The 115,343-nt window shown below is 34.1% G+C and carries 89 protein-coding genes and 1 tRNA gene (2 of these 90 only partly in view); 35 read left to right on the forward strand and 55 right to left on the reverse strand.

Going from position 1 to position 115,343, the window contains the following annotated elements:
* A protein-coding gene (locus DR871_RS02045; protein ID WP_113665067.1) for a pyridoxine 5'-phosphate synthase crosses the window boundary here: on the reverse strand, positions 1-424 show its 5' portion. Its footprint begins 290 nt before the window's first position; 424 of the gene's 714 nt are visible here — the first part of the coding sequence; it begins with the start codon at positions 422-424; its stop codon lies off the left edge, out of view.
* 113 nt (positions 425-537) lie between these two features.
* On the opposite strand from DR871_RS02045, the gene DR871_RS02050 reads away from it, so the two are divergent.
* From DR871_RS02050 to murI, 8 genes are all read left to right on the forward strand, one after another.
* On the forward strand, positions 538-1,197 hold the full coding sequence (locus tag DR871_RS02050) for a CBS domain-containing protein (RefSeq protein ID WP_113665066.1): 660 nt from the start codon (positions 538-540) through the stop codon (positions 1,195-1,197).
* Positions 1,198-1,280: 83 nt separating this feature from the next.
* On the forward strand, positions 1,281-2,165 hold the full coding sequence (locus DR871_RS02055; protein ID WP_113665065.1) for an NAD kinase: 885 nt from the start codon (positions 1,281-1,283) through the stop codon (positions 2,163-2,165).
* Positions 2,166-2,333: 168 nt separating this feature from the next.
* Entirely contained in the window at positions 2,334-3,008 is a 675-nt protein-coding gene (gene porG / locus DR871_RS02060) for a type IX secretion system protein PorG (RefSeq protein WP_113665064.1), read from the forward strand.
* 4 nt (positions 3,009-3,012) lie between these two features.
* Positions 3,013-3,753, forward strand: a complete 741-nt coding sequence (locus tag DR871_RS02065) for an isoprenyl transferase (protein ID WP_113665479.1) — start codon at positions 3,013-3,015, stop codon at positions 3,751-3,753.
* A complete protein-coding gene (gene bamA, locus DR871_RS02070; RefSeq protein WP_113665063.1) occupies positions 3,686-6,415 on the forward strand; it encodes an outer membrane protein assembly factor BamA in 2,730 nt (909 codons plus the stop codon). The genes DR871_RS02065 and bamA overlap by 68 nt, the downstream gene beginning before the upstream one ends.
* Positions 6,416-6,450: 35 nt before the next feature.
* On the forward strand, positions 6,451-7,461 hold the full coding sequence (locus DR871_RS02075) for an OmpH family outer membrane protein (RefSeq protein ID WP_113665062.1): 1,011 nt from the start codon (positions 6,451-6,453) through the stop codon (positions 7,459-7,461).
* A gap of 21 nt (positions 7,462-7,482) precedes the next feature.
* A complete protein-coding gene (locus DR871_RS02080; protein ID WP_113665061.1) occupies positions 7,483-7,983 on the forward strand; it encodes an OmpH family outer membrane protein in 501 nt (166 codons plus the stop codon).
* A gap of 111 nt (positions 7,984-8,094) precedes the next feature.
* A complete protein-coding gene (murI, locus tag DR871_RS02085; protein WP_113665060.1) occupies positions 8,095-8,874 on the forward strand; it encodes a glutamate racemase in 780 nt (259 codons plus the stop codon).
* 1 nt (position 8,875) lies between these two features.
* Here murI and DR871_RS02090 read toward each other — a convergent pair whose 3' ends face one another.
* Together DR871_RS02090 and DR871_RS02095 are read right to left on the reverse strand one after the other, a co-directional pair.
* Positions 8,876-10,111, reverse strand: coding sequence for an aromatic hydrocarbon degradation protein (locus tag DR871_RS02090; protein WP_113665059.1), 1,236 nt, complete (start codon positions 10,109-10,111; stop codon positions 8,876-8,878).
* Positions 10,112-11,434, reverse strand: a complete 1,323-nt coding sequence (locus DR871_RS02095) for a DUF4270 family protein (protein ID WP_113665058.1) — start codon at positions 11,432-11,434, stop codon at positions 10,112-10,114.
* Between the two features lie 229 nt (positions 11,435-11,663).
* Here DR871_RS02095 and DR871_RS02100 point away from each other — a divergent pair, with 229 nt between their 5' ends.
* Genes DR871_RS02100 through DR871_RS02120 form a run of 5 tightly spaced genes read left to right on the forward strand, consistent with a single transcriptional unit; the run spans position 11,664 to position 15,739 of the window.
* Entirely contained in the window at positions 11,664-12,512 is an 849-nt protein-coding gene (locus tag DR871_RS02100; RefSeq protein WP_113665057.1) for a hypothetical protein, read from the forward strand.
* Positions 12,513-12,527: 15 nt separating this feature from the next.
* Entirely contained in the window at positions 12,528-13,535 is a 1,008-nt protein-coding gene (locus tag DR871_RS02105) for a Kelch repeat-containing protein (RefSeq protein ID WP_113665056.1), read from the forward strand.
* Positions 13,522-13,884, forward strand: a complete 363-nt coding sequence (locus DR871_RS02110) for a DUF4907 domain-containing protein (RefSeq protein ID WP_113665055.1) — start codon at positions 13,522-13,524, stop codon at positions 13,882-13,884. The genes DR871_RS02105 and DR871_RS02110 overlap by 14 nt, the downstream gene beginning before the upstream one ends.
* Entirely contained in the window at positions 13,885-14,973 is a 1,089-nt protein-coding gene (locus tag DR871_RS02115; protein WP_113665054.1) for a sensor histidine kinase, read from the forward strand. It begins immediately after the preceding gene.
* A 52-nt stretch (positions 14,974-15,025) separates the two neighbouring features.
* Positions 15,026-15,739 carry a LytR/AlgR family response regulator transcription factor gene (locus DR871_RS02120; protein WP_113665053.1) on the forward strand — a complete coding sequence of 238 codons (714 nt, stop codon included), beginning with the start codon at positions 15,026-15,028 and terminating at the stop codon, positions 15,737-15,739.
* 28 nt (positions 15,740-15,767) lie between these two features.
* Here the strand turns inward: DR871_RS02120 and DR871_RS02125 are convergent, their stop codons facing one another.
* Entirely contained in the window at positions 15,768-16,283 is a 516-nt protein-coding gene (locus DR871_RS02125; RefSeq protein WP_113665052.1) for a gamma carbonic anhydrase family protein, read from the reverse strand.
* An 11-nt stretch (positions 16,284-16,294) separates the two neighbouring features.
* Positions 16,295-17,293 carry a PorP/SprF family type IX secretion system membrane protein gene (locus DR871_RS02130; protein WP_113665051.1) on the reverse strand — a complete coding sequence of 333 codons (999 nt, stop codon included), beginning with the start codon at positions 17,291-17,293 and terminating at the stop codon, positions 16,295-16,297.
* A 167-nt stretch (positions 17,294-17,460) separates the two neighbouring features.
* Here DR871_RS02130 and DR871_RS02135 point away from each other — a divergent pair, with 167 nt between their 5' ends.
* The 5 genes from DR871_RS02135 (at position 17,461) to DR871_RS02155 (ending at position 22,432) form a co-directional block, all read left to right on the forward strand.
* Positions 17,461-18,360, forward strand: a complete 900-nt coding sequence (locus DR871_RS02135) for a NifU family protein (protein ID WP_113665050.1) — start codon at positions 17,461-17,463, stop codon at positions 18,358-18,360.
* A gap of 111 nt (positions 18,361-18,471) precedes the next feature.
* Positions 18,472-18,672 carry a dodecin family protein gene (locus tag DR871_RS02140; protein WP_113665049.1) on the forward strand — a complete coding sequence of 67 codons (201 nt, stop codon included), beginning with the start codon at positions 18,472-18,474 and terminating at the stop codon, positions 18,670-18,672.
* Between the two features lie 148 nt (positions 18,673-18,820).
* Positions 18,821-20,839: a thioredoxin domain-containing protein gene (locus tag DR871_RS02145; protein ID WP_113665048.1), complete on the forward strand. Its 2,019-nt coding sequence runs from the start codon at positions 18,821-18,823 to the stop codon at positions 20,837-20,839.
* A 49-nt stretch (positions 20,840-20,888) separates the two neighbouring features.
* Entirely contained in the window at positions 20,889-21,506 is a 618-nt protein-coding gene (locus DR871_RS02150; RefSeq protein WP_206531539.1) for a hypothetical protein, read from the forward strand.
* 80 nt (positions 21,507-21,586) lie between these two features.
* On the forward strand, positions 21,587-22,432 hold the full coding sequence (locus DR871_RS02155; RefSeq protein ID WP_113665047.1) for a mechanosensitive ion channel family protein: 846 nt from the start codon (positions 21,587-21,589) through the stop codon (positions 22,430-22,432).
* A gap of 20 nt (positions 22,433-22,452) precedes the next feature.
* On the opposite strand, the gene tsaB is transcribed toward DR871_RS02155, so the two are convergent.
* The 3 genes from tsaB to DR871_RS02170 form a co-directional block, all read right to left on the reverse strand.
* Positions 22,453-23,121, reverse strand: coding sequence for a tRNA (adenosine(37)-N6)-threonylcarbamoyltransferase complex dimerization subunit type 1 TsaB (gene tsaB, locus DR871_RS02160; protein WP_113665046.1), 669 nt, complete (start codon positions 23,119-23,121; stop codon positions 22,453-22,455).
* Positions 23,122-23,204: 83 nt separating this feature from the next.
* Entirely contained in the window at positions 23,205-24,509 is a 1,305-nt protein-coding gene (locus tag DR871_RS02165) for an efflux RND transporter periplasmic adaptor subunit (RefSeq protein WP_113665045.1), read from the reverse strand.
* A gap of 6 nt (positions 24,510-24,515) precedes the next feature.
* A complete protein-coding gene (locus tag DR871_RS02170; RefSeq protein ID WP_113665044.1) occupies positions 24,516-25,886 on the reverse strand; it encodes a TolC family protein in 1,371 nt (456 codons plus the stop codon).
* 193 nt (positions 25,887-26,079) lie between these two features.
* On the opposite strand from DR871_RS02170, the gene DR871_RS02175 reads away from it, so the two are divergent.
* Positions 26,080-27,489 (forward strand): DUF4403 family protein, encoded by a 1,410-nt coding sequence (locus DR871_RS02175; protein ID WP_113665043.1) that lies wholly within the window; start codon positions 26,080-26,082, stop codon positions 27,487-27,489.
* A 98-nt stretch (positions 27,490-27,587) separates the two neighbouring features.
* Here the strand turns inward: DR871_RS02175 and DR871_RS02180 are convergent, their stop codons facing one another.
* The 28 genes from DR871_RS02180 to DR871_RS02315 form a co-directional block, all read right to left on the reverse strand.
* Positions 27,588-27,851: a hypothetical protein gene (locus DR871_RS02180; protein ID WP_242497063.1), complete on the reverse strand. Its 264-nt coding sequence runs from the start codon at positions 27,849-27,851 to the stop codon at positions 27,588-27,590.
* Positions 27,841-28,425 (reverse strand): DUF420 domain-containing protein, encoded by a 585-nt coding sequence (locus DR871_RS02185; RefSeq protein ID WP_113665042.1) that lies wholly within the window; start codon positions 28,423-28,425, stop codon positions 27,841-27,843. Before DR871_RS02185 ends, DR871_RS02180 begins: the two co-directional genes overlap by 11 nt.
* 2 nt (positions 28,426-28,427) lie before the next feature.
* Positions 28,428-29,114, reverse strand: coding sequence for an SCO family protein (locus DR871_RS02190; RefSeq protein ID WP_113665041.1), 687 nt, complete (start codon positions 29,112-29,114; stop codon positions 28,428-28,430).
* A 6-nt stretch (positions 29,115-29,120) separates the two neighbouring features.
* Entirely contained in the window at positions 29,121-29,762 is a 642-nt protein-coding gene (locus DR871_RS02195) for a hypothetical protein (protein ID WP_113665040.1), read from the reverse strand.
* 74 nt (positions 29,763-29,836) lie between these two features.
* A complete protein-coding gene (locus DR871_RS02200; RefSeq protein WP_113665039.1) occupies positions 29,837-30,187 on the reverse strand; it encodes a cytochrome C oxidase subunit IV family protein in 351 nt (116 codons plus the stop codon).
* Positions 30,188-30,206: 19 nt separating this feature from the next.
* Entirely contained in the window at positions 30,207-31,184 is a 978-nt protein-coding gene (locus DR871_RS02205; protein WP_113665038.1) for a cytochrome c oxidase subunit 3, read from the reverse strand.
* Between the two features lie 42 nt (positions 31,185-31,226).
* The gene (locus DR871_RS02210; protein ID WP_113665037.1) at positions 31,227-31,814 is read right to left on the reverse strand and encodes a cytochrome c oxidase subunit 3; all 588 of its coding nucleotides are present in this window, start codon (positions 31,812-31,814) and stop codon (positions 31,227-31,229) included.
* Positions 31,815-31,816: 2 nt separating this feature from the next.
* Positions 31,817-32,719, reverse strand: coding sequence for a heme o synthase (gene cyoE, locus DR871_RS02215; protein ID WP_113665036.1), 903 nt, complete (start codon positions 32,717-32,719; stop codon positions 31,817-31,819).
* Positions 32,720-32,824: 105 nt separating this feature from the next.
* Positions 32,825-34,978: a gliding motility protein RemB gene (locus tag DR871_RS02220; protein WP_394345621.1), complete on the reverse strand. Its 2,154-nt coding sequence runs from the start codon at positions 34,976-34,978 to the stop codon at positions 32,825-32,827.
* Positions 34,968-35,711 (reverse strand): deoxyribose-phosphate aldolase, encoded by a 744-nt coding sequence (gene deoC / locus DR871_RS02225; RefSeq protein ID WP_113665035.1) that lies wholly within the window; start codon positions 35,709-35,711, stop codon positions 34,968-34,970. The genes DR871_RS02220 and deoC overlap by 11 nt, the downstream gene beginning before the upstream one ends.
* A gap of 223 nt (positions 35,712-35,934) precedes the next feature.
* A complete protein-coding gene (locus tag DR871_RS02230; protein ID WP_113665034.1) occupies positions 35,935-36,312 on the reverse strand; it encodes a VanZ family protein in 378 nt (125 codons plus the stop codon).
* Positions 36,305-36,685, reverse strand: coding sequence for a glycine cleavage system protein GcvH (gcvH, locus tag DR871_RS02235; protein WP_113634010.1), 381 nt, complete (start codon positions 36,683-36,685; stop codon positions 36,305-36,307). Before gcvH ends, DR871_RS02230 begins: the two co-directional genes overlap by 8 nt.
* A 94-nt stretch (positions 36,686-36,779) precedes the next feature.
* A complete protein-coding gene (gene sov / locus DR871_RS02240; protein ID WP_113665033.1) occupies positions 36,780-43,925 on the reverse strand; it encodes a T9SS outer membrane translocon Sov/SprA in 7,146 nt (2,381 codons plus the stop codon).
* Between the two features lie 25 nt (positions 43,926-43,950).
* Positions 43,951-44,532, reverse strand: a complete 582-nt coding sequence (ruvA, locus tag DR871_RS02245; RefSeq protein WP_113634012.1) for a Holliday junction branch migration protein RuvA — start codon at positions 44,530-44,532, stop codon at positions 43,951-43,953.
* An 89-nt stretch (positions 44,533-44,621) separates the two neighbouring features.
* On the reverse strand, positions 44,622-46,910 hold the full coding sequence (locus tag DR871_RS02250) for an NADP-dependent malic enzyme (RefSeq protein ID WP_113665032.1): 2,289 nt from the start codon (positions 46,908-46,910) through the stop codon (positions 44,622-44,624).
* 156 nt (positions 46,911-47,066) lie between these two features.
* A complete protein-coding gene (locus tag DR871_RS02255; protein ID WP_113665031.1) occupies positions 47,067-47,492 on the reverse strand; it encodes a CBS domain-containing protein in 426 nt (141 codons plus the stop codon).
* Positions 47,493-47,564: 72 nt separating this feature from the next.
* Positions 47,565-49,430, reverse strand: a complete 1,866-nt coding sequence (locus DR871_RS02260; protein ID WP_113665030.1) for a trehalase family glycosidase — start codon at positions 49,428-49,430, stop codon at positions 47,565-47,567.
* Positions 49,427-50,641 (reverse strand): MFS transporter, encoded by a 1,215-nt coding sequence (locus DR871_RS02265; RefSeq protein ID WP_113665029.1) that lies wholly within the window; start codon positions 50,639-50,641, stop codon positions 49,427-49,429. The genes DR871_RS02260 and DR871_RS02265 overlap by 4 nt, the downstream gene beginning before the upstream one ends.
* A 95-nt stretch (positions 50,642-50,736) precedes the next feature.
* On the reverse strand, positions 50,737-52,473 hold the full coding sequence (locus DR871_RS02270) for an alpha-amylase family glycosyl hydrolase (RefSeq protein WP_113665028.1): 1,737 nt from the start codon (positions 52,471-52,473) through the stop codon (positions 50,737-50,739).
* A gap of 6 nt (positions 52,474-52,479) precedes the next feature.
* On the reverse strand, positions 52,480-53,406 hold the full coding sequence (locus DR871_RS02275) for a carbohydrate kinase family protein (protein WP_113665476.1): 927 nt from the start codon (positions 53,404-53,406) through the stop codon (positions 52,480-52,482).
* 16 nt (positions 53,407-53,422) lie between these two features.
* Positions 53,423-54,727, reverse strand: a complete 1,305-nt coding sequence (locus DR871_RS02280; protein ID WP_113665027.1) for an MFS transporter — start codon at positions 54,725-54,727, stop codon at positions 53,423-53,425.
* Positions 54,728-54,861: 134 nt separating this feature from the next.
* Positions 54,862-55,779 (reverse strand): GyrI-like domain-containing protein, encoded by a 918-nt coding sequence (locus DR871_RS02285; protein ID WP_113665026.1) that lies wholly within the window; start codon positions 55,777-55,779, stop codon positions 54,862-54,864.
* Positions 55,779-57,134, reverse strand: a complete 1,356-nt coding sequence (locus DR871_RS02290; RefSeq protein ID WP_113665475.1) for a vanadium-dependent haloperoxidase — start codon at positions 57,132-57,134, stop codon at positions 55,779-55,781. Before DR871_RS02290 ends, DR871_RS02285 begins: the two co-directional genes overlap by 1 nt.
* 34 nt (positions 57,135-57,168) lie before the next feature.
* Positions 57,169-60,429, reverse strand: a complete 3,261-nt coding sequence (locus DR871_RS02295; RefSeq protein ID WP_113665025.1) for a VCBS repeat-containing protein — start codon at positions 60,427-60,429, stop codon at positions 57,169-57,171.
* Positions 60,422-63,739, reverse strand: coding sequence for a VCBS repeat-containing protein (locus DR871_RS02300; RefSeq protein WP_113665474.1), 3,318 nt, complete (start codon positions 63,737-63,739; stop codon positions 60,422-60,424). Before DR871_RS02300 ends, DR871_RS02295 begins: the two co-directional genes overlap by 8 nt.
* Positions 63,740-63,896: 157 nt before the next feature.
* Positions 63,897-65,480, reverse strand: coding sequence for a RagB/SusD family nutrient uptake outer membrane protein (locus tag DR871_RS02305; RefSeq protein ID WP_113665024.1), 1,584 nt, complete (start codon positions 65,478-65,480; stop codon positions 63,897-63,899).
* 11 nt (positions 65,481-65,491) lie between these two features.
* Positions 65,492-68,461, reverse strand: a complete 2,970-nt coding sequence (locus DR871_RS02310; protein ID WP_242497064.1) for a SusC/RagA family TonB-linked outer membrane protein — start codon at positions 68,459-68,461, stop codon at positions 65,492-65,494.
* 700 nt (positions 68,462-69,161) lie between these two features.
* Entirely contained in the window at positions 69,162-71,138 is a 1,977-nt protein-coding gene (locus DR871_RS02315) for a glycosyl hydrolase family 95 catalytic domain-containing protein (protein ID WP_242497065.1), read from the reverse strand.
* Between the two features lie 226 nt (positions 71,139-71,364).
* Between DR871_RS02315 and DR871_RS02320 the strand changes: the two genes are divergently transcribed.
* From DR871_RS02320 to DR871_RS02340, 5 genes are all read left to right on the forward strand, one after another.
* Positions 71,365-72,954, forward strand: a complete 1,590-nt coding sequence (locus DR871_RS02320; protein WP_113665021.1) for a glycoside hydrolase family 32 protein — start codon at positions 71,365-71,367, stop codon at positions 72,952-72,954.
* Positions 72,955-73,002: 48 nt separating this feature from the next.
* On the forward strand, positions 73,003-74,331 hold the full coding sequence (locus tag DR871_RS02325) for a sugar porter family MFS transporter (protein ID WP_113665020.1): 1,329 nt from the start codon (positions 73,003-73,005) through the stop codon (positions 74,329-74,331).
* Positions 74,332-74,333: 2 nt separating this feature from the next.
* The gene (locus tag DR871_RS02330) at positions 74,334-75,218 is read left to right on the forward strand and encodes a carbohydrate kinase family protein (RefSeq protein ID WP_113665019.1); all 885 of its coding nucleotides are present in this window, start codon (positions 74,334-74,336) and stop codon (positions 75,216-75,218) included.
* 210 nt (positions 75,219-75,428) lie between these two features.
* Entirely contained in the window at positions 75,429-76,448 is a 1,020-nt protein-coding gene (locus DR871_RS02335; RefSeq protein WP_113665018.1) for a LacI family DNA-binding transcriptional regulator, read from the forward strand.
* 231 nt (positions 76,449-76,679) lie between these two features.
* Positions 76,680-77,711 (forward strand): LacI family DNA-binding transcriptional regulator, encoded by a 1,032-nt coding sequence (locus tag DR871_RS02340; protein ID WP_113665017.1) that lies wholly within the window; start codon positions 76,680-76,682, stop codon positions 77,709-77,711.
* Between the two features lie 11 nt (positions 77,712-77,722).
* Here the strand turns inward: DR871_RS02340 and queG are convergent, their stop codons facing one another.
* The 10 genes from queG to DR871_RS02390 all read right to left on the reverse strand — a co-directional run bounded on the left by queG (position 77,723) and on the right by DR871_RS02390 (position 91,380).
* Complete coding sequence (queG, locus tag DR871_RS02345) at positions 77,723-78,646, reverse strand: tRNA epoxyqueuosine(34) reductase QueG (protein WP_113665016.1); 924 nt, start codon at positions 78,644-78,646, stop codon at positions 77,723-77,725.
* A gap of 116 nt (positions 78,647-78,762) precedes the next feature.
* Positions 78,763-79,785: a Holliday junction branch migration DNA helicase RuvB gene (gene ruvB / locus DR871_RS02350; protein WP_113665015.1), complete on the reverse strand. Its 1,023-nt coding sequence runs from the start codon at positions 79,783-79,785 to the stop codon at positions 78,763-78,765.
* 156 nt (positions 79,786-79,941) lie between these two features.
* The gene (locus tag DR871_RS02355; protein WP_113665014.1) at positions 79,942-81,738 is read right to left on the reverse strand and encodes a cytochrome c oxidase subunit I; all 1,797 of its coding nucleotides are present in this window, start codon (positions 81,736-81,738) and stop codon (positions 79,942-79,944) included.
* A gap of 28 nt (positions 81,739-81,766) precedes the next feature.
* Positions 81,767-82,924 carry a cytochrome c oxidase subunit II gene (locus tag DR871_RS02360; protein WP_113665013.1) on the reverse strand — a complete coding sequence of 386 codons (1,158 nt, stop codon included), beginning with the start codon at positions 82,922-82,924 and terminating at the stop codon, positions 81,767-81,769.
* Positions 82,925-82,943: 19 nt separating this feature from the next.
* The gene (locus DR871_RS02365) at positions 82,944-84,419 is read right to left on the reverse strand and encodes a quinol:cytochrome C oxidoreductase (protein ID WP_113665012.1); all 1,476 of its coding nucleotides are present in this window, start codon (positions 84,417-84,419) and stop codon (positions 82,944-82,946) included.
* Positions 84,420-84,446: 27 nt separating this feature from the next.
* Positions 84,447-84,992 (reverse strand): c-type cytochrome, encoded by a 546-nt coding sequence (locus DR871_RS02370; RefSeq protein WP_113665011.1) that lies wholly within the window; start codon positions 84,990-84,992, stop codon positions 84,447-84,449.
* An 8-nt stretch (positions 84,993-85,000) separates the two neighbouring features.
* Positions 85,001-85,525 (reverse strand): DUF3341 domain-containing protein, encoded by a 525-nt coding sequence (locus DR871_RS02375; protein ID WP_091165797.1) that lies wholly within the window; start codon positions 85,523-85,525, stop codon positions 85,001-85,003.
* Positions 85,518-86,921 (reverse strand): NrfD/PsrC family molybdoenzyme membrane anchor subunit, encoded by a 1,404-nt coding sequence (nrfD, locus tag DR871_RS02380; protein ID WP_113665010.1) that lies wholly within the window; start codon positions 86,919-86,921, stop codon positions 85,518-85,520. Before nrfD ends, DR871_RS02375 begins: the two co-directional genes overlap by 8 nt.
* Positions 86,922-86,959: 38 nt before the next feature.
* The gene (locus tag DR871_RS02385) at positions 86,960-90,016 is read right to left on the reverse strand and encodes a TAT-variant-translocated molybdopterin oxidoreductase (protein WP_113665009.1); all 3,057 of its coding nucleotides are present in this window, start codon (positions 90,014-90,016) and stop codon (positions 86,960-86,962) included.
* Positions 90,017-90,045: 29 nt separating this feature from the next.
* Entirely contained in the window at positions 90,046-91,380 is a 1,335-nt protein-coding gene (locus DR871_RS02390; protein ID WP_113665008.1) for a c-type cytochrome, read from the reverse strand.
* A gap of 215 nt (positions 91,381-91,595) precedes the next feature.
* On the opposite strand from DR871_RS02390, the gene DR871_RS02395 reads away from it, so the two are divergent.
* On the forward strand, positions 91,596-91,985 hold the full coding sequence (locus tag DR871_RS02395) for an SPOR domain-containing protein (protein ID WP_113665007.1): 390 nt from the start codon (positions 91,596-91,598) through the stop codon (positions 91,983-91,985).
* 165 nt (positions 91,986-92,150) lie between these two features.
* Here DR871_RS02395 and DR871_RS02400 read toward each other — a convergent pair whose 3' ends face one another.
* The 4 genes from DR871_RS02400 to rimP form a co-directional block, all read right to left on the reverse strand.
* Entirely contained in the window at positions 92,151-93,251 is a 1,101-nt protein-coding gene (locus DR871_RS02400; RefSeq protein WP_113665006.1) for a DUF6563 family protein, read from the reverse strand.
* Between the two features lie 78 nt (positions 93,252-93,329).
* The gene (infB, locus tag DR871_RS02405; RefSeq protein ID WP_113665005.1) at positions 93,330-96,227 is read right to left on the reverse strand and encodes a translation initiation factor IF-2; all 2,898 of its coding nucleotides are present in this window, start codon (positions 96,225-96,227) and stop codon (positions 93,330-93,332) included.
* 112 nt (positions 96,228-96,339) lie between these two features.
* On the reverse strand, positions 96,340-97,593 hold the full coding sequence (nusA, locus tag DR871_RS02410; protein WP_039108733.1) for a transcription termination factor NusA: 1,254 nt from the start codon (positions 97,591-97,593) through the stop codon (positions 96,340-96,342).
* A gap of 13 nt (positions 97,594-97,606) precedes the next feature.
* Complete coding sequence (gene rimP, locus DR871_RS02415; protein ID WP_165152003.1) at positions 97,607-98,071, reverse strand: ribosome assembly cofactor RimP; 465 nt, start codon at positions 98,069-98,071, stop codon at positions 97,607-97,609.
* A 178-nt stretch (positions 98,072-98,249) separates the two neighbouring features.
* Here rimP and DR871_RS02420 point away from each other — a divergent pair, with 178 nt between their 5' ends.
* A complete protein-coding gene (locus DR871_RS02420; protein WP_113665003.1) occupies positions 98,250-99,074 on the forward strand; it encodes a universal stress protein in 825 nt (274 codons plus the stop codon).
* A 119-nt stretch (positions 99,075-99,193) separates the two neighbouring features.
* Here DR871_RS02420 and DR871_RS02425 read toward each other — a convergent pair.
* Positions 99,194-99,264 (reverse strand) — tRNA-Gln (locus tag DR871_RS02425).
* A gap of 238 nt (positions 99,265-99,502) precedes the next feature.
* On the opposite strand from DR871_RS02425, the gene DR871_RS02430 reads away from it, so the two are divergent.
* Both DR871_RS02430 and DR871_RS02435 read left to right on the forward strand, forming a co-directional pair.
* Positions 99,503-102,784, forward strand: coding sequence for a glycosyltransferase family 117 protein (locus DR871_RS02430; protein WP_113665002.1), 3,282 nt, complete (start codon positions 99,503-99,505; stop codon positions 102,782-102,784).
* Between the two features lie 73 nt (positions 102,785-102,857).
* The gene (locus DR871_RS02435) at positions 102,858-103,499 is read left to right on the forward strand and encodes a polysaccharide deacetylase family protein (protein ID WP_113665001.1); all 642 of its coding nucleotides are present in this window, start codon (positions 102,858-102,860) and stop codon (positions 103,497-103,499) included.
* 15 nt (positions 103,500-103,514) lie between these two features.
* Here the strand turns inward: DR871_RS02435 and DR871_RS02440 are convergent, their stop codons facing one another.
* From DR871_RS02440 to DR871_RS16385, 3 genes are all read right to left on the reverse strand, one after another.
* Positions 103,515-103,811 carry a thioredoxin family protein gene (locus tag DR871_RS02440; protein ID WP_113665000.1) on the reverse strand — a complete coding sequence of 99 codons (297 nt, stop codon included), beginning with the start codon at positions 103,809-103,811 and terminating at the stop codon, positions 103,515-103,517.
* 72 nt (positions 103,812-103,883) lie between these two features.
* Positions 103,884-105,119, reverse strand: a complete 1,236-nt coding sequence (locus DR871_RS02445) for a metallophosphoesterase (protein WP_113664999.1) — start codon at positions 105,117-105,119, stop codon at positions 103,884-103,886.
* Positions 105,120-105,307: 188 nt separating this feature from the next.
* Positions 105,308-106,837 (reverse strand): hypothetical protein, encoded by a 1,530-nt coding sequence (locus DR871_RS16385; RefSeq protein WP_165355298.1) that lies wholly within the window; start codon positions 106,835-106,837, stop codon positions 105,308-105,310.
* A 337-nt stretch (positions 106,838-107,174) separates the two neighbouring features.
* On the opposite strand from DR871_RS16385, the gene polA reads away from it, so the two are divergent.
* Positions 107,175-110,018: a DNA polymerase I gene (gene polA / locus DR871_RS02455; RefSeq protein ID WP_113664998.1), complete on the forward strand. Its 2,844-nt coding sequence runs from the start codon at positions 107,175-107,177 to the stop codon at positions 110,016-110,018.
* Positions 110,019-110,101: 83 nt separating this feature from the next.
* On the opposite strand, the gene DR871_RS02460 is transcribed toward polA, so the two are convergent.
* Positions 110,102-111,124 (reverse strand): LacI family DNA-binding transcriptional regulator, encoded by a 1,023-nt coding sequence (locus DR871_RS02460; protein WP_113664997.1) that lies wholly within the window; start codon positions 111,122-111,124, stop codon positions 110,102-110,104.
* Positions 111,125-111,466: 342 nt separating this feature from the next.
* On the opposite strand from DR871_RS02460, the gene rplM reads away from it, so the two are divergent.
* The 6 genes from rplM to DR871_RS02490 form a co-directional block, all read left to right on the forward strand.
* Complete coding sequence (gene rplM / locus DR871_RS02465) at positions 111,467-111,922, forward strand: 50S ribosomal protein L13 (RefSeq protein ID WP_073204674.1); 456 nt, start codon at positions 111,467-111,469, stop codon at positions 111,920-111,922.
* Positions 111,922-112,308 (forward strand): 30S ribosomal protein S9, encoded by a 387-nt coding sequence (gene rpsI / locus DR871_RS02470; protein ID WP_113634047.1) that lies wholly within the window; start codon positions 111,922-111,924, stop codon positions 112,306-112,308. Before rplM ends, rpsI begins: the two co-directional genes overlap by 1 nt.
* Positions 112,309-112,528: 220 nt before the next feature.
* Positions 112,529-113,329, forward strand: a complete 801-nt coding sequence (gene rpsB, locus DR871_RS02475; protein ID WP_113664996.1) for a 30S ribosomal protein S2 — start codon at positions 112,529-112,531, stop codon at positions 113,327-113,329.
* Positions 113,330-113,447: 118 nt separating this feature from the next.
* Entirely contained in the window at positions 113,448-114,410 is a 963-nt protein-coding gene (gene tsf, locus DR871_RS02480; protein WP_113664995.1) for a translation elongation factor Ts, read from the forward strand.
* A gap of 136 nt (positions 114,411-114,546) precedes the next feature.
* Complete coding sequence (locus DR871_RS02485) at positions 114,547-115,200, forward strand: queuosine precursor transporter (protein ID WP_113664994.1); 654 nt, start codon at positions 114,547-114,549, stop codon at positions 115,198-115,200.
* Positions 115,201-115,203: 3 nt separating this feature from the next.
* Positions 115,204-115,343 carry the start of a DNA-3-methyladenine glycosylase I gene (locus DR871_RS02490; protein WP_113664993.1) on the forward strand. 421 nt of this gene lie beyond the right edge of the window, so 140 of the gene's 561 nt are visible here — the first part of the coding sequence; it begins with the start codon at positions 115,204-115,206; its stop codon lies beyond the right edge, outside the window.

Genomic DNA, 115,343 nt, shown 5'->3' on the forward strand with positions numbered 1-115,343 from the left:
CACCTTCAATCATTTCCAGAACTGGATCTACAAAAATGGAAGTTCTGATTCCGTTGCGTTGAAATTCCTGAACGATTTCAGTTAAATAAGAGGCATGTTTTATGGTATCCCAACCCGCATTAGAGGTTATGGCATCAATCGCATCTGGCACTAGAGTCACTTGTGTCGGTTTTATTTCCAAGACAAGATCTATAAATGTTTTCTCTGGATTTCCTTCAATATTATATTCGGTGTAAACCACAGACTTTAAATCGCGGGCATCTTGATAGCGAATGTGGCGCTCGTCCGGACGCGGATGTATGGTTATTCCTTCGGCTCCAAACTTTTGAATGTCGGCAGCCACTTTTAATAAATCGGGAACATTACCGCCACGAGCGTTTCGCAAAGTAGCTATTTTATTGATGTTTACACTTAATTTTGTCATTAGAACACTTTTTGATTTTGATACTTGTATTTGTCAGGACAAAAATACAAAGTAAAACTTAGGAGATTTTGCTTATTTTTGATTATTTTGCATGAAATATTGCCGATTGATTTATGACAGAAATTACAGAATATATTACCAATGATTTTAAAGCGATTGACAGCCATGATTCTATTGCGGCCGTTCAAGACTTTTTTAGCGACTTACACTTTTCCCATTTTCCAATTGTAGAAGAGGGCGTTTATATTGGCAGTATTGCATCGGAAGATATTGAAACCTTCGACAGTGACAAAGAAGTAGCCGATTACCGCTTTACGCTTGAGGGATTTTTTGCCAGAACGAATACGATTTGGCTGGATGTTTTAGAAGTTTTCGCAAAAAACCATACAAATTTAGTTCCCGTTTTGGACGAAAACAATACGTACGTAGGGTATTATGAAATAGAAGATATCATGAAATTTTTTCATGAAACACCCTTTTTAAAAGAACCAGGCGGAATTATTATTGTCAGAAAACCAATTTTAGATTATTCGATGAGTCAGATTACTCAAATTGTCGAAAGCAATAACGGCAAGCTTTTGGGTTTATTCATTTCAGAAGCCGATGTGGATAGTGTGGAAGTGACTATGAAAATAACTTTGGGAGCAATGAACGAAATAATCCAAACTTTTAGAAGATACGGTTATGAAATCATATCAGAACATCAAGAAGACAATTATATTAACAACTTAAAGGAACGGTCTGATTATTTAGACAAATACCTGAACATATAACCGCTTATTCGGAGATTTGATGATTCGGTTATTGCAACCACCATCTCAAACAACCCAATAATCAAATTAACGATTAAAAAAAGATGAAAGTAGCGATCTACGGTCAATATTATCAAAACAGCACAGAACCTATTATAAATGACATCTTTGTTTTTTTTAACAAAAACAATGTGGAGATGATTATCGAGTCTCATTTTTTGTTGATGCTTAATGAAAGGAAGATTGTCGAAAATAAATACAAAACTTTCACTTCCCATACGGAACTTGACTCCAGCTTTGACATGTTAATCAGCATTGGCGGAGACGGAACAATATTAAGAGCAGCAACATTAGTTAGAGATTCCGGCATCCCCATATTAGGTATAAATGCAGGAAGACTTGGTTTTCTGGCAACCGTTCAAAAAGAGAACATTGCTGAATTTATGCAATTTGTGATTGACAAAAAATATACAATTTCCAAAAGAGCATTACTAAGCTTAACCTGTTCACCACCCAATGAATCGATTGACGAAATCAATTTTGCGATGAATGAAATTACGGTTAGCCGAAAAGATACCACATCGATGATTACGATTGATACCTATTTGAATGATGAATTTTTGAATTCCTATTGGGCTGACGGTTTAATTATTTCTACACCAACTGGATCTACGGGATATTCCTTAAGTTGTGGAGGCCCAATTTTGACACCAGATGTAAAAAGCTTAGTTATTACCCCTATTGCACCCCACAATCTCACCGCCAGACCACTGGTAGTTCCGGATGAAACTGAAATCAGATTGAAAGTTTCGGGACGAGAGGAAAATTACTTGGTTTCCTTAGATTCCAGAGTCACTTCGGTAAAAAATGAATCCATACTGACTTTAAAGAAAACCCCATTTCAAATTAATATGGTTGAAATTCCCGAAGAAACCTTTTTAAAAACACTTCGAAGTAAATTACTTTGGGGAGAAGACAAACGGAATTAAATCATTTTACTCAAGCGTTATACGATTTTATCGATTTTTCCCGTTTTAATGAAACAAATACTTATTTAGTGTTAGTTATAGCTCTAATTCCTAAAAAAACACACATTTAACAGAATGGGTATTGTATCGAATTGATAATTATTATATTTGCACGCAATTTTTGATTTAATGAACAAGATCTATTACTTATTTTTCTGTTTTTTCCCTTTGATGATGGCCCAAGCCCAAATCCATGAGGTCGGAGTTTTTCTAGGCGGGAGCAACTACATTGGTGATATAGGTCCGACAACTTATATTGCGCCAAACGAGCCTGCTTTTGGATTGTTGTACAAATGGAATAAAAGTCCCCGACACGCTTATCGATTTTCCTACATTCAATCTGACATTACATCGAATGATTTAGATTCAGAAGAAACTAGTAGAAACCAAAGAGGGTATCGTTTTGAAAATAACTTAAAAGAAGTATCTTTAGGTCTTGAATTCAACTTTTTCGATTTTAATCTTCATAAATTGAGTACTCAAATAACTCCATATGTTTTTTCTGGTGTAAATTATTTTTCAAGTAAATATACCTTAACAAATACTAAAGCAGATATATCCGTACAAGGTAGAACAGAAAGAAAAAAATCAATAGCAATACCTATGGGTATAGGAATCAAGTCAAACATAACACGAAGTTTCGTTTTGGCAGTAGAAACGGGAGCCAGATATACTTTGACAGATAATATAGACGGAAGTTTTAATCAACAATTTGGAAATATAAATAATAATGATTGGTATGTTTTTTCAGGAGTTACCTTAACGTATACTTTTGGAGAAAAACCCTGTTATTGCGGAGAATAAAAAAATGAATTTACTACAGCATATCGACGCGACAAGATTACCCAAACACTTAGCCATAATAATGGATGGCAACGGACGTTGGGCAAAGCAGCAAGGACTTTTACGGGCTTTGGGACATGAAAGCGGAACAAAATCAGTGAAGGTTATCATAGAATCCAGTGCTAAACTAGGCATTGAATTCCTTACGCTTTACGCTTTCTCCACTGAAAATTGGAACAGACCAAAACTAGAGGTCGAGACCTTAATGAAGGTACTCATCAACTCCTTGAAAAAGGAACTTACCACCTTACAAAAAAACAACATCAAGCTTAATGCTATTGGTAATTTGGAAAAACTACCAAAATCCGCACAAAAAGAGCTCCTTGATGTAATTGACAAGACTAAAGACAACACACAAATGACGCTGACTTTGGCGTTAAGCTACGGCTCTAGAGAGGAACTTGTCAGTGCGGTAAAAAACATTTGCAGTAAAGTTAAAAATAATATAATTTCAATAGACAGTATTGACGATTCCATTATTAATGAGCATCTTTACACGCAAAATTTACCTGACGTAGATTTACTAATACGAACAAGTGGAGAACATAGGATAAGTAACTTTTTGTTGTGGCAAATTGCCTATTCAGAATTGTATTTTACTGACATATTGTGGCCAGACTTTAAAGAACAAGATTTATATGAGGCTATCATTAGTTATCAAAAAAGAGAACGTAGATTTGGAAAAACAAGTGAACAAATTAAATAATTTTTTAGTGTTAAATAAAAGCATAAAAATAGTCGTTACCGTTTTGATTTTCGGAAGTTTTACACAAGTTAAAGCTCAAGAAAGAGTTCCTTTTGATCAAGGTAAAAAATACATTCTTGCCGATGTAGCCGTAGTGGGAGATATCAGTTTTAATTCGCAAACCGTTGTCACTTTTTCTGGTTTGCAAAAAGGTCAAGAAATAACTGTTCCAGGCGAGGAAATTAGTGCTGCTATAAAAAAATTAGGTAAATTAGGTCTCTTTGATGAAATCTCTTTTTATATAAATAAAATACAGAATGATAGTATTTATCTTGACTTAAACATTATCGAATTACCTAAATTAAACGAGGTGAAATTTGTAGGTATTAAGAAAACAAAAACGGAAGGTTTAATTAAAGATAACTCGTTGAACAAAGGAAAAGTAGTTAATGAAAACTTGATTACGACTACTAAAAACTACATCGAAAACAAATACAAAAAAGACGGATACTACAACACAAAAGTAAACATCAATACCGTTAAAGACACTGCAACGGTAAACCAGGTCAATATGCTTGTTGCTATTGACAAAGGCGATAAAGTAAAAATTCAGAGTATTGATTTTGCTGGAAATACAAAATTATCCGACAAAACGTTGCGTAAAGCAATGAAAGAAACGAAACAAAAAAATCCTATTCGACTTTTAAAAGCTTCTAAATTTATAAAAGATAAATACAAAACTGATTTAGAGAAAGTTATTGCAACTTATAAAGAAAAAGGATACAGAGATGCACGAATACTTTCGGATTCTGTAACGTATGATAAGAATAAAAATGCGTTAAACATCAAAATTAATGTTGAAGAAGGAAATAAATATTATTTTGGAGACATTAAGTTTTTAGGAAATACCGTTTATACCGATCAGGGTTTAAGTAGAATTTTAGGCGTCAAAAAAGGAGATACTTATAATGGTGTTCTTCTTGAAAAAAGAATTGCCGATAAGTCTAAACCAGATGCAGAAGACATTACCAATTTATACCAAAATAACGGTTATTTATTTTCTAATGTAAATGCTGTTGAGGTTAAAACTGCAAATGACACTATAGATTTTGAAATACGAATTACAGAAGGTCCAATTGCTTACTTCAATAAAATTACAGTTGTAGGAAATGACAAAACAAATGACCGAGTAATCTACCGTGAATTAAGAACAAAACCGGGAGAGAAATATAGTAAAGAAGAATTAGTAAGAACCATTCGTGAGATTGGTCAACTAGGATTCTTTGATCCAGAAGCAATCGATCCTAAATTTAAAAATGTAGATTCAGGAGCCGGAACTGTTGATATTGAATACAATCTTGTAGAGAAAGGTTCCAGTCAAATTGAACTTCAAGGAGGTTATGGCGGTGGTGGTTTCATTGGTACGCTTGGACTTTCTTTTAACAACTTCTCAGCTAGAAACATGTTAAATAAAGATGCTTATAAACCACTGCCGATGGGAGATGGTCAAAAAGTATCCTTGCGTTTACAAGCTAGTACTTTTTTCCAAACCTATAGCGTATCATTTTCAGAACCATGGTTTGGCGGAAAAAAACCAGTATCATTTAGCTCTTCTATTTCATACAGTAAGCAGTTTTTAAACAATTTTATTACTCAGCGTGCAGATAAAACAAAAAGTTTTGACATCTTGACGTTATCTGTTGGTCTGGCAAAAAGACTTACTGTTCCAGATGATTTCTTTGTATTATCACAATCGATCAGTTATCAGCATTATGCCTTAAACAATTATAATACAGGTCTGTTTACATTTGGAAACGGAACTTCAAGAAACTTAGCATATACTATAGGACTTACAAGAAACAGCAAAGGATTGAATCCAATATTCCCTACTTATGGTTCTGAATTCAGTCTTTCAGCAAAGTTAACTCCACCTTACTCTTTACTTAATGGTGTAGATTATGGCACGTTAGGAGACCAAGAGGAATATAAATTAAAAAATACCGTCGACCGACAAAATGTTCCGGATGCCAATGGAAACATTGTAAACATAGGAGATTACATAGACACTAATGGTAATAAGGTTTCTAATTTTTCATTAGCGGCAGCTGACGTAAGTAAAGTCGATCAAAAGAGATTTAATTGGTTAGAATATTATAAAGTTAAATTCAAAGCTGACACGTATACCAAAATTTATGGTAAACTAGTACTTAGAGCATTAGCTGAATTTGGTTTCTTAGGCTCATACAATCAAGAAAGAGGAGCCGTTCCTTTTGAACGTTTCTACCTTGGTGGTGATGGATTAGCTAACTTTTCGATGGATGGTAGAGAGACGATCCAGTTAAGAGGATATCCTAATAACTCGTTGACACCTGTTAATAGTGCTGGAGAACAAATTGGAGCTACAGTATTTAATAAATTCTCAATGGAATTGCGTTATCCAATTACATTGAAAGCATCAGCTTCAATATACGCCTTGGCTTTTATGGAAGCAGGATCATCATTTAGTGATTTCAAAAGCTATAATCCGTTTGCATTAAGTCGCTCTGCCGGAGTTGGTCTACGTGTATTTATGCCAGCATTTGGTTTATTAGGAATCGATTTTGGACATGGATTTGACGCATTACCGGGACAAGCAAAAGCTAATGGATGGGAAACCCACTTTATCATTGGGCAACAATTCTAAAAAATTGGTGTATGATTTTCTAATATAGTATAGTTATGGGAAAACAATTTTTATATGTATTTTTAGCTTTAATTGCCATGCAAACAATTAATGCGCAAACCAGAGGAAATAAGCTAGGCTACATTGATATGGAATACATTTTACAAAATGTTCCTGACTACACTGAAGCAAAAATTCAATTGGAGCAAAAAGCTCAAAAATGGAAATCGGAAATTGACGCTAAAAAAATTGAAATCAATAAATTAAAGGAAGCTTTAAAAGCAGAAAAAGCATTGCTCACTAAAGAATTGATAGACGAAAGAGAAACCGAAATCAGTTTCCTTGAAAATGAAAATTTAGATTACCAACAGAAACGTTTTGGTGCTAACGGAGATTTAATCATTCAAAAATCTGTTTTGGTAAAACCAATTCAAGACCAAGTTTTTACAGCAGTTCAAGATATTGCAGAACGATTAAAATATGATTTCATATTTGATAAAACTTCCGACTTGACAATGCTTTTTGCAGCCAAAAGATTTGACATCAGTGATCAGGTTTTACGTGTTCTAAACCGTACCGAAAAAAGAGAGCAACTGACCAAAAAACAGCAAAAAGAAGCGGAAGAAAGAGAAAGTAAAGAAGATGCATTAGATGATAATCCGGCTTTGGCTGAACGCCAAAAACTATTAGATGATAAAAAAGCAGCAAGAGAGAAGGTTCTAGAAGACCGAAAATTACTTCAAGAGCAAAAGAAAAAAGAATTTGACGACAAAAGAAAACAAATTCAAGCTGACAGAGAAGCTAAAAAAAATGGCACGGTTTCTGCAAATGTTAAAAAAGAAGATGCACCAACAAGTTTAACTAAAAATAATGAGGCTGCAGCAATTGCAGATGATGTGAAACAAAATCAAGCTGAAGCAAGAGCCAAAACATTAGAAGACCGTAAAAAAGTGTTGGAAGACCGCAAAAAGATTTTAGAAGAAAGAAGAAAAAAAATTCTGGATGAAAGAGAAGCGGCTAGGAAAGCGAAAGAAGAAAAGTTAAAAGAAAAAACAAACAATAATTAATTACTTAATATTTTAAAAACGATGAAACAAATCAAAACTCTACTAATTGCTGCAATTTTAATGTTAGGAGCAAATCAAACAATGAATGCACAAGCAAAAACAGCTCATGTTGATGTAAGTGAAATTATGACAAAAATGCCAGCAATGTTAGAAGCTCAAAAACAATTAGATAAATTGAGTACTACTTATGATGCTGATTACAAAAAGATGGTTGAAGAATACCAAGCAAAATTAAAAAAATACGAAGCTGAAGCTGCAACTGTTACTGAAGCTATAAACGGAGATCGTTCTAAAGAAGTGCAGGATATGCAAAAAAGAATTGTTGATTTCAGAGACAATGCTCAAAAAGAATTACAACAAAAAGAATCTGATATCGTAAAACCATTAATGGAAAAAGTAAGAGCTTCTATCCAAAAAGTAGGAAAAGCAAAAGGATTCCAATATGTTCTTGATGGTTCTTCTCTTTTATTAGCTGATGGTCCAAACTTGACTATGGATGTTAAGAAAGATTTAGGTTTCTAAAAGAAATCATTAATCATAATAAAAACTGCTCACCCTAACAAAGGATTGAGCAGTTTTTTTGTTTAAAACAAATCATAGGAAATTTAAATCGTAGCATGTAACTTTGTTTTTATGAATAGCAATAATCAACCTATAGGAATCTTTGACTCAGGTATTGGCGGAACTTCCATTTGGTCAGCGATTCATCAATTGTTGCCAAATGAAAAAACGATATATCTTGCAGATAGTAAAAATGCACCTTACGGACAAAAATCTAAAAAAGAAATTGTCGCACTGAGCATGAAAAATACCGATTTCTTGCTTGAAATGGATTGTAAATTAATAGTAGTAGCCTGTAATACCGCAACCACGAATGCAATTCAGGAATTAAGAGCAAAATATAACGTTCCGTTTATAGGAATAGAACCGGCTATAAAACCAGCAGTCACACATTCGAAAACGCAGATTATAGGAATCTTAGCGACACAAGGAACGCTGAATAGTGAACTTTTTAATAAAACTACTGAAAAGTACCAAGACACTAAAATAATAGAACAGGTAGGTCACGGATTAGTTCAGCTAATTGAAAATGGAGAAATCAATTCGCCAGAAATGACTAAATTGCTTCACTCCTATCTAGAACCTATGATAAAAGCTAATATTGATTATTTAGTTTTAGGTTGCAGCCACTATCCCTATTTGATTCCGCAGATAAAAAAAATACTGCCGGAACACATTCATATTATTGATTCGGGTGAAGCTGTAGCTAAGCAAACGCAACATATACTTCGGGAAAAAGTAGGATTCGCTTCCGTTGAGGAGAAGCAACCTGTTTTTTATACCAATACCAATCCTAAAGTTTTAAGTGAAATTTTAGGTAATAACTTTAAGGTTGACGAAATAGAGTTTTAAACTATTCAAATTTTCTTTTAACAAACCAAATACCGTCCAAACTTAAATTAAGAGACAATTTATGATAATTCTCTTTTATTAATCCGTCAGTAATTCTACCTTTTTGTCCAAATGAATAACTGATATTTAGTGCTGAAAATGTATTATCGATGGGAAGTGAAACTCCAACTGAAAACGACATAGCATTAATTCTTTTATTATCAACTTCGAGGTAACCGGTATCATAATTGAATCCCGTTGAATATTGAATCCTATCAGAGTAGCTCCTTATATCTCTTGGCTTACTATAAGAAAATCCCAAAGCAAATTTATCCTGGTTTACGTACTTCCCATACACATCAGATTGATTGGTGCTATTCCACAATCCTTTTCCGTAATCTAGTGTCAGATTTAAGTTATTCTTAAAAACCTTACTTAAACCCACTCCTATTTCCAATGGCATATAGTAATCATCCGTATCCGACGCAACCTCTGACTCAATAGCCAAAGATCCTGAATTAAAGACTGAAGTTACGGATTGTACTTTAGTAGCATTTATTTTTGTTGGAGATTTCAAATTCATTCCCAAAGTAAATGTAGAATCAACTAAGAACTGGCCTCCCAGAGATGCCCTGACGCCATTATAATTTGTCTTTTTATAAATATTCGTTACCGAATTAGCAATACTATAATCTCTATCATCTGTAGTATTTCCAAAAAGGACAGAGGTAGAAAGCCCCAATGCAATTTTTTTACCAATTTTATAGCCATAGGAAATATCAAAATCATTTAATCCACCTGTTCCGGTAGCATTCAAAGTATAGTTTTCCTGACTATCCTGAATAGGCAATGATAAATTAGATATTTTGAATGTAGAACTCGAATAGGGTTTTAGCGCCAAACTAAAAGCAGATTTTTTAGAAACTGGAAAAGCTAAAGCAATGTGAGAAAATTGCACATTATTTCGACCCTCTTTTTTTGAGTTGTTTTCGTAACTGGATAAGATAGCTTTCCCTCCAATGTCAAATAAAAAATGATTCTGATCCATAAATCCTAAAGATGCTGGATTTAAATTGTTGATAAATCGGTTTGAGGGCAGAGCAATACCGGAAGAACCTATTCCGGGAATCGGACCAAAATCTGAATCATATAAACTTCCTAAACCATACAGAGAGTATGGAGAACTGGAAATACTTTGTGAAAACGAAACTGTTGTTATAAAAAGAAACAAAGCTAAGAATGCTATTTTATTTTTCATCTAATAAGAAATATAATAAATTTTCAATTGAATTTTGTTGGTCGAATTTTTCTGATCACCTAAAACCAGTCTGTCAACTGCTTTTGAAATACTGGGCAATGTGAGAATTAAGGACGATCTAGAGTCAGACTCCTTTAGCATTTCAGCTTGTAAAAAAGCACCAATAGAAATTTTATACCCAATATTCTCATTGAATTCATCACTTGTAGCGTTCAAGAGTCCATAAACAGCCGTTCCATCTATAGTATTTAGCGTTCCTTTGATTCTATTTAATTTATCCCCTACAAAAACACGTAAAGAATCCACTAAAGGATAAGCAACTGAATAGGTATTATTTATTGGTTTTATGATTAACTCAGCATCTACAATTGCCCCTTTTTCAGAGAGGTATTTCAATTGTTTAATATTAGGAAAATCAACTCGGCAAGCAAGCCCTGTCCCTGATTGAATGAAAGCTTTATTCCCCGTTAACAAACTGGACAGCTTACTGGAAGAAACAGGTAAATCCTGAATTTGTGTTCCAGCTCTATCTAAAGTGATATTATTAAATTGCTTGGAGACATCTAAAATAGAGAAGTTTTTAATTAATGAGGTTTCTGTATCGCCTTGGTATTTTGAATAATACAACCGAAGTGCGCTAGACAAATTAAAACCTACAACACTAGAGGAATTCCCTGATGTTGACTTGATAACAAATCCTTTGAGATATTCTATAAACTCATCAGAATTTGATATTTCAAGTTTTTTCAATTTTAAAAAAAGAGCATTTCCAAATTCATTATCCAGTTTCACAACCACCGAATCCATACTATTGGGTTTTGGTTTAAATGAAATACTACCGAGACTTTCCACATCATAGCTTAAACTGGAATTATTGTAAAAGCTATCATCATCTGAGTTTGGCTTAACCTTTTGTGTCAATCTATGAATACTGAGAGATTGCACTTTTGTTGTGTCTCCGTAGAAATACTTATCTTGTTTTAAGACCATTTTAATCGAATCGAAAACATAATTTGGAGCATCAGTATCAGAACTTTCATTATAAAGACTGTACGTTGTAGCCGAGAGCTGAAAATAACTATCTGATTTTACTTTTCCAAAAATAGGATCGTCGTAATTACCTACCAAAATTCTGCTCTGACTGGATGTAACTAATGAATCAAAATTAATAGTAGAAACGTCAACAGTTACAGTATCTATTAATATTACTTTATTACTAACCGATAAATAATCAGAACCAACAACAAATTCTCCAGCGTCAGCATCAGAGTTACATGAAGTCATCATAATCCCTAAAACCAGCAAAAATAATACCTTGTGCATAAATGTTTTTTGAACAAATATATAGGAGACCACTTTATACCGCATAATAACATATACCGCTCACAGCTTTGTGTCTATAAAATGGCCGTTCTACTCTATAATTAAGATACAGCAAGTAATTAATCATTCGACCTTACAAATGCCCCGTTAGTCTATGAAATTGGACGGTACATATATATTCTTTTTTTTAGTTGGATAACGTATCTACTTTTGAATCAATAAAAAAATTATGAGAAAAAAGACTTTAGCAAATCTGTTGTTTATGATTCCAATTCTTACTGCATCAGCCCAAAGCGGATATTCCTTAGAGTTAAATATAAAAACACAACCAACGGAGAAAATTACAATACATGAAACTGGAATTGGACTAACTTTTTTTAAAAATATTGACACTAAAAATAAAATAACCAACACCTTCAAGTACAAGAATATTGGAGTCGATTATTCATTAGAAAATTATGATTTACAAAATAGTCTGAATCAGTATAACGGTTTCGAAAATGATTTTAAGCTCTCTCATCAATTAAGCGGTACTACAAAACTGAATATAGAAATTAATCCAATGGTCAATTTCGAAAATAATCTTGGAATTTCTGATGTGTCGATTCTCGGTGGTTTAGAGACATCTCATTCTTTCAATAATTCAAACACAATCAGCATTGGAGTAAAAAGGATGGCGCTTTTTGGCAAACCGGAAATACTGCCTACTTTTTCTTTTTATCATCAAATCAGCCCTAATGCATTTATTGAAGCTGGCTTTCCAAACTCCACATTCTCTTATTCAAATAACGCACGAAATAGTTTCAGTTTGACAAATAGTTTCAATGGAAATTTTTACAACCTAGACAAACCCGAAGTTCTTGACCATTTGAATGCGGCTACAAAAGTGAGTTTTTCACAAATGACTTCGGCATTAGAATATGAAAGAAATATGGACTCAAACTGGTTTGTAAGTTTAAAAGGAGGCTACGAATTCAACAAAAAGTATAATCTAACGAATAGCAGTGGCGACTCAAAACTTAATTTTAATAGCACTAACGGCTACATTTTTAACATTGGAATAAAATACAAACATTAATAAACACGATAAATTATGAATATTTTTAAAAAAGGAATATTGTTCACTACACTTTTTGCAAGTTTAGTATTTGTAGGCTGCAGCAATGATGACGATGACGAAGATTTAATAGGAAACTGGATTAAAAAATCCTCCTTTGACGGGCCGGCAAGATCAAGCGCAACGAGTTTCGTAATTGGCACTTATGCTTTTGTAACCACTGGATATACAGGGGATGAATACCTAAAGGATCTTTGGGCTTACAATTCAACAGGCGATTATTGGGAGCAAAAAGCTGATTTCATTGGGTCAGCAAGAAGTTCGGCTTCTGGATTTGAATTAAACGAAAAAGGCTATATAGGTCTTGGTTATGATGGTACTAATAAATTAAAGGATTTTTATGAATATGACCCCAGCAGCAACACTTGGATGAAAAAAGCTGATTTTGCAGGAACAGCACGCTATTCAGCAGTGGGGTTTCAAGTGGGCGGTAAAGCGTATTTTGGAACCGGTTATGATGGGAATTATCTGAAAGACTTTTATCAATACGACCCAACTACCGATTCTTGGTCATTATCAAATGGTTTTAGCGGAGAAAAAAGACGAAATGCTACAGTTTTTGTAATTGATGATAAAGCTTTTTTTGGAACAGGAGTAAATAACGGAGCTTACCAAGTTGATTTTTGGATGTTTGATCCGGCAACTGAACTATGGACAAGAAAACGCGACATAGATCAAGACACTGATGATGACGATAGTTACAATGATGAATATGTAATTCTACGTTCTAATGCAACAAGTTTTTCTATGAACGGTTTAGGATATGTTGCTTGTGGCGAAAGCTCAAAAACGATATGGGAATACAATCCAACAACTGATAGTTGGGAAGAAAGAACATCTCTTGAAGGTTCAGCCAGAACAGATGCAATAGGTTTTTCAATCAACCAGCGAGGATTTGTGATGCTTGGAAGAACCGGAACCACTTATTTTGATGATTCATGGGAATTTAAACCTTTAGAAGAACAAAACGATGACGACAATTAAACCAACAAATATATTCTTCTGGGCTACAATCCAGAAGAATTTTACTTTAGTAAAAAAAATAAACATACTACTTTTTACACTGGGCTTGTTTCTATTTATATCTTGCAACAAAAGTGAAAACCTAAAGGTACAATCTTTAAAAACAGCTACGGGCTGGGGTTATTGCATAACTAACAAGGACAAAACTATAATAAAACAAACTATAATTCCTGTTATCAGCGAAAATAAAAGCTTCAAAACAGAAGAAGAAGCGCTGAAAGTAGGGAACTTAGTATTACAAAAATTGAAAGATGATTTATCGCCTACGGTAACAAAAAAAGATTTAATTTTATTAGCTGTAAAAATCTAGATGAACATAGAAGGAATTAAAAATAACAATTTAAACCAAATACTTTTTCATAGTATGATTTGGTGTTTTTTCATTGTTACCTCACTACTTCAGTTTTACGAAAGTCCTTTTCGTATTGGCGTCGATTTCTATTTACAATGGACTACCGGAATACTATTATTCTATCTGAATTATTTATACCTAGTCCCCTTATTGCTTTTGCAAAAGAAATACTGGCAATATTTCTTGATTACAATTGCGTTAATAACCCTATTTATGATTGTTCGGTTTATTTTCTTTATGCCCGAATTTCAAAACATGAGGCCTTTAAGAATAATAAATCAATCCGGAAAAGAGATTTTATTAAACCCAAATTTCAAAAGGAAACAGCCGTTTTTTTTAAAAATTGTCCCTTCTTTTTTCTACATATTAATCATTACAATTAGTACAATTATTAAAACTTTGTCTGAATTATACAACAATCAGCAAAACAAATTAATAGCCGAGACGCATAGAACTTCTACAGAATTAAATTATCTAAGAAAACAGACCAATCCACATTTTTTATTTAATTCCCTGAACAGCATTTATTCATTAGCCTATAAAAAATCTGATTTAGTTCCGGATGCCATTGTAACTTTGTCAGAAATGATGCGGTATATGTTGTATGAAACCGATAATAAATCGGTATTTCTGGAAAAAGAAATCAATTACATAAAAAACTATCTTGAGCTGCAAAAACTGCGATTGAATAATATTGAAAACATCACCATCAATATTCATGGCGAGACAAAAAATAAATACATAGAACCGTTGCTTTTGATTTCATTTATTGAGAATGCTTTCAAATATGGCACGGATTATAAAGGGGCAGCTTTTGTAAAAATTAAAATAACAATTGATGAAGATATTTTAGATTTTTGGGTAGAAAACAAAATTGAAAATCACCGAAAAGATCCGGAAAATTCAGGAATAGGATTGACCAATATTGAAAGTCGCCTGAATCTCCTTTATCCTAATTCACACCAACTCACTATCATTGAAACCGACAGTAAGTACAGTGTTCATTTAAATCTAAAACTAGACCAGATTCAAACTTCTTTTAATTAGGGAAATTACTATTAGCTTTAGTTGTTCTAAATTTAAAATAAAAACAGAAAAGATGAAATGTGTAATTATAGATGACGAACCATTAGCGGTTGATTTGATTAAAGAATTTGTAAGCAAAGTAGAATCACTTGAACTGGTGAACACATTTACTAACGCCATTGATGCCCTTTCCATAATCAATCAATCTAATGTTGATTTGATTTTTTTGGATATAGAAATGCCTCATTTTTCAGGAATTGATTTTATTAATGCCATCGAAAAAAAGCCGTTAATTATATTTACAACAGCTTATTCAAATTATGCTGTTGAAGGATTTAATCTTGGCGCAGTTGATTATTTAGTAAAACCTATTCCTTTTCATCGGTTTTTAAAATCCGTTTTACGAGCACAACAAATTTTCAATCCACAAAATCTACCTGTAAATAGCAGTCCCATTTCTATTCCTGAAATCGAACAGGATTTTATGTTTGTAAGAGCTGAATATGAAAATGTAAAATTAAATTTTTCGGATATTTTGTTTATAGAAGGATTGAAAGATTATGTCAAGATTTACACCACAGACAATAAGTTTACGCTAACATTGATCAGCCTTATTAAACTGGAGAATTTGCTTTCCTCTAAAGGATTTGCTAGAATTCACAGATCCTATATTATCAATATAAAACACGTGAAATCAATCCAAAAAAACAAAGTAATCATTGCCGAAAAAAGAATCCCAATTAGTGAAAGTTACAAGAACTCCTTCTTTGAGAAAATCAATTTATAATTTGAAATAGTACATTAAAATCTAAATCCTATTCCTCTTTAAACCAACTCGAATACATTACATAATTATTAGAAATGCGTTCAATTTCACCGGCAAAGTCAGATTGATTAATATCTTTTACCTTTTTGGCAGGAACTCCCGCCCAAATTGAGCCTGATGTTACCACTGTATTTTGAGTTATTACAGCTCCGGCAGCCACAATCGAATTACTTTCGATGACACAATTATCCATCACAATTGCTCCCATTCCTATTAGTACATTATCGTGAACAACACATCCATGTACAATGGCATTATGCCCAATAGAAACATTATTTCCTATAATAGTTGGGTGTTTTTTGTAGGTACAATGAATAACTGCTCCATCTTGGATATTTACTTTATCACCTATTTTGATGAAATTGACATCGCCACGAATTACTGCGTTAAACCAAACACTACAATTTGCACCAAAAGAGACATCGCCTACAATAGTGGCATTTTCGGCAACATAACAATCCTCAGGAATTGAAGGCGATTTGCCGTTAACAGATTTTATTAGCATGATGATATGAGTTAATTAATTGCCGGACAATTACAATCGTATTTTACAGGTTTACAAAACAAATCGATTCCTAAAGTGATTTGGTGATAGCCCCCATTATCAAACTTTACGGCTCCGGACAATTGAGAATAGGTATAAGCAAACATAAACTTATCAAAATTTACACCGACAATAGGTGTGATGTATTGTAGTTTTTGCTTGGAAATTGTATTTCCATCAATGTATTCAGCACCATCAAAACTTCTTCGGTAAGACAAACCGCCCCAGACTCTTCCAAAATCTAGATTTTTGTAGGCTTTCAAATTAATGTCAATTGCTTTTTCATTTGTTTTTTCAACCATTTGAAATAAAACAGAAGGCTCCCACAATATTTTGTCTCTATTGCCAAAAATGTAACCAGCACTCAATAAATATTTCCTCAAATTATCACTTTCATATTCCGTATAAATATCTCTTCTGGTCTCTATGACATTTTTCACGGTTGCATGCGCATAAAAATCTAGAAAATTATACGAAGCACCAATATCTACATTAAAGTAAGAATCCTTTTGCACAACAGTTCCATCAATAATTGGATCAAAATCACCAGATTGTCTAAATTCCGTTTCGTCCAATTGACTTTGAATCAAACCAGCACTCATACCAAAAGATAATTGATTTAAATCAATTTCATCTCTGGAAAACATAAGATGATACGCATACGTAAATTTGACTCCTTTTTGGGAATGGTAACCGTTTTTATCATTAAAAAGTATAATTCCAGCTCCTGCTTTTTCCCCTACTCTTCCATTAAAACTTAATGTTTGCAATTCAGGAGCATCGTTTTGATCGAACCATTGCTTACGACCGGTTAACCTCAATTTAGCACAATTTGCAGCGCCAGCCATAGACGGATGTATCAGATAATAATTGTCTGATAAATAATCCGAATACACAGGGATTCCTTCTTGAGCAAAAGAATAATGTGTTATAAATAAGAGTGCCACTAGAATTTTAATTTTATGATACATTGAAATATTTTTAAGCAAAATGAATAATTCCAAATTAACATTAAGATATTTAAGATAATGATTTCCACACTTTAAAAACTAAACTAAAGTTAATTTATTCATTAAAAAATCAAATATAGTTATTCATAGAAAATAACTTTAGTAAATTTGTAAAAAATTCAAAAATCATGAATAAAGTTACTACAAAAGAAACACAAAACCCAACGATATTAAAGTTTGAATTTCAAGATTTCATCACTCAAAATGAAAGTTTTGAATTTAAAAATATCGACGAAGCAAAAACGTCTCCATTAGCACAACAATTGTTTTATTTACCGTTTGTAAAAACAGTTTATATATCCGGGAATTTTATCGCAATCGAAAAATACAGTATCGTAGAATGGGACGATGTCAAAGATGCTGTTGCAGAACAAATGGAAAAATTTGTCAACGATGGTGGAACAATCATCACTATAGATGAAAATAAAACGAAGAAACAGCCTGTCACAGTTTATGGTGAAACTACTCCAAACCCTTCAGCATTAAAATTTGTAGTAAGTAAAATGCTAACTAAAAATGCGATAGAGTTCAAAAACATTGATCAAACAGCTGCTTCACCTTTAGCCAAAGAACTTTTCAAATTTCCTTACGTAAAAGAAATTTTCATTGATGAAAACTACATTTCTGTAACCAAATATGAAATCAATGATTGGCAAGAAATCACTTTAGAACTGAGAAGTTTCATCAAACAATATATTGAAAACGGAGGAACTGTTTTAGATGAAAATTATGTTGCTGCAGTTACCGCAGAAGAAACAGTTAAGGCAAAAGAATTTGATAATCTGGATGTAACTTCGCAACAAATCATCAATATTTTAGAAGAATATGTAAAGCCTGCCGTACAAGCCGATGGTGGAAATATCGCCTTTGACTCTTACAACGAAAATGACAAAACCGTAAAAGTAATTTTGCAAGGTGCCTGCAGTGGTTGCCCTTCTTCTACTTTTACATTAAAAAGCGGTATCGAAAACATGTTGAAAAGTATGCTGAATGACGAAAGCATCAAAGTTGAAGCAATAAACGCATAAAATAAATACTATTTACTTGAAAACCTTTATGTTACGTTAAATATTTATCGTTTTTGAATGTTCTATTTAAAAAAATTGGTAAATTTATGTTTCACTTAACAAATAGAAATCATGTCAATATTAAAAGTAATTGAAATACTTTCCAGCTCAGAAATTAGTTGGGAAGATGCAGCTCGAAAAGGAGTTGCTAAAGCGTCAAAATCTGTAAAACACATCCGTTCTGTCTATGTTCATGAACAAAGTGCAACAGTAAGTGATGGTGCCATTGCGGAATTTCGAGTAAATCTCAAATTGACTTTCGAACTCGAATAAAGAACTTAACAAAAACAAATCAAAGCGTTTCATTCGAGACGCTTTTTTTTTAGAAGCTATTTCCCGTCATCCGTTGCAATCTTTCCTGCCCTGAAAAAGCTCAGGACCAGAAAGGATTTCCTCTACTACCGGGGCTAAAAACGACCCTATGAACGAACTACATTTAGAAACCAGCCCATACTTATTGCAACACGCCGGTAATCCTGTACACTGGAAAGCTTGGAATCCAAAATCATTGGCAACAGCTAAGGAAAACAATAAACTTATCATCATAAGTATTGGTTATTCCGCTTGTCATTGGTGTCATGTAATGGAACACGAAAGTTTTGAAAATCAAGAAGTCGCTCAGGTAATGAATGCACATTTTATATCCATAAAAGTCGATCGGGAAGAACGCCCAGATGTTGATGCGGTTTACATGAAAGCCATACAAATCATGACCGGTCGTGGCGGATGGCCGCTGAACATAGTGACGCTTCCTGATGGAAGACCTGTTTGGGGCGGCACCTTCTTTAAGAAAGAGGAATGGATAGAATCCCTGAACCAATTGCAGGAACTCTATCAATCTGCCCCTGAAAAGATGATTGATTATGCCGAAAAATTACATCAGGGAATTCAAGAAATTGGATTAATTCAAAACGATAACACAGAAACGGAAGTAAACCAAAACAGACTGAAACTCTTAGTCGAAAAATGGAAAAAAAGTTTCGACTCGGAATTTGGCGCCATGGCCAGAGTACCTAAATTTATGATGCCTAATAATTACCAATTTCTGTTGCGGTATGGCTATCAAACGAAAGATACCGATTTGCTGGACTTCGTGAATCTTACATTAACAAAAATGGCGTATGGCGGGCTTTTTGACACTGTTGACGGTGGTTTTTCGCGTTATTCTGTAGATATGAAGTGGCATATTCCTCATTTCGAAAAAATGTTATATGATAACGGCCAATTGGTTTCTTTATACAGTGATGCCTATAAATTAACCAAAAACCTGTTGTATAAAGAAGTGATCGAAAAAACACTTCGTTTTATCGAGAAAGAATTAATGAATCCGGAAGGCGGCTTTTATTCAGCACTGGATGCAGATAGTTTAAACTCGGATAATCAACTTCAGGAAGGCGCCTTTTATGTCTGGAAAATTCCAGAATTAAAGGCAATCCTAAAAGAAGATTTTGATTTATTCAGTCAAGTATTCAATTGCAATACTTTTGGATTGTGGGAAGACGAAAACTATGTTTTAATTCAAAACCAAACTTTAGAAAGTATTGCGGAACATAATAAGATTCCCGTTTCAGCACTTCAAACTAAAAAAATATTTTGGGAAAAATTGCTTTATAGCGAAAGAGAAAAACGACAAAAACCAAGACTCGATGACAAATGTCTGACTTCTTGGAATGCTATAATGTTGAAAGGATATGTTGATGCGTACAAGACTTTGGGAAACCAAAAATATTTAGATATCGCACTACAAAATGCCCATTTTATAATCAAAAATCTCTGGTCTAGTGAAGGGAATTTATTCCACAATTATAAAAACGGAAAAAGCAGCATCAATGGGTATCTGGAAGATTATTGTTTCGTGATTGCAGCATTCATTTCCCTTTATGAAGCAACTTTGAATGAAAAATGGCTTCACGATGCGAAACTACTTATGGACTATAGTCTGGACCATTTTTATGACAATAAAAAATCCTTGTTTGCTTTTACGTCAAATCTAGACGAAGCGTTAATTACAACACATTACGAAACCGAAGACAATGTGATTCCGGCTTCAAATTCAGTGATGGCAAAAAACCTATTGCAAATGAGCATCTACTATAATAATTCCTATTATGAACAAGTCAGCCATCAAATGTTGCTGGTTATACTACCTAGAATTGATTATCCATCTGCTTTCTCAAATTGGATGGATTTAGCATTAAATTACTCGGAACAAAACAAAGAATTAGCCGTTTGTGGCGAACGAGCTTTGGAGTATTGTACAAAAATAAACAGTCTTTATATTCCTAATGTTGTTATCGCTGGATCACAGAATAAATCAATACTTCCATTTTTAGATTCTCGTTATTCAAACCTGGAAACACTGTTTTTTCTCTGTCAAAACAAAACTTGCCTCATCCCAAATACTGATTACCAACAAATTATTAATGATTTAATGAAGTAATCTTAAAAAAAATTGACTATTATTGTAGGACTAATCAAATAAAAATACCATGGGACTATCTTCATTTTTTAAAAAATTATTTGGCTCAGCCAAAGAAACAGCTAGTGAATTAGCGGACAAAGCAGAAACAACTTTCGAAGAAGCAAAAGAAACTGCAGCACCTTATCTTGAAAAGGCAGAGAATTTCGCAGAAGAAACATTTGAAAAAGCAAAAGAAACCGCAGCACCTTATCTTGAAAAAGCAGAGATTTTTGCCGAAGATACTTTTGATAAAATAAAAGAAACGGCTGCACCAATAATCGAAAAAGTAGAAAATTTTGCAGACCATGCTAAAGAAACTGCTGGTGAATATTCCGAAAAAGCAACAAATGTTTTAGAAAACACAATTGAAAGTGTCAAAGAAAAATCGAATACAACAGTTGAAAAAGGAGAAGACTTAGCCAGCGAAGCCAAAACTGCCGTTTCAGACACAGTAGAAACCGTAATAGAAAAATCAGAAACGACAGCTGAAAAAGTAGAAGATTTAGTCAATGAAGCTAAAACAAAAACTACCGATGTTGTTGAAAATGTTTCTGAAAAAGTAAGCTCATTTGCAGAAGACGGCGAAGAAGAAGCGAAAAAAATTGCTAAAGAAACTACAAATAAAATAGAAGAAGACGCAGATTAATTTATAGAAAAATAATTTATTCGTATTTTTGTGCTTCAAACTTAACCTTCTCCTTTGAGAAGGTTTTTTATTTAAAAAAAATGAATTTAAATCCAGAGCAAATTACCGATTACGCCAATACTTTTATCAAAGTGTTAATTGACTATTCTCCAAAATTAATTTCTGCATTCATAATTCTTTTTGCAGGTCTTTATATCATCAGGCTTATCAACAGGTTTATCCGACGAATAATGGTAAAACGAAATCTAGATCCTACACTGACCCGTTTTCTGGCTGATATTTTACTTTGGGTTTTGAGAATAATTTTGTTTGTTTCCTTTATTTCCAAACTGGGGATTGAAACATCGTCATTTGTGGCCATTCTTGGAGCAATGGGACTCGCAGTAGGTTTATCACTGCAAGGTTCATTATCTAATTTTGCAGGCGGAATGTTAATTATCCTTTTTAAACCTTTTCGGGTGAGTGATACTATCGAAGCACAAGGTGTTGTAGGAACTGTGAGTGAAATACAAATTTTTGTAACCAAATTAGTTACGGCTAACAATCAAACTATTTTTATACCAAATGGTTCCCTTTCCAACGGAAACATTATCAATTATTCATTGGAAAAAATCAGAAGAGCTGATTTGACTATTGCTATCTCTTATGACACAAACATTAAAGAAGCTAAAGACATTATTACTGCGGTTTTAAAGAATAATCCAAAAATATTAGAAACGCCAGCTGCCGAAGTTTCTGTAAAAAACCTTACTGATAGTGCCATACAAATTGCCGTGCGACCATGGGCGAATAACGAAGATTTCTGGGGCGTTTATGCTGATACACTACAAAATTGTAAACAGGCTTTTGATGACGCAGGAATTATTATTCAGCCATTTTTCAAAGAATCTTCTAAAAAAAATAACCCAACTGAACAGCTGGAATAATCAATCCATTCAGGAATGCTCTATTTCTTTGGAGCGGTGATCATAAAATCTTTCAGATAGTACGGTTCAAAATAAGCGACATCAACTGTGTCGTTTATTTTGAATTTTTCAAAACTTATAGCACTCATTTCTTTGGCAGATGGATATACAATCTCCTCCAAAAAAACATGGTTTTCTTTTGTTAAAACCGGCTTGCATTTGTCGGCACAATCACCTACAAAGTAAAGTGTTTCCTCTCTATCTTCAAATGAATTGTCATCGATAATCTGGGCAAGCACTTCTCGCTTTTTTTCTAAAGTCGGACCAAAAATGGCACTGTACACTTCCATTCTTCGCGCATCAATCATAGGGATTATCAATCCGCTCGAAATAGTTACTTGTGCCGCCAAAGCTTGTAAAGTATCCACCGCAATCAGAGGAATATCTAATGCATAACACAATCCCTTTGCTGCAGAAACGCCAATTCGCAATCCCGTGTACGAGCCAGGACCTTGACTTACTGCGATAGCAGATAAATCTTGAAGAGCAATTCCGGCTTCTTTTATTATTGCTTCAATAAAAACATGAAGTCGTTCCGCATGTGAATATCCTTCTTCTGCAATTTCCTTGCAAAGAATTGTTTTTCCATCTTTTGCAAGAGCGACAGAACAATTTTTAGTCGCCGTCTCAATGTTTAGTATATAGCTCAATTTCAGAATTTATTTTAAATTAAAAATCACAATCACAAAATTAGATTTTATGATTGTGATTTCAAAATAGTTGCTAATATAGGTTACTTTTTACTTTCTCCTTTATCTTTATCTGTTTTTAGCATGACTTTGTCGCCAGAATTCAAATCTTTCGTCACCGTTGAATAAGGCCCTGTAATTACCACATCTCCTTTTTTAAGACCGGTCAAAACCTCAATGTTAGTATCATCCTGAATACCTGTTTTAATGACTCTAATTTTAGCTTTATCACCAACTTTTACAAATACACATTCGAATTTTTTATCGCTTTTAGGCGCTGCTCCTTTTTGCTCGTCTTTAGGATCAACTACAACAATTTCTTTTACAGCGGCAGTGTCTGATTTTATGACAACAGAACTAATTGGCACTGATAATACATTACTTTTTGTTTCAGTAATAATATCCACAGTTGCCGTCATACCTGGTCTGAAAGGCGAATATGTATCTGGTTTTCCTTCCAATAAATCTTGGTACGATTCCTTCAAAATTCTTACTTTAACTTTAAAATTAGTTACTTGATCCGCTGTCAAGGCAGAACTAGCCGAATTTGAAATACTGGTTACAGTTCCTTTAAATTGTTTTTTTAAATACGCATCTACTTCAACATTTGCTTCGTCTCCTACTTTAATTTTTACAATATCATTTTCATTCACATCGACTTCAACTTCCATATTGTTCAAGTTAGCTACCCTCAAAATTTCTGTTCCAGTCATTTGTTGTGTCCCCAAAACGCGTTCTCCTAATTCTACGTTCAACATAGAAATAGTTCCATCTGCGGGTGCGTAAATTGTAGTTCTTCCTAAGTTGTCTTTGGCTTCATTTACCGTCGCGGAAGCACTTTGAACATTAAAATAAGCAGTTTGCTTTGCTGCTTTAGCAACTTCATAGGATGCAATTGCTTTATCCCAGTCCGCTTTTGAAATAATTCCTTTTTCAAATAAAGTTTTATTTCTGTCATAATTAGATTTTGATTCTTTGAAAGAGGCATCTGCTTGGCTCAAATTTGCTCTTGTTCCAGATAAGTTTGAAACCGAACGGTTGTAACCTGATGTATATAAATCCGGATTTATTTTAACCAATAAATCTCCTTTTTTTACTACTTGACCTTCTTTAACATTCAAAGAAATAATCTCTCCGGATACTTCCGATGAAATTTTCACTTCAATTTCCGGTTGAATCTTTCCTGTTGCAGAAACCGTTTCAACAATTGTAGATGGATTAACTTGAGCTATTTCAACTTCAGTTCCTTTATCTTTATTACCGATAACCCCCGACTTTGAAAGTATTACTAGAGCCGCAATAATTACAACTGCTCCACCTATTAGAATATAAATTGTTTTTTTAGACATAATAAATTAGTTTTTGATAAGAGGAATTCCAAAATAGAATTCTAAGATTTTGATTTTGAAAATATAATCGTACTTGGTTCTGATAACTTCTGATTGTGCATTGGTCAATAAGGTTTGTGACTGGTTGAAGTCAAATGAATTCATCAAACCTACATCGTACCTTTCTTTAGCATAATTATACGCTCCTTGTCTGGCTTCAAGCGCAACAACTGATGATTCATAAGCGTTAAGCGCTCCTTTGGCATCTGTAAATGCAGTAAAAACATTTCTTTGTAAATCCAAATCTTGTTGCTCAACAGCAATTTTTGATCGTTCTAAACTCACTTTGGAACGCTCTACATTGTTTCTAACTGAAAACCCATTAAATATTGGAATAGATAATTGTGCTCCAAAAGACTGTCCTTTATTATCGCCAAACTGATTGAAAAACGGCGCTGAATTTCGGGTGCCAATTATATTTCCCATGTTATCAAAAACAGGAACATCAGCATATGAAACCCTGCTATTAAAACTATAGAAACCCTGCAAAGTAGGCTGAAAAGCTCCTTTTGCAATTTCCACGTCTTTTTGAGCAATCTCTAAATTAGTTCGTGCAATTTTCAATTCTGTTCTGCCTTCTACCGCTTTGTCATAAATAGCACTTGGAGTTTGTGCCATAATATTATTCTCATCCCTCATATTTGTGTCATCCACAACATCAAAATTTTCAAAATCCTTTAGCTGTAGCAACTGCGCTAAACTTAATTTTGAGATTAATAAAGCATTGTCCGCAGCTATAACATTCTGATTATTTTGCGCTACGGTCGCTTTTATATCCAATAAATCTCCACGAGGAATAGATCCCGCTTTGACCAATTCTTCAGAACGCGCATATTGCTTTTCATTGATTCCCAATTGTTCCTTCTGTACTTTTAAGTTTTCTTTGTTAAAAAGAACCTGCAAAAAAGCATTGGCAACATTTAAGGCAATATCTTCCTGCATTTTTAACAATTGATATTTGGCTGCTACTATCGAAAGATTGGCTTTACGAAGCGTGTTCTGATTTTGCAATCCTTTATAAATATCAACACCAACATTCGCGCCAGCTGAAGTAAACTGGGTTGTCTGATTCCTCAATAAACCCGTGGTAATATCCTGGTTCAAACCAATATTCCAAGAATGGGAAGCACTAGCATTAAGAGAAGGAAGAAAATTCCCGATAGCATCTTTTTTACCAATAAGTGCTGTTTTTGAATCCAATTCAGACTGTTTGATGGAAATATTATTTTGAATGGCGTATTTCACGCATTCCTCTAAGGTCCATACTTTTGATTGTGCTTGAGCTGTAACGCAACAAATCAGCATGACCATTAAACTAAGAAAACTTCTTTTTTCCATATATTTTTGAATAAAAGCGCAGCATAGCTGCAAACAAATTTAACTTTTTCTAATAAAAATCTATGAATTAATAAAAAATATTTTGTTCATAAATCCGTTATAAAACAATTAGACTTTAGAAATTAGCATTTGTTACAAAAATTCATAAAAAAAGAATAGTTTTGTTAATTTTGTTTTTCTAACTCCTGTCAAAATGCTTAAATTCTCTTCCAATCTATTAATAATCTGTTCGATTCTATTTGTTTCAAGCTGTGCTACAACAAGTAAAATAGGTGCTTTGAAACCAGAACCAGATGATGCGACCCCATTGATTTATGAAAACACTCCTTCATTTATCAATATGCCAATTAGCGTAAAACTAAAGGATATTGAGAACCAAACTAATGCATTGCTGAGCGGATTGATTTACGAAGACAATAGTATTGAAGACGATGACATCGAAATGAAGGTTTGGAAACTCGCTCCAATTACGATCAAAAATGATATTGGGGAAAAAGGAGAAAAAATTAGAACCATTTTACCTTTAAAGGCTATTGTCAAATATCGAATTGGCACTAAAAAATTGGGAATCGAAATGTACGATACCCGAGAATTTCATCTTGATGGAGTTGTGACTTTAGTAAGTGATGTTTCTCTTATCAATTGGAAACTAAACACAAAAACGGAACTAAAATCATTGGATTGGAATGAGAGTCCTACGATGACCGTTTTTGGAAAAAATGTTCCGGTTACTTATTTAATTAATCCTGGAATAAAACTATTTAAATCAAAAATTGAGAAAAAAATTGATGACGCCATTGCAAAAGCTATGGACTTTAAACCAAATGTTTTGGGGGCCTTAGAGAAAATCTGCGTTCCTTTTCTAATGAATGACACGTATGAAAGCTGGCTTAGAATAGTCCCAATAGAAATTTATTCGACCAACGCGAAACTGAAAAATGACACTTTTGTATTAGATATGGGAATGAAATGCAACATGGAAACCTTAATTGGAAAACAACCGGAATCTAAATTTAATGCATCCAAAATTATTTTAAAACCCGTTACTAAAATTCCTGAAGACATTACGGCCAACATTGTTGCCATTTCAACGTATCAGGAAGCATCAAAAATCATGACTAAGAATTTTGCCGGTCAAGAATTTGGTTCCGGCTCAAAGAAAGTAAAAGTTCAAAATGTAGCAATTTGGCACAAAAAAGGAAAAATGATAATTGCTTTAGATATATTAGGGTCTGTGAATGGAACTATCTATTTAGCCGGATTTCCCCAGTATAACGAAAAAACTAAGGAAGTATTTTTTGATCAATTGGATTACGCTTTAGATACAAAAAACAAATTGATGCGAACTGCAAATTGGCTAGCCCAAGGTTTGGTGCTCAAAAAAATCGAACAAAGTTGTCGTTATTCTATAAAACCAAACCTAGAAGAAGGTCAAAAAAGTATGTTGACTTATTTAAAAAACTATTCTCCAATGCAAGGTGTTTTTGTAAATGGAAAGATGGAAGACATTCAATTTCAAAAAATCCAATTAACGAATCAGGCTATAATTGCCTTTATAAAAGTAAAAGGAACTATAAGTGTTTCCGTTGACGGATTGAAGTAGAATTGTTCAGACATCAGTTTTTAATAACCAACAAACTGCATATTTAAAACTTAAGTACGCTGTTTTATCGTTTCCCTTTTGATACTGATAGTATTCTATTACGATTTATTCTTTTTCATTCGATAAATAGCATAACCAATTCCTGCAACCAAAATATAAGGAATCACCATCAGGTACACAATTCCGTCATTTACCGCTGCAGCTTGCGTTGCATTGCCTTCACTTGTTAATGCAGCGCGACACATAGCACATTGTGCATTTGCAGTTGGGGTAAAAACACTACAAACAAAAAGAAATATAAAAAAACTTACCTTCTTAAATGTATGGTTCGCTTTTGAGCTTTTATTGGATTTAATATACATAATAAGGCGATATCATTAAATAAACAACTACTCCGGTAACAGCAACATACAACCAAATTGGAAATGTAATTTTCGCAATCTTTTTATGTTTGTCAAAATTTTGTGCCAAAGCCCTAACATAAGTTATTAAAACCATCGGAATTATGGCAATTGATAGTATAATGTGCGTAATGAGAATTACCAAATAAAAGATCCTCATAGATCCTATGTTTAATTTCTCAGAATCTTCTAATATTAAATTATGATTTGCATCACCAAAAACTGCAGAAACAGAAGTCATGTGATATGCCACATACATCACCAAAAAAGCAACAGACAAGGCGATTGCGCCAGTCATTAATCTTTCGTGAAGTTTCCTTTTACCATTTTTAATTGCAATAACGGCAGCAATTAATAAAACAGCCGTAATTCCGTTAGTAGTAGCATAAATAGGAGGTAAAAAAGATAGAGGAGCTACATTATATCCAAGATCTTTTAGTTTGACACCAAAAAGAATAGCAACTGCAACCGGTATTATGATGGATACTGCTATTATAAATTTGTTCATTTTTTTTTCAAGAGAAACATTTTCCATTTTTATTCTTCTAATAAAATATTAATATCTTGTTGTAAGTTTCTTACTCCCATTTTATCTAAACCGTCATAATATAAAATAGGGTTTCCAAATTCATCATTTCTGCAACGAATATTTCCATTTTTATCAATCAAGGCGAACAATCCTGAATGTTCAAAACCACCTGCAACTTTTTTATTTTCACCTGCGTAAAGATTGAACCCTTTATTAGCAAGATTAAATATGTAGGCTTTATCACCAGTCAAGAAATTCCAATTAGTGGATTTTACTCCAAGAAGATTGGCATGTTCTTTTAATACTTTTGCAGTATCATGTTCCGGATCGATAGTGATGGAGACGATTCCAAAATTAGGATTTCCAAAAAACTTTTTCTCAATAAGAAGCATACTTGCATTCATCTTCGGACAAATCGTTGGGCAAGTTGAAAAGAAAAACTCCAAAACATATACTTTACCCTTGTATGTTTCATTGGTCACCTTCTTACTGTCTTGATTGATTAATTCAAATTTCGGCGCAGGACCTATTTTAATTAATTCACCTTCTTCTGTAGTTGTTGGATTAACACTATCGAGCCTGTCGCCTTGAACCACCTTATCATTTTTAATTCTTTCTACAATTTTTGGAATAGCATAAATTCCAAAAATCAAAATAATAAAAGAGATACCTATATATGATTTATTTTTAAACATAAACTATTATATTTTTCTGGTGGCGTTATTGTTCTTTTTAAGTGCTGCACGATATTCATATAGAATCACTTTGAAATCATCGAGCATTTCGTTACTCAACTCCGCTGGGTGAAATGTACTATATCCTTCTTTAGCATCTTTTACCAATTTTCTACCGCGAAGATTTCTCTTCTTATCAACAATATATACCTTTGGAGTTCCCAATTTATCGTCTAATTTCTCTACTAATTTTAATTGATTGTAATAAGCCTGAATTTCAACAGGAGAAGCAAAAACAAAGCGCCATTGTGCAACATCCGTAAAGGCTCCTAAGGCATCCACCACTTTCTTCGCATCTTTTTCAGTTCCGGTTGGACAAACCATCACAAACTGAACATCTTTAAACTCGTGATATCTTTGATAAATTTTCTGATTTAAATTGAAAAGATTTCCTCTGTTTATTAACAGCTCTGTCCCCATAAAACCCAAAATAGTCACTTTTCCATTCAAAGTAACTTTTTGTCCGTCTAAAGATTGCCAATTGCCAAAATCAGCAGTATTGGGAGTTAATGTTGGTAATTTAGTAAACCCATTTACGCCAGAAGCAAAAAAAAGGTAGGCAACTATAGGCAAAATAAAAAGAACGAAAAGGACAATATTTTTTTTCATTGTAATGATACTTTTATAGTACAAAAATAAAAAAAGGTACGCAATGCGTACCCTCTTTTTGAATTAATATCTTGTTAAAAATTCCATTTTATAGTAGAATTTTTAAAAACCTCATAAATATAATCCCCTTCAGTCAAGAGAATAAAGAGTATATATAATATCAGAAAAATCAGAGGAAAAACAACTGCATTTCTTAAAGTGCTTTTTTCTCCCTCCATGTGCATGAAAGCCCAAACAATATAATACGCTTTGTAAACAGTAAGAGCGTAGAATATCCAGTTCAGTAAATTCAAACCCATTAGATTGTTCATGTGTAGCGCTTCAGGCTTCAAAATTCCTAAAATTACTTCTACTACTGTAACGGCAGACAATATTCCGAAAACTTTCCAGATTCTACCTATATTAGATACGTGTTCGTGTGACATGATAATTACTATTTGAAAATTAAACTAGATAGAAAACTGTAAATACAAAAACCCATACTAAATCGACAAAGTGCCAATAAAGACCAACTTTCTCTACCATTTCATAACTTTTTCTTTTCTCATAAGTTCCAATTAATACATTGAAAAAGATAATAATGTTTATCACTACTCCCGAGAACACGTGAAATCCGTGAAATCCAGTAATAAAGAAAAAGAAATCAGCAAATAATTTACTGCCGTATTCGTTTCTAACCAAGTTAGCACCTTCCACCACATAATGAGCTTGACTCAATCTTGCTTCAGATTCTGCTCTTGATAAAATTGTTTTCTGTTTTTCAGCAGTAACAACCTCAGTTCTGATTAAAAGTTCAGGATGAGCTTTGAAACCCGCTTGAACTTCTGCAACAGAGTACGATGGTAGCGCTGGTTCACTCATAAACCATTTCGCCTTGTTTCTTGTTAGTTGCTCTCTCTCCTCAGGTAAAGTTGCAGCAAAATCAGCTAATGCTACACGATGTCCATCTTTGTCCACAAATTGAAGCAAACTACCTCCTTTTGTTTCAATAGCACCATATTCACCTTTGATGAAATTTTTCCATTCCCAAGCTTGAGATCCTACGAAAATCAAACCTCCAATAATGGTTAAGAACATGTACAGAATCACCTTGTTTTTTTTCATTTGATGACCTGCATCAACAGCCAAAACCATTGTTACTGATGAGAAAATCAAAATAAAAGTCATTAAGGCCACATAATACATCGGAGCAGATACTCCATGCATAAACGGAAAGTGTGTAAACACTTCGTCAGCCAATGGCCATGTTTCAATAAATTTAAATCGAGAAAAACCATACGCCGCCAGAAATCCAGAGAACGTTAAAGCATCTGATACGATAAAAAACCACATCATTAATTTGCCATAACTTGCTCCCATTGGCTCATTGCCGCCTCCCCAAGTTTTTTCTTCACTATTAGCAGTAGTAACTGTCGCTTCCATAAAAGTTATTCGTTAAAAAGTTCCCAAATTTACGTTTTTTTCTTATTTAAAGAAATATAAAAACAAAAACAAATAAACCCATAATAAGTCAAGAAAGTGCCAGTACATTGCACCAAGTTCAATTCCAAGGGTTTGAGATGAATTGTATTTTTGTTTAAAATGATTATAAATTATAATTAGCAGTGAAATCACGCCACCAGCAAGGTGAATCAAGTGCACAACCGTAACAACATATAAAAAAGTAGTGGTTATTGAGCTTCCGCTTCCGGTGAAATAATAACCGTTTTCCACTATTTGACCAAATCCTACGAACTGTAAAATTACAAACAATATTCCTAGAACTAATGTGCTCAAAAGAAAAATTGTTGTTTTACTTTGATCGTTTTTTTGAATGGACTTTTTAGCCAAATGAAACGTTACACTGCATGCGATAATCGCTACAGTACTGTAATAAAATGCCGGTGGCAACTGAAAATCTTTCAACCAGTCGGCTCTGGATTTACTTACCACAAAAGCACTCGTAAGTCCTGCGAACATCATGGTCATACTCACCATTGCAAACAACAAAATCAACTTGTAGGATCTTGCCGTTCTCGATTTTTGCTCGGCTGCTGTCATTATCATCTCCATAACTATCTTAAAAATTTATCAAATATATAAACTAACTGTAATAATGTAATATAAGAAACACTCACCAACATTAAGGTACGGGCTGCTTTTGCGGTTCTCAACTGATACAATCGTACGGCATAAAATAACATCCATAGTCCCAACAAAAATACAATAACCGCTGCAATAGGCGTAATATACAAACGACCTGTATAACCCAAAACAGGTAAAAGCGAGGCTAAAATCAACCAAACTGTATATAAAATAATTTGTAAGGCTGTACCTTTATCTTTTTTACCAGTAGGCAACATAAAGAAACCTGCTTTTTCATAATCTTCATACAAAAACCATCCAATAGCCCAAAAATGTGGGAATTGCCAAAAAAACTGAATTAAAAATAAAGTCCCTGCCTCTATTCCAAATTCTCCTGTGGCCGCAACCCAACCCAACATAAATGGAATTGCTCCCGGAAAAGCTCCAACAAAAACAGACAAAGAAGTCATGGTTTTCAAAGGAGTATAAACACTTGTATACAAAAATATAGAAATAGCACCAAACATTGCTGTTTTAGGATTGATTGTATACAACAACGCAATTCCAACAACTGTTAAAAGACTTGCAATAATCAAAGCCGTAGCTTGCGACATCCTTCCAGCCGGCACAGGACGGTTTTTAGTTCTATCCATCAAAGCATCTAGGTCTTTTTCGATTACCTGATTAAAAGCATTTGATGCTCCAACCATGCAATAACCACCAACAGCTAACTTTAATAAAACCATCCAATCTAACGAATGCAAATCATAAATTCCAAGCATAAATCCTGCAATCGACGAAAAAACGACACTAATTGCTAAACGTGCTTTGGTGATCTCGCGGAAATCAATGTAAACAGATTTTAATGAAAAGGGATTTTGTGTTGCGTTCAATGCTAAAGATTATTTGCTTTGTAAAAACTTTTGCAAAAGTAGGCTATCAAAAGGGATTTGACAAAAAACAATTCATAAAAAGATTATTAATCAGTAAAATAAAGATTAATAATCAAAATACCAATTAAAAATATCCGCTCTTACCCCTAAAGTCAACCAATTTGTGCTCTGACTGAAAGTAGTTGCCGTATTTTTTGTAGGATCAAAACTCCTGTAAATAAAACTTCCAAAGAGCTTTAGATTTGTTGCCGGATTCACTAAATAACCTCCTTGAAAATCAGCAATAAAAACAGCTGTTTTGTTTCCCTGACCCACTTTTACACCACTATCAAACGGTCTGTTTTCATCGTAATCTTTATAGATATTCCCACCGTAATTAAAATTGTCTGCGGTAGTATCAAAATCCAATCCCCGAGTTCCTATAGTAATTTTTGCATCAGCAAAATACCTGCCTTTATGATATCGGGCAATAGCAACTAATTCCTTGAAATTTCCACCCCATTGATGCCCTATACTTTGATTATTATGTCCGTAATTAGTAATCGGCATACTATGCGAATAAACATAAGGACGAACGTGATTGTACTCCAATTGAAGCAACAAATTATCAATTTTAAAAGCATTGTAATACTTCGCACCCAATTGGTATCCGTATTTATTTCTCCAGCTATTATCCCCTTCTTTGATGTCTCCAAGAGAAAATTCGTCCAGAATAAACTGTCCGTAAAAGTTAATTTGATTGTTCCATTTGTATTTGTAGGTCAACCCTAATATTGCATTTCCGCTCCTCGCCGAAGATGCAAATTCAACCGAACGATAGAATATAATAGGATTCACAAAGCTCACATCGAATCCTCTATTATTTGTATTAGTCCAAATCACGGATTCGAAAAAACCAAGATTCAATTTATTCGAAACATTCCAACTCAAATAATGGTTTGCCATAAACTTGGTTGCATACGTTCTTTCTATTGTAACATCTGGACGAACGTCTTTGAGCCACATGTAAGTATTGGTGTATTTTATTTTCCAAAAATTAGTATTTAGTTTAAAATAAGGATATGGGCTGGCACCATCACTTTCTAATAATGATCGGTATCCATCCCCAATAAAATTTCTACCGTAACCCAACTGCAAATCGATATGTTTACTTGGCGCAAAAGTTAAATTGGCTTCTGCCGAAGGAAAATCGTACGCATCGGTTTTGAAATCTTTTGCAATACCAATACCCGGAATAATTGCTGGATTTCCCCCCGCCGGTTTAATAGATTCCGCATAAGTATTGAAATAATCTGCGAAACGTCCTTGACTTTCAAAAACAGTAGTGGTAAAATTCAATGTTTTACCCAAACCACCACGAAAATTGATTCCACGTGTATTTACATAAGTATACGACACATCACTTTTTGACGCTTTCCCAACTTGTAAATCAAGAATAGGATTCAGTGTAAACCAGTAATCCTCGCCCTGAATTTCAACCATATTTTCATTCCACAACTTTCTTGCCCACCAACTGGAAGCAGTCTTTTTCAGCTTCTCATTCACTGCTTTAAGGTCATAATATTTAGACACTTCCGCATAGGTGTAAGGTTTTGAAGCGGTGTGGTTGTTACTTCCCATTTGATTTAACGAAGCATCAAATTGCGCATAATAGCTATGTGAAAACGGGATATTCAAATGACTTTCAAACTCCGGACTATTAAATTTTTTATAAACAATACTATCCAGTTCCGTTAACTTATTAGTATTGTTTGAAACAATATCGGCTTGCGCCAAAGTTGTAGCAGCTGCTTCTTCCCTACTTTTTAAGGGAATCGAAATCGTCATGGTAAACTTAGCATACGTTGGTTTTCCATTGTACGTTGAGGGCTGAATTTTTGGAAATTTACCAAAAACTCTTTTCACTTCTTCAATCAATTTTTCCTCCGTGGCATCTACATAAATTACTTTAAAGACACCATTGACATCAACTTCAAAAAGAACTTTTACATTTCCTTGAAAATTACTTAGTTTCAAATTCTCCGGAATTTCAAAATTCGCAAAAACAAAATCCTGCACCTGATTGTAAAAACAAGTCTCTAAAGCATTCGATTGTACGTTTACGCAATTCGCAAAAACTGGAAAACGCTCCGCTGTGTTGCCGGACTGTACCGTAACACTTTTAATATCTTGAGCAGAAATAGTAAAGGAATTTAATAGTAAAAGTAATCCCAACAACCCTTTGTTCATACTTATTTTCTTTTTGAATTTAATATTCATTATTTGAATTTTGACCATTCGCTATCATTTTTGCGCCGGAAGTCCCTATTCTTTTCACCCCTAATTCAATCATCGCAACTGCTTCCTCGTATGTCCTCACTCCACCAGCAGCTTTTACCGGAAGAGGTGAAGCATTTTCAAGCATCATCATTATAGCAGGAATAGTGGCGCCATTAGGTAAATTATTTTCTGTTTTATAAAATCCCGTAGAAGATTTTACAAAAACCTTTGGAAACAGCTCTTGCTCGAAATTAGAAACAATTACATTTTTTATCAAACTTGACAATTGGATAATTTCTTTTTCAGTGAGTGCAGCCACTTCAATAATCCATTTTACTACTTTATTATGAGCCAGACCTAATTGGGTACATCTTAAGATTTCCTCTTTAACCAAATCTATTTCACCATTTTTAAAAGCCATGTAATTGCATACAAAATCCAAATCATCCGCACCATCTTGTATCGCGTGAAGCGCCTCTTGAATTTTATCTTCTAATAAAGATGTTCCTTCGGGAAAATCAATTACAGTCCCTATTTGCACTAACGAATTCGCTTCCGTAATCATCTTTTTAGCCAAAGAAACCATTTCTGGTCTAATCATTATAAGTTTAAAATGCTCCTCGATAGCTTCCTGAACAAATTCCTGAGCCACAAGGTTATTTTTTTCTTCACTGATTCCCGCTTGCTCCGCAGTTTTTAAATAGGTGGAATCTAAATATTGCTTGATATTCATAGCGTTACTAATTTCTTGATGATAACTAATTCGAACTCACAAAAATACATTTTATCTGCACATAAGATTCTTCTATTTGTATTTTTATAAACTCAAAACTACTATTTGTAGGCATTTTTAAAATAGAATTCGTAAACAACTTCTTGAAAAGATAATTTCTTATTTTACGAAAACCTATAAACAAAAAAATCCCACCGAAGTGGGACTCATTTTATTTTGAAAATTATCTGAGCTTTGTATTTAAACCAAATAAAATAACCACTGCCACCATTAAAGTTGCTCCGGACAGATTTGCTAAAACATCAAACACCTCTGCATGACGGGTTGTAGTAAATAATTCCTGAGCTATTTCGATTCCTATTCCAAAAAAAACAGAAAAAAGAAACGAAGCAATCAAAGGTTTCAAACTATTCGGATCGTTTGCACGGCTTTTTAAAAACAAGAAACAAAAGAATGTAAGCACAAAATGAAAAAAGGCATGTACCAACTTATCTAAATTGGAAACAGTTCCCAATGGAACATTATTCAATTGTACCAAACAGAAAAAAGCAATTGTTCCTGTCCACAGCAAAGCAGCCCAAAAATAGAGGTGTTTAAGCACCTATTAATTCTTTGTACGACTCGCTGGAAAGCAATCCATCAACTTCAGCCATATTAGCTATTTTCACCTTGATCATCCATCCAGCTCCATAAGGATCTGCATTTACACTTTCCGGAGTATTCTCTAAAGCGTCATTGAAAGCAATGATTTCTCCTGCTATCGGAAGAAACAAATCTGAAACCGTTTTAACCGCTTCAACCGTTCCAAAAACCTCATCTTTTTCTAATGTTTGATCTAAAGTTTCTACCTCAACATAAACGATATCTCCTAATTCTTTTTGAGCAAAATCAGTGATTCCAACTGTTGCGATATCGCCCTCAATACTAATCCATTCGTGATCTTTTGTGTACTTTAAATTTGCTGGTATGTTCATCTAAATTGTAATTGATAATTATTAATTGATAATTGAAATTTTCTGTGACAAATGTAACAATCTTCTATTCAAATCTGCTTTAGATTTTGAAAAATTAATTTCCAAAATTATAACGAAGCGTAAATCCGGAACGAATATTCGTCAACGGAAAAGAAGTCGAAATTACCGCTTTCGAAAAAGCATGATCGTAATAAAAAATGGCAGTTAGGTTTTTGCTGAATGCGTAATCCGCCGTTAATTTTATGGACCAAATATTTTGTCCACCTGCCAATTGATTGTTGTCATAATCTAAATAACGTACAATGGTCTGATTGTTTCGATAGGATAAATCCCCTTTCAAATTGATGTCGCTTTTTATAATTCCAGTTGGATTGTCCGCCAATCTTGAGGAGAAAATCACATCTTTAAATCGGTACCCCAATCCTACTACATATTCAATTCCTTTTACCTCGGTCAATAAATTATTATCAAAACTCATTGATAAAGCTCTGTCTTTTTTAATTTCAGTCAGTACTTTTAAAGAACTTTTCAATTCAAAATCCATTCTTAAAAGTGGGCTGAATTGCTCTACCAAGTTGATATTAGACATAATCGTCTGGTTGAAAAAATTACCGCTTGCATCAACTCCATTTGGTTCATTATCATATTCAAAATTCGATCTGAATGCATTTATAGTGTATGAAGCGCGATAATTATGTTGCAAAGAGAAGCGTTTGAAATTCTTTTTGAAAATACCATAACGCATCAATCCATTATATTTTATAGCCCAGTTTGGTATTGGAAAACTTCTAAAAATTCCAAGCGAAACATTTGATGCATCACCTCCGGAATACGCAGCTAAAAAGGCCGGTAACAAAACAGCTTGATTATTTTTTCCATATCCTAAAGGAAATCCTTCAGCATCGATATTGACAGGATTATTGATATCAATTCCTCTTTCTGTGGCTAAACGATTTGCTACCGTTAGTCGATTCATTCTGAAATCATCAAAAGCCTCTGATGAAATTTCATTACTGGTAGAAAACGAGGTCTTTATTAAAACTGCTGATATAGAGAAAATTCCTGTGCTATATGGCGATCTCGGATTGTAAATGCCATCAGTTACATCATATTGTTCCGAAGAATTTTCAGAAAAAGCCCTATCTAATGTCAAATCAATCTTTAAATCTGGGAACAAATCTACATTGGCTGTAGCCTTAAATAATTTATTAGTTACTTGAGCGAAATTTTGGTTAAAATCCGGATAGTTGGTTAACCAACCATTTTTGGCAGCTTCATAACGAACATCATCTTGACTTCCAAAAATAAATCCTAATGAAGGCCTTGAAGATCCTAGAAATCCAACACCCGGCGTATAACCTGGCAAAATTGTACCGCTGTTGTGGGTATAATTCATTTGAATATTCTTTACGCTGGTCAAAACTCCAATCAAACCATCAACAAATACATTGTTTTTTGGGATTTGACTCGTATTGGTATTCACTATTTTTTCACCCGGTTTTGGCGCTGCCGCTTTAGGTTTTGGAAGTGCTTTGTTCGTGTTTTTTGTCACTCCTAAATATTTGTACAACATTTCCATATTGAATGTAGCGTTCAAATTATTGGAACTCGCATTCTGGATTGTATTTCCTAAATTATAATCTTGCCCGTCAATTTGAATTTGTGACAACGCATTAGAAGTTCGCTGCCAGCTATAGTCTCCGGTGTAGGAATAATTTGCTTTAACGAAACTGAATAATGGTATTTTATTAATTGGTATTTCGTAATTCACAACTAATTGTTGCATGTGCTGGTTTGGATCCCCAATATCCCAATAACTATCCCAAATAGTAAAACTGTCAATAGGCTCATTATCTTCATTCAAATAGTTTTTCACGATATTACTCGAAGAAGCCGTATAATTTAATTTCAACGATTTGGTCAGATTATAATTGAATCCGTATTGATAATTAAAAGCAAAGTTTCTACGGTACAATGGGTCAATCCCAATTCCTTCCACTTCCACTTGCCTAAATTGCTGACGATTGTACTGTCTATTAATATTGGTATTAAAAGAAATATTAGCAGGCAAATAATTAAAATTGAAATCGCTTAAGAGCTTCCAATAATTACTTTTTTTCAAGAATTTGGTCTTCTTGAAAGGCTCTACAGATTTGGGCTGAAAACTGTATGCATAATCAACAGATGAATTGGCCTGCTGATCTACGTAGTCCTCGATTTCAAAATCATGTCGTTCTACTTCGTTAAAAGACTGAGAAAACGTAAAGTTTTCCGGATCGTAAACACGTTGCTTTTGTTCCGGCTGGCGTTCTTTTCTCACTCCGATAAAATTGATGCTTTTACGTTTTGTATAATCAACCGCTCTGCTGGTTATATTGTCTTTTTTATTTTGGTCAGCAGTATTATCAAGCAACTGTTTTAATTTGATATCTTGATTGAAAGGATCGTATTCCGGAGTTATCGTTTCTTCTCCAATAGCATAATTGAAAGGCAAATTGACACCCCATTTTTTAGGCAGTAATTTTCCAAGATTTAAATTGGTCACAACACTATATTGCTCGGTATCTTCCCGACTTCTTTCATTTGGACCTTGTTCCAATGCTCCAAACCCAATAGTACTTTTTCTTCCAGAGGCTGAAATCGTTGCGAAATCAGCTAAATTTGAATCTACATTCAACACCGCAGCCATTCCGCCTTGGTTGTCCATATCTGCCAAACGAAGTTCATTAAACCAAACTTCTCCTTTTAAATCGTTACGAAGATCACTGTTTTTTAAACCTACCATAAGCGTTCGCACTAATCCAAAATTAGGATTTCCTTTTATCCCTAACTTCAACGAACTGCTTCCGTCGCCGTCTGGTTTACTTGGATCCAAATCTGGATAATAAATTCCGTCTGATGGGAGCGTGGTTGGGTCAACACTCATTGCTAAAATCTTCAATTTAGTCAGTAATGCCAAAGACAAATCAATTTCATTTTCTTCCGGCCAAACCGCTTCTGCACTCAAAGGAGCACAATCAGCATTAGATGCAAATGAAGCAACAGTTACTTTTAAGGGAATCTCAATTTGATAGAAATTTTGACTAAAATCGTTTCCAAAACGAATAAAACCAACCATCTGATTGTCTTGAAGCGCAATTTCACCAGTCAAAGATTCTGCGTGCAAAAACATTTTCAATTTCTTGAATTGACGCATATCAATACTCACATTTTTAAAAACAGCTCTGGAATCTTCCGGCTCTAATCCATCGCCGGAAACTCTTAATGCCAACGATTGCTCATTTTGATTGATTACCGTATTATTATTGAATAATTGCTCTCTTTGAACACCTGGAGGAGTAATATAATTTACCGGACATCTTTCATTGTTTTCCTGAACGTTGACAGCCAAAACATCTAAATTAGTATTGTCATCCAAAACATTTGTGTCATTAAAATCAAGCGTATTAGTATACCTTCTCCATTCGCCACGCACTAAATCCAACGCTCCAAAACGCATCGTAACTTCCTCATTAAAACCCGTCATGAACATTCTCATAAAACGTATGGATCTGAAATCAGAAATGTTTCCAATTGTGTTTTCAGGTTGAGAAACTGGAATTTTAAATTGCATCCATCTGGCTTCGGTAGTCGATCCATCTGGCAGAGTCACTTGTGTATTTCTGATATCGGTAATATAATTTTGTCCAACATTCATTCCTGGTTGCACATCAATACTGTACTCATAGTAGGCATTGATGGTATTCATCGTATTATCTCTGTTTATATCTTCTACATCAGGAACCGTTGACGAACCTCTGTTGGGATCTGTAATATCCACGGCTGAGTTACCATCGGTACCATTATAATTTTTATACCGTTCCAAAATCCCTCCATCTGTGTTCAAATAAAAAGTATAGTCATCTGCGGCTGGATCCAATTCCGATGCGAAATTCGTATAAACAGACCCTTCATTGTCATTGGACAAACCATCCAGACCAACATCCTGATTCCTCCTATTTTCAGCATTGGTATCAAAAGCATAAATCAACGATTGAGAAGCAGGAACATCTCCCCATAACGGTCGGGGATTTACCAATATTTGATCTGGCCCAAGTCCATTTTCATATTGCTTCCTCCCGTCTTTCAAAACATCTTCTGCTATTTCTCCTAAATTGAAATAGATTTTTCCAGTGTTTGATTGTGGAGCCTGACCATTTCCAACGTACGGATCTAACACCCAAAACTGAATATACTCCACATTTCCTTGCTCGAAATTTGTGGAATTCAGCGATCGCATAATTCCCCCAAAGTTTTCGGCCGGGTTTGAAGCTCCATTTGGACTGTTGTTATATGGTCCTCTATCCGATGGATAGTAACTTAAATCTAATGTATTTACAACTTGTGATTGTCCTTGTGCAATATCAGTCAAAGGATACAATTCCTCGCTAAAAATTCTTCTGGTTTTATTGAAAGACAAGTCTTCATTTGAAATTCCAGCCGGTTTTTGAGCATAAAAAATAGGATCTATGGAATACCAAGCTAATTTGGCTCTTTTGAAACCATAGCTCAAATCATTGGCATTTGCATTGAAATCATACGTACTTGTAGCGTTTCGCTCCGGAGTGGATGCCAAACTCCAAGAATACGGAGACCGCATATCAATGGTAGATTGCGAACCCTCAAAATCATCAACATAAATAGTGGATTCTCCCTGAAACTGATCTGCTTTTGGCGTATCCGGTTTCAAAAATGCAATTTCACCTCGTACCGAAAGATTAGAAGGCACATCAGTATCAATATTTGGTAATTTATTTACCAAACGGGTAAAGAAAGGAACTTCGGTAGAGAAGTTAGTATTGAATCCAAAAATAGTATTATTAACGGATTCTTGTCCAAAGCTAGATTTTTGGGTAAATGGTCTTTCAGACATTTTCAAGAATGTACCACCGACTACGAAGTTATCAGAAATTTTATGCTCTACATTTAAGCCCATGAATCTTCTGGTTTGCTGACCAAAAACCGAGTTGTTTTCCAATGACACTTCGATTGGTGTATTAGAGGCTTGTAGGGATGGATCCAAAATTTGAACGCGGCCTAACTGATAATTCACACTATAATCAACCCCTTCTACTAAAACTCTTCCCGCTGCGGTAACAACCACAGAACCTTGCGGAACATTGAATGCGCCAATAGGAATCCCGTCACTACCTGTTGATTTATATTTCCCTCTTAATAAAAATTTATTTTTTTCACTGTCCTGCAAAGCGCCCGATTGTGTATTTCGGTACATATTACGAAACACATATTTCTTCTGATTTTCATTATAAGAACTAACGACATTATAATTTTCGGCAGAACCTGTATTAGATAATTTAGAGAACAACAATTCTCCAAAAGGCTCTTTGGTGGTAAAAATTATTCTTCCGTTTTGAGCATCGATGGTCAATCCTGGCATAAAATCAAAAAAACCATCACCGCCAGTTTGAGGGTCGTTGTTGTAATTCAATTTATCTAAGTTGAAAACTTTCAACAAAGGCGTTTCAGCAACTTTATTTTCAGGAGTTGGATTTGGAGGAAAAGGGCTTCCCGGAACCTCCGTAATATAATTTAATGGCGAAGGATCCGTGTAAAGTATATTGAATCTAAAATCTTCTTGTTTCAATTGATACCCGCCCTGAATCTGATAGATATTTTTCATCATCAGGTTCCAAACCGGATTTTTAACATTGGTTAAGTTGCTTTTCAGCATTTTTAATACCAAACTTTGTGAGATGATGGCTTGATTGGACGGACTGTTACCTGTAACCACAGTGGCATCTACGCCATCGTTACCAAATTCTCCAACTTGATACACTTTATCACCAATCGTATATTGGTACGCCACTGCTAAAACCTCATCATTTGCCAGTCGTTGTTGCAATGAAATATATCCTAATTGTGGGTTGAACGTATATTCATTAGGATTCAGTTTTCTGGCATTTTCCAGTTTAGAATAATCCTGACCTTCGCTTACCGTTGTATTAAAACCGGAATTTGAAGTCACTATTTCCCGAATATTAGCGTTAAGCAATCCTGTTCCCGTAAGTATTTGAGCAGGATCATAATCGTTATTAGTATTATCAGCAGGAGAATCGAAAGGATTATTAAAAATTCCTGTTGAAGGATCTAAAACAACCACTTCATTATCAGGAATACTGGATAATTGACCTTCTCCTAAATCCTGAATCGCAATAATATTTCTTAGATTATTATTGGTTGTAGTTACACGGTTTTGCTTGTTTGTAACCCAGATTTCGATTCTGGAAATTTGGACTCTACTATCAATAAAAGGATAATTTGCGAGTGACTTATCGTAACGATTTCTAAAATATTGGGATAAGAAAAAGTGTCGATCACTATCATAATCCAAAGCAAACATTTCGAAATCCTCAATTGTTCCTCCGCCTTGCGCAATTAGACTTTTAGTTTGTGATTTTTGTTCCGAAAAAACTCCTGTAATTGTTGTTTTTCCAAATTGCAGTTGGGTTTTCACACCAAATAAACTCTGCGCACCCCGAATCAAAGAACTGTTCAACGGCATGCTTACATTACCCACTTCTATTTTTTGAATAATATCATCCTCAGTAGGAGCGTAATCTAATTTGATTAAATTTTGAAAAGCAAATGTAGACTGCGTATCATAATTGGCATTCACATTAAGTCGCGTCCCCACTTTCCCCATCAAACTCATGCTGATTCTTTGATCAAAATCGAAAGAAAGATTAGATCGGTTTCTTGGCGAAAAAGATGGATTATCTTGTTTCGTGTAACGCATTCCCAAATCCATTTCAATAGAACCGGTAGGCTTCACATCAATTGTATTACTACCAAAAATGGATTCAAAAAGCCCTGATATTATGTAATATCTAGGTAACAAATCTCTTTTTGCGAGTTCGCTTCCTTCTTTTTTACCGTCAATTGCGTCTACTTTTTGCTTGAAATAATCGCGCATGGATTCTTTCAAAACAAGACTTTCGTATTCTTTTGGCGTTAAAATAATAGGATAATTAATCGAAAACCCATCGACTGAATTAGTATAAACGTACCGATCCGTAACGGGATCATACGTGTAAGCAGAAAGAATACTCTGAGGGTTTTTTAGTTGAAGCTTTCCAATAGAAAATCCAGTTTTAACGGTATCCTGAGCCTCCTGTTTCACCTGAGCCTGCGACACAAAACCACAAAATAAAACAAGCAAAAAAATACAAATTTTATGCATACAACTCGTGTTTCTTGAATACCTTTTAAAGGTTTTTTAAAGCTTTTTTGATAATTGTTTCCACAGAAGCATCCGGATCTTCTTTAACAATTTTTTCTATAATTTTTTCAGAAGTTTTTCGTACAAATCCTAAAACTTCCAAAGCTGATAACGCTTCATCTCGATTTGTATTGCTTTGTGACATAGAAACTTCGTCTAAATCATACAATTTTAATACTTTTTCTTTCAAATCCAGTATTACTCTTTGTGCTGTTTTACTTCCTATACCTTTAATGGACTGAATTGTAACTACATCCGCAGATGCTATTGCATTGGTAATTTGTTTTGGATCTAATGAAGAAAGCATCGTCCGAGCTATACTTGCTCCTATTCCAGAAACGGACAATAAGAGTCTGAAAATCTCTCTTTCTGACTTTTCCATAAAACCAAAAAGTGTGTGCGCATCCTCCTTTATCTGAAGATGCGTATACACTTTTATGAAATCTGTACTTGGAAGCAAAGAATACGTATGTAAAGAAATATTAACATGGTAGCCAACGCCTCCACAATCAATAATTATTTGTGTTGGCGATTTTTCTACTAGTTTACCTTGTAAATGTGCTATCATGAAGTCTTAATATATTTCCAAATATAACAAAATTAGCATACGCTTAAATTAAATTTAAAATTTTAACTATGCTTCTTGTCTACAGACTATTAAACTTGTTTTACTTTTTTCATTTCCTTTTCCTGAGCATCAATCACAGCAATTGCCGCCATATTGACCATTTCCTCAACGCTGGCACCTAATTGAAATATGTGAACTGGTTTTCCCATTCCTAACATGATAGGTCCAATAGAATCTACCTTGTTTAATTCTTTCAACAGTTTATAGGTAATATTCGCTGATTCCAGATTTGGAAAAATCAACGTGTTTACTTTTTTACCGGCTAGTTTAGAAAAAGGAAACTTAGCTTTCAACATTTCTGGATTCAAGGCAAAATCCGCTTGGATTTCTCCATCAATAATCATATCAGGATGATTTTTATGCAAATAAGAAACTGCTTCTCTTACTTTGTTTGCGCTTTCACTTGTTGAAGATCCAAAATTAGAAAATGAGATCATTGCTATAACCGGTTCTACCCCAAACATTTTGGCCGTTTTAGCCGTCATGATTGCAATTTTAGCTAAATCGTCAGCGGATGGATTAATATTTATTGCGGTATCCGATAAAAACATTGGCCCGCGAGCCGTCATCATCATGTTAGTAGTCGCTATAATAGAAGCTCCCGGCGCTTTGTCAATAAGCTGTAACATTGGTTTAACCACTGAAGGATAACTTCTGGAATGCCCTGTTACCAGTGCATCTGCTTCTCCTTCATTAACCATCATTGCCGCAAAATAGTTTCTTTCACGCATTAACTTCTGTGCATCCAAAAATGAAATACCACGTCTTTGTCTTGATGACCAATACGTATTGGCAAACTTATTTCTTCTGGCTTCTTCCTCGTCAATTTTAGGATCTATAATTTGAACATCGGCATCAAAACCAATTTCTTCTTTTAACTCTAAAATAATTTCTTTGTTCCCTAATAAAATTGGAAAACCGATACCTTCTTCCCATACAATTTGAGCTGCTTTAAGAACATCTAAATGATCTGCTTCAGCAAAAACTATTCTTTTTGGATCCATTTTCGCTCTGTTTGCAATCAAACGAACCATTTTATTATCATTCCCTAAGCGGTCTAATAATTCTTCTTCGTACTTTTTCCAATCAGTAATAGGATTCAATGCTACACCAGAATCCATTGCCGCTTTTGCAACAGCAGGCGCAACAATAGTTATTAATCTTGGATCAAATGGTTTTGGGATGATATATTCTCTACCAAAATTTAATTTTGTAGCTCCATAAGCAACGTTCACTTGTTCTGGGACTGATTCTTTAGTCAATGAAGCAAGTGCTTTAACGGCTGCCATTTTCATAGCTTCATTTATCTTCGTGGCGCGAACATCTAATGCTCCTCTAAAAATATAAGGAAATCCAAGAACATTATTTACCTGATTAGGAAAATCAGAACGACCTGTTGCCATGATGACATCTTTACGTGTGGCTATGGCTAAATTGTAATCTATTTCCGGATCAGGATTTGCCATCGCAAAAACGATAGGATTATCAGCCATTCCAAGCAGCATTTGCGGAGACATAATTCCTCCGGTGGACAATCCTAGAAAGATATCTGCCCCAACTAAAGCTTCTTCTAAATTCATAGAAGGTATATCTTTTGCATACTTTAACTGTAATTTCGATAATTTCGGATTGTCTTTTGTCAATAATCCTTTGCTATTGAACATGAAAATATTTTCAATTTTCACTCCTAATAAAACATATAAATCGGCACAAGCCAAAGCAGCAGAACCTGCTCCCGAAACGACCATTTTTACATCTTCTGCTTTTTTATCCGCTAATTCTAAAGCATTCAACAATGCTGCAGATGATATGATAGCTGTTCCATGCTGATCATCGTGCATCACAGGAATATTTAACTCTTCTACTAATCTTCTTTCAATTTCAAAAGATTCCGGAGCTTTAATATCCTCCAAGTTTATACCACCAAAAGTTGGTGCTATATTTTTAACTGTCTGGATGAATTCTTCAATATCTTTAGTTCCAATTTCGATATCAAACACATCAATATCAGCAAAAATTTTAAACAATAATCCTTTACCTTCCATTACTGGTTTTGATGCTTCCGGACCTATGTCACCCAATCCTAAAACTGCAGTTCCATTAGTGATTACAGCAACTAAATTTCCTTTAGCGGTATATTTATAAACGTTGTTTACGTCTTTTGCAATTTCTAAACACGGCTCAGCTACACCAGGTGAATACGCCAAAGACAAATCTCTTTGTGTTGCATATTTCTTAGTGGGAACTACTTGAATTTTACCAGGAGTTGGCTTTGCGTGGTATAATAATGCTTCTCTTCTTTTGCTATTCTTTTCCATTGTTTTTAGATTTTATTCTAGTTGACAAAGATAGAAGACTTGGCTTAAAAAGTCAGCTTTTATCCTATTCTTTTATGAAAAATACACTATTACAGCCATTCTCCAATAAAAATAGCCGCATGTAAATGCAGCTATTTAAAATTTATACCAATATTTTTATTGTGTAATGTACGTGTTTAAATGTTGAATAGTATCTTTCTGTATTTCGATTATAGCCTTTACAACATCACTGATGGAGATAATCCCAATAACAATATTATTTTCTAAAACGGGAAGATGACGAACTCTTTTGGTACTCATTAATTCCATACAAAATTCTAAATTATCTGATGGACTTACCGTAACCACATCCGTCTCCATAATTTCATGAACAAAGGCTTTCTTTGAGGATTTTGCTTTCAAAACAATTTTTCGAGCATAATCTCTCTCGGATAAAACTCCTTTCAGAACGGTATCTTCAATGATAAGAATTGCTCCGATGTTTTTTTCGCTCATCACTGTCAATGCTTCGTATACAGTGTTAGTGGAAAGTATGGAATAAACTTCCTTTCCTTTAGTGCTTAAAATTTGATTAACTGTCATAATTGATTCATTTAGTGAATTATAAAGTTAAAAAAAATAAACATTCAAACAACAAAAAACATTTTTTAACCTCTAAAATATATCATCGGGAGAAACTAATACTCCTAATTTCTGTTTCAATTCGTCGTTCAAAATTTGTAATCCATACTGATAAGACGCATTCACCCAGCCGAAACCTTCCTTTGCGATGTAATCAAATTCAGTTCCTACATTTCCATATTCGGCAAAAACTTTATGAGAACTAATTTCTAAATCAAATTTTTCCGGAATCGTTCCATTATAATCTACCGCATTTTTAGTAATTAACCACAACCATCGGTACACCATTTCTTGTGCTTTATCTAAATAATTGTAGTTGATTAATCCTTCCCAAAGCAACATTTGGTGCGGTGCCCAACCAAATGGATAATCCCATTGTCGTTGCGGCGCTTCTTTTGGAGCATTTGCGATACTCGCCTTTGTACTTCCGGTTACACCACCAGTTTTTACAAATTGCGGCAAGGCAACTTCTACTAATTTTTTGGCCTGATGTTCATCACACAGCCCAGCCCACAAAGGAAAAAATGTTGTTGCAGCTTCAAACGGAAACTGCTTATGGTTCACAAAATCATAATCGAAATACATACTTGCATCCTCGTTCCAACACAATTCATTCATTTTATCTTTACGAAAAAGTGATTTTTGTTCCCATTCCTCCGAAGTATAAATGCTATCGCCAACTTGAAAAGCGTTCCCGAAATAGGTTTTAATTAGATAGGCAACGTCTTTTTCATACTTATAAAGAAAACTGTTCACATCCACTGAATTCAAATTGGCACACGTATTAATCAATCTGTTAGTGGTGTCGTGCCCGCTTTCTCTCATGCTTCTGTCATGAACGAAATACTCATCCAGTTCCGCATCCACAAGAGTTCGCTGTAAATATTTTTTTTCAAATTCTCGAATAGGTAAATTATATTTTTTAGCATACGGTTCTAAAACATCATCAAAATGTCCAGGCTCCACTTCAAATGGCATTCCAATTCCGTCCGCTTTGTATCGGTTTAAACCAGTTGATGTCAATCGGTTTCCTTGAACCATCCAAACCGTCTTGTATTCCAAAATAACCGTTTCCAGATGGCTTCTTAACCACTCTAAACTTGGCATTTCCTTTTTTGCAATTTCGATTAGCAAAGAGGAATATAAAGGTGGTTGCGTTCGTGTCAAATAATAACTTCTATTCGCATTCAGAATTTTTCCGTAGTGAATGATTTGGTATTTAAAATTTTCAGCAATCGCAATTGCTTTTCCAATTTGACCGTCAATCAGCAACCCAACGCCAATAAAATAACTGTCCCAACCATACATTTCGTTAAATCTTCCGCCAGGAACTACAAAAGGAACACCTTGTAGACTGTAAATTTTTTGTTCCAAAGCCAAAGCCAGAATTCCCGGTTTGTCATTTAAAGTTTCCACGTATTCCACCGAATAGTTTTCAGGCAGAATTTCAACTTTAAAATTTGGCAATTCTTGTTCTAATGCCTGAAAATAAGCAACTCCTTGTTTATCTTTGGCAGCAACATAAAGCGTAGCCACATCACTGGAGGTTTTTTCATCTTCAACAATTCGTGTCAATCCTTTTTTATCTATGGTACGTGTAAGTTCCTCCCAATAATCATCTTTGATTTTTCTTGAAATTCGGTGTACAGGATTCTCTTGAATGCGACTCAAATCGACTTCTCCTAATACTGATTTTGAGCCCTTAAGCTGCGCTAATTCCTGTAATAAATTGGACAAATGATAGGTCCCAACAATAGTTTCCTTTTGCTTGGTAACTTCGTCGACCAAAACAAATTTTTTAGGTCCATTATCATCTTTCGTAATTTTTTTATCCTGATCGGTATCCTCTTGAAGCAATAGTTCCTGGAATACTTTGTCTATGTTGAGTACAAATTTCATTGTTTAGCGGTAAGTTTTTTTAAAATAAAGAAAGAAACAAGCAAAAATGACATTGGAATTAAAGTATAATAAAAGGCATTTTCCGGACCTTCGTTTTTAAATAAATAACCAATAACTCTAGAACCCAAAGTTCCGCCAAGAGCAGAGAAAACGACAATTAAACCAGTCATGGAACTGTGCATTTTTTTTGGCAAAGCACTTAGAACCACAGAATTTAAAAGGGGATAAATTGGCGCAATAAAAAGTCCTACTAATGGAAATGCAAATCCTATCAATGGAATATCACCAAGCGAATTGATTTCTTTGACCTCCAAACCAACTGTTTTAGGAAGTACAAAAATCACAATAAGCATAGCTGATACGATACAAAAACTAAGTACCCAAATCCAATTGACTCTTTTAGTAATTACACCTGCTAAAAGTCGGCCTATGGCTAATGAAATTGCCAAAATACTCGCCATCATTATACTAATATTCTCTGGAAGATGTAATACTTTACTATTAAAAGTTGGCAACCAAGACATGATTCCCTGCTCAATCATTACAAATAAGAACGCACTTATTACAAAAACTATGGTTAACAATTTTGTGAATAATTTGAACATTTGTTTAAAGTCATCTACTAAATCTACGCCAGGAATATCCGTTTGATTTTCGAATTTAGTAAAAAATAAAAAACCAAAAGAGACTAACGAAATCGCAGCCAACAGCCAATAAACATTGAGCCAAGCATCTGGATTCGCATCTGAATTAAAAGCAGGGAACAAGAAATACGCTAAAGCAATTCCTATCATAAATACGCCTTCAATGCTACTCATCAAACTATTGTGATCCTGCTGATTTTCTGTTATTGTTCCGATTAGCGAATACACTGATACTTTTATCAATGCAAAAGAAACACCAACGGTAGCAAAAAGCAATTTTGCCGTTCCAAAAGAATTCCCAAAATACATACTAATACAAGCAACAGAAACTAGGCCTAAACCAATAAGCATGGCTTTCTTGTATCCTATTCTGGGTAAAAATGAAGCGATTAAAAAAGAAACTATAGCGATGGGTAAATCCTTGAAAGCCTCTAAGACGCTAGCTTGCAATTCATCTACACCATAATTTTTTTGCGCCTTTAATATCACAATTCCTACGCTATTCAGCAGAATCGCAAATACAAAGTAATTGAGATACATGGCAATTTTAACCGTACTTTTTTTCATTTTTTACTTATTTGAATAATTATTAGATTTCAGCGCTTTCAGGTAATTATCCGTATTACTATAACTTTTTACATGTTGTTTTGGCTATTGAAGAATCAATAACTCTTAGTAGTTGTTATTTCATTCTCAGTAAGTTTAATTGTAAAACCTTTGTTATTAAGGTTTGCTATTAGGTGCGCAATGCTTGTACCATTAGTCCATTTGATATCTAAGATGTCATCCGCAAAATCATTTATTTCTACTTCCCCAGAAAATGCATCCGAAGTATTTCTTAAGCGAATGATTTCGAGCTGCTTCTTGACAATTTCTGTTTTTAGACCTTCTTCAATATCATTCATTGACAATGCAGTACGATTAATTTCTTTATGTCCGGCACTACCGCCATTATCCGCCGCTTCATAATTATTTTTGCCTGCAAAAATATCCAGATACCAAATCTGCGGTATTCCTGGCATAAACATTTGGATGACTCTCGCAAGCAGTAACTTTTGTTCATCTTCACCCAATGCACTAAAAAACGTGGCATTTATTTGATAATAAGAAATTTTGTTTCCGGATGGGTCATATAGATTTTTGACACGACCACCTCTTTCCATAATAGTATTCATGATACTTTCAATCTCAGCATCTTCTAACAATCCTTTATTATAAACGCCATTTACCTCCTTGCCTTTCAAGTCTAAAACTGGTATTCCATCATGGCAACCCAGCATATTGACCGTTTTATATCCTTTGGCTATAATTTCCTTAGCCCATCGAATTAAAGCGCTGCTAGTTTGACTTTCGATAGTGTGAATGGTTAAGCCTGGCAAGAAAAAATCATAGATATAATACCCTTCATTGGCGACCTCATCATGCAAATGCAAACCATATTCTGCATGAATTTCTGGCAAAAGCATCAAATTATTTTGTTGTGCTATTTTCTTAATACGCTCTAAATATTCCCAAGTTCCTGGTATATTAAAAAAATTAGATTCACCCACTTGTTTATGCAGATAGGCAAAAGCATCTAATCTAAGTATCGTACAACCATATCCACTTAATTTTTTCAGAGTCTCCTCGTAAAATTCCCATACTAATGGCGAAGCGGCATTGACGTCCATTTGTCCTAAATAAGATCTTTTTTGTTCTACAATTTGTAAAATTTCTGATTTAAACAGAGCACAATCATCAAAATTTAGCGTAGCAAAATCTTGATTGTTATTTATAGCTGCGTTCACAAGGGTAACAACAGATTGTCTTTGTGCCTCAGTCAACCCTGCAATAGACTGCAAATCAGCCACGCCAATTGGATTGTAGGTTATTTGCTGATAAAAGGTATTCCAATAGGGTTGTTCAGTCCCATCCGGGAAACGTACTTTTAATATGGGTAAACCTGACTTTCTCATGAATAATTTATTGAGAAATTCTGGTTTTGGTATAATAATTCCATCTTCGTTTTTCGTCCCGTTTCCTTCCCAGAATTCATTCCAATTGATAAAAAAATCTTTGAATTTAGATTTATCCCCATGTTGCAGCATGTCTTTAAACTGAGGAGAAGCAACAGAGAGATGATTTAATACAATATCAAATTTCAGTTTTATTTGGAGTTCATTCAAGTCCTTTAAATCTTTTTCATCTACTAACTCCTTGTTTATATCATAATCAATAATAGAAAAACCTCTATCTAAATCACTGTTAAAAAAGGTGGGCAAAACGTATATTAGAGAAAACACATCTTTAAATTCTTCCATTTTAAGCATGGCTATTGAATCCCTAAATTTTTCTCCAATGCTATCTGGATAAACATTAAGCATTACACCATTGCTGATATTTTTATTGTCTTGTATCATTGTATTTTAAAGAAGTTTAGAAAGGATATTGATATTATCTGGAAGTCGACCTACATTTTGAAGTTTTAAAGCGGCTAACTTTAAAGCAATGTCCAAACATTCATGAATTGATTTTTCTTTTATGTAAGCAAATAAAAATCCAGACCAAAAAGCATCGCCCGCTCCCGTGGAATCCATCACCTTTTCAATTTCTATCGCTGGCATTTGTATTATTTCTTTACCCTTTTGAGATAGTTTCACGCCATTGCTTCCTAAGGTTAAGCAAACCAAATCCACTCCTTGCTGGTGAAAAAATTCGAATATCTCTTCATGTGGAAGTTCTTTCTCAAAAAGACGCAACATATCATCCTCACTAATTTTTATTAGTGGATTGAACTGGCAATAGGTTTTGATAACTTTGAAAGCCTTTTTTTGGCTTTTCCACAGCTTTCTTGCATAGTTAAGATCAATACTTAGCTTACAACCTAAATCGTGCGCCTCTTGAGCCTTCTTCAGGATTGTTTTTTGCGCCGGATTCTTACTCAATGCGAAGCAAGTGGTATGGAATATCTTTGTATTAGATAGTATTTCCGCTGAGATTTGCTCTTCATAAATGCAACAATCTGCCGAACGATAAGGTATAAAATCAGGCGTACCCTCAGATCTTGAAACAAAAATTACGCTAGTCGACTTGTCGTCTAGAACGTTAAGATGTTCTGTATTTACTCCAACGCTTGTTAAACGTTCCGTGATATAAGAACCAAAACCATCATTCCCAACTGTAGCAACCATAATCGTATTCAAACCTAATCGAGTGGAATTCATAGCAACATTAGTAGGCGAACCTCCTAAATACCTATGATAATCTCTAGTTTCATTAATCAGCACACCCTCTTGATGCCCGATAAAATCAACCAATACTTCACCCACACAAAGAATGTCTATAGTTTCCATCTTATTATTTATTGTATTATTCACTTACGTTAGTTTTTTTGATCTTGATTAATAAGGTACAGAGCGCAGCAAGCACTAATAATACTCCGGCAAAAGTAATTGCTTGACGAGGATCGTTATCTAAGAAGTTTTTTAAAATATAACCAAATGAGAGATTTTGAATAATCATCGGAATAACAATCATCATATTAATAATTCCCATGTAAACTCCATAACGCTCTTTTGGAACAACAGCAACAACCATCAAATACGGTATTCCCATCATGCTTGCCCAAGCAATTCCGTAACCAATGATCACCGCAAAAAATACATATTGATTTTGCACTATTGGAAACCATAAAAAAGAAAATGCTCCAAACAGCAGACATACAAAATGAATCATTTTAGCGCCATATTTCTTGGCTAATTTTGCCAAATAAAAAGCAATTGAAAATGTAACTATAAATCCAAAAGCACCAATTAATCCATTCCACTCTACCGCTTTTTCATAACCCATCACGTTCTTTGGAGTTACATTCCACACGGATAAGGCAATACTTTTTGAATTGTTTTGCCAATAGCACATCATGGCATACCACTGAAAAAGATACACTAGAAACAGTTGCCACATCACTGTAGGCATTTCTAAAACGGCCTGGTAAATATCAATAAAGGGCGAAAAAATCTTTAAGGGTTCTGCTTTTAAAATGGCAATTTCTTCTGCTGTTGGCGGGATTTCTTTCGTTTTGCTCATACTCCACCATATAGAAGAGATCGAAAGGATTGCACCTAAAAAGAAGGAAGCGTAAATCCATGTGGGTAACGACCCAGTATAACCAACAAAAACAATTGGAAACAGAAAAAGGGAAATATAAGCGAGAAACTGCCCGAAACCAGTAAAGAAACTCTGCGCCTGAAAACCTGTTGGCTGCTGCTCTTCGTCCAATGTATCCGCAATAAAAGCGCGATACGGCTCCATTGCAGTATTATTTCCAATATCTAAAATCCAAAGCAAACCTGCTGCCATCCACAAGGAACTGCTAAATGGAAATAAAAATAAAGCAATACTACAAATTATAGCTCCAATAAAAAAGTAGGGTTTACGCCTTCCCCATCGTGGATGCCAAGTTTTATCACTCATCGCACCAATAATAGGTTGAATCAATAAGCCGGTTAAAGGTCCCGCAAGATTCAGTATCGGAATTTGATCTGGACTTGCATGTAAAAAATCATAAATAGGATTTACGGCACTTTGTTGTAAACCAAAGCTGTACTGTATTCCAAAAAAACCAACATTCATATTGATTATCTGCCAAAAGCTCAATTTTACTTTTAAATTCATTCTACGTGGTTAATTTGTTAATTTTTTCTAAATTTAATTTTAATATTGCCAATTAAAAACAGAATAAAAACAAAAACGTTTTCGGAAGTCCCGAAAACGTTTTCGATAATTTAAAATCACCTAAAAAAACTAATCTATTTTGAAGTAAAAGGAATAATTATTTTAGTTTCCCATTCTAATTCATTTCCTCCATTAAAAGGATTGGACAAGAAATGTTCCTGAACTTTATTTTCCAATTTAAGATTGTGCTTTTTTGCATAATCCATCAAGGCAAACCAAGCCCTATCTGAAGTCCTGAAATTGCCGTAATAAGTAGCTTTCAATCCTTTGATAGCAGGTAGAGTTTTAAATTTTACAGCATTATTTATAACATTCTTTGCTGGCTTTTCAACTGGAAAACAATAATTAAAATCAATTGTTTCTTTATCAAGATCCCAATTCATAATTTCTAAGTAAGGACGACCTATTATTTTTATCTTATTTTCAAACAAAAAACCAGTAATAATAGCATCGTTTGCAATCATAGTTTGGCCCTTTTCCTGTAAAACACTTTTCAGATTAATATAGGCAACGAATGTTTCTTCTGAAACACCTTCACCTTCAATTCTTACTTTAAAATTTTTTAAATGCTCACCCAATCCTTTCTTAAAATCAGTTATTTTTTTTATTTGAGACTCTTTGAAAAGGGTACTAAAAAATGGAACCGTTAACTTGTTGTATATACTATGATTTAAATCTTTTATACCAACATTCACTTTTGTAACTGAATCATTTATATATGTAATATCCCAGATGTATTCCATTTGAGCATCACCTTTTTTCATTTTTTGTCTAATGAAATCAAAATTTCTCTTTTCTAAAACAGTATAATTTTCTTTTTCTTTTTCCAACTGAATGACAGACCACTCTTGAATTCCTTGAAAAACGGTCCCGGTAGCCGCACTTACTTTGAACGAAATGCAATAATCAGTCTTCTTTACGAGCAAATACCAAATTAAAAATAAGGATAAAAAAGCACTACAAGTTATTATGATTTTCTTTCTGACTGTCATTATTCTTTAATCATCTTTAATTTATTAACAATATAATCTCCAATAGTATTACCCTGCACAACACCATTCTCAATAGCTGCTCTGTAGTGAATTCCTCCGTAAAGCCTGCTAATTGATGCTTCCGCGGCAGCTTGTTTAAATGATTTAAAAGTTCTTTTAGGCAACCCAAAAGGAACTTCTGAATCATCGATATAACTAAAATTATCTCCAAAAATAGAGGTTAGAATAATTGCCGAACACGAAGACACCACTGAATGTCCGCTTACATATTCCGGAAAAGGAGGTGTTTGTAATTGTGGTCTCCAGTTCTCATCTATGTTTTGATTAATATACGTTTCAGGACGTACAACATTACTTCTATACTTTTCGTCCCAGCAACTAATGAAGCAGTCAAAAATTCCAATTGATGTTATAGTGTAAGCAAAAACAGTAGTTTCAAAATCTGATTTTGATTTTTTTAAAGCAATTTTAGTAATATTAATCCAATGCGCATCAGGTGTATTTTTTTTCTTTGCAAACATCATGTGTCCTTGTATGACTGTAGCATAGGGATTACAATCCCAAAAGGAAGCAATAGCCGATTCTTCAGGAATTGGTTTGCCTGGATTTTTCTCTACTTCTATTAATTTTTCAGAAATCAAATTTCCTACATCATATGTTTCTTTGGCCTCTTTGTAAAAAGCCGAGTTTTTATCAGTAGAAAAAGGATAAGGTGCTTTGGGTTTAAATTGAGATGCCGAATCCATTACTAAAGTCCTTATTTCTCCCCAATGCGGTTCCACACCATCCATATAAGATGGCGGAGTTGGCTGCCATCTTCCTGGTTGATCTGAATAAACGGAAAATTTAGAAGAAGTTCGAGTTTGTTTATAATTATCTTTTCCCATCCACATTTTGATTCTGTCTACCACTTTTAAAGCGTATTCTTTAGACACATCAAATTCTTTTTGATTTTCAGCACCCCACTTTTCATATAAACTATCTCTGTATTTTTCCAAAGCTTCCTCCGAAAAAATCAATTGTTTACTCACTTCAATATGGGCAATAAGTGCTGCTAAATTTTTATTCACTCCACTTTTCGGATCTAGTTTAGGAATAGAATCTAATCCTTTTAACTGCCCTTGTAAACTTTCATATTTAGTGTTGTTTTGAGCCATAATCTCATAAGCGGCAACATTAGGATAAACATAAATTCTACTGGCAACTGGAGGCGAAAATATATCATGAACCATAATTCCTGTTACAGTATCAACTGCAGCACAGAAGTCATCCGTCGTCACTTTAATTGGAGTCTCTTTTTTACATGAAGTTAAAAAAAGCATCGCAAGTCCTAAAAGAAAAATTTTAGAATTCATGTTATTGGATTTACTTATTTTGTTTGTCATTAAATTATTTTTTAACTGAAGGCATTTCATACAATTCCGCCTTCTTATTATTGATAGTAATCAACATATATTTCTTTCCATTGAAATTGATTATATCCAAATGTCTAACTGCCTTTTGAGTCAAGTTGATTCCTATTTGATTACCTAAAAATATGTTTTTTTCATTTTTGATTAAGGCTCCTGAAAATCCGTCAAACCTACTGTGATAAGGAGAAACCCCAAAGTAATTTCCTGCTGCAAAAACTTCTTCTTTCGCATCTGAATCGAAATTAGATTTCAGAAAACTAGTAATAGGAGCGACTTGCATTTTATTCGAAAAAGGAACAAAAGTAAACTTCCCTTTATCATTTCTCAAATAGCCCGATTTCAAATTATGAACTTCGAACAACTTTCCTTTCTCCAGCATTTTTAGATCAAAAACTTCTTCAAGTGTTTTTCCTGCAAAGGATTTGTAACTATTGAATTTCTTTTTTAGCATCCCGCTGAATTGTTCCGCAAGTTCATCAAGACCTAATGTAGTGTAATATTGTCCTTTCTTTTCTATTGCCACAATTGTTTCAAAAGATCCGTTAGTATCAAAATCATCAAAATACATTTTCATTGGAAAATCCTGTGAAGCTTTAAATTTAGAATTCATTCCCCAGTTTCCTACCAAATAATCTTGGTCACCATCATGATCTATATCAAAAGAAAGTACTGATTGCCACAATCCATTGCTTTTTTCTGGAAAAATGGTTGCTGTTACATCCGTAAATTTACCGTTTTTATTTGCAAAAAAAGTAGGTTTCATCCACTCACCCACTACAATTAAATCTATTTTTCCATCTTTATTAAAATCACTGAAAATGGCATCCGTCACCATTCCTATTTTCTCAAAAGTTTTATTTTGAACAATAGTGAAAACTCCTTTATTGTTGTTCAATAAATAACAATCCGGCATGCTTCCAAATCTATTATTGATTGAATTATTGCCTACAAAAACATCCAAGTCTCCGTCGTTGTCATAATCAAAAGCTTTTACAACCGATGCATTTTGAGTCAATTTAGGCAAAGTCGCATTTAGGAATTGATTGTTGGTATTTGTATACAGACGGTCTTGCAAATTAGATGCATTTTCACCTCCACCGGAAGCAACGTAAATGTCGTTCTTTTTATCGTTATTAAAATCGCCTATGACAGCGGAAGCGTCTTCAAAAACAGAATCCTTTTCAATTTCAGCTAGCCCTTTTTTAGAAAATCCGGCAGCATTTTGAAAATAAATTGCAGCTTTTTTACCTTTAGAGCCACCAAAGAAAATATCCTCTTTACCATCACCATTCAAGTCACCAATTGCAGTAGCTGCACCACGATCAGAGCGTTGGTATGGAATTAATTTTTGGCTTAAAATATCAATAAAATCATTTTCCTGATGCACAAAGTCAATTCCTAAACCCGTTTCAAGCTTTTTGAAAATTGGCAAAACACTTGGATGCAATTTTTTATAATCAAAAGCTTTTCTGTTCTGATTGGCTTTTATGGTAAGCGTTTGGCACGTTTTAACATTTTTTATTGTTTGATACGTTTTATCTGGCCAAATCACCACTAACGAATCTATCTTAGTTATTTTTCCATAACCAAAATGAATCATTGGTTCTGATGAAGACTGAAATCCTCTTGTAGTTTGCAGTTCCTTGAATTGTTTTTTCCCTTTTGAATAAGAAATTACTTTGGCTCCAATCCCAAAAGTGTTTTTTCCGGTAAACCTAAGTTTTAATTTTAAATAGTTTGATTTTGTATCTGTTTTATTAATGTAAACTGAAGCCGTAGCATTTGTATTATTGGTAATTACGTCCAAATCTCCATCATTATCAATATCTGCATAGCCACTACCATTTGAAATTATAGAATCATTTTCTATCCAATCACTTGAACGGTTTTTAAATTGCAAATCAGCTGCACCTTGAAAAACATAATTCGTCACATTTCCCTTTGGCATTCGCTTCAACGCTTCTTTATCCAATAACTTCGTCGTACTGATTTTACTTTTTATTTGATCATTTGAATAGTACTTAACATAATCTAAATCGTTAGGACGTTTTGGAATTCCGTTACTTACAAAAATATCCTGCTCTCCATCTTGATCATAATCACCAAATAAAGTGCTCCAACTCCAATCCGTCGCTGCTACACCGCTCAACAAAGCTGTTTCAGTGAAACCGCCTCCCGCTTGATTAAGCTGTAACATATTTCTGGAGTACTGATAATGATAGCCTAGTTTTTCGGTTCTCATTTTTAGCATTTGCACGTTATCATCACCTAAAGAGGATTTCAAAACTTTTTCATCTTCAGGCAACATATCTAAACTCAAAATATCAGGAAAACCGTCATGATTAACATCCGCAACATCAACCCCCATTGAAAAACGACTGGTGTGACCAAAATACTGTTTCAAACTTTCCGTAAAAGTTCCGTCCCCATTATTTAAATAGTAATAATCATCTTCGTGAAAATCATTTCCCACATAAATATCAGGATAACCATCTAGATTAAAATCAGAAACTGCTAATCCTAAACCGTAGCCATTGGCACCACCAAAGATTCCTGCCTGCTCACTTACATCTACAAATTTTCCGTTATCATTTCGAAATAATTTATCCCCACATTCGTAGCTTCTTTTATTTCTAATGTCCGCATTTCCAAAAGATGACTCAGAGTGTACGGCGTGATTCAATAAATACATATCTAAATCCCCATCTAAATCATAATCAAAAAATGCTACCGAGGAGCTATAATTATCTAAGTCTAAACCGTATTCAGCTGCGCTTTCGGTAAACGTGTTATCCTTGTTATTGATAAACAATTCATTTTGACCTTCAAATCCATTAATCCCAACTACCGCACAAACATAAATATCAAGATATCCATCTCCATTTACGTCAGCCATAACGGTACCGGCGTTCCAATCACTTTGTCCTTCTACTCCGGCTTTTGCTGAAATGTCTTCAAATTTATTTTTCCCTTTATTCAAGTACAATTTATTTTTTCCTTGATTAGAAGTAAAATAAATATCCACCAAACCATCATTATTGATGTCACCAAGAGCTACACCTCCGCCATTATAATAATAGAGATAATCTAAAATAGAGATGTTTTTGGAGTCAACCAATTCGTTATTGAAAGTAATATTGCTTTCATCAGAAGACAATTTTTCAAACAATTGTCCTTCTTTTTTGGAACAACCTATAAACAGCAATAAAGACAGTCCTATTCTGAAAAAATTATTCATAGCGTGTAAATATTTTAGGAGTATTATCATTAACTACAGCTATAATTGAAACCGTTTTATTTTTGTCTTTTACTATTTTCAGTTGTTTCACTTCCCCTTTTATGAAGAAACCTGATTTATTATAGGGCAACCATGAAAAAGTTCCGTTTTTGCTTCCTAAAAGTACGCTGCCATAATTTGCATCCAATCTGGAGAATTGTGGCTTGAATTCATATTGATTTCCACCCAAGATTAAATCCAAAATTCGATCATTATTCACGTCCATTGTAGTAATGGTGTTTACACTAGAAAACTGAACTTCTTTTGGAAGTGCTTTTATCTCAAACTTACCATTTCCTTTGTTGATTGCAATAACACTTTCTTGAATGTTCACTATCCTTTGAATCGAATTATCAACTACTTCCTTCGCAAATAATTCCTGAAATGTTTTCTTGGAATAATCTGCATAGCTCAAGTTTTTTTTCTTAATCGAAGGAATTTGTTTGGCCAATTCTTGTTTTAGGTTTATTGGTAAATCTTTGCCTTCAATAGAACGGGTTGCAATTTGTTCAATAGTTCCATTATTATCAAAATCATTGGTAAACAATTTCATTGGATTTGTACTTGTTGCTTTGTAGGTTGTATTAGTTCCTTTATTCCCCAGAATCAAATCTTTTTTACCGTCATTATTCAAATCTACACAAGTTACAGCATTCCAAAAACCTAGATAACCAGAAAGATTCGATTTAAATTCTACTAATCGGCGTCCATTATTTTTAAAAATCATAGGTGCCGTCCAATCTCCCACTAATATTAAATCTTTTTTTGAATCGTTATCAATATCTTCCCAAACCGCATCTGTTATCATTCCAACTGCATTAATTTTAAATGCTTTTTTATCAGTAACATTGGTAAAATTTCCTTTTCCATCATTTTCCAATAACAAATGTTTAGGATCAATTCCATAAACACCCGGAACGCTTCGGCTTCCTATAAACACATCAATATCACCATCATTATCGAAATCATTTGGTGCTATTACCGAGACGTTGTTATTGGTTTTTGGCATATTGGTTTTGCTTTTCACAAAAACTCCTTTTCCGTTATTCAAATACAGACGGTTTTTATAATTAGCCTGATCCGCTTTTTCGTTTCCACCAGAACCTACTAGTAAATCGATATCTCCATCATTATCAGCATCAAAAAAACTGGCAGCAGTATCTTCAAAAGTTGCATCTGCCTCTAAGTCTTTTTGGTCTGTAACTGAATAATTACCATTCCCTTTATTTAAATATATTTTACCAGATTGTCCTTTGGCTCCGCCAATAAAAACATCCTCATTCCCATCACCATTTAAATCAGCAACTGCGAGTGAAGGTCCTTCTTGCGAAAGCATTTTGGAGATTAATCCTTCATGATCAAAATCGACATAATTATTTTCTTTGTGTGCTGAGAAAATTGTTTTCTTTTCAGCAAACAATGGTTTTGGCTTGCCATTTTTAGGAACATAATCTACTTTAGCATTGGTAATATCCAAATTTAAAGTGCTATTATTGGTGATTTTTTTAATTGTTTGAGTTTTACCATTTGGCCAAACTACTTGCAATGAATCCATTTTTTTGGTTCCAATACCAAAAGTCATTACATAATCGATAGAAGATTGAAAGCCTCTTGAAGGAATTAATTCTTGTCTAAGAATTTCTTTACCAGAGAATAATTCCACAACACTTCCAACAGCAAACTTGTTTTGATTGTCTCCTTTTAGTTTTACCTTAACGTAATGATTTTTCTTGTTTTTCTCTGAATTATTTCGATATACAAAAGATTCCATGTTGACATTATTAACAATCAAATCTAAATCCCCGTCATTATCTAAATCCCCATACGCGGCACCGTTAGAAAAACTTGGAGTGTCTAATCCCCATTTAACAGCTTCATTGCTAAAAGTCAGGTTTTTATTATTCTTGAAAGCGTAATTTGGTATCGGCGTGCTTGGCATTTTACTGATAATGGTTTGAATTTCTTCTTTTTTACCTGTAACCACCATTTTCTGCATAAACTCATTTGCAAAAAAATCAACAAAATCCTGATTAGTTAAATCGTTATAAATACCGTTACAAACGTAGATATCTTTGTAACCATCATTGTCCATATCAAATAATAAAGCGCCCCAACTCCAGTCAGTTTTAGCAACTCCGGCATAATTAGCTATTTCAAGGAATTGATTATCACCATTGTTTATTTGCAATGTATTTTGCATGTATTGATAGTAGAAATCCAGATTTACTTTTCTAGTAAATAAATCATAGTTTTCAAAATTTGTAGTCGTTTTTAAGCGTTCGTCCGGTTCAGGTAACATATCTGTTACAAAAATATCGGCTTTCCCGTCATTGTTTACATCGGCCATATCAGCTCCCATTGAAGATTGACTAATGTGTGATGTCCATCCCTGAATTTGTTCGGTAAAGGTTCCGTTTTTATTATTTATATATAAATAATCTCTTTCATAAAAATCATTTGAAACATAAATATCCGGATACAAATCTCCATTTACATCTCCTACTGTAACTCCAAGACCAAAGCCTATCAGACTACCATATATTCCTGATTTCTCACTTACATCAACAAATTTTCCGCTGTCATTGCGCAATAGTTTATCACCTCCACCTTTCAGAATTTCCGCTACATCCCAATCTTTATCTCTTAAGTCTCTTTTGTTGGAATAATTAAGACTGCTTACCGGGATAAAACTGTTATTTAGAATATAAACATCTAAATCACCATCTTTATCATAATCAAAAAAAGCAGCATGTGTAGTTATACCTGTGTCAGCTAGATTGTATTCATCTGCTTTTTCGGTAAAAGTATTATTGCCATTATTTATAAAAAGTTCATTTTTTTGTTGATTACCCAAACTATTTCCTGCATTACATACATAAATATCAAGTAAACCATCCGCATTTAAATCAACCATTACAACACCGGTTGACCAGGTTTTGGTTCCTTCAACACCAGCTTTTTTAGAAATATCCTCGAATTTAAAATTTCCTTTATTTAAGTAGAGTTTATTGGTTCCAAGATTTGAAGTAAAATAAACATCCGAAAGACCATCATTATTAATGTCTCCAATAGCTACACCCCCACCATTATAAAAATTTCGGTACTTGAATATATTCATATCCGCATCATTTTTCACTTCATTGATAAAATCAATTCCAGTTTGGGAAGCATCTAATTTGGAAAACAAAGCGTCTTTATTCTCTGAATTTTCTTTGGAACAGTTGGAAAAAAGTAGAATAATTAGGGGTAATAAGACAAAACGATTTGACATATTATATTGCGGCATTTTAGTTAGGTAATTGCTTGTTTAGAATTGCCTAATATATATAATATTGATATAAAAAAAGAATAAAATAAATATAAAATAAAGAGGGTACTAAATACCCTCTTTATAACTAACTCAAAAAACAATTAATAGAAACAAATTTTTAGTAACCTGGGTTTTGTTTTAAATTTGAATTAAACAAAGCATCCGCTGGAATAGGAAACAAAATATATCTAGCATCTGAAACATACGGTTTCAACTCTCTTTGTTCCAAAAATTTACCAAAACGAATCATGTCATTTCTTCTCCATCCTTCATACCATAATTCTTTACCTCTTTCTGTGTAAATAGCATCTAAAGTAGTTGGAACTGTACCTGCTACATTAGTTCTAGATACTAATTGAGCAAATTTTGTTAAGTCATTAACTCCAGTACCACCTCTTAGAATTGCTTCTGCTTTCATCAATAAAGCATCTGAATAACGCATCAATGCATAATCATTTTCAGGAGTACCAACATTAGCTTCATCCGGAATGTATTTTTGACTTCTAATCCCTGCTGTTTCAAGTGTAGCACCTCCAGTAATCAATGTTAAGGCTGCAGTAAACACTAAAGGATTACCTTTTCTATCTTTTAGATTTACAGTACCAGCAGGTATGTTAGTATATAATGCTCCACTCGCATCTTTATCTCTACCAAATTCATCACGGTTTTTACCATTTTTCATTTGACCTACTTGAAATCCAACATTATTACCAAAAGCGTCGATAATATATTGATCTGAATTTTTGATACGTCTATCATTAGGATTAAACTTGTTGTAGTATTCAGCTACAGTTGCAAAACCATTCCAACCATCTGGTGTTTGTTGGTAATGCATACCCATTCTCCATCGTGACTGAATACCTCCACCTTGACCACCTCTAATGTTTTTAGAAGAGAAAATAATTTCCGGAGAAGTATTATTTGTTGGTTTGAAATTATCCCAATAATCAGTAGCTAAAGAGCTATTAATTGCATCTACATGAGTTACAACTTTAGTCATATCAGCAGCCTCAAAAGTATAAGGTCCTGCAGCATCAGCAGCATTAAAAACCCCTTTGTTCAAGTATAATTTAGCCAATAAAAAGTGCGCTGCATCAACATTAACAATGCTAGCGTCACCTGCCACACGAGCTGGTAAGCTTCCAATAATTGCTTCAAGTTCACTAATAACAAAAGCCGTAGCTTCTTGTCTTGTCCAAACTTTAGGATCTGCTTCTAGAGAACTACCTGCTTCTCTATATGGCGCCTGTCCATATAAATCAATTACATTGTAGTAATAAAATGCTCTTAAAAAACGAGCTTGAGATATTTGTGTAGCAGTACCATTTTCTATAACTAAGTTACAGTTGTATACTTGTGACAACAAAGAGTTCCAAGCATTTCTTATTTCTATATTATCCGGCGCCCAAGTATGAGTATGCAATTGTCTCCATTTAGCATTATCGTCCCAGTCACCACCTCTTGTAGGTCCCACTAATGCATCCGTAGACATTTCATCTAAGGCAAACATTTTGTCTTGATCTTGAAAACCTCTTAAGCCTTCATAAGCACTAACCAATAATGAAGCAGAATTCACTGTTCCGCCCCCAGCATTATCAAGGACTACACCATCTAATACTTCCTCATCTAGATTAGTACAACTTACTCCTAGAATAATGGTACTAGTAAATAAGATGCTTTTTATAATATTTATTCTTTTCATTGTTTTTTTAATTAAAATGTTACGTTAAGTCCAAGTGATACACTTTTGTCTCTAGGATACGATAAATATTCCATCCCTGCTGAAGGCACTCCATTTAGTGATTTATCAGTATCTACTTCTGGGTCAGTTCCTGAATAACTAGTAATAATAAATAAATTAGAAGCATTTACAAAGAATCGAGCCGATTTAATTCTAAACTTTTCTAAAGAGTTTACTGTATATCCAAATGTTAAGTTACCCATCCTTAAGAAATCTCCTTTCTCTAAGTATTTAGTAGATGGAGAGTTAGGATCTCCTTGTGCTTGAGGAGAAGTCGCTGCTTCTAGAGTTGTGTTTCTTCCTCCTAGGAAAGCACCTTTAAAGAAATAGGCATTTGTAGTATTGTTATAAATATAGTGACCAAAAGCTCCATAAAAAGAGGCACTTGCATCAAAACCTTTGTACGCTAATGAAGTAGTAAATCCAACATTGATTTTCGGTAAAGGCTGTTTGTCTAACAATTGTTTAGCTGCTGTACCTAAGCCAGTATCATTCCCTGCTGCATCCGCATAAATAGAATTTCCTGATGCGTCATATCCTCTCCATTCATATAAAAAATAAGTATATGCAGGTTGGTTGTTTGTAATTACTTGTGCATAAGCATCAGATAGTCCTTGACCATTTAAGCCTCCTGTAGCAATAAAACCGGCAAAGTTCTTCACTTCATTTGTTAAGAAAGAAGCATTTCCTGAAATATCCCAAGTTAAGTCTTCAGTATTTATAACTTTATAATTTAAAGATACTTCGACACCTTTATTTATTAAATTTCCTGGCAAGTTTTTGAACCTTGGTGATGGTGGACCTGGTTGAGTTGCCGCTGCCGGTACTGGGAAAATTAAATCCTTAGTATCTCTTTGAAAATAATCTACTGAACCTGATAATCTGTTGTTTATCAATTCAAAATCCGCTCCAACTCCATAAGAAGTTGTCGTTTCCCATTTCAAGTCAGCATTTGAGTTTGTATCAACATTTAAATTACCATTGTTACCATAAGAAGCTCTAGCAATTGCTGAGTTTGGTGCAAATTCCTGGTTTCCAGTGATACCGTAATTCCCTCTAATTTTGAAGCTATTGAACAAACCTTCTTTATCTTCTATCACTTTATAAGCAATACCCGCTGAAGGAAAATAATCGTATTTGTTATTTATACCTAATTTAGTAGAACCATCAGATCTTAATGTAGCAGTAAGAATCAATTTTTTGTACAAAGTAGCATTTATTCTACCAAAATAAGATTGTAATTCCACTCTGTTTCTATAAGAAGATACTCGGTACTCATTTTGAAGACCTCCTTCAATGTTGTCAATTAAATTCGTTTGATTAACATCATAACCTTTACCACTTGCAAAATTTCCATCAGCAGTATAATCATAATACGAATAACCAACTAATGCATCTAAATTAAAGTTATCACCAAAATCATTGTTATAATTCAAAGTGTGTTCGAAAGTTTTATTAAATTTATTTTGATTGTTGATTGAAGCTGTTCCAAATTTAACTTCGCTTGAACCAGGAACTGTTGCTTGGAATGCTGCACCAGAAATTTCCATCGTTGGCAACAATTGACTTTTTCTACTTGAGTTAGAACTTTCAACACCAAATAAGAATTGGTATTTCAGCTTACTGTTGATTTTCCAGGTAGTATTTATGCTTCCCAATAATTTATTAGTATTCGTGAAATCTGTGTAAGAATCTAATAACTGAACAGGATTCAAATAATCATCACCTACAACATTATACGAACCATTTGCATTTCTTATTGGCAAAGTTGGATTCCAATACAAAGCAGTACCAATTACATTACCAATGAAACCTGCATTATTTGACAAAAGAGTAGCTTGATCTTTCAAAGAAGCATAAATGATTCTTGACTCAACTTTTACAGCTCCACCAAAAAAGTCATTAGAGTTATAAAATGACGCATTGTATTTGTCTAAACCTGTGTTTTTAACAATACCATCTGTATTAGAAGCTCCAAAAGATATTCTTGTATTCGAGTTTTCTGTAGTCTTGCTAAAAGATAAATCATGGTTCATAGAGAATCCATTTCTTAAAACTGCATCTTTCCAATTGTAAGATCTAGACCCTTTATCATCGCCACCAGCTGCAGCAAATTGATCACCAGACATTACATCTAGTTTCCCTGATAATTTACTAAATTGAAATGAAGTACTGTACGTTAACTGTGGTTCTTTAGATTTACCTTTTTTTGTTGTTATTACAATAACTCCGTTAGCTCCACGAGAACCGTAAATAGCTGTAGAAGAAGCATCTTTCAACACAGACATACTTTCGATATCATTTTGGTTGATAAAGTTCAATGGATTTCTTGCAGATGATGTCCCTAATAAATCAGCTCCACCTCCTGAAACATTTCCTCCATCCAATGGCACACCATCGACAACGATTAACGGTCCATTTCCTGAACGAATAGACGAGTTCCCACGCACTCTAATTGCAACTCCGGCACCTGGCTCTCCACTTGATTGCGTAACTTGTACTCCGGCAACCTTACCTCTTAATAATTGAGCAGGTGAAGGAGAAGATACATTGTCAAAATCTTTTGCACTAATTTGATCAACTGCACCAGTTGCATCTTTCTTTCGAACTGAACCGTAGCCTATAACTACAACTTCTTTTAATTCCGCTGAATCTTCTTTTAACACTACATTAACTGCGCTTTTCCCTGCTACATTTACCTCTTGAGATTTAAGACCAATGTAACTAAAAATTAAAACTGCATTTGAGCCAACGTTTTTGATAGTAAACTTTCCATCGAAATCAGTTTGTGCTCCATTTGTTGTTCCTTTAACTAAGACAGAAGCCCCTGGAAGCGGACCGCTACCATCAGATACTGTACCGGACACATCTTGCGAATAAGTCAAACTTGTACAAAGTACCGTTAGAAACACCATCAAGCCTTTAATTAGACTATTTTTCATACGTAATAAATAAGTTGGTTAATAATTTGTTTAAATGGTTTGTTTAAATATTAACATCAAACATAATTATAAATTTATGATAAATTTAAGACATTAACAAACTATAACGTTTTCGTTGTATCGAAAACGTTTTCGATTTTAAAATTAATACTTTAAAAAATTAATAGTAAAATTATATTAAACATAAAAAAAAGACAATAAAAAAGATATAATTGTACTTTAAAGGCTTTTACGCAAAAAACATATTACATTTTTGTCAACAAAAAAGCTTTTTACAAAATAAGATTACGAATTATTCATCATAATGGAGTTTTTTTCGATTAATCAATAATCTAGATTGAGTTCCATTAAAAAACGAATATTATTGATCTAAAAATATCATATTCATTTATTTAGACGTGTTTTGACTGTTAAAAATATCACATTTACAAAACGTATTGTTATTAAAATTTAACACTTTTAAAATTAAAAATTTGGAAGAAATGTCCTAAAATTAATTTATTGCTATTGCATATTAGATTTATTTAAATTTTGAAAGAGGTATTTACCTTTATCCTTTCAACAGTTGTTTAGTGTGTATTTAAAAAACTAACATTCAAAATAAATAATCTCATCGGACATAAAAAAACCACGAATACGAATTACAATCCTAAAAAAGGAATGCAACTACTATTCGTGGCTTAAAAAACTTATTGAAATATTACTTTATTATTATCGTTTTATTATCGACTCCAAGACCTATAATCTTAAGTGATTTCCATTGTTTTGGCAACAATCCCTTATTATATTTCAATCCCAAGTCCGTTTGCTCTACTCCGCCAAAACCGTAAATAATCGCCTGAAGCATCGCTCCGGCTCCCGTAGCAAAATATGGATTGTTACTATTAGCTGATTCCGAAAACACTCCAAAAGGTGGGCGACTGTTTGGTAAATAGGATTTTACAAAATAACTATACGCTTTTTCTTTGTCACCTAAACGGGCATACAGCACCGATAAAACTCCCGAAGCCATTGCCGGACCATCTTTTTTATCAATTTTTTCAGCGTAATATTCTAAATCTCTTTTTATTTGTTCTTTGTCTGTGATTACGTGTAAAGGATATGCTAATAAGTTCACATCAGCCTGTTTAATCATTTGCCCTTGATATCCTTTATAATTTTGTGTAATTCCTTTTTCAGTGTGTATTGCTAATTTTTCAGATACTGCTATCCATTTAGGATTTATTGGTTCCCCTAAAATAGTTGCCGCTTTAATCGTATTTTTTAAAGACTCAATAGCGGATGCATTTGTAAAAGCATTATCATCTACATGTTGCGCGTATTCATCTGCTCCAACCACATTTAAAATAGAGAAACTTCCATCCTGATTTTTCACAACACGACTTACCCAAAAATCAGCTGTTTCTTTTAGAACTGCCCATTCTTTTCTCAACCAAGATTTGTCTTGCGTGTAAGCGTAATAATTCCAAAAGGCGATTGAAACATCCGCGGTGATATGCTGTTCAAAAATTCCAGTCAAAGCCCAAGTTGGTGTTGCTTCTTCCCCCGTATCATCAGATTCCCACGGATACATTGCGCCTTTATACCCATAAATAAATGCTTTTTGTTTTGCTTTTTGCAAACGATCTGAACGGTAATCTAAACATGATTTTGCCATATCTGGCTGTAATGCCAAAAGTGTTGGATACATCCAAAGTTCTGTGTCCCAAAAAATATGTCCGTTATAACCTTGTGCTGACAACCCCATCGGGGCAATACTTTGTCTGGTTTCAGGACGGATGTATGAATATAAATTATACAATGCAAAACGAACGCGTTGTTGCGCATCTAAATCGCCTTCAATTTGAATATCTCCTGTACTCCATAATTCAGCCCAAGCTTGTTTGTGACGATTCAATAATTTGTCAATTCCCTCTTGTAAAGCATAAATTGGCTGTCTCTCAGATTCGTTCAAAGGATCTGTAACATCTTTTGAAGTGCAAATCCCTCCTGCAACTGCAAAACGGTATTTTTTTCCTTTCAAAAGTTTTTTGGCAAACCCAACTTCGTTACCCGTTTGTTTTAGGGTTTCGCTTTCCCCATCAAAAAGAAAAGTGGTTGAAGCCGCAACTGTATATTTCCCCGTTAGCGTTTTAGCGGTTGTTCCAAAAACTGGCATCAAATATTGATTGTCTTTCAAAACCCTAAACTGACTTTTAGCGTCTTTCAATTCATCAGGAACAATCATATAATTATTAGCCGTAATTTCGATATCTTGAAGAGGGGTAATTTCGACAATTGCCATCGCTGAAAAAGGAATTGCTCTATTCGCCAAAATAGTATAGTTAATCTTTGCATAATCTTTAAACGAAAATGAAGTGGTGCTTGTTCCTTCTTTCATAGAGACTACTTGACTCCAATTATCTATATTATCTGATTTGATATCTTCCTTATTTATTGTCAAATGCAGATTCAAAAATTCTATTCCGCGAACTATTCTACTGATTCCATTTTCGGGACTTCCGTCATAAACGCCATTCAGAATAATTTCTTTTGTTTTTAAAGGCGTATCATCGGTAACAATTCCTATTTGACCATTTGCCATAGCAACACCAAAATAATTTACTCTTGAATTTGCGTATAAATGCCACTCATCTGATTTGCTTTGACTAAAAGCGACTGAACTTAGTAAGAGCATGAAAAACAAACTTTTAACTGTTAAAATCATAAATTAATTTTTTAATAATATTTTCAAACTTATACCTTTTTTAGGTAAAAATATTGAATAATTTCAGATACTGCGTCGAATACAAAACGAAAACGTTTTCGACTTATCAAAAACGTTTTCGACAACACAATTATGTTTAATTAAAAAATATAATTCTATTTTTATGAAGATAATATAATAATTAAACCTTATTTTAATGAAGTTCACAAATAAAATACTCCCCTTTTATTTAGTATTCGGAGCCTCTTTATTCTTGTTTTCCTGTAAAGATGAAGTTCAAAATCAAGTCATTTCCATAACTTCTTCCGAAAGTATAAAAACTGATTCCAAGGTGCAATACAAAGAACCTTTTAGACCACAATTTCATTTTTCTCCAGAAAAAAAATGGATGAATGACCCAAACGGAATGGTTTTCTACAAAGGAATTTATCATTTGTTTTACCAATATTATCCAGACGACATTGTGTGGGGACCGATGCATTGGGGACACGCGACAAGTAGGGATTTAATCCATTGGACACATAAAAAAATCGCTTTGTTTCCTGACAAATTAGGAATGATATTTTCAGGAAGTGCTGTTGTAGATATTGACAACACTTCCGGTTTGGGAACAAAAGAAAACCCTACGATGATTGCTGTTTTCACCTATCACGACATGAAAGGCGAAAAAGCGGGAACAACAAACTATCAAACACAAGGATTAGCATATAGCCTGGACGAAGGCGAAACTTGGATGAAATATGACGGTAATCCAATTGTTAAAAATTCCGGCATGAAAGATTTTAGAGATCCTAAAGTATTCTGGAATACCGATACCAATCTTTGGAATATGGTATTAGTAGCCGGCGATCATGCACAATTTTACACTTCAGAAAATTTAATTAATTGGAAATTCGAAAGTGAATTTGGTAAAAATATAGGAGCGCACGGCGGTGTTTGGGAATGTCCTGATATTTTTAAATTGAAAATTGCCGGTTCCCATGAAGAAAAATGGGTTTTACTCATCAGCATCAATCCTGGCGCACCAAATGGAGGTTCCGGAACACAATATTTCATAGGTGATTTTGATGGGGGAAGTTTTAAAACAACTCAAAAAGATATCAAATGGATTGACAATGGCGCTGATAATTACGCAGGTGTCACGTACAATAATGCTCCTGACAATAGACGAATATTCATAGGCTGGATGAGTAATTGGTCATACGCCAGAGACACGCCTACAAAAAACTGGAGAAGTGCGATGACACTTCCCCGAGAACTATCGCTTGCAAAAATAAATGGTGATTATGTTCTGAAAAACACTCCTGTAGAACAGTTCAAAAAACAAGGAACTAATGCCTTTACCAAAGATGAAATCATCCTAAAAGCGAATCAAAAAACGACATTTGATTACCAATACTTGAATCAGTCAGCAGTACAATTGAATGCTAAAAATGAAAATTTAAAATTTGTTTTTTCCAATGAAGTTAAGGATTCTCTAGTTCTCAATTACGATGCGAAAGGAAAGACTTTTTCTGTAGACCGAAGACATTCCGGAATGGTAAATTTCGAAAAAAGTTTTGGAGAAAAAATTCACAACACCAAAATTCCAAATATAACTACTGAAACAATTGATTATCAAATCATAGTAGATTGGTCCTCAATTGAAATTTTTCTGAACGGTGGCGTATACAGTTTTACGGAACAAATTTTCCCTAACAAACCATACACCAAACTTAGCATTCAATCAAATGAAAATCAGGAAATTAAAAACCTTACCATTTCTAAAGTAAAAGGAATCTGGTAAAAAAAATTCTTTTATAACAACCAAAATAATCAACCAAAAAACAAAATAATGAATAACAAAAAAATACTTTATTGGTCCATTGTCGTTGCATTTGCAGGATTTTTATTTGGATTTGACACTGTAGTAATTTCGGGAGCTGATAAACAATTGCAGCAATTATGGGGTTCTTCTGATTTGTTCCATGGATTAGTCGTGATGTCATCCGCATTATGGGGAACGGTTATTGGCGCTATTTTTGGGGCTTTTCCAACGAATATTTTAGGTCGGAAAAAGACTTTAATAATCATAGGATTGCTGTTTTTTGTTTCTTCCATTGGAACTGCATTCGCAAATGATCCTATTTTCTTTTCTATTTTTAGATTTCTTGGCGGAATTGGTATTGGGGCATCCACTATTGCGGCTCCAACCTACGTTTCTGAAATTGCTCCTGCAAAAGACCGCGGAAAACTAGTTGCTTTATACCAATTCAATATTGTTTTTGGAATTTTAATCGCCTTTACCTCTAACTATTATTTACAGGATATTGGAGAAAATGCTTGGCGTTGGATGTTAGGAATACAGGCTTTTCCATCTTTAATTTACACAATTCTAGTATTTGGAATCCCGGAAAGTCCACGTTGGATTTTAGAATATAAAAAAGACAGAGCAAAAGCAGTCTCTATTTTGAAACAAATTAACAGTGACGCCGAAGTTGAAGCTGAAATTGCAGCTATCGAAAAAGAAACTACTCATGAAGATAAAAACGAATCCATTTTCATGGCAAAATACAGAAAACCATTACTATTGGCTTTTTTTATTGCCTTTTTCAATCAGCTCTCCGGGATTAATGCTTTTCTATATTACGCACCCCGAATTTTTGAATTGGCAGGATTAGAAAAATCAGCTTCTTTTTTGAGCAGTATCGGAATTGGAGTGATTAATTTGATTTTTACCATGATTGGAATCTCGCTAATCGATAAGTACGGAAGAAAAACGCTGATGTATTTGGGTTCGGTAGGATATATTATTTCTTTGGGATTAGTAACAACCGCTTTTTATTTTGAATGGAAAGGAATGGCTGTTCCGTTGTTTTTCTTCTTTTTTATTGCCTCACATGCCATAGGTCAGGGAGCCGTGATTTGGGTATTTATTTCTGAATTATTCCCAAATAAACTAAGAGCTGCAGGAACTTCTTTTGGGACTTCTGTTCATTGGGTCCTAGCTGCATTGATTCCTTCTTTTATTCCATTTTTATTTAAAGAAATTGGAACTACAACTGTTTTTGCAATATTCTGCTTAATGATGGTTTTCCAATTGCTTTGGGTATTTACAAAAATGCCGGAAACTAAAGGAAGAACATTAGAGGAACTATCTGAAAGTCTATCAAAAAACGAATAACCATGACTAAAAATATAATCTGTTTCGGAGAAGTTTTGTTTGACGTCTTCCCAACGCATAAAAAAATTGGAGGAGCACCATTGAATGTGGCACTGCGTTTGGCTTCACTTGGCATCAATGCCCAAATAATAAGTCGTGTTGGAAATGACGAAATTGGAAGAGAACTCCTTGCTTTCATTAAAAAAAACGGAGTTGACACCGATACGATTCAAATAGACGAAAACTTATCAACTGGAGAAGTTATTGTTCAATTAAACGAGAAGGGTTCTGCTTCCTACACCATCAATTACCCTGTTGCTTGGGACAAAATTATTTGCATTCCGGAAGACGAAATTAGGGTCAAAAAAGCGGATGCACTTGTTTTCGGCAGTCTTGTATGTCGAGATGGTGTTTCACAAAATTCCCTTTTAGAAATAATAAACTATACAAAATACGCTGTTTTTGACGTCAATTTACGCGCTCCATTTTACACCAAAGAAATACTGGTTAACTTGATGATGCAGTCTGATTTTATAAAATTCAATGATGACGAATTGTATGAAGTAAGTGCTTTCCTAAATTCTCCGTATCATTCATTGGAACAAAACATACTTTTTATTGCAGAAAAGACGAACACAAAACATATTTGTGTGACCAAAGGAAGTCATGGTGCGGTTTTGTATTACAATGAAAAAATGTACTACAATAGCGGTTATAAAATTGATGTTATAGACACTGTAGGTTCTGGAGATTCCTTTTTAGCTGGTTTACTTTCTAAACTTTTATACGATGAGAACCCACAAGAGGCCATTGATTTTGCTTGCGCTTTAGGAGCGATTGTAGCAAAAAACGAAGGGGCAAATCCGAAAATTTCAAGTAAAGAAATCAATGATTTTATGAATCCTTGAAGAAATTCAAAAATTTTTTTTTATAGATTAAGAAAATACAAAAAATTAAAAAAAAACTTTATTTGACAATAAGTTTGCATGTCGTCAACAATCTGTTGTAAAATTCGCAAAAGACGACTAAACTGTTTCTTGAAAATTGATTTACAATAAATAAATTGTAAATTCGTTTACGAGAAGCAGTTTTTGCTTTTACTACCAGAGAATTGAACCATGAACAACATCACTCTCAAAGAGATTGCCGCACAATTAGGAATTTCAATAACCACCGCTTCAAAAGCTTTGAAAGGGTACTCTGATGTCAGTGAAAAAACGAAAAACGCAGTAATTGAACTTGCTCAGAAACTTAATTATACCCCCAATAGTTTTGCGGTAAATCTGAGAACGAAAGAATCAAAAACCATAGGTTTGATAATTCCCACTCTAGTAAATGATTTTTTTTCATATGTAATTAAAGGAATTCTTGAAGAAGCAAAAAAAAGAGATTATTTGGTTATTATTTTACAGTCTAATGAAAAACTAGAGTTTGAAAAAAAACAAATTGATCTACTTTTAAACAAAAGAGTAGACGGTATTTTAATGTCATTATCTAATGAAACCGGTGATTTTGATCATATACAATCAATCATTTCCCATGATACTCCCTTGGTACTTTTTGATAAAATTGCTAAACTTGTCAATTGTTCCAAAGTAACTATTAATGATAAAAAAGCGGCCTATGATGCCGTTTGCTATCTTATAAAAAAGGGATACAAAAAAATAGCACATTTTAGAGGTTCTTACATACCCCAAAATTCTATTGACCGATTTTTAGGATACAAAAAGGCATTGGAAGATAACAATCTAACATACGATTCATCTCTAGTTTTTGTATGTGAAAACAATGAAGATTTTCATGACGGTTATGAAAATGCTAAAAAAGTGATGAAAGAACATCCAGAAATTGATGCTATTTTCGCCGTTACAGATTTAGTGGCTATTGGAATTATTAAATACTTTAATGAAATTGAGATTTCAATTCCAGAACGAATTGCGGTTTTAGGTTTTAGTAATTGGTTTATGTCAAGCGTAATATCCCCAAAACTTTCTACGATTGACCAACCTGGTTTTGAAATTGGAAAAAGGTCTGCTTCAATTCTTTTTGATGAAATCAATCTGAAAAAGAACAATTTACCTGTAGTTTTCCAATCCATTGAATTGGAAACAAGCATAATTGAAAGAGAATCCACATAAAAAAATTGAATCTTTCAACAAAACACACAACCACCTTTACTTAATTTAACGAATCGATATTAATTTGTTTATTTTGACAAAATACAAAGATATAAGATAAAAATTAATATCTTGGTAGAGGATATTTAAAGGTAGAATCGTTTTTATAGCTAAAAACTAAATGACGCAAAACTTAAAACATCATTATTTCTAAAATATTTTCCTAAATTTAAATCTGTAGAAATTCGATTCATGAAAGATATCACTCTTAAGGAAATTGCGACAAAATTGGGGATTTCAATAACTACTGTGTCGAAAGCGCTTAAAAATTATCCTGATGTTAGTGAGAAAACTAAAAAGTCAGTAATTGAACTTGCGCAACATTTACATTATACCCCAAACAGTTTTGCAGTAAATTTAAGAACCAAGGAATCCAAAACTATAGGTTTGATAATTCCTGAAGTAGTCCATCACTTTTTTTCAAATGTAGTAAATGCTATTATTGATCAGGCCGAAAAAAATGGTTATCTGGTAATCATATTACAGTCAAATGAGACGCTGGCTTTAGAAAAAAAGCAAGTGGAATTATTAATAAATAAGAGAGTAGACGGCATCATCATGTCCTTATCTAACGAATCTAATAATGACGATCACATAAAGGAAATCATGAATCGGAATATTCCTTTTGTGATGTTTGACAAAATTGCCAAGCTTTCAAAATGTTCCAAAGTAATTATTGACGACCAAAAGGCAGCTTTCAATGCCGTTCAACATTTAATTGATAATGGATGCAAAAAAATAGTTCATGTTCGCGGACCATTAAATCCACAAAATTCAATAGACCGTTACATTGGTTATAAAAAAGCCCTAGAGAAAAACAACATTCCTTTTGACACAAAATTAGTTTATACCTGCGAAAATGTAACCTTTGAAGAAGGAAGAGCATTTGCGAAACAAATCATTGCGGAACATTCTGATGTGGACGGGATATTTGCAATAACAGATTTAGTTGCTGTAGGTGTTTTGGCTTATTTTAATGAAAACAAAATTAAAGTTCCAGAGCAAGTAGCAATAATTGGTTTTAGTAATTGGTTTATGTCACAAGTGCTGACACCAAAATTAAGCACCGTTGATCAACCAAGTCACGAAATGGGAATTGCATCTTTCAACTTACTGCTTGAAGAAATGAACTGCCATAAAGAAGGCATTCCTTTCGCCCATAAAACAGTTGAATTAGACACTCAAATCATCATCCGAGAATCTTCTATCCGATTGAAAAATTAGAACTTAAATTCTTATTCAAGAAAATCAATATTTCTTTTTATTCCTTGAAACTTCGCTCTCTTTAATGGGGAATTTTTAAATACCGACTTAAATGTTTCTTCGGTTATTTCTATCCAGTCCTTTTTAGACATGGATAGCAATTCTGGATTTGAATTAAATAAAGGTTCATTGTGCGCTTTTGAAAACTTATTCCAAGGACAAACATCCTGACATATATCACATCCAAAAGCCCAATCATCAAATTTCCCTTTCATTTCGTGAGGAATATTTTCTTTTAATTCAATAGTGAAATAGGAAATGCATTTGCTTCCATCAACAACGTAAGGCGCAACTATTGCATCTGTAGGACAAGCATCAATGCAGGCGGTACAAGTTCCACAATGATCCGTTGTAGGATTATCGTAATCTAAATCTAAGTCGATAATTAGTTCCGCTATAAAGTAAAAAGAACCTACTTTTTGCGTCAATAAATTACTGTTTTTCCCTATCCAACCCAAACCACTTTTGGCTGCCCACGCTTTATCGAGTACTGGTGCAGAATCTACAAAGGCACGACCAGATACTTCTCCGATTGTTGATTGAATGGAGAATAAAAATTCTTTAAGTTTTTCCTTGATTACAAAATGATAATCCTGTCCGTACGCATATTTAGAAATTTTATAAGAATCCAGAATTTGTAGTTCTTCAGGATAATAATTCAGCAACAGCGAAACAACACTTTTAGCGTCATCAACTAGCAAAGTTGGATTTAAACGCTTGTCAAAATGGTTTTCCATATAGGACATTTGACCGTTCCTATTGTTTTTCAACCAATTCTCTAAACGTGGCGCTTCTTCTTCCAAGAAACCAGCTTTGGATATTCCACAAGACATGAAGCCGAGGCGTTTTGCTTCGGTTTTAATAAATTGGGTGTATGTTGCCTTGGGGTTGATAATTAAAAAAAATGATGTTAATAAACGGGATATGTTAGCCCTGATAGAAGCGGCATCCTTTTACTTTTTTCTTTAAAAAGTAAAAGATACAGCGAATAGCGGGAAATAGATCCTGAAAATTAGAATAATCCGCCTTGAATGTTTGTGTTTAATTTACCTAAATGCTTGTACGCTTTGTCAGTGACTTCCCTACCACGAGGTGTCCTCATGATAAATCCTTCCTGAATCAAAAATGGTTCGTATACTTCCTCGATAGTCTCGCTACTTTCGGATACGGCTGTCGCCAAAGTAGTCAATCCAACCGGTCCACCTTTGAACTTATCTATAATTGTGGTTAAAATTTTATTGTCCATTTCATCCAAACCATGAGCGTCAACATTAAGCGCTTTTAAGGCATAACGGGCAATCTCAATGTCAATTGTGCCATTTCCTTTTATTTGAGCAAAATCACGCACACGACGCAACAATGCGTTAGCGATACGAGGTGTTCCTCGACTTCTACCTGCAATTTCTATAGCTGCCTCCATGGAAATTGGCATTTTAAAGATTGTAGCACTTCTTTCAACGATTGTAGTTAACAACTCTGTCGTGTAATATTGTAAACGGGAAGATATTCCGAAACGAGCTCTCATAGGAGCGGTCAACAACCCAGAACGCGTAGTGGCACCAATTAAGGTAAAAGGATTCAAATTAATTTGAACGGTTCTTGCATTGGGTCCTGATTCAATCATGATATCAATTTTGAAATCTTCCATGGCAGAATACAAATATTCTTCGACAATGGGACTCAAGCGGTGAATTTCATCAATAAACAAAACATCTCTTTCCTCTAAATTAGTCAATAAACCCGCTAAATCTCCAGGTTTATCCAATACTGGACCTGAAGTAATCTTGATTCCGACTTGAAGTTCATTAGCAAGAATATTGGCCAAAGTAGTTTTTCCTAAACCAGGAGGACCATGAAAAAGCGTATGATCAAGTGCCTCATTTCGTTGATTAGCAGCTTGAACAAAAACTTTCAAGTTTTCCAATATCTGATCTTGTCCAGCAAAATCATCAAAGGAAAGTGGTCTTAATTTTTTTTCAAGGTCTAGTTCTTCTGAATTGTAACCGTTTGATGTTGGGTCTAAATTTTCATTCATATAACAAAGATAGCAAAGCAATTTCGAAATATAATTTTTAAATTTAAAATGAAATAAAAATTAAAATCAAACTCAAGAGAAAGAATAGCACTTTAGTAAACCACAGTAAAAAGCACAAAAAAAGCCTCTACTTTCGCAGAGGCTTTAAATTATATTTTAGTGGTGTAAAACTTCTTCACCTTCTTTCATTGGAACATTTTGAGGCACAAAATCCACATCGTGAGCTGGATTACTGTAGTCATAAGGCCAACGATATACATGAGGAATTTCACCTGGCCAGTTACCGTGAATATGTTCAACAGGTGCTGTCCATTCTAGTGTATTAGATTTCCAAGGATTCATAACAGATTTTTTACCGTAGAAAATACTAACAAAAAAGTTGTATAAGAAAACCAATTGAAAAGCTCCACCAATTAATGCAAATGTTGTGATTAAAACGTTTACGTTTTGTAAATCATCAAATAATGGAAAATTCGTATTTGTATAGTAACGTCTTGGTAAACCAGCTAAACCTATAAAGTGCATTGGAAAGAAAACCCCATAAGCACAGATTGCAGTTACCCAAAAGTGAACATATCCTAAATTCTTGTTTAACATTCTTCCGAACATTCTTGGGAACCAGTGATAAATCCCAGCAAACATTCCGTAAAGAGCAGATATACCCATTACTAAGTGAAAGTGAGCTACAACGAAATAAGTATCATGGACATTAATATCAAGTGTACTATCTCCAAGAATAATTCCTGTCAAACCACCAGTAATAAATGTGGAAACTAAACCAATTGAAAACAACATAGCTGGATTCAACTGCAAGTTACCTTTCCATAGCGTTGTGATGTAATTAAATGCTTTCACAGCAGAAGGGATCGCAATTAATAATGTTGTAAAGGTAAATACAGATCCCAAAAATGGATTCATACCCGAGATAAACATATGGTGACCCCAAACAATTGTTGATAAGAAAGCAATAGCCAAAATTGACATAATCATCGCTCTATAACCAAAAATTGGTTTACGTGAATTTGTTGCAATAACTTCAGAAGTAATACCCAAAGCAGGTAATAAAACGATATAAACCTCAGGGTGTCCTAAGAACCAAAATAAGTGTTCGAACAATACTGGGGAACCACCTTGATAATGTAAAACTTCTCCAGCGATATAAATATCAGACAAAAAGAATGAAGTTCCAAAACTTCTATCAAAAATAAGTAATAACGCTGCAGATAAAAGAACTGGAAACGAAACAATACCAATAATCGCAGTTACAAAGAAAGCCCAAATTGTAAGAGGCAATCTTGTCATTGACATTCCTTTTGTTCTTAAGTTAATTACAGTAACCACATAGTTTAAAGATCCCATTAATGAAGATGCGATAAAAATAGCCATAGAAACTAACCATAATGTCATTCCCATTCCAGAACCAGGAATAGCTTGTGGTAAAGCACTTAATGGAGGATAAATTGTCCAACCTGAAGATGCTGGTCCAGCTTCAACAAAAAGCGAACCAATCATAATAACACTTGACAAGAAAAACAACCAATATGAAATCATATTCATAAAACCGGATGCCATATCTCGCGCACCAATTTGAAGCGGTATCAATAAGTTACTAAATGTTCCACTTAGAGCAGCCGTTAACACAAAGAATACCATAATGGTTCCATGTATTGTGACTAAAGCCAGATAAATATCATTTGCCATAACTCCGTTAGGAGCAAATTTATCACCTAATAAAATATTAAAAATTCTAAAAGACTCTTCTGGCCATGCTAGTTGCATTCTAAAAAGCATAGACATTCCTACACCAATAATCCCCATAAAAATACCCGTGATAAGGTATTGTTTGGCAATCATTTTATGATCAATACTAAAAATATATTTAGTAATAAAAGTGTCTTTATGATGATGTTCGTGTTCGTGATCTATTGCGTGATCGTGACCTTCTGCTGACATATATGTTTACTTTAAATTTTCTTATTAATTATTTCATTGCCATTACAGCAACTCCTACAGTATCTTTAGCTTTGATAGAGTCTAAACCTGAAGCTCCCTCAGCAGCAGCTGGTTCAGCCATAGCAGCTTTTACTTCATTTACAATAGTAGCTTTATCTTTTAACCATGCTTTATAGTCCTCAGGAGTATCTACAATAATTTTCATTTGCATGTTATAATGAGAAGCACCACAAATTTTGTTACAAAGCAATAAATAATCAAAAGTGTAAGGATCCAAAGCTGTTTCACCTTTAGCAACCAATGCAGCACTTTTCTTGGCTCTAAGAGCATTGATATTTGCTACTTTCTCAACCATAAATGGTAACTCTCTATATTCAGCAGTAGTGTAAATTGGCTCAAATGCAAATTGAGTAACCATACCAGGAACACAGTTCATTTGCGCTCTAAAATGCGGCATGTAAGCTGAGTGCAAAACATCCTGAGAACGCATTTTAAAAAGAATCTTTTTTCCTTTTGGAATGTGTAATTCAGTCACTACAATATCATCTTGTGCATAAGGATCCGCTAAATCAACACCAACGGCATTAGCACCTTCAATATATCTTACATTAGCTTTACCAAGAACATTATCTTCACCTGAGTATCTAGCTTTCCAGTTAAACTGTTGCGCATACAATTCAATTACTACTGTATCTTCATCTTCATCAACAAACATGATGTTAGTCCAAGCATAAAGTCCGTACAAAATTAAACCTGCTAAAACTACTGCTGGTATAACACTCCATATGGCTTCTAACTTATTATTATCAGCAAAGTAAAGTGCTTTTTGATCCTTTTTACCTCTGTATTTAAAAGCAAAATAGTGCAACAATACTTGTGTTATAGCTTGAACAATAAAAATAAGAACCCAAGTGATATTCATTAAATTATCAACTTCACCTCCATGGGCAGAAGCTGGTGTGTGAAGAACAAGAGGTCCCCATTTAAACAATCCGTAAATTGAAAAAATGTAAATGAAACCAAGAAAACCAAACATCAAATAACCCTGAACGTTATTGTCGTTATCTGTAGCGATTTCTGAACTATCTGTATTAGAACCAACTTGCGTCAGGTCGAATATTTTAGTCAATTGCCATAAAGCAACAGCTAATAAAACTAAAACTATAATTACCAACAAACTTGTCATCTGTTTTTTTCTTTAAATATTAATAATGAAAATGTTTACTTTCTTCTATGAAAGGATTTCTTTTTGCCAATAAAGGAACTTTAGTCATTGCTGTGAAAACAACATAAATAAATAATCCAAGGAAGAAAAGAACAGAAGCTATTTCTGAAATTCCAATAAACCACCTGTCACCAACGGTTCCTGGCATAATCATATTAAAGAAATCAATATAATGTCCACCAAGTATTACAACTCCTGCCATCACTAAAACCCACGTAATTCTTTTGAAATCAGTATTAATTAATATTAATAAAGGAAAAACAAAATTCATCACTACAGCACCAAAGAATGGAAGGTTATACAACTCTATTCTTGTAATATAATAAGTAACCTCTTCTGGAATATTAGCATACCATATTAACATGTACTGTGAAAACCATAAATAAGTCCAAAAGATACTAAAACCGAACATGAATTTTGCCAAATCATGGATATGACTAGTATTTACATGCTCCAAAACACCTTTAGCTTTTAAATATAAAGTTACCAATGCAATTGTAGTAATTGAACTCACGAAGAAACTTGCAAAAACATACCACCCAAACAAAGTACTAAACCAATGTGGATCAATAGACATAATCCAGTCCCAAGACATTATAGACTCAGACACAATAAAAAACACAAGAAACATAGCTGAAAGCTTAAAGTTCTTTTTGTAATTAAGATTATCATTTGATTCATCTTGCGCTAAACAATTTTTTCTTGAATAATAACGGTAAAGATTCCAACCAATTAAAAATATAGCAGCTCTAATTATCCAAAAAGGAAAATTTAAATATCCTGCTTTATTAGCAATTAGTTTATCAGAAGCTACAACTTCAGGATCTAACCATATAAAAAGATGATTTAAATGAAAACCACTTAATAATAATACGATAAAAAATATAACTGAACCCACAGGTAAATAAGCCGTTATACCTTGCATAACTCTAAATAAAACTGGAGACCATCCCGCTTGAGCTACTTGTTGAATCGCATAAAAAACTAAAACTCCTAAAGAAACAAGCATAAAGAAAATACAAGCAACGTACAAGGCAGACCAAGGTTTGTTTTGTAATTGGTGTAAAACATGATTTAAATGTTCTGTATGATCAGCTTCTTCACTAACCACGTGACCTTCTTTTTTTACAACCGGTTCAATCTGAACGTCTTCAACAACCTTAGCTGTATCAACTTTAGATGAATCACCAGTTGGAGTTACAACTGCTGTCGAACCCTCCACATTTTTTTCTTCACTACCTAAGTTATGAGTAGCATCCGATTCATGCTCAGACTCAGCGGTAGTTGAGGCTTCGTGTTTTGCTTCGCCATGTCCACCGTGACTTTCCGCTGCAAGAAGTTTTTCAACGTCTTGAATATCTTTTGGTGCAGTTAAAAAACCATATCCAATTCCTAATACACCTACGGCCATTAAGATGAAAGAAAGAGTTTTTAATTTACTTGAAAATGTATACATATCTATTACGATCAGTTTGTTCAACAATTATAATTCGCTTTTTAGTTTCAGAACATAGTCAGTAACTAACCAACGTTCTTGGGCACTCAATTGGTTTGCATGTGAACCCATTGAATTCAAACCATACGTGATTACGTGAAAAATACTTCCTTCAGTGATCACTCTATCTTTATAACTAGGGACACCTAAGAATTTTTCTCTCTCTACCAGTTTACCTTTACCATTTCCAGAAGCACCATGGCAACTGATACAATAAATCTCAAAAAGTTCTTTTCCTTTCTCAGGATTTCTACTTAAAGAATCTAAAGGAGATTTAAGGTTTGCTTTAGCTAACTCATATCCCGCTGTTGAATTTTCATATTCAAAAGGTTCGAATCCTCTGTTTACGGTTCCTTCAGCTGGAAGTTGACCTTCTTTACCGTTTTTAAATGCATTCGATTCAGCATAAGTTTCATACCCTACTGATTCGTACATATTTGGAAAATATTGATAGTTTGGTGCCGCATTATTATGGCATGATGAAACTAAAATAGTTATACCAAATAAAAGTGTTATTTTATATACGCTTTTCATATCTATAATTAATGCTTATCTATTACTTTAACTTCTACAGCTCCTGTACTTTGGAAAAAAGAAATCAATTCTTCTTCATTATCATTTACAGCAACTTCCATTAAAAAATGGTCATCTGTAGTTCTTACATCTGGATTCTCTGCTTCTTTAAAAGGCCATAATTTACTTCTCATATAAAAAGTAATAACCATTAAGTGAGCTGCAAAAAACACAGTAAGTTCAAACATAATTGGAACGAAAGCCGGCATGTTTTCAATATAACTAAAACTTGGCTTCCCCCCTATATCTTGTGGCCAATCCTGAATCATTATGTAATTCATCATAGCCGTAGCTACCGAGATTCCAACACATCCATAAAGAAAAGCACAAATTGCTAATCTCGTAGGTGCGATACCCATAGCTTTATCCAAACCGTGAACCGGGAATGGAGTAAAAACTTCTTCAATATGATGATGAGCTGCTCTGGTTTTTTTAACCGCATCCATCAATATATCATCGTCATTATAAATGGCGTATATTACTTTATTACTCATGATGTGAATCTTTATTTGCTTCTCTTTCTCTTTTGTAATTATCTCCAGTTCCTTTCAAAATTGTTTTTACCTCTGCTTGTGCAATTACAGGGAATGTTCTTGAATACAATAAGAACAATACAAAGAAGAAACCTATTGTTCCGATAAAAATTCCAATATCAACAAATGTCGGTGAAAACATTGTCCAAGAAGATGGTAAATAATCTCTATGTAACGAAGTTACGATAATTACAAATCTCTCAAACCACATTCCAATATTTACAACTATCGAAATTATAAAGGAGAACATAATACTTGTTCTTAATTTTTTGAACCACATGAATTGTGGAGAAAAAACATTACATGTCATCATTGACCAATATGCCCACCAGTAAGGTCCAGTAGCTCTGTTCAAGAAAGCATATTGTTCGTATTCTACACCAGAATACCATGCAACAAACAATTCAGTTATGTAGGCAACCCCAACAATAGAACCAGTAATCATAATAACGATATTCATCAATTCAATGTGTTGAACCGTGATATAAGCTTCTAGATTAGAAACTTTTCTCATAATGATAAGCAAAGTATTTACCATTGCAAATCCTGAGAAAACAGCTCCAGCAACAAAGTACGGAGGAAAAATTGTAGTATGCCATCCTGGAATAACAGAGGTAGCAAAGTCCATAGATACAATAGTATGTACAGAAAGTACAAGTGGCGTAGCTAAACCTGCAAGCACCAAAGATACTTCTTCAAAACGTTGCCAGTCTTTTGCTCTACCGCTCCATCCGAAACTTAATATAGAATAAACTCTTTTGTTAAAAGGAGTAATAGCTCTATCACGTAACATCGCAAAATCAGGTAATAAACCAGTCCACCAGAATACTAATGAAACCGAAAGATATGTTGAAATTGCAAATACGTCCCAAAGTAATGGCGAGTTAAAGTTTACCCAAAGAGAACCAAATTGATTCGGAATTGGTAAAACCCAATACGCTAACCATGGACGCCCCATGTGGATGATTGGAAATAAACCAGCTTGAATAACAGAGAAAATTGTCATTGCTTCTGCAGAACGGTTAATCGCCATTCTCCAACGTTGACGGAAAAGTAATAATACCGCTGAAATAAGTGTTCCCGCGTGACCAATACCAACCCACCAAACAAAGTTCGTAATATCCCAAGCCCATCCTACAGTTTTATTTAACCCCCAAGTTCCAATACCTGTAGATACGGTGTAAAATATACAGCCAAGTCCCCAAAGGAAGGCTATTAATGCGATTGAAAATACAATCCACCAATGTTTGTTTGCTTTACCTTCAACAGGCGCAGCTACATCTACAGTTACATCGTGATAAGATTTATCACCTATAACTAAGGGTTTTCTAATGGTTGCTTCGTAGTGAGACGACATAATCCTTTATATTGATTCTTAATTAATTATTTTTTGTACTAGGTATTTCTAACTTTAACGTGGTAAATCACATTAGGTTTTGTTCCAACATGCTCCAATAAATGATACATTCTTTCGTCAGCAGCTAATTTAGTTATTTCTGCTTCTGAATCATTTACATCTCCAAATTTCATTGCTCCAGTTGAACAAGCATTTGAACATGCGGTTTGGAATTCACCATCAACGATTGCTCTTCCTTCTCTTTTTGCTTTCAAAATTGTCGCTTGTGTCATTTGAATACACATTGAACATTTCTCCATAACTCCACGAGAACGAACATTTACATCTGGATTCAATACCATACGTCCTAAATCGTCATTCATATGATAGTCGAATTCACTGTTTTTGTTGTACAAGAACCAGTTAAAACGACGCACTTTATACGGACAGTTGTTAGCGCAATAACGCGTTCCAACACATCTGTTATAAGCCATATGGTTTTGACCTTGACGAGAGTGTGAAGTTGCAGCAACTGGACAAACCGTTTCACAAGGTGCATGATTACAATGTTGACACATTACAGGTTGAAAAGATACTTGTGGATTATCACCCGCTTTTTCCATTTCATTAAATGTAGACAATGAACTTGATAATCCTGCGATATTTTCTTTTCTTTCGTTATCTCCTTCAAAAGTACTTTCAGAAGAATAATATCTGTCAATACGCAACCAGTGCATATCACGGCTTCTTCTTACTTCTGATTTTCCAACAACAGGAACGTTGTTTTCAGCATGACACGCTATTACACAAGCACCACAACCGGTACAAGCATTTAAATCAATCGAAAGATTAAAATGATGACCTGTTGAACGATCAAACGACTCCCATAAATCTACTTTAGTTGCTTCAACTTCTTTGTGATCCAATGAAACCATTGGTTGTTCATTCCAAAATTGAGCATCTTTTGTATTGAAAATTTCTAAAGAAGTTTCTTTTATGATATCGCCTCTTCCCATCAATGTTTTCTGACCTTGAACACAAGCAAACTCATGTTCTCCTCCAGCTTTTGCCAATGTTACAGTCTGTACATTATTAAAACCTTTATATAAAGAGTAGGCATTTAAACCCACCATCATTTCTTCTTTCAAAGCCGCTTTACGACCGTAACCTAATGCTAAACCAATAGTACCCACAGCTTGACCTGGCTGAACAATTACCGGAACATTTTCTAATTTTAGTCCATCAGCAGTAGTAATAGTAGCGTAACTTCCGTTTAAACCACCATTTGCAACGATTTCATTAGAAAGTTCATATTTCTTAGCATCTGCATTCGAAACAGTAACATAATTATCCCACGATACTCTTGTAATTGGATCCGGAAACTCTTGCAACCAAGGATTATTAGCCTGTTGTCCATCTCCCATACCTGTTTTAGTATATAAAACAAGTTCTAATCCTTGAGCAACTTTTGATTTTGATAAAGCATTCGCAGCAGCACTAAAATCGGCAGAACCACCAGTCGCAGCCGGAATAGCTCCAACATAAATACCATCATGTAAAACCTTGTTCCAAGAAGAACCAGCTATTATTGTTGATGAATTCGCTTTGATATAATCGTAGAATGTCCCTGTTGATCCATTTAATGACAACAATACATCTTGAAATTGTTTTGTATTAAATAGTGGTCGAATTGTAGGCTGAGTGATTCCATAAGTACCTTTTGTGATACTTACATCATTCCATGATTCTAAATAATGAGGAACAGCTGCAGCAACAGTACTCACTAACGCAGTCTCGTCTTCTTTTAAAGAAAATGCAACTGATGTTTTTACTTTTTTAAGTCCTTCAAGGAAAGAAGTACTATCGGATAAAGTATAAACTGGATTAACCCCACTCATTATTAATGTATGAACGCTTCCCGCTTTCATATCATTAACCAATTGAGCAACTTTTGCATTAGAACCTTTTCTAATCTGTCTTGTTCCAGAAGTAGTGAAAGCTTCACTTACCAATGCTTGATTGATAGCCAAAACCAACAATTGAGCATTTTTATCTTGAATACCAGAAACTAATACTCCTTTTGAACCGGCAGCCTTCAACTGTTGAGCCGCTTTCGTAACTTCTGCTTTAAATTTATCTTCTAAACTTACAGCAACAGAAGAACCAGTTACAATATTATATATATGAACTAATGCCTGTTTTTGATTAGCAATAGACATTGGCAAACGCTTATCAGCAGCAGCACCAGACAAAGTCATGTTTGCTTCTAATTGGAAATGACGAGACATCTTTCCAGCCTTAGGAATTCTTCCTTTTGCATAACCTGAGTCATAACTACCACCTTGCCAACCTCCAAGGAAATCAGCTCCAACAGAAACTATAAGAGAGGCTTTAGAAAAATCATAATCAACCAAAGCTCTTTCTCCATAAACTGTCTCAAAAGCATCTAATGCTTCAGATTCAGATACAGCATCATAAACAACATGTTTAGCATTAGGATTTTTACCAATAAACTCAGCAATCAATTTCTCAGTTGACGGACTTGCTAATGTATTTGTCAAAAGCACCACCTGACCACCTTTTGCGGCAGCATCAGCTATACTTGATTTAATTTTTGAATCAACAGCTGACCAAGTTGAATTTTTACCTTCAATTTTAGGCTCTTTCAAACGCATACTATCATATAAAGATAGAATAGACGCATGAATTCTTGCATTAGCACTAAACTTAGCTCCAGCAATAGTATTATTATCTATTTTAATAGGACGCCCTTCACGAGTTTTTACCAAAAGATTAGCAAAATCAAAACCGTCAAAAACAGAAGTTGCATAATAATCCGCAACTCCCGGAATGATTTGCTCCGGCTGAAGCACGTAAGGTATTGATTTGTTTACAGGACCTTCGCAAGCTGCAAGCGTAGCTGCTGCAGTACTAAAACCAACGTACTTTAAAAAATCACGACGTGATGTTGACGAAGATGACAAAGCGTCATTATTTCCTAAAAACTCATCAGTAGGAATTTCTTCAACAAATTCGTTATTTCTAAGCGCCTCAACAATAGAACTATTTTTGTCTAGTTCTTCAACACTTTTCCAGTATTTTTTGTTTGATGACATATATAAATATTAAAATCTTAATAATTTGATTAATAGTGGCATTTACCACATTCTAAACCTCCCATTTGCGCTGCAGTCAATTTGTCTACACCGTATTTCTTAGAAAGTTCATCATGTATTTTAGTATAATACTCATTGCCTTCCATTTTAACGTCCGTTTTTCTATGACAATCGATACACCAACCCATTGTTAGTGGAGCGAATTGTTTTTGAATCTCATACTCCTGAACTGGACCGTGACATGTTTGACATTCAATTCCAGCAACAGTTACGTGTTGCGAGTGATTAAAATAAACAAAATCAGGTAAATTATGAATACGAACCCATTTTACAGGCTGAGTTTTTCCAGTATAAGTTTGCGTAGTTTTATCCCAACCCACCGCAGTATATAATTTTTGGATTTGCTCATCATAAAATGCTTTGCTGTATTCTGGAGTAGCGGTAGTTTCTGCAACTTCAGCTATATTTTTATGACAGTTCATACAAACATTCAATGAAGGAATTCCACCGTTTTTACTTACTCTAGCAGCAGAGTGACAGTACTTACAATTAATTTCATTATCACCAGCATGTATTCTGTGAGAATAATGAATTGGCTGTATTGGAGCGTAATCTTGATCAACACCCACTTGCATCAAAAATCCATAAACAAAATAAGCACTAGCCAAAAGCAAAAACACCGCAGTCACTAAAACTAAAAATTGATTTCTGGCAAATGCTTTCCAAATAGGAGTTGTTGGAGTTTTCGGAGCCGTTTCGATACCATTTGCTTTCGCAACCTTAGATAAAACTTGGTTTACCAAAAACAGCATCACCACCAAAATCAACATTACTAGCGACAAAGCACCTAATATGATATTATTTGAAACACCACCGTCAGAACCACCAGTTCCAGGAACCGCTTCAGTAGCACCAGCCGCCGGAGCAGGAGCTTCAGCCTTAGGCTCTGAAGTGTAAGCAATGATATTATCAATATCACCATCGGATAATTGAGGAAAAGCCGACATTACTGCCTTGTTGTTTTCTTCAAAAACTTTCACCGCCTGAGCATCACCTGACTTAATTAAGTCCGAACTATTACGAACCCACTTATGAAGCCAAGAAGCATCATATTTACCCGCAATACCCCTAAGAGCCGGACCTGTTGCTTTCGCATCAAGCTTGTGACATGCAGCACAGTTTGCATTAAACAATTCTTTACCTTTTACAGCATCTCCACCTGTTGCTGCAGCTGGAGCCGCAGCTGCATCAGTCGCTGCAGGAGCAGCCTCTTGAGCAGATGAAGTTAAAGAGAAAATTAACGATAAGGCTAAGCCTAAAAATAATTTCCTTGAGATCGAATTATGGTTACCCACCTTTTTCATATAGTATAATGATTATCTACTAAAAATTGGCACAGTTTTTTCTAATTGCATTATAAAAACTGATCCTTTATTTTAAAACTTGGACAAAAATACGACTTAAGAACTATTCTCAAAACCTTAAAATAGTCTTAATTTCAATTTATATCTATTCTAAATAACATTTGCTATTTGGTATCAATCATTAAATATTACTTTTGCACAAAAACAATCACATTATGAGAATTTTAGCCACTAGAAAAGCCTTTTTTATCTCTGTAACATTATTAATTTTCGCATTCAACGCAACTGCACAAGATGGAAATATTACTGTAAATCAGGACTACAAATTTGAACAATTACTAAATGAAAAGAGAAAAACAAATGTTTCCAATGCTGTAAATGACCGATATAAAATTCAAATTTTCAGCGGAGAAAGCGACAAAGCTAAAAACACACTGAATCAATTCAGACAAGAATTCAGCACCTTAGATGGTACAATTATATTTTTCACACCAAATTATAAAGTTTGGGTAGGAAATTTCAAAACACGAATTGAAGCAGAACGCAATTTGATAGCAATCAAAAAAAGCTATACTAATGTTCATTTAATAAAGCCAAACAACTAAAATTTATCATTATTTAAAGTGTAATATTCAAAATTTCACGAATAAAAAAAGTACAAAAAAAGCAACTCTAATCGAGTTGCTTTTCTTTCTTTGTATAAATCTTTGAGTTAAATTTTACCAAAACAATCATAACATTCAACACAAAGACTTAGACAAATGACGTTTTTATTGCCCTAGCGTTTGTTGGTAATATTTTTTTAGAATTTCTTTTTTAGCTAGACTGCTTTTGTTACCATCCCTAAACTCTTTTAGAAGTTCCGGATGAGTGGATAACATTACTTTCATCTCACTATTTGATAAAAATGATGGTTGGCCTGTATAACTATCTATTAGCATTGGAATTGAACCATCACTGGTCGAAGCTGCGATTGCAACACCAATCAATCCAAACATCGCACCCATAGCGATGGCATTATTTGAATTATAAATTACATTCTCAATATAATACTTACCACTAATAATTTCCGTCTTGGCGTAATACTTTACACTTGCATATTTTGAAACATTGATATAAAAATCTTGTCCATCACTAAATCCATAATAATTTGACTCTTCCGAACGGCTCAATTTGTTAAGTAAATAAAACCGATCTTTTTTATTCGTTATTTCATAATCAGCTATAGATATTGGTTTATCATTTAAAACGTCAGCATAATTCATATAAACACCTCTAGAAGGAACATCTACTATTGATTTGTTTTTAATACTAATATTATTATCATATAAAATAGCAGTTTTATCTTCCTCACTTGTTTTCATATAATTTGTTAAACATTCCTGTAAAACCGTCTTTACTCGTTCATCATGTGTGCCGGTAACATCCATACCGTTACTTTCTGTCGAGGCAGAATAAGAACCCACTACATAGTCAACAGTATCTTTAGTTTCTATTACATCAATCGCTACAGTTGCATATCCTGTTTCGGACATTGCACGAGTAAGTTCTGAAACGTACAAATCATTTATTCGGATAGAAATCTTAGATTTACCTCTATCGGACGGACAAATAACTGCGAGATAATCAAAAAATTCAACCGGTAAAGGTTTCTCAAAATTAGCCAATACTTTTCTATTAAACCCTCCTTTTTGAACGGTTCCAATATTTTCTTTAAACTGTCTTCCATCATAAACATTTTCAACATAAAAATTAAAACCAACCGCTTTATCTTTTTTATCTTTTAAAGACACTTTATGGAATTCGGTTTTATTTTGAGAAAAAGCAATCGTGCTGACTACAACAAAAAATAATGCAAACAATTTATTCATAAATTTAATTTTTGGTACTCTATAAAAATAAAAAAATCCCGACAAAATCGGGATCTTTTTTTATAAAATTTAGAAATTCTATTTCAATTTCTTTTTGATAGCTACTTCATGGTATGATTCAATAACATCTCTTTCTTCAATGTCATTGTATCCTTTCACTTGAATACCACAATCGTATCCTTTAGCTACTTCTTTCACATCATCTTTGAAACGTTTTAACGCTAACAATTCCCCTGTAAAGACAACCACACCATCTCTAATGATTCTCATTTTAGCATTTCTGACAATTTTACCATCCATTACCATACAACCTGCAATTGAACCTACTTTAGAGATTTTGAATATCTCTCTGATCTCAGCAGTACCCAGAATTTCTTCTTTCATTTCCGGAGCTAACATTCCTTCCATTGCATCTTTCAAGTCGTCGATAGCGGCATAAATAATAGAGTAATAACGAATATCGATTTCCTCTTTATCTGCTAATTGTCTTGCATTTCCAGCAGGACGAACATTAAATCCAATGATAATTGCATCTGAAGCAGAAGCCAACATTACGTCAGTTTCAGTAATTGCTCCAACACCTTTATGGATAATATTGATTTGAATTTCTTCAGTAGATAATTTAGAGAATGAATCAGACAATGCTTCAACAGAACCATCAACATCACCTTTAAGGATAATGTTCAATTCTTTAAATTGACCCAATGCAATTCTACGTCCAATTTCATCCAATGTAATATGACGTTGTGTACGTACGGATTGTTCACGCATCAATTGAGAACGTTTAGAGGCAATTTGTTTCGCTTCTTTTTCGTCTTCAAAAATATTGAATTTATCACCCGCTGTTGCTGCTCCGTCAAGACCAAGAACTGAAACCGGAGTCGAAGGACCCGCAACAGTTACTATATTCCCTCTTTCATCATGCATGGCTTTGATTTTACCATGATGTTTACCAGCTAACATATAATCTCCAATTTTCAATGTTCCGTTTTGAACTAAAATTGTAGAAACATATCCTTTTCCTTTGTCAAGGAAAGCTTCAACAACAGTTCCGGAAGCTGCCTTATTGGGATTTGCTTTTAAATCTAAAAGCTCCGCTTCTAACAATACTTTTTCTAGTAATTCTTTCACACCTGTTCCTACTTTCGCAGAAATATCATGTGATTGAATTTTTCCACCCCAATCTTCAACAAGTAAATTCATACCTGCTAATCTTTCTTTTACTTTTTCAGGATTAGCATTTGGCTTATCAATTTTATTGATAGCAAATATAATAGGAACTCCGGCTGCTTGTGCATGACTAATTGCCTCTTTAGTTTGCGGCATGATGTCATCATCAGCAGCAATCACAATAATAGCAATATCGGTAACTTGAGCACCACGCGCACGCATCGCAGTAAATGCCTCGTGACCCGGTGTATCTAAGAATGCAATTTTTTGTCCGTTATCCAAAGTTACTCCGTAGGCACCAATATGCTGTGTAATTCCTCCAGACTCTCCTGCGATTACGTTTTCTTTACGTATGTAATCCAGTAACGATGTTTTACCGTGATCGACGTGACCCATTACGGTTACAATTGGCGCTCTAAAAACTAAATCTTCTTCTCTGTCTTCTACAACCTGAATTGCTTCTTCGATATCAACAGTGATAAATTCAACTTCATAACCAAATTCGTCAGCAACAATGGTCAACGTTTCCGCATCAAGACGTTGGTTCATGGTAACCATGATTCCAAGCGACATACATGTACCAATAACTTTAGTAATTGGCACATCCATCATGATTGCAATTTCACCAACTGTTACAAATTCAGTAACCTTAATAGTTTTACTTCCTTCGTCAATAGCTCTTTGCTCATCATCAGATTTCTGACGGTGCGTATCTCTTTTATCTCTTCTATATTTAGCCGCTTTAGATTTACCACCTTTACCTTGTAGTTTCTCTAAAGTCTCTCTAATTTGATTTTTAACTTCCTCTTCTGTAGGCTCAACTTTTGCAACAATAGCAGGTCTGTTTCCTTTTACAAAACCAGGTCTTGAACTTCTGTTAGCATTGAATCCTCCGCCACCTACATTAGGTGTAATCTTGTTAGGATTTGGCGCACCCGGAACTCCTGGTGTTGCAGGCGGTCTAGGAGCACCTGGCTTAGGAGCAATCCTTTTACGCTTGTTTTTATTTGCATTGGCAGCAGCTGAACCTGGAGCACCCGGTTTATTCGGAGTGATTTTTGGTTCTTCTTTTTTCTTTTTCGGTTTGTTAAATTGAGATAAATCAATTATTTGACCTGTTAAAGTAGTCCCCGATAGTTTTTGATATTGCGTCGTGATGGTTTCATCAACAGGCGCTTCATCAGCTTTAACCGCTTCTACTTTTTCAACTACTTTTGGCTCAGCAGGAACTTCTTTCGGAGCCTCTACTTTAACCTCTTTTATCCCAACAACAGGTTTTACCTCTTTCTTGTCTGAAACAACTTTTTCTTCCAAAGGTTTTTCTGGCGACGGTTTTTCTGCTGAAACTTCTTTTTGTACTGGTTTTACCTCAGGTACTTTAGCAACTGGAGTCTCCACTTTTTCAACAGCTTTCACAGGAGGGACAATGGAAGGTTTTTTTGGATTAAGATCAATCTTACCCACTTGAACAGGTCCTGCTATAACCGCTCTCGCTTTTATAACCTCTTGCTGTTTAAGACGCTCTTCATCAATCTTACGTTTGTCTTCGATTTCTTTCTCTCGTTCTAAACGCAACGCTTCTTTTTCTTTTCTTTTCTCTTCCCCTACTTCTTTAGAAGCCTCCTTATTCCCTTTGTCACCTGCAAACTGACCGCACAAGACATTGTATATATCATCAGAAATTTTTGCGTTTGGATTTGCTTCAATAGCAATCCCCTTATCTTTTAGATAATCCACAGCTCTTTCTAAAGAAATATTCAATTCCCTTAAAACTTTGTTTATTCTAATAATTCTCTCTTCAGACATAAAACCTTTTTATTATTACCTTTTTTGTTATTCCTCACTTTACTCCCAACTCGATACCTACCGAGCAAGAATTAATTGTAAAGTGGCATGTTTATCGTTGAAGACACTTTGACTAACTGTCAAATTCTTCTTTCAATATTCTCATTACATCTAGAATCGTTTCCTCTTCCAGGTCTGTTCTTCTTACTAAATCTTCTACATCTTGTTTCAAGATACTTTTTGCCGTATCCAAACCAATTTTTGCAAACTCTTCAATAACCCAGTCTTCAATTTCATCTGAAAACTCAGTCAATTCAACATCATCCTCATCAGCTGTAGCACCTGCAACATCTCCTTCACGAATAACGTCTAGCTCATAACCAGTCAATAAACCTGCTAATTTAATGTTGTGCCCACCACGACCGATAGCTTTAGAAACTTCTTCAAGTTTCAAGAAAACTTCTGCTCTTTTTGTCTCTTCATTTATTTTAATAGAAGACACTTTTGCAGGACTTAAAGCTCTTGTGATAAACAACTGTATGTTACTTGTATAATTGATAACATCAATATTTTCATTTCCTAATTCACGAACAATTCCGTGAATACGAGACCCTTTCATACCTACACAAGCTCCTACAGGATCAATTCTGTCGTCATAAGAATCTACGGCTACTTTTGCTTTTTCACCAGGAATTCTTACCACTTTTTTAACCATGATTAAACCGTCAAAAACTTCCGGAATTTCTTGTTCAAATAATTTCTCTAAAAACTTCTCAGAAGTTCTAGACATAATAATTTGAGGTTTATTTCCTTTTAATTCAACGCTTTCTATTATTCCTCTAACATTATCCCCTTTACGGAAAAAGTCAGAAGGTATTTGTTTTTCTTTTGGTAAAATAATTTCATTTCCTTCATCATCAACTAAAATCACAACTCTTGGACGCACATGGTGCACTTCAGCAGTATAGATATCGCCTATTAAATCTTTAAATTGTTTGTAAAGATTCGTATTATCATGTTCATGAATTTTAGAAATCAAATTCTGACGTAAAGCTAAAATTGCTCTTCTCCCTAAATCAATTAATTTTACTTCTTCGGAAACTTCTTCACCAATTTCAAAATCAGGCTCTATTTTTCTTGCTTCAGTCAACGTAATTTCAAGATGATCAAAATCTAAGTCCTCATCCGCAACGATTACTCTTCTTTGCCATATCTCCATATCTCCTTTATCAGGATTTATAATGATATCGAAATTATCATCTGAACCGTATTTTTTCTTCAATGCATTTCTAAATACATCTTCCAAAATTGCCATAAGCGTTACACGATCAATAAGTTTATCATCTTTAAACTCTGAGAATGAATCGATTAATGCTAAATTTTCCATGCGAATTCTTTAATTAAAATGTTACTGTAACAATTGCTTCTTTTATATCTGCGTAAGGTAGTTTAAGTTCCTTTTGAACTGTTTCTTTCCCTTTCCCTATCTTTTTAGGCTCTCTTGCTTTCCAAGACAAAATTACAAAATCATCATTAGCATCCACTAATTCTGCTTCAATTATTTCTGCCCCAGTCTTTACAATCAATGTTCGTCCTATATTTTTCTTATACTGTCTTACTAATTTCAATGGAGACCCAACACCTACCGAAGCTACTTCAAGAGAATAATCTTGTTCCTCTCGGTCCAGGTCATTATCTATAAATCGGCTTACATCAATACAATCCTGCAGCGCCACCCCATTATCCCCGTCTAAAGTTACAATAACCTTGAAAGCATCAGTAATAACTAGGTCTATCAAAAAAATTGATGGCTTTTCTAAAAGGCATTCTGCCAACAACGTATTTACTTTTTCTTTAAATGTCATATTTTTATAAAAAGAGGGGACATTTAGTCCCCTCATTATCTAGATTTTAATAAATAACCGTGCAAAGATAGTCTTTTTTTTTATAATTTAAAATAATCAGTTGCTGTTAAAATATTTCTTATCTTTATTAGACAATTTAAAAGACCCTTTTTCCTATAATTTTAAACCATCCTAAATTATGAAACGAATTTTAGTTCCAACTGATTTTTCTAAACATGCTGAAGACGCTCTGAAAGCAGCCGCGCAAATTGCTAAAAAAAATGGGGCAGAGATATTTCTGCTTCATCTACTAGAACTGCCCAATCAAATGAATGATGCAGTAACAAATGGCAGCAGTATTCCCGAGGTCATGCTTTTTATAAAAAAAGCGAATGAAAAACTTCAAAAAATCAAGGAAGAGCCACACTTACAAGGAATCACCATTACTACCACAGTTCAATTTGAAAAAGCTTTTGATGGTATATTATCATTCAATAAAAAAAATAAAATAGACTTAATAGTCATGGGATCACATGGCTCCTCAGGCATCGAAGAAATCCTCATTGGATCTAACACAGAAAAAGTAGTACGCCTTTCAGACATCCCTGTATTAGTCATCAAAAAGAACTTAGATACATTAAACATTAAAAACATTGTATTTGCATCTGATTTTTCGACAGAAATCAAAAAACCTTTTCTGAAAATGATTGAGTTTGCAAAAATATTTGATTCAAATTTAATTTTAGTCATGATTTGCACACCCAACAGTTTTAAAACAACAGCAATGGGCGAGAAGACCATGAAGAATTTTATTGCAGATTTTGAAGTCAAAAACTACTCCATGCAAATTTATAACGATTCCAATATTGAAACAGGCATTCTAAACTTCAGCAATACGGTAGACGCTGATTTAATTGGTTTATGCACCCATGGAAGAACTGGATTGTCCCATTTTTTTAATGGAAGCATCAGTGAAGATTTAGTAAATCACGCAATAAAACCTGTAATAACTTTCAAAATTTAATTTACAAATATTTAAACCGTGCCGTTAATATCGAAAATTGAAAAAGGGACACGATTCCATTAATTAATTACCTTAGCAAAAAGGCATAAAAAAACCCCTCATATCTGAGGGGTTTTCTGTTGGTCTACAAGGACTCGAACCTTGAAAGACTGCACCAAAAACAGTTGTGTTACCATTACACCATAGACCAGCATTGCTGCTAAGCGAGTGCAAATTTAAAATAAATTTTAGTTTGCACAAACTTTTTTGGCATTTTTATCAAAAAAATTTTGCCTTAAATTGAATTTAATTCAAGCAAATAACAAAAAGCCTTTATAATCAACATGTTATTGAATCGCATTACTTTTCCAGAAAATAGTGTTAATGCTATGGAGGTTAAACAAAAAAACATTTTCTTTGTGACTTACAATTAAAATAAACTTTAGTACATGGATAAAGCAGCATTCAATTTTAATAAATGGAATACAATTATTGGTTGGCTTACATTTGGAATCGCATTATTAACCTATACATTAACAGTTGAACCCACAATGAGTTTCTGGGATTGCGGTGAATATATTGCCACAGCAGCAAAATTAGAAGTTGGCCATCCGCCTGGAGCTCCATTATACCAAATGATTGGTGCTTTTTTCGCCATGTTTGCCACGGACGATACTAAAATTGCCTTAATGGTAAATATGATGTCAGTATTCTCAAGTGCATTTACAATTTTGTTTTTATTCTGGTCATCTTCAATGATATTAAAAAAATTAGTTTCCCGATTTACAGAATCAAATAAGAATAATGAGATTGTAATATTAGGAAGTTCATTTGTTGGTGCTTTAGCGTATACTTTCTCTGATAGTTTTTGGTATAATGCAGTTGAGGCAGAAGTTTATGCCATGGCTTCCTTGTTTATTGCTTTATTGTTCTGGCTCGGATTACGCTGGGAACAGGACATGAATAAACCAAGAGGAAACAAATGGTTATTAATCATTTCGCTTGTTGTTGGACTTTCTTTTGGAGTTCACTTCATGGCTTTGCTAACAATTCCCGCAATTGGTTTCTTGTATTTTTTCAAAAACTATAAAGTTGTTACCATCAAAAGCTTTCTGCTTGCAAATGTAATCGTAATCGCTATTTTACTTTTTATATTCAAATTACTCCTTCCTATGACTATGGGATTCTTTGGTAAAACCGAAGTATTTATGGTGAATAGCTTAGGATTACCGTTTGACTCCGGAACTATATTTGTTACTATTTTGCTGGCAGCTTTGTTTTATTTTGGTTTAAAATACACCAACAACAAAGGCTTGGCAACATACAACACTTTAATTTTATGTGTTCTTTTTATCCTAATCGGATTTTCTACATGGACCATGTTGCCTATACGTGCTAACGCCAATACTGTAATCAATGAAAACAAACCTTCTGATGCACGCGAAGTACTTGCGTACTATAACAGAGAACAATACGGTGTAAATCCTTTGTTTTACGGTCCTCAATACACAGAAGCTTTTTCAGGTTTAGACGAAGACAATCCTTATTTGGATAAAGCACCCAATTACGAAAGAGATTACAAAACAGGCAAATATGTTATTGTAAATAATTTCAAGAATGCGGAGCAAAATACGGATGACAATCACAAAACTATTTTACCACGAATGTGGAGTGGTGATCATATTGAAAATTATATGAATTTCACGAATCCGCCACAATTTAGGTTAAATCCTAATTATCCTTATGAAGACGATCTTGCGAAGTACGGAATTGACCCGAGTCAGCTAAGCGAGGAAGATTATAATAAAGCAATTGCACAACTGAAAAATGAAACCGAAAAAATCATAAATGAGTTCAGACAAGCTTATGCTCAAAATCAAATTGACAATGAAGGTTATGTAAAGTTTCTAAAAAGTTACGGTGATTATTTATTGGTTGACAAACCAACAACTGCTGACAATCTTGGTTTTATGGTTGAATACCAATTTGGTTATATGTATTGGAGGTATTTAATGTGGAATTTCGTAGGCCGTCAAAATGACGTTCAAGGAAGATACGATTACCTAGACGGAAACTGGCTCAGCGGAATATCTTTTATAGATGAACTGCATTTAGGAAGTCAAGATAACCTCCCTACGGATGTGGTGAATAATAAAGGAAGAAATGTATATTTCTTTTTACCATTTATCCTTGGTTTGATTGGTATAATGTATCATGCCAATAAAGATTTAAAAAGTTTCTACGTATTACTGGCTTTATTTCTTTTTACGGGAATAGCACTAAAAATATACTTAAATGAAAGACCTTTCGAACCTAGAGAAAGAGATTATGCATTAGTCGGCTCTTTTTATGTTTTTGCCATCTGGATTGGTTTTGGAGTTTATGCTTTATATGAAAGCGTACAAAAATATCTTGCCCCAAGAATAGCCGGACCAATTATTATTGCAGCAAGTTTACTGGCAGCTCCTGTTCATATGGCTGCTCAAAACTGGGATGATCACGATCGCTCCGGAAAATCTACCGCAGTAGCAATGGCCAAAGCTTACCTTACTTCTTGCGATCCAAATGCTATTTTATTTACTATTGGTGATAACGACACCTTCCCGCTTTGGTACGCCCAAGAAATTGAAAAAGTAAGAACGGATGTCAAAATTGTGAATACTAGTTTATTCATGACGGATTGGTATATCGATCAAATGAAAACGAAAACATACGAATCTGACCCATTGCCTATTTCATTTACACACGATCAATACGTGGGTGATAAATTGGATTATGTGGCTCACATTCCAAAAGTAGAAACCCGTTGGGAAATAAAAGATTTTATCAATTTTATTAAAAATCCAAAATCAACGGTTGAAATGCAAAACGGACAAACCATTCATTTTTATCCTACCAATAAAATCAGAATTCCGGTTAACAAAAACACCATCATTCAAAACAAAGTTGTTTCGGCTAAATACAACGATTCTATAGTTCCTTATATTGATTTGGATATCAGTAAAAATGCATTGTACAAAAACAGATTAATGATGCTGGATATTGTTGCCAATAATGACTGGAAACGACCTATTTATTTCAGCGGAGGCGCATTTGATAACGAAGATTATATCTGGATGAAAGAGTACCTTCAACTGGAAGGTATGGTATACAAATTAGTCCCTATTAAAACAACTATCCCTAAAGATGGTGGTCCTCTTGAAATGGGACAAATAGACTCTGATAAAATGTATGCTAAAGTTATGAAATGGGATTGGGGCAACAGCGAAAGTAGTACTATTTATCATGATCCTGAAACCCGTAAAAACAGCATAACGTACAGAAGTAACCTTTCAAGATTGATGAATCAGTTGATCATTGAAGGCAAAAAAGACAAGGCAAAAAATATTATCGATTTAGCGATGACAAAAATGCCTTTGGAATATTTTGGCTATTATTCATTAGTAGAACCTTTTGCTGACGGTTATTACAAAATTGGCGACAAAGTGAAAGCGCAACAATTACTAAATAAGCTGGTAAATAAGTATCATGAGAACCTAAACTATTATGGCAATCTTAAATCATCTGAACAAAGTAGTATTGCCATTCCTATCATCACTGATATTGAGCGCTACAGAAGCCTTTTGCAAGTCATGAAAGAAAATGGAGATACTAATTTTTACAATAAACATAAAATTACATTCAACACATACATTAAAATGTTTGAACGTTTTGAACGAGAAAAAGAGTAATCTTGAATAGCAATTAGAAAAGGTAGCGACGTTGAAAAATGTCGCTATTTTTTTTTACTTTTAAAACTAAAAAATGAAATTCTACTGGATCAAGACAAATTGGATCATCAAAAAGATATTTTCTAATTATAGTTGGGATGTTTCCGATGCAGGAAACATGGTGTATCTCACATTCGATGACGGTCCTATTCCTGTAGTAACTGAATGGGTTTTGGCAGAACTAAAAAAACACGGATTTAAAGCTACTTTCTTTAGTATTGGCGATAATATTGATAAGCATCCCGAAATATTCAATAAAGTAATCAGCGAAGGGCATTCCATAGGAAATCATACTTTTAACCATCTAAATGGCTGGAATACTTCTACTGAAGATTACATTGAAAATGTTGCACGATGCGAAAAAGCGATTGGCAAAAACATAAATCAGACTCTAAAATCCAGACTATTTCGCCCTCCTTACGGTAAAATAAAAACAGCTCAATCTAAAGCAATTCAAAAATTGGGCTATAAAATAATTATGTGGGATGTGCTGAGCGCTGATTTTGATACCACAATATCTAAAGAGCAATGTTTAGATAATGTGTTGTCAAATGTTAAACCGGGAAGTATCATTGTTTTTCACGACAGCGTAAAAGCATTCAAAAATCTTGAATACGTGTTGCCAAAAACATTGGATTTTTTAAAAGAAAATAATTTTAATTGTGATGTTTTGTGAAATCCAAAACCAATTTTACAATTGCTCCTGAACGATTCCAATAAGGGTATTAGCATCTAATTCTCCAGATTGTCTCCAAATCATTTGACCTTGTTTGTAAATCATCAATGTAGGCAAACCTTTGATTCGTAAAGCATCCGCCAATTCTTGATTTTTATCCACATCAATTTTAATCACTTTGGCTTTATCGCCAAGAGCAGCCGCTACATCTCTGATAACAGGATGCATTGAAACGGAAGATTCGTTCCATTCTGTGTAAAAATCTAGTAGCACAGGTACTTGAGTATTTATAAGTTCTCCAAATTTTGACATAAAACCAAAAATTTAATTTTTAAATTCACTAAAAAGAGATATTTATTTTACAAATGTAGCATTTTTAACGTATTATGCTACATTCGCCCCCTTTTTTAGTTCAATGACCGTTATTTCCGGCATAATTCCTACTCTACCAGGATAGGCATGAAAACCAAATCCTCTGTTTACATAAACGTATCGCCCTAGATTTTCATACAAACCAGCCCATTGTTTGTAAACATACTGTGCCAGACTCCATTTGAAATAACCCGGAATTTCAATTCCAAATTGCATTCCGTGTGTATGACCCGAAAGCGTGAGGTGATAATGTTTCTCATCATGTTGCACAACGTGTTCCCAATGCGATGGATCATGACTCATCAAAATCTTGAAATCTTCTTTCTTTAACGGTCCCGCAGCTTTGTTCAAATCTCCAGCCTGTTTGAAATTATGCCCCCAGTTTTCGACACCAACCAATGCTATTTTGGCATCTCCTTTTTCGATAAATGTATGTTCATTCAACAATAAATTGAAACCAATTTCGCCATACAAACTTTTTATAGCTTTGAAATTATCCTCTTTTGCAGCTTCTGATGGCCAAGTTACATATTCGCCATAATCGTGATTACCCAAAACGGAATATTTGCCATATTCGTGTTTTTTAATTCTATTGAACGTTTCTATCCAAGGATGCATTTCCTTAGCATCTGTATTCACGATATCACCAGTGAACAAAATCAAATCGGAATTTTGCTCATTAACCAAATCAATCGCGTAATTAATTTTTTCAGGATTATCAAAACTGCCACTATGAACATCTGATATTTGAGTAATCGTAAAACCATCAAAAGCTTCCGGTAAATCAGGAAAAAAAATACGCTGTTTGATTACTTTATAATTGTATTTCCCAACGGTTACTCCATAAATTAAAGATAAAAAAGGAACTGCCGCTAACCCCAACCCTACTTGACTGATAAACTTTCGTCTGGAATTAAGAAAATCTGTGCTTTTGTCATAATCTATAAAATAATTCACGGTCCCTGCACCCAATCTAAAAATGTCTTCCCCCATTAAAACTAGAGTCAAAATTAATTTTGGAACGTAAACAATCAGCAGCAAACCCATGACAACCATCATGTGTTGGGTTTGGCCAACGCTTCGGTCAAATTGCATTATCGAATAAACAATATATACTAAGACTACGATGCTAATGAACTGAATGGAATACAAAATTGGCTTTGATTTTATCAAAGTTTTTAATACTTGAAAAGTATAAAGCTCAACAATAAGAAGAATTAAGCACAAGAATACGATACGAAAGATCATTTTAATCAAATTTTAAACAAAATAACAAAAGAATTAACCAAAATGTTTTTTTATTAGTTAAAATTTAACGGTTGATTAAAGCTAAAGAACAGCTAAAATTCGAAAAAGTGAAATGTAAATAAAAACCGCAATATATAGTTTTAAATAATGCGGTTTTTAGTAAGTTGTAAATTGATTTTTTATTGTTTTTAATTCATCGATATATTTAAAGAGTAAACGTCTATACTAATTTTAGGAGATGTGGGATTTGTAATTCTCTTTAAATAAATTTCAACTGATTCATTCGTATTTAACTGTACTGTTCCCGAAATCGGAAAAGACTGTACAAATCCGCTATTGGTGTCGATAAAAGTTTCAGTTGCCTGAAGCGGAGTTACCGTTGTTCCATTTGTTCCAATTTTAACTAAATAAAAAACATAATTAGTGTTACCTGTTGCCCCTGATGATTCCTTAAAAGATACAGATGCGTTTACATTAAAAATCCTGCCTTTTTTACCTAAGTACGTCAATCTTCCTGTCGAATTGGCTGCCACTCTATAAAGATTACTCGAAGCTGTTGCATTTGTAATAACCTTATAATCTTGACTTACGTTTGTGGCGGTTGTTCGAGAAGATGATGTATTATTCGAATCATATAAATTACCCGTTGCAAACGAATCTCCTTCGGTTGGAATTCCTGCACAACGTACATTCCAACTGTTATTAAAATTATAACCTGCATAACTCCCAACTGTATAAGGTTTTACATAAGCCCCTGCACCCGAAACCGCCCCTGTAAAAACGACTGACTCCATAACAGCATCTCCTGTAATAGTAGGATCTGAAAATACATCAAAACCAATACTCGTTCCTGTAACTTCACTAAATCCTCCTTGTTTGGCCACTTGTCCAAATGTACCAACAATCTTTTCATAAGTACCAGAATTACCAAGAGGTAAAGCACCCCCAAACCATCCTGCATTGTTAATCAACAACTTTTCAATATTCTCATAAATAATTCCATTTGAATTGCCAACATATTGTATAATACTCACAAATACCAGCGAAAAGCCTTTGATAAGACCTACATTAGCCGAATTTGCGATAATACCATCTCTTAAAATTAAATTTTGAGTACCTACTGCTGTAATATTAAAAACATTTCCGCCTGATGCCACTAAAGTCAATACCCTAACTGACCCACCTGTTGTTCCCGTAAAAAGATCGCCACTAACTTTAACTAATTTATCCTCTCCAGAGTCCAAACCAGCAATGTAAGCATTATTCAATTCAATTGGTAAATCTAGTACCACAGCCCCATTTATCTCATACAAAGTTCCTGGGTCTAATTTATATGTGATATTACCACCTAAGGTCTTCTCCGCTGCCAAAACAGTAGCCAGAACATCTGTAGATTTTATACGTTTAAATTTAAGTCTGCCATTCGCGTCACTACTAATTCTGTTCCATGATACTGTAGTACTATTGTAATGATAAAAAGATTTCAAATCCGTATCGTACACGATCAACCCATCGGCAGGAGTCACAATAGCTATTCTCTGCGATGTAGTCATTCTTGGCGTAAGCATTCCCTGATTGGTTGATGACACATCCAAAACAGAACTAGCATGTGGAGTTATGGTTCCAATACCAACTTGGGCTGACATATTTGTTGTCATCGTTATCAAAAATAACAAACAGGCTTGTAATACCTTTTTAGCAAAGTAATGTTTTTTCATAACAAATTTATTATGTTAATATCAAAAATAAAATTAAAAATTTTTTATTAAAAATACCGACCAAAGGTAAATATAATCGACTAAATACATCTTATTTTACTACAATATAATATAAAAGTTACAAAAATTGATTTAACTATTTTACTCTAATAACTATTCATATTAATTTCTGTTTCTCTGGCATTTTTACATTAAAATAACTTTTTCTATTAGTTATTTTGAGTACTATTTTATGAACAGAGACAATTTTAAATAGAATTTTTTACAAATCCTGCAATCCTACACTCCTTTATATAACAAGTTTTGTACTTTTGAAAACTTTACAAAATCACAATTCATGTCACAACAAAAACGCCTTTTCCTCCTAGATGCTTACGCCTTAATCTTCAGAGGCTATTATGCTTTTATAAAAAATCCAAGAATCAACTCAAAAGGAATGGATACATCAGCCATTATGGGTTTTATGAATTCCTTAATGGATGTAATCAAAAGAGAAAAACCAGACCATTTAGCCGTAGCCTTTGACAATGGCGGAAGTCAACTTAGAAACGACATATTTCCAGAATACAAAGCCCATCGTGATGCCACTCCCGAAGCGATCAAAATTGCCATTCCGTACATTCAAGATTTACTGAAAGCCATGCATATTCCTATCATTGAGGTAAAAGGCTATGAAGCTGACGATTTAATTGGGACTATTGCAAAACAAGCTGAAAAACAGAATTACAAAGTCTTTATGGTTACCCCTGATAAGGATTTTGCACAATTAGTTTCCGACAATATTTTCATGTACAAACCAGCCCGAATGGGGAATGGAATTGAAATTTGGGGAATTCCAGAGGTTTTGGCAAAATTTGAAATCGAAAGACCAGAACAAGTAATCGACTTTCTTGGAATGATGGGTGATGCTGCCGATAATATTCCTGGACTTCCTGGAGTAGGCGAAGTAACGGCCAAGAAATTGTTGAAAGAATTTGGAACCATGGAAAATCTTTTAGCCAACACTGACAAGCTAAAAGGAAAAATGAAAGAGAACATTGAAGCGAACAAAGAAAAAGGATTATTATCCAAAACCTTGGCAACCATTTTACTGGATTGTCCCGTTATTTTTGACGAAACAGATTATGAATTATCAACTCCAGATGTCGAAAAAACGGATGCGCTATTCAATGAATTAGAATTCCGTAGAATGGCGGAACAATTTGATGCCATATTCAAAAAAGGGGGAAGTGCAACCGCCACCAGCAATCCAGTTGACGAAACTAAACTGTATAAAAAACCGCAACCAAAAAACGAAGAGCAGTTCGACCTTTTTGGAAGTGCCATCCAAGATGATTCTTCGGAAGAAACCCGTCATCAATACTACAATTCATTAGAAAATACAGCTCATTCATACCAGATAATACAAGGTGATTTAGGATTGAAATTGCTGTTACAGAATTTACAAAAACAAACTTCAGTGTGCTTTGATACGGAGACTACCGGACTTGATGCCTTACACGCAGAATTGGTTGGGATATCTTTCTCTTACGAAAAAGGAAAAGGATTCTATGTTCCTTTTCCGGAGAATCAAGAGGAAGCACATACTTTAATCGGGAAATTCATTCCTTTTTTCGAAAATGAAAGCATTGAGAAAATTGGTCAGAATTTAAAATACGATTTAAAGATTCTTTCAAATTACAATGTTACCGTGAAAGGAAAATTATTCGATACGATGATTGCCCATTATCTGATCAATCCGGATATGCGTCATAATATGGATATTTTATCGGAAACGTATTTAAAATATTCGCCTCAATCCATTGAAACTTTAATTGGTAAAAAAGGAAAAAACCAAAAATCAATGCGTGATGTTGAACTGGAGGAAATCAAAGAATATGCTGTTGAAGATGCTGATGTAACCTTGCAACTCAAGGAAATATTCACCTTAGAATTGGATAAAACTGGAACCAAAAAACTTTTTGAGGAAATCGAAATTCCATTAGTAAAAGTTCTGGCTGATATGGAAAAAGAAGGAATTCGTGTTGATGTAGATTTTTTAAAATCACTGTCGAAAACATTAGCCGATGACATTAAAATATTAGAAGCAAACATATTTGAAACTGCCGGAGAGAAATTCAATCTGGCTTCCCCGAAACAACTTGGCGATGTTTTATTCGATAAATTAAAAATTGGAGGCGTAAAACAAAAGAAAACCAAAACCGGTCAATATGCAACTGGAGAGGAAATCTTAAGTTATTTGGCTGCTGAAAACCCAATTGTAAAAGACATTCTGGATTGGCGACAATTGGTAAAATTACAAAATACTTATGTCGAGGCTTTACCAAATCAGGTTGACAAAATAACAAATCGCATTCACACCGACTACATGCAAACCGTTGCAGCAACCGGACGTTTGAGTTCGAATAATCCCAACTTACAAAATATCCCGATTCGCACGGAACGTGGAAGACAAATTAGAAAAGCATTTGTGGCCCGAGATGAAAACTACACGTTGGTTTCTGCAGATTATTCTCAAATAGAATTGCGTGTAATAGCTGCATTAAGTGGGGAAGAAAACATGATTAAGGCATTCCAAAATCATGAAGACATTCACAAATCTACCGCTTCAAAAGTATTTAATGTTCCGCTGGAAGAAGTGACTCGCGAGCAACGAAGTCATGCCAAAACGGTAAATTTTGGAATTATATACGGGGTTTCGGCTTTTGGATTGAGTAATCAAACTAACTTATCCCGCAAAGAAAGCGCTAATTTAATTGAGGCGTATTATCAAACTTATCCAAGATTAAAATCCTACATTCAAGAACAAATAGATTTCGCGAGAGACAATGGTTATGTACAAACAATCCTAGGACGTCGTCGTTATTTGAAAGATATTAATTCGCAAAACGCCATTGTTCGTGGCGGTGCAGAACGAAATGCGGTAAATGCACCAATTCAAGGAAGTGCTGCCGATATCATCAAAATTGCGATGATTAATATTCATCAAAAACTAACATCTGAAAACTGGAAAAGCAAAATGTTATTACAGGTTCACGATGAGCTTGTGTTTGACGTACATAATGATGAACTCGAAAAAATCAAACCGATGATCAAACATGAAATGGAACATGCTTTCAAATTAGATGTTCCGCTGGATGTTGATTTAGGTGCGGGAAAAGATTGGTTGGAAGCGCATTAAATATCTTCCATAATACTTAAAAAAAATCTCTAATCATTCAAAAACGATTAGAGATTTTTTTTACAGTTATATTAAATGAGTTGCTACAAATTTCTTGTTGACTCTCTTTCTTTCAATTTTGTCTTGATTACAACGGTTTCATAAGGAACGTGCTCTTCTTTAGATTCTAATCTATCAATAAGTAATTTAGCAGCCACCTCTCCTATTTCTATCCCGTGCTGACTTACCGTAGTTAAACTAGGAGACAATCTGCGGGAAGCAAGAATTCCGTCAGCGAATCCTATAATAGAAATATCTTCTGGAACTTTAAATCCTTTTTTGAGTGCTATACGCAAAGCGGCTACTGAATCATTCTCTTCTAAAGCAAAGATTCCGTCTATTTTGTTTTCAAAAACTTTCTCAATTTTATCTTTTAAATCATCTTCTGAATCCGTTCTTAAAATGATATCGTTATTTAACGAGATATTATTATTTTCTAAAGCTTTCAAATACCCTTCAGCTCTTAACTTCCCTACACTCAAATTATCAATAGAGGATAATAAAGCGATATTCTTACATCCTAAATCAATTAAATGTTGGGTCGAATTTAAAGCGGAGTCAAAATCATCTACAATTACTTTGTCACAATCAACGCCGTCTGCAATTCGATCAAACATAACAATGGGAGTTCCATCATTAATGATTGCAGAGAAATGCTCGTAATCATGATTTTTTTGTGCTTCTTCAGAGACCGAAACAATAAATCCATCAATGGTTCCATTGCTTAACATTTCCAGCGTATGAGCTTCTTTTTCTGCTGATTCGTTAGAGATACACATAATAACATTGTATCCTTTTTCATCAGCGATTTTCTCAATACCACTAAATACTTTTGCAAAAAAGGAATTCAGAATATTTGGAATAATAACACCAATCGTTTTGGTTTTTCTATTTTTAAGGTTAAGACCTATTACATTAGGCTTATAATTTTTAAGCTTCGCATATTCTTTAATTTTAACCTTTGTCTGCTCGCTAATCTCCGGACTATCGTTCAACGCTTTTGAAACTGTAGAAACAGAAACATTCAGTTCTTTAGCGATTTGTTTTAAAGTTGCTTTAGCTTTCATAAGGGTATATTTGGAGTAATTTTAATAATAAAAAAGTAACAAGATATGAATAAATAGATTATTACCCACTTAAATGACAAAAATAGCCAATAAAATGTAAAATTTGCTGCTGTAAATTAGAAAAATACAATAAAATTAAATCAAAATGACAGCACATTGGATTCAACTCAGGCAGAAGTGAGAAACACAAATTCAATCTTAGAATATAATTTTAAATATACATTTGATTATCAGAGTAAAAACGAGAAAAAAATATTCATTTAAGGTATTTGTATTTAAAATAATTAATTGTACTTTTGCAACCCCTTTATTGGGGATGGAATGTTTAATTAAAAATATATTATGGACGCATTAAGCTACAAGACACAATCAGCAAGCAAAGCCACAGTTACAAAAGAGTGGATTGTTGTAGATGCTGATGGTCACAACTTAGGTCGTCTTGCTTCAAAAGTCGCTATGATTTTGAGAGGTAAGTACAAGCCAAGTTACACACCACACGTGGACTGCGGTGATAACGTAATCGTTATCAACTCAGAAAAGATCAACCTTACAGGTAACAAAATGGACGAAAAGACTTATATTCGTCACACAGGTTATCCAGGTGGTCAAAGAACTTTAACTGCTAAAGTATTGCAAGCAAAAAACCCTGCATTATTAGTAGAGAAAGCTATTAAAGGAATGTTACCTAAAAATAAATTAGGTGCTGAACTTTTTAGAAATTTAAATGTTGTTGTAGGATCAGAGCACAAACAAGGCGCTCAAAAACCTAAAACAGTTAACCTTAACGATCTTAAGTAATGGGAGTAATTCACAAAATTGGTAGAAGAAAAACGGCTGTTGCACGTGTTTATGTTTCGGAAGGAACAGGAGTAATCGTTGTGAACAAAAAACCATTCGAAACTTATTTCCCAACTGCAACTTTACAGTACAAAGTATTACAACCGATGTCTATGACAGAAAATGTAAGCAACTTTGACGTAAAAGTGAACGTTTACGGAGGTGGTTCAACTGGTCAAGCAGAAGCTGTAAGAATGGCATTAGCACGCGTTATGTGTGAAGTAAATGCTGAAAACAGAGGGATATTAAAACCACAAGGTTTATTAACAAGAGATCCAAGAATGGTTGAACGTAAGAAATTCGGTCAGAAGAAAGCTCGTAAGAGATTCCAATTCTCTAAACGTTAATATTCAATCTGGATTTAATTCAGATTCTCACGTTCATAGACTGGTTTTATTATCAGCTTAAACGAAAAAGATGCTGAAATAAATTCAGCATAAAAATTTTAAAAAAAACAGTTGTTGTTGCTCTCCTACCGAGGTAGGAAATAGTTTAGCATCTAAATGTATAAAGCCGAGAAATCGCCATTTATGCATTGCTAATCAACAGAACGTAAACTAGAACAAAATGGCAAACAAAGTAGAAGTAAAAGACTTACTAGAAGCAGGTGTTCATTTCGGACACATGACTAGAAAATGGGATCCAAACATGGCTCCTTACATTTATATGGAGCGTAATGGCATTCACATTATCAATCTATATAAAACTGCAGCAAAAATTGAAGAAGCGAATGACGCTTTGAAAAAAATCGCTGCATCAGGTAGAAAAATATTATTCGTTGCTACCAAAAAACAAGCAAAAGACATCGTTGCTGAAAAAGCAAAAGCTGCAAACATGCCTTACATCACTGAAAGATGGCCTGGTGGAATGCTAACTAACTTTGTAACTATCCGTAAAGCTGTTAAAAAAATGGCTACTATTGATAAAATGAAGAAAGATGGTACTTTCATGACTCTTTCTAAAAAAGAGCGTTTACAAGTTGATCGTCTTCGTGCTAAATTAGAGAAAAACTTAGGTTCAATTGCTGACATGTCAAGACTACCAGCTGCATTGTTCGTAGTTGATATCAAAGCGGAACATATCGCAATAAAAGAAGCACAAAAATTAAACATTCCAGTTTTCGCTATGGTGGATACTAATTCTGACCCAAGAGAGGTTGAATTCGTAATCCCATCTAACGATGATGCTTCTAAATCAATTGATAAAATTTTAACTTTAGTTACTGCTGCAATTGTTGAAGGACTTTCTGATAGAGGTTCTGACAAAGAAGGTGAAGCTACTGCTGAAGTTGTTGCTGCTCCTGCTGCTGAAGCTGTAGAAGCTACTCCTGCTGTAGAAGCTGCTGCGCCAACTGCAACTGAAGAATAAATAAAATAAATTTAAAGATTGAAGGATTTAAAGATTAAAAATTATTAATTGTAGAATTAATAATAAGATCCTTAAATCTTTCAATCTTTTAATCTTTTAATCTTTAAATAAAAAAATTATGGCAACAATTACTGCTGCAGACGTAAATAAATTAAGACAAACTACAGGTGCCGGAATGATGGACTGTAAAAAGGCTTTAGTTGAAGCTGATGGAGATTTTGACAAAGCTATTCAAAACCTTAGAGAAAAAGGACAAAAAGTAGCTGCTAACCGTTCTGACCGTGAATCTTCTGAAGGAGCTGCTGTATCTTTTATTAATGCAGACAAAACTAAAGGAGCTATCATCACTTTAAACTGTGAGACAGATTTCGTAGGTAAAAACGAAGCTTTCGTAACTTTAGCTAAAGAATTAGTTGAAAGAGCGATTAATTACTCTTCTAAAGAGGAATTTTTAGCTTCAGATTTCAACGGAATTACTGTTGCTGAAAAACTAATCGAGCAAACTGGAGTAATTGGAGAAAAAATTGAAATCGGTGGTTTTGAAATTTTAGAAGGTGCTTTCGTTGGATCTTATGTTCACGTTAACAAAATTGCTGCTTTAACTGCAATATCTGCACCAATTGCTAATGGTGACGTTTTAACTAAAGACATCTCTATGCAAGTGGCTTCTATGGGAGCTGATACATTATCTTATAAAGATTTTGACCCATCTTTTGTTAATTCTGAACTTGCTGCTCGTATTGCTATCATCGAAAAAGAAAATGAAGAAGCAAAACGTTTAGGAAAAACATTGAAAAATGTTCCTAAATACATTTCTTTCTCTCAATTAACTGAAGAAGTTCTAAAACAAGCTGAAGAGGATGCTAAAGCTGAATTAAAAGCTGAAGGTAAACCAGAACAAATTTGGGATAAAATTATCCCTGGAAAAGTTCAACGTTTCATCTCTGACAATACTACTTTAGATCAAGAGAAAGCCTTATTAGATCAAAACTTCATCAAAGATGACAGTAAAAAAGTTAGCGATTATGTTAAAGGATTCAACGTTGAGATTACAGGTTTCAAAAGAGTTACTTTAGGATAATTTATTGCGAGGAACGAAATCACATTAGTAAATTTCACAACCCGAATTTATGTAAAATCCCATCTTATTTGAAAAAACGAGATGGGATTTTTCTTTTAAAAATAAAACCCTAAATTTGAAATACTAATAATTTTTTATGTTTAAAACCAAAAAAGATGTTGTGTTTGTTATTCTAGCCGGAATCTTCATTACCAATGCCGTTACCGCAGAACTCATCGGCGGGAAATTGATACAAATAGGTCCATTTGTAATGAGCATTGGTATTTTGCCTTGGCCTATAGTTTTCCTGACTACTGATTTAATAAATGAATACTTTGGAGAAAAAGGAGTTAAGAAACTGTCCTTAATCACAGCTGGTTTAATCGCGTATTCATTCCTTGTTTTACTTTTTGCGATCAATATTCCCGCTGCAAAAGGAATAAGCCCAGTAAATGACGACCAGTTTTTTGCAGTTTTCGGACAAAGCATGTGGATTATAGTAGGAAGTATTATTGCGTTCCTAGTTTCTCAATTGATAGATGTAACGGTTTTTTGGTTTTTTAAAAACCGAACCGGGAATAAAAAAATATGGCTAAGAGCTACGGGTTCCACAATTATTTCGCAACTGTTTGATTCTTTTATTGTTTTGGGAATTGCTTTTTGGTTACCCGGTAAAATTAACTTTGATACTTTTATCACATCTGCATTGACAGGTTATACTTTTAAACTCGGAATTGCCATTCTCTTGACTCCATTAATTTATTTGGGTCATCACATTATCAAGAATTATTTATCCTCTGAAAAAGAATAAAACATGGAAGAGAAAACAAGATGTAAATGGTGCGTTGGAATTGATATTTACGAAAAATACCATGATGAAGAATGGGGAGTTCCAGTTTATGAGGATCAAAAAATATTTGAATTTTTAATCTTGGAAACTTTCCAAGCAGGATT

Source organism: Flavobacterium petrolei (assembly GCF_003314435.2).
GTDB lineage: Bacteria > Bacteroidota > Bacteroidia > Flavobacteriales > Flavobacteriaceae > Flavobacterium > Flavobacterium petrolei.

Excerpts from the sequence above, each read along its gene's own strand:
- infB (WP_113665005.1), bottom strand. The coding sequence starts at position 96,227 with ATGTCTGAAGAGAGAATTATTAGAATAAACAAAGTTTTAAGGGAATTG.
- DR871_RS02360 (WP_113665013.1), bottom strand. The coding sequence starts at position 82,924 with ATGACAAGTTTGTTGGTAATTATAGTTTTAGTTTTATTAGCTGTTGCT.
- DR871_RS02115 (WP_113665054.1), top strand. The coding sequence starts at position 13,885 with ATGAACATAGAAGGAATTAAAAATAACAATTTAAACCAAATACTTTTT.
- DR871_RS02125 (WP_113665052.1), bottom strand. The coding sequence starts at position 16,283 with ATGCTAATAAAATCTGTTAACGGCAAATCGCCTTCAATTCCTGAGGAT.
- DR871_RS02185 (WP_113665042.1), bottom strand. The coding sequence starts at position 28,425 with ATGGAAAATGTTTCTCTTGAAAAAAAAATGAACAAATTTATAATAGCA.
- ruvB (WP_113665015.1), bottom strand. The coding sequence starts at position 79,785 with ATGAATGAAAATTTAGACCCAACATCAAACGGTTACAATTCAGAAGAA.
- DR871_RS02050 (WP_113665066.1), top strand. The coding sequence starts at position 538 with ATGACAGAAATTACAGAATATATTACCAATGATTTTAAAGCGATTGAC.
- nusA (WP_039108733.1), bottom strand. The coding sequence starts at position 97,593 with ATGGAAAATTTAGCATTAATCGATTCATTCTCAGAGTTTAAAGATGAT.
- DR871_RS02265 (WP_113665029.1), bottom strand. The coding sequence starts at position 50,641 with ATGAAAAAAAGTACGGTTAAAATTGCCATGTATCTCAATTACTTTGTA.
- DR871_RS02365 (WP_113665012.1), bottom strand. The coding sequence starts at position 84,419 with ATGTATACATTTTCAAGTAAATTAAAAACTCTTTCTTTCATCTTAATG.
- DR871_RS02295 (WP_113665025.1), bottom strand. The coding sequence starts at position 60,429 with ATGAATAATTTTTTCAGAATAGGACTGTCTTTATTGCTGTTTATAGGT.
- deoC (WP_113665035.1), bottom strand. The coding sequence starts at position 35,711 with ATGAATATCAAGCAATATTTAGATTCCACCTATTTAAAAACTGCGGAG.
- DR871_RS02065 (WP_113665479.1), top strand. The coding sequence starts at position 3,013 with ATGAATTTACTACAGCATATCGACGCGACAAGATTACCCAAACACTTA.
- DR871_RS02460 (WP_113664997.1), bottom strand. The coding sequence starts at position 111,124 with ATGAAAGCTAAAGCAACTTTAAAACAAATCGCTAAAGAACTGAATGTT.
- DR871_RS02290 (WP_113665475.1), bottom strand. The coding sequence starts at position 57,134 with ATGAATTCTAAAATTTTTCTTTTAGGACTTGCGATGCTTTTTTTAACT.
- DR871_RS02135 (WP_113665050.1), top strand. The coding sequence starts at position 17,461 with ATGAATAAAGTTACTACAAAAGAAACACAAAACCCAACGATATTAAAG.
- DR871_RS02270 (WP_113665028.1), bottom strand. The coding sequence starts at position 52,473 with ATGATACAAGACAATAAAAATATCAGCAATGGTGTAATGCTTAATGTT.
- polA (WP_113664998.1), top strand. The coding sequence starts at position 107,175 with ATGTCACAACAAAAACGCCTTTTCCTCCTAGATGCTTACGCCTTAATC.
- DR871_RS02395 (WP_113665007.1), top strand. The coding sequence starts at position 91,596 with ATGAGAATTTTAGCCACTAGAAAAGCCTTTTTTATCTCTGTAACATTA.
- DR871_RS02260 (WP_113665030.1), bottom strand. The coding sequence starts at position 49,430 with ATGAAATTTGTACTCAACATAGACAAAGTATTCCAGGAACTATTGCTT.
- DR871_RS02320 (WP_113665021.1), top strand. The coding sequence starts at position 71,365 with ATGAAGTTCACAAATAAAATACTCCCCTTTTATTTAGTATTCGGAGCC.
- DR871_RS02355 (WP_113665014.1), bottom strand. The coding sequence starts at position 81,738 with ATGTCAGCAGAAGGTCACGATCACGCAATAGATCACGAACACGAACAT.
- DR871_RS02145 (WP_113665048.1), top strand. The coding sequence starts at position 18,821 with ATGAACGAACTACATTTAGAAACCAGCCCATACTTATTGCAACACGCC.
- murI (WP_113665060.1), top strand. The coding sequence starts at position 8,095 with ATGAATAGCAATAATCAACCTATAGGAATCTTTGACTCAGGTATTGGC.
- DR871_RS02105 (WP_113665056.1), top strand. The coding sequence starts at position 12,528 with ATGAATATTTTTAAAAAAGGAATATTGTTCACTACACTTTTTGCAAGT.
- DR871_RS02325 (WP_113665020.1), top strand. The coding sequence starts at position 73,003 with ATGAATAACAAAAAAATACTTTATTGGTCCATTGTCGTTGCATTTGCA.
- DR871_RS02090 (WP_113665059.1), bottom strand. The coding sequence starts at position 10,111 with ATGAAAAATAAAATAGCATTCTTAGCTTTGTTTCTTTTTATAACAACA.
- DR871_RS02285 (WP_113665026.1), bottom strand. The coding sequence starts at position 55,779 with ATGACAGTCAGAAAGAAAATCATAATAACTTGTAGTGCTTTTTTATCC.
- DR871_RS02435 (WP_113665001.1), top strand. The coding sequence starts at position 102,858 with ATGAAATTCTACTGGATCAAGACAAATTGGATCATCAAAAAGATATTT.
- DR871_RS02205 (WP_113665038.1), bottom strand. The coding sequence starts at position 31,184 with ATGGAAGCGACAGTTACTACTGCTAATAGTGAAGAAAAAACTTGGGGA.
- DR871_RS02390 (WP_113665008.1), bottom strand. The coding sequence starts at position 91,380 with ATGAAAAAGGTGGGTAACCATAATTCGATCTCAAGGAAATTATTTTTA.
- DR871_RS02195 (WP_113665040.1), bottom strand. The coding sequence starts at position 29,762 with ATGAAAAAAAATATTGTCCTTTTCGTTCTTTTTATTTTGCCTATAGTT.
- DR871_RS02180 (WP_242497063.1), bottom strand. The coding sequence starts at position 27,851 with ATGTATATTAAATCCAATAAAAGCTCAAAAGCGAACCATACATTTAAG.
- nrfD (WP_113665010.1), bottom strand. The coding sequence starts at position 86,921 with ATGTCGTCTCACTACGAAGCAACCATTAGAAAACCCTTAGTTATAGGT.
- DR871_RS02075 (WP_113665062.1), top strand. The coding sequence starts at position 6,451 with ATGGGAAAACAATTTTTATATGTATTTTTAGCTTTAATTGCCATGCAA.
- bamA (WP_113665063.1), top strand. The coding sequence starts at position 3,686 with ATGAGGCTATCATTAGTTATCAAAAAAGAGAACGTAGATTTGGAAAAA.
- gcvH (WP_113634010.1), bottom strand. The coding sequence starts at position 36,685 with ATGAACATACCAGCAAATTTAAAGTACACAAAAGATCACGAATGGATT.
- DR871_RS02095 (WP_113665058.1), bottom strand. The coding sequence starts at position 11,434 with ATGCACAAGGTATTATTTTTGCTGGTTTTAGGGATTATGATGACTTCA.
- rpsI (WP_113634047.1), top strand. The coding sequence starts at position 111,922 with ATGGGAGTAATTCACAAAATTGGTAGAAGAAAAACGGCTGTTGCACGT.
- DR871_RS02220 (WP_394345621.1), bottom strand. The coding sequence starts at position 34,978 with ATGAATATTAAATTCAAAAAGAAAATAAGTATGAACAAAGGGTTGTTG.
- tsf (WP_113664995.1), top strand. The coding sequence starts at position 113,448 with ATGGCAACAATTACTGCTGCAGACGTAAATAAATTAAGACAAACTACA.
- DR871_RS02375 (WP_091165797.1), bottom strand. The coding sequence starts at position 85,525 with ATGAGTAATAAAGTAATATACGCCATTTATAATGACGATGATATATTG.
- DR871_RS02110 (WP_113665055.1), top strand. The coding sequence starts at position 13,522 with ATGACGACAATTAAACCAACAAATATATTCTTCTGGGCTACAATCCAG.
- DR871_RS02305 (WP_113665024.1), bottom strand. The coding sequence starts at position 65,480 with ATGAAAAGAATAAATATTATAAAAAGCATCTTATTTACTAGTACCATT.
- DR871_RS02310 (WP_242497064.1), bottom strand. The coding sequence starts at position 68,461 with ATGAAAAATAGTCTAATTAAAGGCTTGATGGTGTTTCTAACGGTACTT.
- DR871_RS02340 (WP_113665017.1), top strand. The coding sequence starts at position 76,680 with ATGAAAGATATCACTCTTAAGGAAATTGCGACAAAATTGGGGATTTCA.
- rplM (WP_073204674.1), top strand. The coding sequence starts at position 111,467 with ATGGACGCATTAAGCTACAAGACACAATCAGCAAGCAAAGCCACAGTT.
- DR871_RS02420 (WP_113665003.1), top strand. The coding sequence starts at position 98,250 with ATGAAACGAATTTTAGTTCCAACTGATTTTTCTAAACATGCTGAAGAC.
- DR871_RS02315 (WP_242497065.1), bottom strand. The coding sequence starts at position 71,138 with ATGCTCTTACTAAGTTCAGTCGCTTTTAGTCAAAGCAAATCAGATGAG.
- DR871_RS02280 (WP_113665027.1), bottom strand. The coding sequence starts at position 54,727 with ATGAATTTAAAAGTAAAATTGAGCTTTTGGCAGATAATCAATATGAAT.
- DR871_RS02255 (WP_113665031.1), bottom strand. The coding sequence starts at position 47,492 with ATGACAGTTAATCAAATTTTAAGCACTAAAGGAAAGGAAGTTTATTCC.
- porG (WP_113665064.1), top strand. The coding sequence starts at position 2,334 with ATGAACAAGATCTATTACTTATTTTTCTGTTTTTTCCCTTTGATGATG.
- DR871_RS02055 (WP_113665065.1), top strand. The coding sequence starts at position 1,281 with ATGAAAGTAGCGATCTACGGTCAATATTATCAAAACAGCACAGAACCT.
- DR871_RS02200 (WP_113665039.1), bottom strand. The coding sequence starts at position 30,187 with ATGTCACACGAACACGTATCTAATATAGGTAGAATCTGGAAAGTTTTC.
- DR871_RS02430 (WP_113665002.1), top strand. The coding sequence starts at position 99,503 with ATGGATAAAGCAGCATTCAATTTTAATAAATGGAATACAATTATTGGT.
- DR871_RS02330 (WP_113665019.1), top strand. The coding sequence starts at position 74,334 with ATGACTAAAAATATAATCTGTTTCGGAGAAGTTTTGTTTGACGTCTTC.
- DR871_RS02300 (WP_113665474.1), bottom strand. The coding sequence starts at position 63,739 with ATGTCAAATCGTTTTGTCTTATTACCCCTAATTATTCTACTTTTTTCC.
- DR871_RS02155 (WP_113665047.1), top strand. The coding sequence starts at position 21,587 with ATGAATTTAAATCCAGAGCAAATTACCGATTACGCCAATACTTTTATC.
- DR871_RS16385 (WP_165355298.1), bottom strand. The coding sequence starts at position 106,837 with ATGAAAAAACATTACTTTGCTAAAAAGGTATTACAAGCCTGTTTGTTA.
- DR871_RS02335 (WP_113665018.1), top strand. The coding sequence starts at position 75,429 with ATGAACAACATCACTCTCAAAGAGATTGCCGCACAATTAGGAATTTCA.
- DR871_RS02275 (WP_113665476.1), bottom strand. The coding sequence starts at position 53,406 with ATGGAAACTATAGACATTCTTTGTGTGGGTGAAGTATTGGTTGATTTT.
- DR871_RS02080 (WP_113665061.1), top strand. The coding sequence starts at position 7,483 with ATGAAACAAATCAAAACTCTACTAATTGCTGCAATTTTAATGTTAGGA.
- DR871_RS02370 (WP_113665011.1), bottom strand. The coding sequence starts at position 84,992 with ATGAAAAGCGTATATAAAATAACACTTTTATTTGGTATAACTATTTTA.
- DR871_RS02140 (WP_113665049.1), top strand. The coding sequence starts at position 18,472 with ATGTCAATATTAAAAGTAATTGAAATACTTTCCAGCTCAGAAATTAGT.
- DR871_RS02165 (WP_113665045.1), bottom strand. The coding sequence starts at position 24,509 with ATGTCTAAAAAAACAATTTATATTCTAATAGGTGGAGCAGTTGTAATT.
- DR871_RS02400 (WP_113665006.1), bottom strand. The coding sequence starts at position 93,251 with ATGAATAAATTGTTTGCATTATTTTTTGTTGTAGTCAGCACGATTGCT.
- sov (WP_113665033.1), bottom strand. The coding sequence starts at position 43,925 with ATGCATAAAATTTGTATTTTTTTGCTTGTTTTATTTTGTGGTTTTGTG.
- DR871_RS02150 (WP_206531539.1), top strand. The coding sequence starts at position 20,889 with ATGGGACTATCTTCATTTTTTAAAAAATTATTTGGCTCAGCCAAAGAA.
- DR871_RS02440 (WP_113665000.1), bottom strand. The coding sequence starts at position 103,811 with ATGTCAAAATTTGGAGAACTTATAAATACTCAAGTACCTGTGCTACTA.
- DR871_RS02190 (WP_113665041.1), bottom strand. The coding sequence starts at position 29,114 with ATGTTTAAAAATAAATCATATATAGGTATCTCTTTTATTATTTTGATT.
- DR871_RS02175 (WP_113665043.1), top strand. The coding sequence starts at position 26,080 with ATGCTTAAATTCTCTTCCAATCTATTAATAATCTGTTCGATTCTATTT.
- DR871_RS02100 (WP_113665057.1), top strand. The coding sequence starts at position 11,664 with ATGAGAAAAAAGACTTTAGCAAATCTGTTGTTTATGATTCCAATTCTT.
- rimP (WP_165152003.1), bottom strand. The coding sequence starts at position 98,071 with ATGACATTTAAAGAAAAAGTAAATACGTTGTTGGCAGAATGCCTTTTA.
- DR871_RS02385 (WP_113665009.1), bottom strand. The coding sequence starts at position 90,016 with ATGTCATCAAACAAAAAATACTGGAAAAGTGTTGAAGAACTAGACAAA.
- DR871_RS02445 (WP_113664999.1), bottom strand. The coding sequence starts at position 105,119 with ATGATCTTTCGTATCGTATTCTTGTGCTTAATTCTTCTTATTGTTGAG.
- DR871_RS02120 (WP_113665053.1), top strand. The coding sequence starts at position 15,026 with ATGAAATGTGTAATTATAGATGACGAACCATTAGCGGTTGATTTGATT.
- DR871_RS02210 (WP_113665037.1), bottom strand. The coding sequence starts at position 31,814 with ATGGAGATGATAATGACAGCAGCCGAGCAAAAATCGAGAACGGCAAGA.
- ruvA (WP_113634012.1), bottom strand. The coding sequence starts at position 44,532 with ATGATAGCACATTTACAAGGTAAACTAGTAGAAAAATCGCCAACACAA.
- DR871_RS02130 (WP_113665051.1), bottom strand. The coding sequence starts at position 17,293 with ATGTATCATAAAATTAAAATTCTAGTGGCACTCTTATTTATAACACAT.
- rpsB (WP_113664996.1), top strand. The coding sequence starts at position 112,529 with ATGGCAAACAAAGTAGAAGTAAAAGACTTACTAGAAGCAGGTGTTCAT.
- DR871_RS02170 (WP_113665044.1), bottom strand. The coding sequence starts at position 25,886 with ATGGAAAAAAGAAGTTTTCTTAGTTTAATGGTCATGCTGATTTGTTGC.
- DR871_RS02485 (WP_113664994.1), top strand. The coding sequence starts at position 114,547 with ATGTTTAAAACCAAAAAAGATGTTGTGTTTGTTATTCTAGCCGGAATC.
- DR871_RS02250 (WP_113665032.1), bottom strand. The coding sequence starts at position 46,910 with ATGGAAAAGAATAGCAAAAGAAGAGAAGCATTATTATACCACGCAAAG.